109 protein-coding genes, 1 tRNA gene, 1 rRNA gene, 1 pseudogene and 1 riboswitch (1 of these 113 running past the window's edge) are annotated in these 115,343 nt (G+C 44.8%); of the genes and pseudogenes, 37 read left to right on the top strand and 75 right to left on the bottom strand.

What is annotated here, in order from left to right:
* The 32 genes and pseudogenes from F0265_RS18765 to F0265_RS18610 all read right to left on the bottom strand — a co-directional run.
* Window positions 1-687, bottom strand: the 5' portion of a protein-coding gene (locus tag F0265_RS18765) for a nucleoside-diphosphate sugar epimerase/dehydratase (RefSeq protein WP_171750004.1). 1,251 nt of this gene lie to the left of the window's left edge; 687 of the gene's 1,938 nt are visible here — the first part of the coding sequence; the start codon lies at window positions 685-687; its stop codon lies beyond the left edge, outside the window.
* A gap of 51 nt (window positions 688-738) precedes the next feature.
* Window positions 739-1,287 (bottom strand): sugar transferase, encoded by a 549-nt coding sequence (locus F0265_RS18760; RefSeq protein ID WP_095665434.1) that lies wholly within the window; start codon window positions 1,285-1,287, stop codon window positions 739-741.
* Between the two features lie 14 nt (window positions 1,288-1,301).
* Window positions 1,302-2,204: an NAD-dependent epimerase/dehydratase family protein gene (locus F0265_RS18755; RefSeq protein ID WP_171750003.1), complete on the bottom strand. Its 903-nt coding sequence runs from the start codon at window positions 2,202-2,204 to the stop codon at window positions 1,302-1,304.
* A 2-nt stretch (window positions 2,205-2,206) separates the two neighbouring features.
* A complete protein-coding gene (locus F0265_RS18750) occupies window positions 2,207-2,968 on the bottom strand; it encodes a glycosyltransferase family 2 protein (RefSeq protein WP_171750002.1) in 762 nt (253 codons plus the stop codon).
* A gap of 420 nt (window positions 2,969-3,388) precedes the next feature.
* Complete coding sequence (locus F0265_RS18745) at window positions 3,389-4,816, bottom strand: phosphomannomutase (protein WP_171750001.1); 1,428 nt, start codon at window positions 4,814-4,816, stop codon at window positions 3,389-3,391.
* A 21-nt stretch (window positions 4,817-4,837) separates the two neighbouring features.
* Window positions 4,838-6,280 (bottom strand): mannose-1-phosphate guanylyltransferase/mannose-6-phosphate isomerase, encoded by a 1,443-nt coding sequence (locus F0265_RS18740; RefSeq protein ID WP_171750000.1) that lies wholly within the window; start codon window positions 6,278-6,280, stop codon window positions 4,838-4,840.
* A 37-nt stretch (window positions 6,281-6,317) separates the two neighbouring features.
* Window positions 6,318-6,773, bottom strand: a complete 456-nt coding sequence (locus tag F0265_RS18735) for a GDP-mannose mannosyl hydrolase (protein WP_171749999.1) — start codon at window positions 6,771-6,773, stop codon at window positions 6,318-6,320.
* 42 nt (window positions 6,774-6,815) lie between these two features.
* Window positions 6,816-7,775: a GDP-L-fucose synthase gene (locus F0265_RS18730; RefSeq protein WP_171749998.1), complete on the bottom strand. Its 960-nt coding sequence runs from the start codon at window positions 7,773-7,775 to the stop codon at window positions 6,816-6,818.
* A gap of 83 nt (window positions 7,776-7,858) precedes the next feature.
* Window positions 7,859-8,965, bottom strand: a complete 1,107-nt coding sequence (gene gmd / locus F0265_RS18725) for a GDP-mannose 4,6-dehydratase (RefSeq protein ID WP_095665441.1) — start codon at window positions 8,963-8,965, stop codon at window positions 7,859-7,861.
* A 19-nt stretch (window positions 8,966-8,984) separates the two neighbouring features.
* Complete coding sequence (locus F0265_RS18720; protein ID WP_171749997.1) at window positions 8,985-10,181, bottom strand: hypothetical protein; 1,197 nt, start codon at window positions 10,179-10,181, stop codon at window positions 8,985-8,987.
* A 5-nt stretch (window positions 10,182-10,186) separates the two neighbouring features.
* Window positions 10,187-10,969, bottom strand: a complete 783-nt coding sequence (locus tag F0265_RS18715; RefSeq protein ID WP_171749996.1) for a glycosyltransferase family 2 protein — start codon at window positions 10,967-10,969, stop codon at window positions 10,187-10,189.
* Complete coding sequence (locus F0265_RS18710) at window positions 10,969-11,838, bottom strand: glycosyltransferase family 2 protein (protein WP_171749995.1); 870 nt, start codon at window positions 11,836-11,838, stop codon at window positions 10,969-10,971. The genes F0265_RS18715 and F0265_RS18710 overlap by 1 nt, the downstream gene beginning before the upstream one ends.
* Window positions 11,839-11,844: 6 nt before the next feature.
* Window positions 11,845-13,362 carry a hypothetical protein gene (locus F0265_RS18705; RefSeq protein WP_171749994.1) on the bottom strand — a complete coding sequence of 506 codons (1,518 nt, stop codon included), beginning with the start codon at window positions 13,360-13,362 and terminating at the stop codon, window positions 11,845-11,847.
* Window positions 13,363-13,365: 3 nt separating this feature from the next.
* Window positions 13,366-14,589, bottom strand: coding sequence for an oligosaccharide flippase family protein (locus F0265_RS18700; RefSeq protein WP_171749993.1), 1,224 nt, complete (start codon window positions 14,587-14,589; stop codon window positions 13,366-13,368).
* A gap of 2 nt (window positions 14,590-14,591) precedes the next feature.
* On the bottom strand, window positions 14,592-14,981 hold the full coding sequence (locus F0265_RS18695; RefSeq protein WP_095665447.1) for a ParB N-terminal domain-containing protein: 390 nt from the start codon (window positions 14,979-14,981) through the stop codon (window positions 14,592-14,594).
* A 9-nt stretch (window positions 14,982-14,990) separates the two neighbouring features.
* On the bottom strand, window positions 14,991-16,787 hold the full coding sequence (locus tag F0265_RS18690) for an aminotransferase class I/II-fold pyridoxal phosphate-dependent enzyme (protein WP_171749992.1): 1,797 nt from the start codon (window positions 16,785-16,787) through the stop codon (window positions 14,991-14,993).
* 11 nt (window positions 16,788-16,798) lie between these two features.
* Window positions 16,799-17,434: a LicD family protein gene (locus F0265_RS18685; RefSeq protein WP_171749991.1), complete on the bottom strand. Its 636-nt coding sequence runs from the start codon at window positions 17,432-17,434 to the stop codon at window positions 16,799-16,801.
* Window positions 17,431-18,126: a class I SAM-dependent methyltransferase gene (locus F0265_RS18680; RefSeq protein WP_095665450.1), complete on the bottom strand. Its 696-nt coding sequence runs from the start codon at window positions 18,124-18,126 to the stop codon at window positions 17,431-17,433. The genes F0265_RS18685 and F0265_RS18680 overlap by 4 nt, the downstream gene beginning before the upstream one ends.
* A gap of 84 nt (window positions 18,127-18,210) precedes the next feature.
* Window positions 18,211-19,260 (bottom strand): pseudaminic acid synthase, encoded by a 1,050-nt coding sequence (gene pseI / locus F0265_RS18675; protein WP_171749990.1) that lies wholly within the window; start codon window positions 19,258-19,260, stop codon window positions 18,211-18,213.
* 4 nt (window positions 19,261-19,264) lie between these two features.
* A complete protein-coding gene (pseH, locus tag F0265_RS18670; RefSeq protein ID WP_095665452.1) occupies window positions 19,265-19,810 on the bottom strand; it encodes a UDP-4-amino-4,6-dideoxy-N-acetyl-beta-L-altrosamine N-acetyltransferase in 546 nt (181 codons plus the stop codon).
* On the bottom strand, window positions 19,811-20,806 hold the full coding sequence (gene pseG, locus F0265_RS18665) for a UDP-2,4-diacetamido-2,4,6-trideoxy-beta-L-altropyranose hydrolase (protein ID WP_253809519.1): 996 nt from the start codon (window positions 20,804-20,806) through the stop codon (window positions 19,811-19,813). It abuts the gene before it with no gap.
* A 50-nt stretch (window positions 20,807-20,856) separates the two neighbouring features.
* Complete coding sequence (locus tag F0265_RS18660; RefSeq protein ID WP_171749988.1) at window positions 20,857-22,146, bottom strand: aminotransferase class III-fold pyridoxal phosphate-dependent enzyme; 1,290 nt, start codon at window positions 22,144-22,146, stop codon at window positions 20,857-20,859.
* A gap of 8 nt (window positions 22,147-22,154) precedes the next feature.
* A complete protein-coding gene (locus tag F0265_RS18655; protein ID WP_171749987.1) occupies window positions 22,155-22,910 on the bottom strand; it encodes a glycosyltransferase family protein in 756 nt (251 codons plus the stop codon).
* A gap of 8 nt (window positions 22,911-22,918) precedes the next feature.
* Window positions 22,919-23,761 (bottom strand): aldo/keto reductase, encoded by an 843-nt coding sequence (locus tag F0265_RS18650; RefSeq protein WP_171749986.1) that lies wholly within the window; start codon window positions 23,759-23,761, stop codon window positions 22,919-22,921.
* A gap of 2 nt (window positions 23,762-23,763) precedes the next feature.
* The gene (locus F0265_RS18645; protein WP_171749985.1) at window positions 23,764-24,441 is read right to left on the bottom strand and encodes a methyltransferase domain-containing protein; all 678 of its coding nucleotides are present in this window, start codon (window positions 24,439-24,441) and stop codon (window positions 23,764-23,766) included.
* Window positions 24,442-24,463: 22 nt separating this feature from the next.
* Window positions 24,464-25,636, bottom strand: coding sequence for a UDP-4-amino-4,6-dideoxy-N-acetyl-beta-L-altrosamine transaminase (pseC, locus tag F0265_RS18640; RefSeq protein WP_171749984.1), 1,173 nt, complete (start codon window positions 25,634-25,636; stop codon window positions 24,464-24,466).
* Window positions 25,633-26,646 carry a UDP-N-acetylglucosamine 4,6-dehydratase (inverting) gene (gene pseB / locus F0265_RS18635; RefSeq protein WP_171749983.1) on the bottom strand — a complete coding sequence of 338 codons (1,014 nt, stop codon included), beginning with the start codon at window positions 26,644-26,646 and terminating at the stop codon, window positions 25,633-25,635. Before pseB ends, pseC begins: the two co-directional genes overlap by 4 nt.
* Window positions 26,633-27,193 carry a dTDP-4-dehydrorhamnose 3,5-epimerase gene (gene rfbC / locus F0265_RS18630; RefSeq protein WP_171749982.1) on the bottom strand — a complete coding sequence of 187 codons (561 nt, stop codon included), beginning with the start codon at window positions 27,191-27,193 and terminating at the stop codon, window positions 26,633-26,635. The genes pseB and rfbC overlap by 14 nt, the downstream gene beginning before the upstream one ends.
* Entirely contained in the window at window positions 27,193-28,071 is an 879-nt protein-coding gene (gene rfbD, locus F0265_RS18625) for a dTDP-4-dehydrorhamnose reductase (protein WP_171749981.1), read from the bottom strand. Before rfbD ends, rfbC begins: the two co-directional genes overlap by 1 nt.
* Window positions 28,068-28,964, bottom strand: coding sequence for a glucose-1-phosphate thymidylyltransferase RfbA (gene rfbA, locus F0265_RS18620; protein ID WP_095665460.1), 897 nt, complete (start codon window positions 28,962-28,964; stop codon window positions 28,068-28,070). The genes rfbD and rfbA overlap by 4 nt, the downstream gene beginning before the upstream one ends.
* A 1-nt stretch (window position 28,965) precedes the next feature.
* Window positions 28,966-30,030 carry a dTDP-glucose 4,6-dehydratase gene (gene rfbB / locus F0265_RS18615; RefSeq protein WP_171749980.1) on the bottom strand — a complete coding sequence of 355 codons (1,065 nt, stop codon included), beginning with the start codon at window positions 30,028-30,030 and terminating at the stop codon, window positions 28,966-28,968.
* A 177-nt stretch (window positions 30,031-30,207) separates the two neighbouring features.
* Window positions 30,208-31,270, bottom strand: a pseudogene (locus tag F0265_RS18610) (IS3 family transposase).
* Between the two features lie 253 nt (window positions 31,271-31,523).
* Here F0265_RS18610 and rfaD point away from each other — a divergent pair.
* The 9 genes from rfaD (at window position 31,524) to F0265_RS18565 (ending at window position 40,281) form a co-directional block, all read left to right on the top strand.
* Window positions 31,524-32,465 (top strand): ADP-glyceromanno-heptose 6-epimerase, encoded by a 942-nt coding sequence (gene rfaD / locus F0265_RS18605; RefSeq protein WP_171749979.1) that lies wholly within the window; start codon window positions 31,524-31,526, stop codon window positions 32,463-32,465.
* Between the two features lie 84 nt (window positions 32,466-32,549).
* Window positions 32,550-33,686: a glycosyltransferase family 4 protein gene (locus F0265_RS18600; protein ID WP_345775877.1), complete on the top strand. Its 1,137-nt coding sequence runs from the start codon at window positions 32,550-32,552 to the stop codon at window positions 33,684-33,686.
* Window positions 33,667-34,917, top strand: a complete 1,251-nt coding sequence (locus tag F0265_RS18595) for an O-antigen ligase family protein (protein ID WP_171749978.1) — start codon at window positions 33,667-33,669, stop codon at window positions 34,915-34,917. The genes F0265_RS18600 and F0265_RS18595 overlap by 20 nt, the downstream gene beginning before the upstream one ends.
* On the top strand, window positions 34,898-35,452 hold the full coding sequence (locus F0265_RS18590; protein ID WP_345775876.1) for an acyltransferase: 555 nt from the start codon (window positions 34,898-34,900) through the stop codon (window positions 35,450-35,452). The genes F0265_RS18595 and F0265_RS18590 overlap by 20 nt, the downstream gene beginning before the upstream one ends.
* Window positions 35,453-35,471: 19 nt before the next feature.
* The gene (gene waaF / locus F0265_RS18585; RefSeq protein ID WP_171749976.1) at window positions 35,472-36,503 is read left to right on the top strand and encodes a lipopolysaccharide heptosyltransferase II; all 1,032 of its coding nucleotides are present in this window, start codon (window positions 35,472-35,474) and stop codon (window positions 36,501-36,503) included.
* 3 nt (window positions 36,504-36,506) lie between these two features.
* Complete coding sequence (locus F0265_RS18580; RefSeq protein ID WP_171749975.1) at window positions 36,507-37,526, top strand: glycosyltransferase family 9 protein; 1,020 nt, start codon at window positions 36,507-36,509, stop codon at window positions 37,524-37,526.
* 27 nt (window positions 37,527-37,553) lie between these two features.
* Window positions 37,554-38,333: a glycosyltransferase gene (locus F0265_RS18575; protein WP_171749974.1), complete on the top strand. Its 780-nt coding sequence runs from the start codon at window positions 37,554-37,556 to the stop codon at window positions 38,331-38,333.
* The gene (gene waaA, locus F0265_RS18570; RefSeq protein ID WP_171749973.1) at window positions 38,330-39,604 is read left to right on the top strand and encodes a lipid IV(A) 3-deoxy-D-manno-octulosonic acid transferase; all 1,275 of its coding nucleotides are present in this window, start codon (window positions 38,330-38,332) and stop codon (window positions 39,602-39,604) included. Before F0265_RS18575 ends, waaA begins: the two co-directional genes overlap by 4 nt.
* Complete coding sequence (locus F0265_RS18565) at window positions 39,601-40,281, top strand: acyltransferase (protein WP_171749972.1); 681 nt, start codon at window positions 39,601-39,603, stop codon at window positions 40,279-40,281. The genes waaA and F0265_RS18565 overlap by 4 nt, the downstream gene beginning before the upstream one ends.
* A 3-nt stretch (window positions 40,282-40,284) precedes the next feature.
* Here F0265_RS18565 and F0265_RS18560 read toward each other — a convergent pair whose 3' ends face one another.
* Entirely contained in the window at window positions 40,285-41,013 is a 729-nt protein-coding gene (locus F0265_RS18560; protein WP_171749971.1) for a glycosyltransferase family 25 protein, read from the bottom strand.
* Between the two features lie 3 nt (window positions 41,014-41,016).
* On the bottom strand, window positions 41,017-41,724 hold the full coding sequence (locus F0265_RS18555) for a 3-deoxy-D-manno-octulosonic acid kinase (protein WP_171749970.1): 708 nt from the start codon (window positions 41,722-41,724) through the stop codon (window positions 41,017-41,019).
* 94 nt (window positions 41,725-41,818) lie between these two features.
* Between F0265_RS18555 and F0265_RS18550 the strand changes: the two genes are divergently transcribed.
* Window positions 41,819-42,874 carry a glycosyltransferase family 9 protein gene (locus F0265_RS18550; protein WP_095561246.1) on the top strand — a complete coding sequence of 352 codons (1,056 nt, stop codon included), beginning with the start codon at window positions 41,819-41,821 and terminating at the stop codon, window positions 42,872-42,874.
* 27 nt (window positions 42,875-42,901) lie between these two features.
* Window positions 42,902-43,687, top strand: coding sequence for a glycosyltransferase family 2 protein (locus F0265_RS18545; RefSeq protein ID WP_171749969.1), 786 nt, complete (start codon window positions 42,902-42,904; stop codon window positions 43,685-43,687).
* Between the two features lie 46 nt (window positions 43,688-43,733).
* On the opposite strand, the gene F0265_RS18540 is transcribed toward F0265_RS18545, so the two are convergent.
* Window positions 43,734-44,768: a glycosyltransferase family 9 protein gene (locus tag F0265_RS18540; RefSeq protein ID WP_171749968.1), complete on the bottom strand. Its 1,035-nt coding sequence runs from the start codon at window positions 44,766-44,768 to the stop codon at window positions 43,734-43,736.
* Window positions 44,769-44,879: 111 nt separating this feature from the next.
* Here F0265_RS18540 and coaD point away from each other — a divergent pair, with 111 nt between their 5' ends.
* On the top strand, window positions 44,880-45,374 hold the full coding sequence (gene coaD / locus F0265_RS18535; protein WP_043009530.1) for a pantetheine-phosphate adenylyltransferase: 495 nt from the start codon (window positions 44,880-44,882) through the stop codon (window positions 45,372-45,374).
* Between the two features lie 48 nt (window positions 45,375-45,422).
* Here coaD and mutM read toward each other — a convergent pair whose 3' ends face one another.
* The 5 genes from mutM to radC form a co-directional block, all read right to left on the bottom strand.
* Window positions 45,423-46,229 carry a bifunctional DNA-formamidopyrimidine glycosylase/DNA-(apurinic or apyrimidinic site) lyase gene (gene mutM / locus F0265_RS18530; protein ID WP_064488866.1) on the bottom strand — a complete coding sequence of 269 codons (807 nt, stop codon included), beginning with the start codon at window positions 46,227-46,229 and terminating at the stop codon, window positions 45,423-45,425.
* Window positions 46,230-46,259: 30 nt separating this feature from the next.
* The gene (locus tag F0265_RS18525) at window positions 46,260-46,745 is read right to left on the bottom strand and encodes a hypothetical protein (RefSeq protein WP_171749967.1); all 486 of its coding nucleotides are present in this window, start codon (window positions 46,743-46,745) and stop codon (window positions 46,260-46,262) included.
* A gap of 181 nt (window positions 46,746-46,926) precedes the next feature.
* Window positions 46,927-47,097: a 50S ribosomal protein L33 gene (rpmG, locus tag F0265_RS18520; RefSeq protein WP_004410866.1), complete on the bottom strand. Its 171-nt coding sequence runs from the start codon at window positions 47,095-47,097 to the stop codon at window positions 46,927-46,929.
* Window positions 47,098-47,110: 13 nt separating this feature from the next.
* The gene (gene rpmB / locus F0265_RS18515) at window positions 47,111-47,347 is read right to left on the bottom strand and encodes a 50S ribosomal protein L28 (protein ID WP_004410867.1); all 237 of its coding nucleotides are present in this window, start codon (window positions 47,345-47,347) and stop codon (window positions 47,111-47,113) included.
* A gap of 276 nt (window positions 47,348-47,623) precedes the next feature.
* The gene (radC, locus tag F0265_RS18510; RefSeq protein ID WP_171750081.1) at window positions 47,624-48,298 is read right to left on the bottom strand and encodes a DNA repair protein RadC; all 675 of its coding nucleotides are present in this window, start codon (window positions 48,296-48,298) and stop codon (window positions 47,624-47,626) included.
* A 230-nt stretch (window positions 48,299-48,528) separates the two neighbouring features.
* On the opposite strand from radC, the gene coaBC reads away from it, so the two are divergent.
* The 4 genes from coaBC (at window position 48,529) to lpxM (ending at window position 52,375) form a co-directional block, all read left to right on the top strand.
* Window positions 48,529-49,734, top strand: a complete 1,206-nt coding sequence (coaBC, locus tag F0265_RS18505) for a bifunctional phosphopantothenoylcysteine decarboxylase/phosphopantothenate--cysteine ligase CoaBC (protein ID WP_171749966.1) — start codon at window positions 48,529-48,531, stop codon at window positions 49,732-49,734.
* A 111-nt stretch (window positions 49,735-49,845) separates the two neighbouring features.
* Window positions 49,846-50,436 carry a nucleoid occlusion factor SlmA gene (gene slmA, locus F0265_RS18500; protein ID WP_006963404.1) on the top strand — a complete coding sequence of 197 codons (591 nt, stop codon included), beginning with the start codon at window positions 49,846-49,848 and terminating at the stop codon, window positions 50,434-50,436.
* Between the two features lie 5 nt (window positions 50,437-50,441).
* The gene (locus F0265_RS18495; RefSeq protein WP_171749965.1) at window positions 50,442-51,392 is read left to right on the top strand and encodes a Kdo(2)-lipid IV(A) acyltransferase; all 951 of its coding nucleotides are present in this window, start codon (window positions 50,442-50,444) and stop codon (window positions 51,390-51,392) included.
* 17 nt (window positions 51,393-51,409) lie between these two features.
* Window positions 51,410-52,375 (top strand): lauroyl-Kdo(2)-lipid IV(A) myristoyltransferase, encoded by a 966-nt coding sequence (lpxM, locus tag F0265_RS18490; protein ID WP_019276584.1) that lies wholly within the window; start codon window positions 51,410-51,412, stop codon window positions 52,373-52,375.
* Window positions 52,376-52,506: 131 nt separating this feature from the next.
* Here lpxM and pyrE read toward each other — a convergent pair whose 3' ends face one another.
* Entirely contained in the window at window positions 52,507-53,148 is a 642-nt protein-coding gene (gene pyrE, locus F0265_RS18485; RefSeq protein WP_006963407.1) for an orotate phosphoribosyltransferase, read from the bottom strand.
* A gap of 121 nt (window positions 53,149-53,269) precedes the next feature.
* Entirely contained in the window at window positions 53,270-53,986 is a 717-nt protein-coding gene (gene rph / locus F0265_RS18480; protein ID WP_006963408.1) for a ribonuclease PH, read from the bottom strand.
* A 177-nt stretch (window positions 53,987-54,163) separates the two neighbouring features.
* Here rph and F0265_RS18475 point away from each other — a divergent pair, with 177 nt between their 5' ends.
* On the top strand, window positions 54,164-55,030 hold the full coding sequence (locus F0265_RS18475) for a YicC/YloC family endoribonuclease (RefSeq protein ID WP_006963409.1): 867 nt from the start codon (window positions 54,164-54,166) through the stop codon (window positions 55,028-55,030).
* A gap of 63 nt (window positions 55,031-55,093) precedes the next feature.
* Here the strand turns inward: F0265_RS18475 and F0265_RS18470 are convergent, their stop codons facing one another.
* The 9 genes from F0265_RS18470 to F0265_RS18430 all read right to left on the bottom strand — a co-directional run bounded on the left by F0265_RS18470 (window position 55,094) and on the right by F0265_RS18430 (window position 66,151).
* Window positions 55,094-56,464 (bottom strand): NCS2 family permease, encoded by a 1,371-nt coding sequence (locus F0265_RS18470; protein ID WP_171749964.1) that lies wholly within the window; start codon window positions 56,462-56,464, stop codon window positions 55,094-55,096.
* A 55-nt stretch (window positions 56,465-56,519) separates the two neighbouring features.
* Window positions 56,520-56,619, bottom strand: a riboswitch (purine riboswitch).
* A gap of 97 nt (window positions 56,620-56,716) precedes the next feature.
* Window positions 56,717-57,607, bottom strand: coding sequence for an energy transducer TonB (locus tag F0265_RS18465; RefSeq protein WP_171749963.1), 891 nt, complete (start codon window positions 57,605-57,607; stop codon window positions 56,717-56,719).
* A complete protein-coding gene (gene exbD / locus F0265_RS18460; protein ID WP_171749962.1) occupies window positions 57,604-58,035 on the bottom strand; it encodes a TonB system transport protein ExbD in 432 nt (143 codons plus the stop codon). The genes F0265_RS18465 and exbD overlap by 4 nt, the downstream gene beginning before the upstream one ends.
* Window positions 58,036-58,048: 13 nt before the next feature.
* A complete protein-coding gene (exbB, locus tag F0265_RS18455; protein WP_216607926.1) occupies window positions 58,049-58,843 on the bottom strand; it encodes a tonB-system energizer ExbB in 795 nt (264 codons plus the stop codon).
* A 242-nt stretch (window positions 58,844-59,085) separates the two neighbouring features.
* On the bottom strand, window positions 59,086-60,564 hold the full coding sequence (locus tag F0265_RS18450; protein WP_171749960.1) for a surface lipoprotein assembly modifier: 1,479 nt from the start codon (window positions 60,562-60,564) through the stop codon (window positions 59,086-59,088).
* A gap of 72 nt (window positions 60,565-60,636) precedes the next feature.
* On the bottom strand, window positions 60,637-61,338 hold the full coding sequence (locus tag F0265_RS18445; RefSeq protein WP_006957179.1) for a Slam-dependent surface lipoprotein: 702 nt from the start codon (window positions 61,336-61,338) through the stop codon (window positions 60,637-60,639).
* Between the two features lie 156 nt (window positions 61,339-61,494).
* Window positions 61,495-64,587, bottom strand: a complete 3,093-nt coding sequence (locus tag F0265_RS18440; RefSeq protein WP_171749959.1) for a TonB-dependent receptor — start codon at window positions 64,585-64,587, stop codon at window positions 61,495-61,497.
* A 98-nt stretch (window positions 64,588-64,685) separates the two neighbouring features.
* On the bottom strand, window positions 64,686-65,630 hold the full coding sequence (locus F0265_RS18435) for a FecR domain-containing protein (RefSeq protein WP_171749958.1): 945 nt from the start codon (window positions 65,628-65,630) through the stop codon (window positions 64,686-64,688).
* Between the two features lie 2 nt (window positions 65,631-65,632).
* Entirely contained in the window at window positions 65,633-66,151 is a 519-nt protein-coding gene (locus tag F0265_RS18430; protein ID WP_019276592.1) for a sigma-70 family RNA polymerase sigma factor, read from the bottom strand.
* Between the two features lie 461 nt (window positions 66,152-66,612).
* Between F0265_RS18430 and gmk the strand changes: the two genes are divergently transcribed.
* The 5 genes from gmk (at window position 66,613) to recG (ending at window position 72,747) form a co-directional block, all read left to right on the top strand.
* Window positions 66,613-67,236, top strand: a complete 624-nt coding sequence (gmk, locus tag F0265_RS18425) for a guanylate kinase (protein WP_045986825.1) — start codon at window positions 66,613-66,615, stop codon at window positions 67,234-67,236.
* A 127-nt stretch (window positions 67,237-67,363) separates the two neighbouring features.
* Window positions 67,364-67,636, top strand: a complete 273-nt coding sequence (gene rpoZ / locus F0265_RS18420) for a DNA-directed RNA polymerase subunit omega (protein ID WP_006957184.1) — start codon at window positions 67,364-67,366, stop codon at window positions 67,634-67,636.
* A gap of 40 nt (window positions 67,637-67,676) precedes the next feature.
* The gene (spoT, locus tag F0265_RS18415; protein ID WP_171349190.1) at window positions 67,677-69,800 is read left to right on the top strand and encodes a bifunctional GTP diphosphokinase/guanosine-3',5'-bis pyrophosphate 3'-pyrophosphohydrolase; all 2,124 of its coding nucleotides are present in this window, start codon (window positions 67,677-67,679) and stop codon (window positions 69,798-69,800) included.
* Between the two features lie 65 nt (window positions 69,801-69,865).
* Entirely contained in the window at window positions 69,866-70,549 is a 684-nt protein-coding gene (gene trmH, locus F0265_RS18410) for a tRNA (guanosine(18)-2'-O)-methyltransferase TrmH (protein WP_171749957.1), read from the top strand.
* Between the two features lie 119 nt (window positions 70,550-70,668).
* Window positions 70,669-72,747: an ATP-dependent DNA helicase RecG gene (gene recG / locus F0265_RS18405; RefSeq protein WP_171749956.1), complete on the top strand. Its 2,079-nt coding sequence runs from the start codon at window positions 70,669-70,671 to the stop codon at window positions 72,745-72,747.
* A gap of 91 nt (window positions 72,748-72,838) precedes the next feature.
* Here the strand turns inward: recG and cysQ are convergent, their stop codons facing one another.
* The 4 genes from cysQ to F0265_RS18385 form a co-directional block, all read right to left on the bottom strand.
* On the bottom strand, window positions 72,839-73,666 hold the full coding sequence (cysQ, locus tag F0265_RS18400) for a 3'(2'),5'-bisphosphate nucleotidase CysQ (RefSeq protein ID WP_171749955.1): 828 nt from the start codon (window positions 73,664-73,666) through the stop codon (window positions 72,839-72,841).
* A gap of 26 nt (window positions 73,667-73,692) precedes the next feature.
* Window positions 73,693-74,241 (bottom strand): ADP compounds hydrolase NudE, encoded by a 549-nt coding sequence (nudE, locus tag F0265_RS18395; RefSeq protein WP_006957191.1) that lies wholly within the window; start codon window positions 74,239-74,241, stop codon window positions 73,693-73,695.
* A gap of 131 nt (window positions 74,242-74,372) precedes the next feature.
* On the bottom strand, window positions 74,373-74,960 hold the full coding sequence (gene nfuA / locus F0265_RS18390) for a Fe-S biogenesis protein NfuA (RefSeq protein ID WP_006957194.1): 588 nt from the start codon (window positions 74,958-74,960) through the stop codon (window positions 74,373-74,375).
* Window positions 74,961-75,053: 93 nt separating this feature from the next.
* Window positions 75,054-75,758 carry a phosphoribosyltransferase family protein gene (locus F0265_RS18385; protein WP_171749954.1) on the bottom strand — a complete coding sequence of 235 codons (705 nt, stop codon included), beginning with the start codon at window positions 75,756-75,758 and terminating at the stop codon, window positions 75,054-75,056.
* A gap of 58 nt (window positions 75,759-75,816) precedes the next feature.
* Here F0265_RS18385 and bioH point away from each other — a divergent pair, with 58 nt between their 5' ends.
* Window positions 75,817-76,614 carry a pimeloyl-ACP methyl ester esterase BioH gene (gene bioH / locus F0265_RS18380; protein WP_171749953.1) on the top strand — a complete coding sequence of 266 codons (798 nt, stop codon included), beginning with the start codon at window positions 75,817-75,819 and terminating at the stop codon, window positions 76,612-76,614.
* A 109-nt stretch (window positions 76,615-76,723) separates the two neighbouring features.
* On the top strand, window positions 76,724-77,194 hold the full coding sequence (locus F0265_RS18375) for a hypothetical protein (protein ID WP_006957199.1): 471 nt from the start codon (window positions 76,724-76,726) through the stop codon (window positions 77,192-77,194).
* 73 nt (window positions 77,195-77,267) lie between these two features.
* On the opposite strand, the gene F0265_RS18370 is transcribed toward F0265_RS18375, so the two are convergent.
* Complete coding sequence (locus F0265_RS18370) at window positions 77,268-79,595, bottom strand: Tex family protein (RefSeq protein ID WP_171749952.1); 2,328 nt, start codon at window positions 79,593-79,595, stop codon at window positions 77,268-77,270.
* Between the two features lie 245 nt (window positions 79,596-79,840).
* Here F0265_RS18370 and F0265_RS18365 point away from each other — a divergent pair, with 245 nt between their 5' ends.
* On the top strand, window positions 79,841-81,721 hold the full coding sequence (locus F0265_RS18365; RefSeq protein ID WP_171749951.1) for a RimK/LysX family protein: 1,881 nt from the start codon (window positions 79,841-79,843) through the stop codon (window positions 81,719-81,721).
* 36 nt (window positions 81,722-81,757) lie between these two features.
* On the opposite strand, the gene greB is transcribed toward F0265_RS18365, so the two are convergent.
* Window positions 81,758-82,234, bottom strand: coding sequence for a transcription elongation factor GreB (greB, locus tag F0265_RS18360; RefSeq protein WP_045986832.1), 477 nt, complete (start codon window positions 82,232-82,234; stop codon window positions 81,758-81,760).
* Between the two features lie 183 nt (window positions 82,235-82,417).
* On the opposite strand from greB, the gene ompR reads away from it, so the two are divergent.
* Together ompR and envZ are read left to right on the top strand one after the other, a co-directional pair.
* The gene (gene ompR, locus F0265_RS18355; RefSeq protein WP_006957204.1) at window positions 82,418-83,137 is read left to right on the top strand and encodes a two-component system response regulator OmpR; all 720 of its coding nucleotides are present in this window, start codon (window positions 82,418-82,420) and stop codon (window positions 83,135-83,137) included.
* A gap of 70 nt (window positions 83,138-83,207) precedes the next feature.
* Window positions 83,208-84,518 carry a two-component system sensor histidine kinase EnvZ gene (gene envZ / locus F0265_RS18350; RefSeq protein ID WP_171749950.1) on the top strand — a complete coding sequence of 437 codons (1,311 nt, stop codon included), beginning with the start codon at window positions 83,208-83,210 and terminating at the stop codon, window positions 84,516-84,518.
* A 54-nt stretch (window positions 84,519-84,572) separates the two neighbouring features.
* Here the strand turns inward: envZ and F0265_RS18345 are convergent, their stop codons facing one another.
* From F0265_RS18345 to gspC, 12 genes are read right to left on the bottom strand one after another with little or no spacing between them, the layout of a single operon-like run.
* Window positions 84,573-85,334 carry a type II secretion system protein N gene (locus tag F0265_RS18345; RefSeq protein ID WP_171749949.1) on the bottom strand — a complete coding sequence of 254 codons (762 nt, stop codon included), beginning with the start codon at window positions 85,332-85,334 and terminating at the stop codon, window positions 84,573-84,575.
* A gap of 6 nt (window positions 85,335-85,340) precedes the next feature.
* Window positions 85,341-85,832 carry a type II secretion system protein M gene (locus F0265_RS18340; RefSeq protein WP_171749948.1) on the bottom strand — a complete coding sequence of 164 codons (492 nt, stop codon included), beginning with the start codon at window positions 85,830-85,832 and terminating at the stop codon, window positions 85,341-85,343.
* 10 nt (window positions 85,833-85,842) lie between these two features.
* The gene (gene gspL / locus F0265_RS18335) at window positions 85,843-87,057 is read right to left on the bottom strand and encodes a type II secretion system protein GspL (RefSeq protein ID WP_171749947.1); all 1,215 of its coding nucleotides are present in this window, start codon (window positions 87,055-87,057) and stop codon (window positions 85,843-85,845) included.
* Complete coding sequence (gspK, locus tag F0265_RS18330; RefSeq protein WP_171749946.1) at window positions 87,020-88,045, bottom strand: type II secretion system minor pseudopilin GspK; 1,026 nt, start codon at window positions 88,043-88,045, stop codon at window positions 87,020-87,022. The genes gspL and gspK overlap by 38 nt, the downstream gene beginning before the upstream one ends.
* Entirely contained in the window at window positions 88,035-88,688 is a 654-nt protein-coding gene (gene gspJ, locus F0265_RS18325) for a type II secretion system minor pseudopilin GspJ (protein WP_006957213.1), read from the bottom strand. The genes gspK and gspJ overlap by 11 nt, the downstream gene beginning before the upstream one ends.
* Window positions 88,675-89,028 carry a type II secretion system minor pseudopilin GspI gene (gene gspI / locus F0265_RS18320; RefSeq protein WP_043009552.1) on the bottom strand — a complete coding sequence of 118 codons (354 nt, stop codon included), beginning with the start codon at window positions 89,026-89,028 and terminating at the stop codon, window positions 88,675-88,677. The genes gspJ and gspI overlap by 14 nt, the downstream gene beginning before the upstream one ends.
* Window positions 89,018-89,620, bottom strand: a complete 603-nt coding sequence (gene gspH / locus F0265_RS18315) for a type II secretion system minor pseudopilin GspH (protein WP_171749945.1) — start codon at window positions 89,618-89,620, stop codon at window positions 89,018-89,020. Before gspH ends, gspI begins: the two co-directional genes overlap by 11 nt.
* 33 nt (window positions 89,621-89,653) lie before the next feature.
* Window positions 89,654-90,097 carry a type II secretion system major pseudopilin GspG gene (gene gspG, locus F0265_RS18310; protein WP_006957217.1) on the bottom strand — a complete coding sequence of 148 codons (444 nt, stop codon included), beginning with the start codon at window positions 90,095-90,097 and terminating at the stop codon, window positions 89,654-89,656.
* Window positions 90,098-90,150: 53 nt separating this feature from the next.
* Entirely contained in the window at window positions 90,151-91,374 is a 1,224-nt protein-coding gene (gspF, locus tag F0265_RS18305; RefSeq protein WP_019276606.1) for a type II secretion system inner membrane protein GspF, read from the bottom strand.
* Window positions 91,374-92,858, bottom strand: coding sequence for a type II secretion system ATPase GspE (gene gspE / locus F0265_RS18300; RefSeq protein WP_045986840.1), 1,485 nt, complete (start codon window positions 92,856-92,858; stop codon window positions 91,374-91,376). The genes gspF and gspE overlap by 1 nt, the downstream gene beginning before the upstream one ends.
* Window positions 92,858-94,888: a type II secretion system secretin GspD gene (gspD, locus tag F0265_RS18295; protein ID WP_006957220.1), complete on the bottom strand. Its 2,031-nt coding sequence runs from the start codon at window positions 94,886-94,888 to the stop codon at window positions 92,858-92,860. Before gspD ends, gspE begins: the two co-directional genes overlap by 1 nt.
* A gap of 39 nt (window positions 94,889-94,927) precedes the next feature.
* Window positions 94,928-95,794, bottom strand: coding sequence for a type II secretion system protein GspC (gene gspC / locus F0265_RS18290; protein ID WP_006957221.1), 867 nt, complete (start codon window positions 95,792-95,794; stop codon window positions 94,928-94,930).
* A gap of 254 nt (window positions 95,795-96,048) precedes the next feature.
* Between gspC and hslR the strand changes: the two genes are divergently transcribed.
* The 4 genes from hslR (at window position 96,049) to F0265_RS18270 (ending at window position 101,409) form a co-directional block, all read left to right on the top strand.
* A complete protein-coding gene (hslR, locus tag F0265_RS18285; RefSeq protein ID WP_006957222.1) occupies window positions 96,049-96,435 on the top strand; it encodes a ribosome-associated heat shock protein Hsp15 in 387 nt (128 codons plus the stop codon).
* A gap of 56 nt (window positions 96,436-96,491) precedes the next feature.
* Window positions 96,492-97,367, top strand: coding sequence for an Hsp33 family molecular chaperone HslO (gene hslO, locus F0265_RS18280; protein WP_006957223.1), 876 nt, complete (start codon window positions 96,492-96,494; stop codon window positions 97,365-97,367).
* Between the two features lie 339 nt (window positions 97,368-97,706).
* Window positions 97,707-99,338 (top strand): phosphoenolpyruvate carboxykinase (ATP), encoded by a 1,632-nt coding sequence (pckA, locus tag F0265_RS18275; protein ID WP_043009557.1) that lies wholly within the window; start codon window positions 97,707-97,709, stop codon window positions 99,336-99,338.
* Between the two features lie 112 nt (window positions 99,339-99,450).
* Window positions 99,451-101,409, top strand: a complete 1,959-nt coding sequence (locus F0265_RS18270; RefSeq protein ID WP_171749944.1) for an AsmA family protein — start codon at window positions 99,451-99,453, stop codon at window positions 101,407-101,409.
* Here the strand turns inward: F0265_RS18270 and F0265_RS18265 are convergent.
* Genes F0265_RS18265 through F0265_RS18255 form a run of 3 tightly spaced genes read right to left on the bottom strand, consistent with a single transcriptional unit; the run spans window position 101,361 to window position 103,680 of the window.
* The gene (locus F0265_RS18265) at window positions 101,361-102,302 is read right to left on the bottom strand and encodes a bifunctional GNAT family N-acetyltransferase/hotdog fold thioesterase (RefSeq protein ID WP_006957226.1); all 942 of its coding nucleotides are present in this window, start codon (window positions 102,300-102,302) and stop codon (window positions 101,361-101,363) included. The two genes, F0265_RS18270 and F0265_RS18265, sit on opposite strands and share 49 nt — an antisense overlap.
* A 57-nt stretch (window positions 102,303-102,359) precedes the next feature.
* Entirely contained in the window at window positions 102,360-102,794 is a 435-nt protein-coding gene (dtd, locus tag F0265_RS18260) for a D-aminoacyl-tRNA deacylase (RefSeq protein ID WP_006957227.1), read from the bottom strand.
* Window positions 102,766-103,680 carry a virulence factor BrkB family protein gene (locus F0265_RS18255; RefSeq protein ID WP_038164381.1) on the bottom strand — a complete coding sequence of 305 codons (915 nt, stop codon included), beginning with the start codon at window positions 103,678-103,680 and terminating at the stop codon, window positions 102,766-102,768. Before F0265_RS18255 ends, dtd begins: the two co-directional genes overlap by 29 nt.
* Window positions 103,681-103,742: 62 nt before the next feature.
* On the opposite strand from F0265_RS18255, the gene F0265_RS18250 reads away from it, so the two are divergent.
* Window positions 103,743-104,384: a DUF2959 domain-containing protein gene (locus tag F0265_RS18250; protein ID WP_171749943.1), complete on the top strand. Its 642-nt coding sequence runs from the start codon at window positions 103,743-103,745 to the stop codon at window positions 104,382-104,384.
* 168 nt (window positions 104,385-104,552) lie between these two features.
* Here F0265_RS18250 and typA read toward each other — a convergent pair whose 3' ends face one another.
* Window positions 104,553-106,382, bottom strand: coding sequence for a translational GTPase TypA (gene typA / locus F0265_RS18245; protein WP_006957230.1), 1,830 nt, complete (start codon window positions 106,380-106,382; stop codon window positions 104,553-104,555).
* 489 nt (window positions 106,383-106,871) lie between these two features.
* Between typA and glnA the strand changes: the two genes are divergently transcribed.
* The 5 genes from glnA to add all read left to right on the top strand — a co-directional run bounded on the left by glnA (window position 106,872) and on the right by add (window position 114,860).
* A complete protein-coding gene (gene glnA / locus F0265_RS18240; protein ID WP_171749942.1) occupies window positions 106,872-108,281 on the top strand; it encodes a glutamate--ammonia ligase in 1,410 nt (469 codons plus the stop codon).
* 290 nt (window positions 108,282-108,571) lie between these two features.
* On the top strand, window positions 108,572-109,618 hold the full coding sequence (gene glnL / locus F0265_RS18235) for a nitrogen regulation protein NR(II) (RefSeq protein WP_019276616.1): 1,047 nt from the start codon (window positions 108,572-108,574) through the stop codon (window positions 109,616-109,618).
* Window positions 109,619-109,657: 39 nt separating this feature from the next.
* Window positions 109,658-111,061, top strand: a complete 1,404-nt coding sequence (gene glnG / locus F0265_RS18230; RefSeq protein WP_019276617.1) for a nitrogen regulation protein NR(I) — start codon at window positions 109,658-109,660, stop codon at window positions 111,059-111,061.
* 155 nt (window positions 111,062-111,216) lie between these two features.
* Window positions 111,217-113,757 (top strand): EAL domain-containing protein, encoded by a 2,541-nt coding sequence (locus F0265_RS18225; protein ID WP_171749941.1) that lies wholly within the window; start codon window positions 111,217-111,219, stop codon window positions 113,755-113,757.
* A gap of 98 nt (window positions 113,758-113,855) precedes the next feature.
* Window positions 113,856-114,860 carry an adenosine deaminase gene (add, locus tag F0265_RS18220; protein ID WP_171749940.1) on the top strand — a complete coding sequence of 335 codons (1,005 nt, stop codon included), beginning with the start codon at window positions 113,856-113,858 and terminating at the stop codon, window positions 114,858-114,860.
* Window positions 114,861-115,056: 196 nt separating this feature from the next.
* On the opposite strand, the gene F0265_RS18215 is transcribed toward add, so the two are convergent.
* Together F0265_RS18215 and rrf are read right to left on the bottom strand one after the other, a co-directional pair.
* Window positions 115,057-115,147 (bottom strand) — tRNA-Ser (locus tag F0265_RS18215).
* Window positions 115,148-115,236: 89 nt separating this feature from the next.
* A 5S ribosomal RNA gene (gene rrf, locus F0265_RS18210) occupies window positions 115,237-115,343 on the bottom strand; the annotation flags it as partial.

The following is a 115,343-nucleotide window of genomic DNA, read 5'->3' as shown; positions in this document are numbered from 1 at the left end:
ATGAACCAAAGAGTCTAGGATTTCTTTACGACGTGCTCTCGAAGCACTAGGCACAGCTAACAAAATCTGGCTCACTGAGTGTTTTTCAATAAGCTTTTCCACACGACAGATACTTTTAACTTTAAGGCCCATTATAATCGTGTTGTATAAAGTTTTATCTTCATCAATAAAACCAACAACTTTATGTGTGTCAGAAGAACGTAAGGCTAAGGCTAGCTGCCTTCCTGCAGCTCCAGCACCATATATCAATACCTTCTTCATACCCTTACCGTTAGCTTGTGAAACTAAAACGCGAACGATTAAACGAGAGCCGCCACACAATAAACATAAAAAGGCACCATAAATGATTGGTACAGAACGAGGGACTGGTGCATCAAAGTAGAAAGCTAAAACTGAGATTGATGCTGCCGAAATAATAGTCCCTATACTCACAACAGCTAAAGCATGAAAGGTTAAAAACCTTAGTATCGCTCGATAAAGCCCAAGCCGCATAAAAGCAAAAACTGTCACAAGCAAAGTTCCGATTATTACGTACCAAGTCAAGTAGCTTTCGAAGGGTTTAACATTACCAATACGGCTCCAGTACGCGGCATAAAAAGAAGCCACAACAAAAAAAGCATCAATAGTTATACTGATTAGACGCTTGTAAACTCGAGGTAAATTCCAAATTTGGTTTAGCCTAGCCATACTGTACTCTTTTATTTACTCTATCTAACAACCACGAATGTGGAGAAGTTACTATTTAACTGCATCTCCACTACCACTTCCTGTAGCCGTCTTTATTATATATTTAAAATAATCTTCAATACTCAAAGTATCGATCATCTGCTTATCAATCTTGGCAAGTAATTCAGGTGTTGACATATCAATATTTTGAATTTGTGCTAAACCAGTAATGCCTGGCAGCACTTCGTAAACCCCAAGCTCTTCGCGAGCAGCAATAAGTTTATCTTGATTATAAAGGTTGGGGCGCGGTCCAACTAAACTCATTTCACCTTTGAGAACATTTATAAGTTGTGGTAACTCATCGATTTTCGTTTTTCGTAAAAATGCACCAAATCTTGTAATGGAGGAACTACTTGCAAGGTGACTTGCCACCGACTGTGTATCAACAGACATTGTCCTAAACTTTATAAGTTTAAACGGCTTTTTATATCTACCAACACGTTCTTGAACAAATACTGGAGAACGTGTATCAAAATAACCCGCGATAACAACGAGAAGTAACAACGGCCACAGAAAAAGCAATCCAATAAAAGCTGCCAGAAAATCAATTATACGAATCATTACCTATCTTGTTCCTATTTACGCAACGTTGCCATAACATCCTTCATGGAATAAGGAGGTGTCCAGTTTAGTTGTTCCTTAATATTAGAGGAATCAACCTCTAGATTTCCAAATAATTGCTCAATCATTGTTGACCTTCCAGTCATGAGACCCGCAAAGTTCATAAGACTAACCGGGATTGGGATTTGAAACACCTTTCTACCTTGTCCAGATGCTACAGCATTAATAAACTCTCTTGTCGAGATTGTATTGTTCTCACTTGCTAAAAATACATTTCCTGGTGCATTTTTGTGTTTGGCACATACAACCAAGAGATCAACCAAATTATTAACTGATATAAAATCTCTACGATTATTAGCTAAACCGAATGGCAGAAATGGTATACTACTTACTAATTTAGTCAGCATACCAAAATTGCCTGGTGCTGCAGCTCCATAGACCAGAGTCGGTCTTACAACTACCACTTCCAAACCTGTTTGGTTAGATATATCCCAAAGCCCTGACTCCGCTTCATATTTAGACTGTGTGTAAGCGTTGTGAGGTTTCGCTACGTCACTGGGTAAAAAAGCGCTATCGTAAGAGTTGGAGCCATTAACACCAATTGAGCTTACGAAAACAAAGCGCTTTACACCGGCCTCTGCAGCTTTAAAAGCTAGCCTTAATGTACCATCTGTATTTACAGCTCGATATTCAGAATCAGTATATGACTTGTTATGTGCTAGTCCAGCTAAGTGAATAATGGCATCAACATCATAAAAACAATCACTCCATTCCGTTGATGCATCTATGGTAGGAACAGTATAACTATCAGTATATAAGTGTTTTTTTCCCGCACGAACAACGCAACGAAAGTCTTGCTTTAATTGAGTAAGATTTTGACCAACAAAGCCTGTTGCTCCTGTTACCAATATCTTCATAACTAAACACTCACAAATTTTCTAGTTAATAAAGTGAATATTTTGTAGGGTAGTTTCAATGCAACCATCGCTATGTTTGTGTAAATACCGTTATCTCTACAGGCTCGTACTATTTCGGCATTTTGATGAACTCTCCACAACAAGCCACTTGAACTAATCCCTCCCTCGCGCATCTTTACAGTTATTTTTGGCACTCGGTTGAGTTTAGTGCCTTTAGACACGCAACGCGCAATCAGCTCAAAATCTGCAGCGACTCTATAATCCGTTTTATATAATCCACATTTCTCATAAACACTGCGTTTAACATAGAAAGTTGGGTGTGGCAGCATTAAACCAAATTTTATAAGCGATTGCTTATATACTTTTGAGCTGTATAGACGAGTTACTTTAGAAGTATCTCCTTCTTCTACGTAAACTAGATCAGAATACACACCGTCGATGTCGTCAGAAACAAACCCAGACATCAGGTCTGCAACACTATGTTCAGTGCAAAAAAAATCATCAGAGTTAAGGATCCCAACAACATCACCTGTTGCCATTGTGATTCCCTTATTCATCGCATCATATAATCCCTCATCGCTCTCACTGATATGTACATCAACAAACTCTGAGTAATCATTGACAATTTGATTGGTATTATCTGTAGAGCCACCATCGATAACAATGTACTCGATATCTTTATATGTCTGAGATTTGACGGATCTAATTGTATCTTCTATCGTTGCTGAAGAATTATAGCAAACGGTAATAATTGAAACTTTCATGGTCACCTAACAATTAAGCTCTCGTGATAGAACCTTTCCCTAAAATGTAGTATTCACCTAACTGAACCTGTATGGATATGCTAGAATTTTCATAAGAAAAGGAAGCGATGAGGAACACTCCCCCAATCAATAGTCTGGGTTACTAACAATAACATCGCATAAAGAAGCATCAACACTAGCTGGAGAAATAATCGAACTAGCGGAGGGATGATCTCCCATCCAAATTTCAGCTTAATGTTCAAAATTCGAGTTACCAATACCGAAGTATTCTCGAATCGCTGTACGACTTCCCCAAGGAACACTCTTTATTGGGTGGTTATTTAACGTGCAAATCATAAAACTGACGCTCAGAAAGTTAGAACCACGCTTTAGCACATAGCCCTATTATCGGTTATGTGTAAGTGCTAAAAAGCTAAAAAGCTAAACTAACTTGATACTTTCTAACACTTTCTCAACCAAAGAAATAGCATCTTCCATTCGTTCAGCTTCCGCATAACAACGAAGTTCAGGAGCATTGCCAGACGGACGTAAATGAATGATCATACCATTAGATAGCTCTAATCTTAATCCATCGGTGTTATCAATACTAACAGCATTAAGCTCTGACAGCCCCAGAGAATCTAAAAACTGTGTGGTATTTTGACGGCCACTTTCCAATATCAATAAACTCTTTTCTGTCGCAAAGCTTTGAATGCGGTCACTATGCGTGAAGCGTTGTGGTAGATCGCTTACCAAGCGTTCGATCGATGTATTTTTCGCTAAAGAAAGCAGCATTAGCGCTGGCAAAACAGCGTCTCGGGTTGGCAATGCTTTTAGAGGCTTTTCATTTACTGAGACGTCACTTCCTAGCAAGTATCCTCCGTTAGCTTCAAACCCAGCAATTTTTTTAAACGTTTTTGCTAATTCGGAAAATTCAGCGATGACATAAGGCGAGCCAATTCGAGTTTTAGATACAGCTTCGAATTCGCTAGACTCAGCAATAATAGTGTTGCAACTAACAGGTACAGCCAATGCTTCTATTTTAAGCGCCTTTGAGCAAAGTAAGCCTAGGATATCACCTCTCAGCCATTCGCCATTCTCATCTGCAACTAAAGGACGATCACCATCTCCATCAGTCGAAAAAATAAAATCTAAATTATACTGCTTGGACCAAAAACGTGCTTTCTCTTTGTCAGATTCAGCTACAGCTTCGGTATCAATTGGAACAAACTCATCAGTACGCTCCAATGAAATAACCTCAGCGCCAAACGATTCAAAGAGCCCTGGGTAAATATCTCTCCCGGCACTTGAATGCTCATAAATACCAACACGCTTTCCAGCTAACAAATCTGCGTCAAACAAATCGGTATAACGCGTTTGATAAAGCTCAGCCGCCCGGAAATAAACCATTAACTCAGGCAAGTCATTGATAGCACTAAAGCCTACCTTCTCTGTTAAGATTGCTTGTTCATCTGCTTTAGTGATCTCTCCATCCGGGCGGTAGAACTTAATTCCATTGCGATCAAATGGGATATGAGACCCAGTCACCATTATACAAGGCATATTATCTTGCATCGCAGTAAACGCCAGCGCAGGAGTAGGCACAACACCGTAATAAATGGCTCCTATGCCAGCATCGGTAAGCGCTTGAATGATAGCTTGCGCCATTGCTGGGCTACTAGGGCGATTATCAATTGCTACTGCCATTTGAGTAAAAGGAAAATTCCTACGCATTGATGCGACAAATGCGTGAGTAAATGCAGCACAAACGTCCGATGTAAACTGAGTGACGAGCCCTCGCGCACCACTAGTACCAAATTGAACACCTGAAGCACTAAGCACTTCACTACTAATTAGTTTTGTTACCATAATTTTTATCTCAACAAGCAGTTAATAGTCACCACCAAACTTAGATGCTTGTTCATCAAAACGAACAATATCGTCTTCTTCTAAGTACGACCCTGAGCGAACTTCAATAAGCTCTAAAGGCACTTGGCCCGGGTTTTCTACGGAATGCGGAGTCCCCACTGGAATATAAGTTGACTGATTTTCAGTAAGAAGGAAAGTTTCATTACCTTTTGTCACTTTAGCCGTACCTGACACGACAACCCAATGCTCAGCTCTATGATGATGCATCTGCAGAGCTGTTTTCTCTTTTGGCTTAACTAATACTTGCTTCACATGATAACGCTCACCTTCTGATACCGTCTCGTGAGATCCCCATGGACGATATACCTCTTGATGTTGCTGACACTCTACTCGGTTTTGTTGTTTTAGCTGATTTACAATCGACTTTACATCTTGCACCTTGTCTGTATCAGCCACTAGTACCGCATCTTTTGTCTCTACGACGATAAGATTTTCGACACCAACAGTAGCTACGAGTTTATCCTGTGAATAAATATAGCTATTCTGAGTCTGCTCAGTTAACACATCACCACGAGTTGCATTGCCTTTCTCGTCCTTATCATTTATTTCCCACAGAGCCGACCAAGAACCGACATCGCTCCAATTTGCATCCATAGGAACAACTACAGCTTTTTCTGTTTTTTCCATTACCGCAAAATCTATCGATTCGTCAGGGATCCGAGCGAATATTTCGGATGACACACGAATAAAATCTAGGTCGTCAAAATGGCTGTCGAACGCACTTTCACATGCTTTCAAGATATCTGGTCGAAACCTTGCCAACTCTTCAAGATAAGTAGATGCTTTGAATAAAAACATGCCACTGTTCCACAAGTAACTACCGTCCGCTAGATACTGTTTTGCCGTTTCAAGATTAGGCTTTTCGACAAAACTATCGACACTAAAGCCTCGACTTTCATCCTTAACGGTAACTGTATTACCAGTTTTAATGTACCCATATCCTGTTTCTGGAGCATTGGCTTTGATACCGAATGTGACCATATCACCACGTTGTGCGTACGGAATTGCAGCTTGCACCGATTGATGGAAAGATTGAGTATCTTTAATTACATGATCAGCAGCGAGGACCAACATCAACGCATCTTCACCTGAAGCTTGTTGTTTAGATAGGGCGAACTTGGCAGCTAGAGCGATAGCCGGGGCAGTATTACGCCCTACTGGCTCTAATAGTATTCCACTATGATGGCTATCAATACGGCGAAGTTGCTCAGCAACCAGGAATCGATGTTCTTCATTGCAGATAACAAACGGCGCATTGTGCTCTAGGCCAACCATGCGACTTAATGTTTGTTGAAGCATTGTTTGCTCACCAGTTACCGCGAGGAATTGTTTAGGGTATTTGGCTCGTGATAGAGGCCATAAACGACTACCTGAGCCGCCGGCCATAATTACAGGAATAAGCATAGTCAACTCGTTGTTTTTAATTAGGTGATGGTTTTAGCTATTTTTGAAAATACCATTTAGTATGGATATGTACTTTATCGCTAGTCAATAGCTCTTCTTTTTGACACCAACAATAGCGAGAATGCTGTACATCCATGGGTAAATTCAATTCCGAGCGAGTGACAACAAGTTTATAAGCAATGGCGACATAATGAGTAGTAAACTCATTGCCAAATACATTGTCATCATAGAGGTGTGTATAAGGTCCCAACAGTGTTGCCTGAGAGAGCTTAAACTCATGTCCAAGCTCCTCTAAAGTTAAACGAGCAAAGGCGCCTTCAAGCTTTTCATCCTTAAGAATACGCCCACCGGGAACGAACCAGAAACCTTGAGCTGGTCGATTTAAACGCTCTCCAAGTAAAACTTGACCACTTTCATCCTCAATAACTAAGTCAATTGAAACTAATGGTGTACTTTCAATCACTTGAGAAAAACGTTGTTTTCTTAAAAACATATGCTTCGTTTAAATCCTTATATTAGCTCTACCCTAGGTACTTTAACCGCGATAATTTTCTTGATTCTCTAGAAACCACTGGTAAGTCATAGTTAGACCATCTTCTAGGCTCGTCTTCGCTTCCCAGCCTAAACTCTTTAAACGTGAAACATCCATTAACTTACGAGGAGTGCCGTCTGGTTTCGACGTATCAAATTCAATTTCGCCTTCAAAACCAACCACTTTTGCCACAGTTTCAACAAGTTCACGGATAGTACAATCCACACCTGTACCTACGTTTATGTGACTAAGCATTTCTTGCGTATTTTCTAGATACACCTCTTGAGCAAGATTCATTACGTAAATTGACGCTGCTGCCATATCATCTACATGTAAAAACTCTCGCATAGGTTTACCGCTACCCCACGCAACAACTTTACTGTCGCCATTCAATTTTGCTTCGTGGAAGCGACGCAACAATGCGGGAATAACGTGAGAGTTTTGAGGATGAAAATTATCATTTTCACCATACAAATTAGTTGGCATTACTGATCGATAGTTGCGACCATATTGGCGATTATAGGACTCGCACATTTTGATACCGGCAATCTTAGCAATTGCGTAAGGCTCATTGGTTTCTTCCAAAGTTCCAGTCAATAAAGAGTCTTCACGCATCGGTTGTTGTGCAAACTTTGGATAAATACAAGACGACCCTAAGAATAGTAAATCTTGAACACCATGCAGATGTGCAGAGTGAATAATATTGTTTTGAATCGTCAAATTTTGGTAGATAAACTCAGCAGGGTACGTATTGTTAGCAACAATTCCACCGACTTTCGCGGCCGCAAGGTAAACTTGATCAATATTGTGAGTCGCAAAAAACGCCTCGACGGCTAGTGCATCTAACAGGTTAAGCTCATTACGATCTTTAGTAATAACTTCTACTGAAGAGTCTTTAGATAGTTGACGAACAATAGCTGAACCAACCATACCTTTGTGACCAGCAACAAATACTCTTTTCATACTAGTTCCGATAATATAAATAGAAAAAGCAGAGCCCAAAATGAAGAACTCTGCAATATAAACGAATCAGTATTACTGATTAATTAGCTTTCTAGTGAGATCGCAACGTCAAATCCGTGTTCTTTTAGAACTGCATGTTGTTTTGCCTTATCGATATCAGACGCAACCATTTCTGCACACATTTCTTCTACAGTGATCTCTGGAGTCCAACCAAGTTTAGCTTTCGCTTTACTTGGGTCACCAAGTAGTGTCTCTACTTCCGCTGGACGGAAGAAGCGAGGGTTTACTTTCACAATGACATCACCAACTTTCACTTTTGGTGCTTTTTCTTCATCGATAGCCACCACAGTAGCTATCTCATCAATACCTTCACCGGAAAAATCAAGCTCTATACCCGCTTCCTTCGCTGACAAACGAACAAACTCGCGTACAGAGATCTGCTTACCAGTAGCAATAACAAAATCTTCAGCTTGCTCTTGTTGAAGCATCATCCATTGCATGCGAACGTAATCTTTAGCATGTCCCCAATCACGCAACGCATCCATGTTGCCAAGTTCTAGGCGAGTTTCTAAACCTTGGGAGATGTTAGCAATAGCACGAGTAATCTTGCGAGTTACAAAGGTTTCACCACGGCGCGGTGACTCGTGGTTAAACAAAATGCCATTACATGCGTACATGCCGTAAGATTCCCTATAGTTAACTACGATCCAGTATGCATACATTTTCGCTACAGCGTATGGAGAACGTGGATAAAAAGGAGTTGTCTCACGCTGAGGAATTTCACGAACCTCACCATACAGCTCTGAAGTTGAAGCTTGATAAAAACGAGTTTTCTGTTCCAACCCGTTGATACGGATCGCTTCAAGGAGGCGAAGAGTCCCCATACCGTCGACATCAGCAACATACTCTGGAGACTCAAAAGAAACCGCCACATGTGACATTGCACCTAAGTTATAGATCTCATCTGGTTGAATTTCCTTAACCAAACGAATTAGGTTTGAAGAATCTGTTAGATCACCATAGTGAAGATGAACTTTTTTAGACTCGTTAACTAAAGCGTCTATACGCTCAGTATTATATGATGATGCTCGACGGATAAGACCATGAACTTCATAACCCTTTTCAACAAGGAGCTCCGCTAAGTAAGAGCCATCTTGACCAGTAATTCCGGTAATCAAAGCGACTTTCATAATTAATTCACCTTAAAGTTCACGTTTTTGATGCAAGTTTGTCCGTCTTATTCAGGTTTAAGACCTTAGAATCGAAGGCATAAACTAACAATAATAATAGAAACACAAACCCAGACAAAGCATATGGGTTTGTGAAAGAGCATAAGAGTATTATACCAAAAGTTCCCGAGAGAATAACTATCTCTTCATACCGCTTTAAAACTAAAGTTTTAATAAATGGCACAATCACAATAAAAATGTAGAATATTGTAGCGCCTATAACGCCATATGTAGATACCCAATATACATGCAACACTTCAAGCATTGAGTCCAATCGACCCTGAATATCAAACCAAATACCGACTCCGAATCCGACTAAGCTGATATTATCCAAAAACCATAACACCTGATTGCTCTTAGGCCCTGCTGAAGTTATTAGTTTATCCTGAATTAGAGTGTGTACTTTTGAAGTTGAATAAAGACTCTGCATATATTCATGTCCGAACATAAGCAAGAAAAGTGTTACTAGAATAAGAACCATTGCCAAGACACTGGCAAGCAATAATTTTCCCTTCGTACCATGAAAGTAATTTTTTGATAACACGAAAAAAATCGAAATAAGATAGACAAAAATCACACCAATTGACATCGATATAAAAACATAGAAACTCATAAGAACAATTAATAAAAATTGACTGGACGTACTTCTCTGCTTGAAATTATAGAATGCCAAAAGAAAGAAAATTACAAAAGAATCAAATACTCTATACATACCTACAAATGGATGTATCAGCATTGCGGTATGTTCCGAGAAAGCCTTAAAACCACCAAAGCCTAAAAGCAAGCCAACGGCTAAAATAGATACAAATATAGCCTTTAAAACAACCACTTTAGACAGTTGTAATAGCAGGTTTGAAATCATACCCTTTTGAGCAATGTAACAAACAGTAGGAAAAAGCAAAAAAACCATAAGATAACGAGAGTTATTTAAAGCAATCTCCAACTCTCCATTACCAAAAGCTAAGCCAATGTAAAGGTATACTCCATGAAATATCAGAACCCCAATAGGCAATAGAAAAGCCAATATGCTGGCTTTGCGTAGATAAAAACATTGTGTGATTATCAAACCCACAAGCATAACGCTTGAAATACCAGATAAGCTAGGAACTACATTCGAAAAAGATGATAGTAAAAAAGCAACAGCAATGTAATTCACCAGACTAGAGCAAAGCCTCATACCTTTCACCTTTCCCTTAGAAAAACATTCCTAGCTACTCTAAAAGCTCTCTCGCCAAAAGGTAAATAAGAAAGTAGGGATTTAGCAATATAAATAAAAGCCAACCGATAACTATACGAACCAAAATTATCCTGTTGGATTTTTTTATATTCCAACCACACATCAGAAGACGTTTTTATATTAGTTGACACACCATCTAATAAAAAAATGGAAAGTTTTTCATCATTCCTTAGTTCAAAGCTAATATTTTGATTTTTATAAGCTCGAACGACATGCTCATAATCGGCCAAAAAGCGATAATTTAAATCATACAAACCCAATGTTTCAAACACTTTCCGACTATACAAAGTGCTTTGATGTTGAATACATGCCCAAGCTTCAATCTCAGAAAGGTTAGACGGGAACTGACGAGCCTTACCAGGAGTACCATCAGGCATAACAGTACTACAATTAAACGCTATGATATCTGATGTAGCTAACTCTAGCTTACATACTTTCTCAAGCTGTTCTCTATGATAGCAATCTCCTGAGTTCATAAAAGATAAATATTGACCTGAAGAAGCCAAAATCCCTTTATTCATTGCATCATATATGCCTTCATCAAGCTCGCTAACATATGATATATTAGAATGCCTTGGTAAGGTGTTTAATAACTCTACTGTTCCGTCAGTGGATCCTCCATCAACAATTAGCCACTCGCAATTATCAGGCAGAGGGAGAATAGATTCAGCGGTTTTTTTCAAACCATTTATGTCGTTATATGCAATAGTGATAATAGATAGATACATTATTTTTCACTGTAAATTCTTTTTAACTCTTCTAATAGAAGTAAATGAACATCTCGCTCTTTATCAAAATTTTTACCTAGAAGCCTTTTCAATAATTTCTTACTGTAGTTTCTAAAAACAAATATACAAATAAAGCGCCTGTAGCTAAAACCATGTTTATTCAGGTAGTACTCCGTGCTTTCAAGCCATGCCTTAAATCTATGTGCATGAACCGACGTTGTATGTCCCTCCAAATGGACTATCTTGCTATTTATAATTTTAGTTTTACCTTCTAAAACTCGCAAAGTCAGATCGGGCTCTTCATTGCACAGAAACATCTTTTCATCAAACTGACCATAATCTATAAAGTCATTCTTCCTGATCGCTAGGGCTGCCCCCCAAGGGTATATGAAAGAAGTCATGACGTTCAGATCAATTACGAGAAAATTCAGTATTCTTCTTGGTATAAAAAGATAATTTAGTTGTGGAAACAAACCGACACTATCATTATCGTTGCCATCTCTATCAACAAGCCTAAAGCCAGATAGCGAAATCGATGGATCTTTCATAATTGAAGCTAACATTCCGAATACAGGTTCTATTAGAATAGTATCAGGATTAAGAAATAAAACTATATCGCCAGAACAATGCTTAACACCTATATTATTACCTTGACCAAAACCACCATTTTTGGGGTTGTGAATATAGCTACACAAGAACCCATCATCATTATATGTATTTAACTTCGACTGCAGGCTATTATTCTTGGAATTATCGACAATAATAACTTCAAGGTCTTGTCCAATATCATTAAAACGTCTAATAGAGCTAAGACAATCAAATATAACTGACTCGCTATTATAAGTTACGATTATAACTGAAACTTTCATTGTAATTTACTTTAAAATGTGTTTATTATTTTGATTAATCAGTTTTTCTAACAACCCGTAAATCTTTTGATTATTATAATTATCTTTGTTTGTGTCTATAATACTTTTATAAAATAGCTCTTCATCAAACTTCCGGCCAAAAAAGTACCTTTGTCCGCCAATTTCTAGATCATCACTATAATTATCGGTTAAAATAAAATCATGATACAAAACCTGATAAACTCTTGCCATTTCAATATCAGTTAACCTCTTGCTATTTTGAACTTCGTTTCTTAGATAAGACTCGTAGTCTTCTTTTGTTTTAAAGTCCAAAGTAAAGCCGTACTCTGAATAAGGAGGGCAAGCAGCCAAAACAACTGGTTTTCCAAAATAGACAAATTCTTGTCCGACCGTTCCCCCACACGTGACAATAATGTCAGCCGCTTTCAAAATCGCAAGATTGTGAACATCATCTTTCAATTGAATATCAGATAAGCCCATCTCAGCGAGTTTATTGGCAATCAACCCCTCTTCGGCGTACAAACCAGCAGAAGGATGCTCTTTAACCAAAATATTGATGTGCTTGTTTTTTGCTAGCTCTTCGATAGTCCTTATACACCAAGTATAGTAGTCGTCATAAAGAGTTCTTGGGTAGCTATGAGGAGCATCGCAAAAAATATGTGACATGACCATAACTAACGGCTTCTTAGGATCAAGCCCATACTCTTCATCAAGTTGCTCTCTAGTTAGTTGCCTCTTGTCATTCGAATAAGCCTTCATTACATCGTGTTGCTCAATTGCAGCAGAGTAACGTTTACCAAAATACTCATCTAACTGTTCTTTAGCTTCCAACGGACAAATGTTCTGAAGAACAGTCTCATCAGGCTTCCGGTAATGATATTCATAGTGTTCGTCACTGGTGTTTAGCGCTACTGATAGATTGTTAAGGCTAACTGGCGAAAGGCAATCGATCTTCTTACGTCTAGCGATCTCAAATAATAGACCATAACGGTAAACACAATCGCTTATAACTATAAATTGAACGTTCTCTTTATGTACTAATCGAAGGAAAAAGAAAAAATAAACAAGCTCAATAAAAATCCTCAGCCTCATCTTGTAGTCTATTATATCAATAGTAGGAATCATTAATGACCTCAATATACTATCATAAATATAGTTTCCAATTTGATATTCATTATATCTAAGATTTAATATATCCTGTTTATCTTTGATCTTTGACATAAGGAAAAAAATAGAAAAGAAATTAAATATCGCAGAAACTAACAACTGCTGAATCTTTCCTGTTGAAGAAATTCCCATAGAGTTGATCAAGGCTCCATTGCTAGTAGAGACTCGTGCTGTCCTTACTGCAATTGGTGCCAACCCCTTAACCTCTGCACAAAGTAGTGCAATCTTGCCAATACCATATATAAGAGGCTTTTCGTGTACAAAAAGCTCGAAAAGTAGTGTACCTTTACTGCGATCAGTTTTGTTGAATTTAAAAAAATCAAAATTACTGTCTAACATTTCCTTAAAACTTGACATAAATCACTCAGATGTAATGTATAACTTATAGTAGTAAAAAGATGATATTAAAGCAGAGGCTATAAATGCTACTAATGTAGCGTAAGCAGCTCCGATGTAACCAATAATAGGAATTAAAATAATATTAAGTATAAAGTTAAGGGCTCCAGCTATTATATTAATAACAACATAGGTACTAGTTTTTCCTTTACCTAAAAATACTGAATTAATTAGTTTAGAAATCCCGTCAATCGCATAAGCACCTCCAACAATGTAGACAATCACAATACTTTCTAAGTACTCTTCAGGTACCATTATATCATAAAGGAAAGTTACTATAATAAAATAAAATATGGTAAGTGACATAAGTAAGACTACAGAAAAAAACACTGCCTTTAAGATTGTAAATTTTTTATCAATATTTTCTATAACATAAGGCATCCACGCCCTTGAATAAGCAACAGTGAGTAATAAAATTACCATCCCAAACTTATATCCTACTGCATACATTGCAACTTCATTTAGTGATAGAAGCTCGGAAATTACAATCTTATCAGACGATTCCGCCACCCAACTAAAAACCGAGCTAATAAAGAGTGGCAAAAGCATTAGTATTGTTGGCTTATATTCGTTAGGTAACTTAAAAACATCAGTTATCTTTACTCTGCCCCTTCGCAACAAAAATATAAAAATAACAAAAGATGACAGTATATAACCAGCAGCTCGTGATTCAAAACCCAAATTATTCACTTCTATCAGAAGTATAGTAATTAGAGTATTTGAAAAAACAAAGAAAATTGTTAACTTTAAAATTAAAATTGAACGTTTCTTAATTTGATATATACAGCTTTCAATAATGTAATAAGAATACAATACCGAACATACCGATGCATAAACAATGTAATCATATTTTTCTCCAGCAAAAAACCTAAATATCAAACAAGCCGTTAGTAAAAATATTGAGTTTAAAAACAAGAAACGATAGATAGAAACTCTATATTCATATAAAGCACTAGAATTACTTAATAGCCCTTTATTGGTAGAGAAGTCCTTATATACATTTGTATTACTACCAAAAATAATTATAAGGTTAAAAAAACCATACGCTGTTAAAAATAGCTCAGCGTTAGCATAATCCTCAATAGACAGACTACGCGTAAGATAAGGTAGCATTAAAAACTGCGCACCAGACTGTATCACAGTCACAAAGAGATAGATAAAGCTATCACTGATAAGTTGTTTCTTCATTTTTAATACAAAAAGGAAATAGGAATCTCTATTTCTTCTGGATGTGGGGTTATAATGTGCTTAGTTGTTTTATAGGGAAACTTTTTCCTTTTAGATATATAATCAATAACAACTTCTTTATCGATATAAACTTCATCTCTCCATGAAGTCACCACAATATTGTCGTCATGATAATTCAAAAGAATTGAAGGTACTCGAGACAACCCTAGCCTCTTTGCGACATTGAGGCGATGATGCCCATCCATAACGGCGAGCGTATTCCTTTCTAAAATGATTGGTATGCGCCAAACTTTTTCGCTGTTAATTTTTTCAAGTAACCATTCTACCCTTTCAGGTATATGATCTTCTGTTTCTACAATTTGACCAACATCTATTAAGTCTAACGCATACATTTTAATTTCCTAAACTAGAGCTTCTAGTGCGTCAATTAATCTTTGATTGTCGTAAGAATCCTTTATTGCTATTCGAACATATTGCTTTCCTTCAAAAGCGACTTTCTTACTGCAATCTTTTATCAACAAATCATGAGAATATGCGAGGTCTTCAACCAATTGACTTGATTCCATCTTCACTACTTGGCACAAAATATAGTTTGATTGAGACGGAATTGGCCTCAAGAAAGGAATAGTTTGTAGTCTTGAATAAAAGCGCTCTCTTTCTTGAGAAATTTTTATACAAGCAGCTTTATATTCCTTAGTGTACTTACCAATAATCTGTAAAAAATATTCTCCAAAAGAGTTTATATTCCATACTGGAATTGATGACGAAATTCTTTTTATCAAATCCGTGTTCGATGAAGCCAAAACGCCAAGTCTAGCTCCTGGTACTCCATAGCTCTTGCTGATGCTCTTAATCACAATTAAGTTGGGAGACTTTTCTAGTTGTTCTGATGATAGTAAGCTTGCATTAATGCCTTCCTCTGAAAAATCAACAAATGACTCATCTACAATAAGTATTTTGTTGTTTTTATCAAACCAGTCCACTATTTTAAGTAAATCATGGTATTTAATATAGTTGCCGGAAGGGTTATCTGGGTTTACTAAGATAAAGCCTTCGGTGTCTTTACAAAACTCTATAATGTCATCAGCATTATACGAATAATCCTTGTTTTCTATTTTTCCTATCTTACAGTTTTTAAATCGACTCGAATATTCTTCAAATGTTGGTAAAAACAACCCTAGTTTTATATGTAATTGATTTGCTAAAACATCAATCAATTCTGCAGCCCCATTTCCGACAACGATCTGATCTTCATTGCAATTGAATAGTTTAGCTGCGAGTAAAGACTGTACTCTTGCACCTGAAGGATACTCTCTCAACAACACATCAAATGAATATTTAAATTCATCTAACATCTTATTAGTTGGAAAATAAGGATTAACCAAGTAGCAAAAATCGACTAGCCCGTCATACCGCCAATAGCCACCGTATCTCTTGGTTAAATCCGTGGACTTTTTCTTCCTATCGGAAAAGATAACTTGTGCATTATCTAAATCCTGCGCATCGTCTATCTCGTACCACTTTTCTCCATTCAGTGGAAAAGCCTTCAAATCTTTTGTCTCTAAAAGATTGACGATTTTTAAAACCTGCTCGTAGTATTCGTTTTTGCCAAGCGCGATAGAGTAGGCTTCTAAGAAAGGAATGTATTTATTAATCAAAAATTCTTTTGAAAACTTATAAATATTAACTGTTTTATAATACCTTCCTGCATCGTCATAGTTAAATTTTCGTCCCGATATAAAGTCTAGGATATCATAGCTTTCATCAATAGTAACAACGGTTCCATCCATCCAACGCCTATACCTATCAACCACGGCCAGGTTAGGATATGGGTTAGTTATAACTTTCTTGATGATCTCTTCTTCAAAGATAAGATCACTCTCAATTAAAATTGTGTCATCTTGAGCTAAAATATCTTTTGCTAAGTAAATAGAATATATATTGTTAGTTTCATAATATTTATCATTATGAATATATTTAATAGGGATTCCCTTGTAACTATCACCCAACAACTCAACTAATTTATCTTTTTGATATCCAACCACAAAGATAAATCTATCGATATTGTGATTAGCCAAGGTGTCTAGAGCCCGCTCTACTAGGGTTTTACCGTTGACTTCCACCATACACTTGGTTTTTTCACTTGTATAGCGACCCAAGCGGCTTCCCATTCCCGCAGCTGGAATTAATACTTGCATTATCTAACCTTTTAATTCGTCATTCGTTTTATATCTTGGCACTCTTCTTTCCAGTCACCTTTATAGGTTTTCGGAATATTCCAATCCTCGCCATACCGGGACACTAGCCAGTTTTCAATATCTGAAGCCATCGGATAGAATCGCCCTAAAAACTCATGCTTTGTCAAAGTATTTCTTTCAAAAAACTTAGCATCTTGCGTTCTCTCAAAGTCCCGCTCACAGTAATTTAGAACTTTATTACCGTCTTTATACCAAAAAACAATATCAAACACATAGCTATCATCATCATAGTAAGCAAGTTGCTGTATTTTACCTCGGTAATAAACTTCTCTTACTACTTTCATATCACAAAACCGTGCTTTGATTCTTTTGATATCATCGGATGTGGGGTCCAAAATATCAATATCTACATCGTCGTCGTGAGCGATAAACTCACCGTTGCGATAAAGCCCTAAAGCTGTACCATCCGTGAGACGATAAGTTAGGCCCAACGACTCAATCAAATCACAGCATCTTGCCATTTTTTTTGCGTCATCTTCATTTAGAGGTCGCTTATTAAAATAAGGGGCCATATACTCTCGAAATTCCTTCTTAAATGAGAGTACAAAGAGAATTTTTTTAATTATAATCTTGGCAATAGTTTTCATGATTTTTTCATATAAACATTAAATCTGTAAGAGCTGTTCTGATAATCTTCTATTATCTGACTTTCAATCTTACAATGTAAGTTATGTTTTTGTGCAATGTTGTAAAACCAATCACGCTTATAAAATAGATGCTCTAGACCTTCGTATCTTTTATTATATTCTTCTTCTGTTAGATGTTTTTTTCTCAGTTTCAAGGCGTCCTCTTTGAAGTCATAATCATTTACTTCAAGAATTGCGATTCCACTATTTGCCTTTTCGATCATTTTTTCTAAAACAGCTTCAGCATACTCGAGACTTGGAAAGTAAAAAAATACGCTATTAGAAACAATAAAGTCATATTTATCTTCAACCTGAATCGATAAAGCTTCACCCACTCTAACATCTTTGCACTTAATTACTTTATTACATATTTCTATAAGAGAAGCAGAGTAATCTATTCCACCGACTTTGTGGCCGTTCTTAAAAAAGTCATACAAAAAAGCCCCAGCACCACATCCAACTTCATAAATAGAGCTCCCATCACGTATTGCCATTTCTTTCTTTACGTGATTAACATAGTCTATCCAGTGTTTGTCTTTAATCGTGCCATAACCCGTATCAAAACCGTCAATAGAAATAAGTTCAGAAAGAGAAACCTCATCCTCGACCAAGTCTAAACTTCTGTTTTCCCATATTTTTTTCCAATTATTCATTCTAATTAAGCCCGTCTATTTTGTATCATTACTCATTCTAAAAATGTTATCTATTAACAATAAATCAGCTTTAGAGAGCATCATCTAATCCAGTAATGACCATGAAAGTGGCGTTCCATATGGAATGTCTACTTTTGCTACCATCTCTAATACCTGTTCATAGTGTTTTGGTAGTAAGCCGAATCCGGGGCGAATACTTCGAACATTGTCACTCGTTAACCGTTCGCCTTGCTTTATGGGTTTAACTGCGTATAGCGAGCGTCGAAATTGCACGTTCCCCTTTTCTGCTTCTGTCCTTTCATAATTCACCTTACCGATTGCCTGCCAGGCTGTTCGAGAATCGTTACACAATTGTGCAAGTTCATTCGGCTCAAGGGAGAATGAGTCATCTGCCCCTCCACCTTGTCTATCTAAGGTAACATGCTTTTCAATTAGGCAAGCCCCCAGTGCTACCGAAGCAACAGCTGTCGCATTATCGAGAGTATGATCTGATAAACCAGATAAAACTCCAAATCGAGTAGAAAGATCCGCAATGGTTTTTAAGTTATATTGCTCTGCTGGTGCTGGATAACCACTAACACAATGAAGCACAACCAGCTGTTCACAGCCATTACTCCTTGCAACATCAATAGCTTCTTTAATCTCCGCTTCATTAGCCATTCCCGTAGACATAATCATTGGTTTACCCGTTTGAGCAACTCGTTTAATTAAAGGTAAATCAATAAGTTCGAATGAAGCAATCTTATAAGCTGGAGCTTCAAGCTCCTCCAGCAGCTCAACCGCTGAGAAGTCGAAAGGAGAGCTAAAAATCGTAATTTCTAATTCGCGAGCTTTGTCGAAAAGCGGCTTGTGCCACTCCCAAGGCATATGAGCTCCTTTATATAGTTCATAAAGTGTCTGCCCATCCCATAGTCCTCCGCGAATTTGAAACTCTTCTGAATCACAATCCATTGTAATGGTCTCATGGGTATAAGTTTGCAGTTTAATCGCGTCAGCTCCAGCTTTTTTAGCTGCCTCCATAATTTTGAATGCTCGGGAAATATCACCATTATGATTTGCTGAGAGCTCTGCAATAATATACGGAGGGTAGTTTGGTCCGATTTTTCGCCCATTAATAACTATTTCTTTATTCATATAACTAAACTATTTTCAACTTTGTTTTTAACTCACCTTTGACATTTTTCCACTCTTGAGAAAATATGCCTAAATGTACGATATTGTGATATGATCGCCCATCATAAAACGCATCTCTCAATACCCCTTCCTCTACAAAGCCAAACTTTTTATGCAATTTCACTACTACTTGATTAAATCCTAACACTTCGCAGCGCAGTTTATGAAGATTCAGCTCCTCGAACGCATACTCTAATGCATGATACTCCATTAGTGATCCCGTTCCTCTTGGTGCGAAAGGAGAAGCGTAGAAAGCCCATGTGGCAATTCTATACACCAAATTGATCTCAGAAAATCCAACTACACCAACAGGTTCATCATTCAACTTAACAAGGAAGTTAACCTTAGAGTCATCTTGATTCACTCGCTCAAACCACGCTCTGTGCTCATCAAGAGATATTTCGTGTCTAGTATACATATTAGAGCGAACTTCTGGCGCATTTCGCCACTCCAAAATTAACTCCAAATCATCATGTGAAAGAGGAGAAAATTGTATTTCCTTGTTTTTCATCTAAAATGACTCCATAACACTTACTACCCTATCTGCTCCATACCCATCTATATTTATCAACTCAAATGGCCGAATAGCGTCCCAATTGTCAGCAATTCTACAAAGCTCCTTGATATACGATTCTGGTGTTGTTTCTCCTCCATCCCCTAAGTAAGAAACTAAGCCTTTTTGGGAAAGGTAACTAGACAATGCTTTTTGGTTATCAGCGACCGATACTATCGTCGCAGGAATACTCAAACAGAAACGCTCCCAATTACTGATACCTGAAGCTCCTATTGCGTATTTACTGCTCGCTAACTCAAGTTCAAAATTCTCTATAAATCGAGTAATCTTTACACCTTTAAGTGCGGCATATTCTGTGACAAGATCGACATGTCTGTTGTTTTGTAATCCGGTTACAACTATTGTATAAAATGGCAAATGTGGAATTTTTGAAAGAGCTCTAAGTAGCTTACTACATTCTAATGTTGGGTCGGTCCCACCAAAAAAAGCTATCATTTGATTACGCCTCTGAGGAGGATCTTTCCTTAGAGCTTTGAAACGATGCCTCAATAAAGCATACTCGGGGCCAAGTAGCCTTTGACATTTACAGAACCAGTATCTGGACTCAAGATCCGGCCATAGATTTTGGTCAAGGATCAAACTGCTTTCATGTTTACGATCTAAATCGTCTATAGAAAGTAAATGACACCCAATTTTTTGACGAACAAACCGTTCCCATGTAGCACCAAGACTATAATGATCTACGATAACCCAATCGACAGAGCCAACAATATCGATAAACATTCTAGCGTCCTGCTCCTCACTATGTGGCAACCATGTTCTATAATCGCCACTCGAACAAAGCAATTGAGCATTAAATGGAGACCTTAGCTCTTTAACTACAAATCCCTTATTTAGAATAAAGTCGGTGAGAGAACCATCTTGAGCTTGGCATATAAACTCGACTTCCCATTTACGTGTTCTAAGGACTTCAGCTAAGACTAAACAACGCATCACATGGCCACTTCCGATCCACAATGAACTGTCAACTCTGATTGCAATCTTCATCGAATCTTAAACAAAGGCTTTAGTACTTCACATTTCAATAGTGAATTAACGTTAGTGTTTGGTATAGAAGACTTTAAAAACTCAAAGAAGTTTTCATAGGACTTAATCAAGTAGTCAATGTCTTCTCGTTGGTGAGCATAACTTAAATTATGCGAACCAAACGTTAAAATCCCCATTTCAAACATACTTTGCATAAACAACGTTTTCATCTCAAATGCGGTTGCATATTGCGAGTCCTTAAATATGAGGAAAGACCACGAAGGGTGACCAACACAATCAAAACATTCGCCGAGTTCGTACTTTTCAATGAGTTGAAGAACTTCTTTAATTAAGTGAGAACCAATTTCTTCCAAGTGAGCACAGACATTTTCATTCTTGATTTTATCAAGTACTATATTTGCCGCTGCAAGTGCCGATGTTTCTCCTGCAAAAGTACCCGAATAAAAAATATCTTCCATCAAGGCCATTATATCTTTTCTTCCCATGATGGCAGAAAGTGGGTAACCATTCCCTATACCTTTACCAAATGTTGCAAGGTCAGGTATAACACCAAAGAGTTCCTGTGCTCCTCCTTTTGACAAACGACAGCCTGTAATTGTTTCATCAAAAACCATTACAATATTTTCTTTGTCGGTTACTTCACGAATATGTTCTAAGAAACCGGGGTTAGGGAACTCAATATTCATTGGCTCCATGATGACAGCTGCTATTTCACCTTTATACTCATCAACTAACTGATCGAATGACTCTACATCATTGTACTTAAACACTTTCGTTAGTGTACGAGTAACTTCTGGAACACCTAAGCTCCTAGTTGTCGAACCTATATACCAATCCTGCCAACCATGGTAGCCACATACGAGAACAATTTCTTTTTTTGTATAGGCCCGAGCAAGTCGAATAGCTGCAGAAGTGCTATCTGTCCCATTCTTACCGAAACGGACCATTTCCGCACATGGCACCAGATCTATTAGCTTTTCTGCTACTTGCATCTCCAGCTCGTGGGAGAGAGAGAAGGTCACGCCAGTTTCGATCTGTTGCTTAACTGCTTCAGTAATATCCAAATCTGCATAACCAATTGACACGCTTAATAAACCATTAATAAAGTCAATATATTGATTATCGTCTACATCCCATATTGTTGCTCCCTTAGCTCGACTAACAAAGTAAGGTGAAACACCATAAGGGAACTGCGTGATACTTTTAGAAAAAGTTTGTGAACCAAGTGGTATAGATTTGAGAGCCCTTTCGAGTAATTCTTCTGATTTTTTGTAACGTTCTGACATTTTAATACTCAACTTTTGTCATTGGCCAAAGACCGCTGATAACCTTCATTCCGAACAAACCCTTGGTTGATTTGCATCACCTCTGGTTGCTCTTCGAGAAAAGACAGTACTTCGGAACTACCAAAACAAGGGTTTTTTTCATATAAATTTTCATAAATTCGCACAACAAATTCAAGATCTTCTGGCTCATCTACCGTCCAACGTAGATGGGAAAGATCTACATCATTTGTGACATTACAATGACTCAATCCAGAATTGGGGTTACGCATATATGGTGTTACATGTTCGCGCTCAGATTTTAATGAAGCTTCAGTCCATGCTTGTTGCAAAGCTCGAAATGTCATAACCTCTACATCTAACCCATCTGGATAAGTAGGTGGAGCACCATTTGAGGTATACTCTACACCTTCGTCGAGGTGAAGCTTTAAAACTTTATCGATTACTTGAGGATCTATAAGCGGGCAATCACCCGTTAATCTAACTACGTGGTCAGGCAGACACGTTTTCGCTGCTTGATAGAAACGATCTAATACATCATCAAGGCTACCTCTAAAACAAGGGACGTCTAACCGTCCACATAGGGCTTCGATCGCATCGTCCGAGCCTTCAACAGACGTTGCAACAATTAATTGGTCGATAAGCTTACTGCGTTGTACTCGCTCTATTTGACGTTGAAGCATTGGAGCATCAAGAATAGGACGGAGAACTTTCTGTGGTAGCCGACTGGAGGAAGCTCGTGCCTGCAATATGACAACTATTTTCATGTTTTTTACTACCATGTGGATGGATTCAGTAAGTGTTCATCATCGGAAGATAAATCAAAAGTCTGTCGACGTTCAGATACTGATAGCTCATTATAAATATTTATAATTTCCGTTAACTGTCTAACGTTAGCACATCCAATAACACCAAAAGAAACTTGAGTTCTACTTAGTAGATACTCTAAAGCCAAAGCAATCGGAAGCAAGTCATGCATCTCACGATAGACATCATAACGCAAGAGATCTTTATGCTCCTGGAACTTGGTAGGTCGCCGATTGTTCTTGACAGCTAGCAATCCTTGCAAAAATAGTGAGCGAATATGTACTTCAACCCCAAATTCTTTAGCAGCTTGAAAGACTCCGGCTTTTTCAAAACGCTGATCTAACTGGTTAGCGGGTACTTGAATGATATCAACTTGTTCTGTATTTATAGCTTCTAAGGCCTTATTTGGGCAATAGAATGAAGCGCCGACTTTCTGTATTACCCCACCTTCTTTCAATTCCTTAAGTTGATGAACATATGCAGGATGAACGACATCATCTTCACAGTGGAATAGTAAACCGTATAAGCTTCCAATTCTTAACCGCTCCAGAGACCCAGAGACCATACTTTCAATAGATTGAGAGGCTCTAGAGAGACTAGGTATTTTTGAGACTACAGAAAAACTAGACAAATCAAAGTTACCGAGCACTTGCTCACTGTTCCCATATGCGATTGCAGTGTCTATAACTCTTATACCATTAAGTTGGGCAAACTCTAAAATTTCCCCCACAATCTTTAATGGCACTTTTCCGTCATTGTTTGTAACACCGTAGTCCAAACCAAACTGGGCGGTACCAAGTGCTAGTTTCATTTCTATACACCAATCTTCGGAAAAGCATTGTCTTTGCTTATTTTTCTAATCGCAGTGAGCGCACAGTCTTCATTTATGTCACCTTGCGATAAGCTACCATTGTGTTCAAGCACATTTTGAAATACGAGCTGATATTGAGGATGCCAATCGAACATCCTAGCAAACTTCATTTTGTAGCTATATACCCCATCTTTATGATGATATGTACGCTTATGAGGGACTGCATTAAAATCAAATATCGCTATATAGCCGCCTTCATTGAGGGCACTCATTGTCCCATGCACTATTTTCGAGTAGCTTTCAGGATCGACTAGATATAGTGAGTGCCCAAACAAAATGATATCGAACCGCTTCTCATTATTATCGAAAAAGCTAGCTGCATCGTTCTGCTCGATCTCATGTTCAAGTAAGATCTCATTCTGTATACTATTTTCTACCGCTTTGGCACTCGGCTCTATACCTTTTACCTTGCAACCAAGTGACTTAAGCCAAGACAGTCGATATCCATTTGCACAGCCAACTTCTAAAACACTCATCCCCTCCAAGCTTAAGCCAGCACCAGCTAAAGAGCTACATAGTTGAAATAAATGATCTGTCTCTTTCGATTTTGAGCGTATAACTTCTTCATTTCGCAAAAACCATTGGTCGGCCTCACTAGATAGAAATATTTTTTCTTGCATAGTTTAGTTACCTGACTATTTACTAATTACTAAGAACAGTTTTCAAGGTAGTGATGACATAGTCCTGCTGTTCAAATGTCATTGTATGGAATAAGGGTAAAGAGATTGCTTCCTTATAGTACTGCTCCGCATTTGGGAAGTCCCCTTCTTTGAAGCCCATTTCTTTATAGTAGGGTTGAGTGTGGACAGGTATATAATGCAGATTTACACCTATCCCAGCATTTCTTAATTTTTCAAAGATTTGACGATGAGACTGATCAACTTCTTCAAGTTTCAATCTAATCACATACAGGTGCAACCCGGAATACGTGTTTTGCAGCTGATAGGGCAAAGTCACTGGAAAATCAGTAAGTAGTTCGTTATAGCGTTTTGACAATTTGTGACGAGCAGAGACAAATGTATCAACCCTTAACATTTGGCTAATACCCAATGCTGCTTGTAATTCTGTCATTCGATAATTGTATCCAAGCACCACTTGCTGATAGTACCAGTCGCCATGAGACTCTCCGACCATACTAGCAGGGTTGCGAGTCACTCCATGGCTACGAAATAACGCCATCTTATCAGCTAAAGCTTTTTGATTGGTCAGAGCCGCTCCACCTTCGGCTGTAGTAACAATCTTTACTGGGTGGAAGCTGAATACTGTGATATCTGAGTATACACAACTACCGATACAGTCCTCTTGATACCGTCCTCCTATCGCGTGAGATGCATCTTCAATGATTTTAAAGCCATACTTTTTAGCCAGTTTGGCAATTGCAGCCATATCACAGGGTTGACCACTTAAATGAACTGGCACCACAATCTTTGGGAGCTTACCTTCTGCTTTAGCTTTAATAAGCTTCTCTTCTAACTGTTCAGGACACATGTTGTATGTCTGGGGATCAATATCTACAAAATCGACTTTAGCCCCACAATACAAACCACAATTTGCTGATGCTACAAAAGTAATTGGAGATGTCCACAACCAATCACCTTCACCCAACCCTAATGCAAGACAGGCGATGTGCAAAGCCGAAGTGGCGCTGTTTACTGCCAAAGCAAATTTTGCTCCGGTATAACTGTTAAGCGCCTGTTCAAAAGCTGGAACTTGGGGACCTTGAGTAAGAAAATCAGACTTCAGAACGTCAACAACCGCATCAATATCCTGTTGCGTTATCTCTTGCTTACCATACGGAATCACTTTCATCCTCACACTGTAAAATTCGGGTCAACGTGTTCTTTGATTAATTGACGCAAGCTTTCAATCGTTTCCCACTCAGTGTTTGTACCTGAGTTGTATTTAAAGCCAAATGGTACTTTTTCTGCTTTATAGTATTTAAGATACTCTTGCTCTGTGTAGGTAAAAGATACGGAAGGCAAAATAGCGTAGTACTTACCTAAATCAATGGTATTTAAAGAATCTGTATCAGTAATCATCTCTTCATGCAATTTTTCACCTGGACGAATACCCACTATTTTTGTTTCACAATCTGGAGCCACAGCCTCTGCAATATCTAAAATCTTGTAAGACGGGATTTTGGGTACAAAGATCTCGCCACCTAAATGATTCTCCAACGCATACATCACCATATTCACCCCATCTTGCAGTGAAATATTAAACCTAGTCATTTCTTCATGAGTAATTGGCAAAACTCCTTCTTCTTTCTTATTCATAAAGAAAGGAATAACTGAACCACGAGAACCCATTACATTACCGTAGCGAACAACACTAAAGCGAATGTCTTTAGAGCCTTTAATATTATTTGCCGCAGTAAATAGTTTGTCTGACGCTAACTTAGTTGCACCATAAAGGTTAATCGGTGCACAAGCTTTATCAGTAGACAATGCAACTACATCATTAACACCACATTGAAGTGCCGCTTGGATAACATTTTCTGCCCCATCGACATTAGTACGAATGCACTCTGTTGGATTGTATTCAGCCGTATCTACTTGCTTTATTGCTGCCGCATGAATAATAACATCAACGCCCTCACATGCCTGCACTAGTCGTTGTCTATCACGAATGTCTCCAATAAAAAAACGTAATTGAGGATATTTATCAAATGGATATTGTTGTTTAATCTCAAACTGCTTAAGTTCATCTCGAGAAAATATAATGATTTTTTTTACATCGGAATACTGTTCAAGAATTGTTTTAATAAATTGCTTACCAAATGACCCCGTTCCGCCTGTAATTAATACTGTTTTATTCTGTAACATACTTTAACTCTCTAAAATTAATACCGTTTCTGTCTTTCTCTGATAGCAGCGGAAATTCGTGACAACCCATAGGCCAAGTAATACCTAAAATTGGATCATTCCACTTTATTGACACTTCTGATTGCGGGTTATAATAGTCTGTGCATTTATATACAAACTCTGCTTCTTCACTAGTCACATAAAAACCATGAGCAAAACCTTCTGGAACCCATAATTGGCGCTTGTTTTCAGCCGAAAGCAAAACTCCAACCCATTGACCAAATGTGGTAGAGTCCTTACGAATATCAACAGCCACATCAAAAACCTCACCTGATACAACTCTGACTAACTTACCTTGGGTATTTTCTGTCTGGTAATGTAAGCCTCGCAGAATACCTTTTTTCGATTTAGAGTGATTATCTTGAACAAAAGTTATTGGTTTACCGCTAGTTACTAATTCTTCAAATTTCTTTTGTTGCCATGTTTCCATGAAAAATCCGCGTTCATCACCAAAAACTTGTGGCTCAATGATTTTTACGTCTGGGATTTTGGTATCAATTACTTTCATTACTTGTATTCCGCAATATTGGTCAATGCTAATTTCCAATCGCTCGGCGTTACTCCGAACACAGACTCTATCTTGCTGCAATCTAATCGCGAATTTTCAGGTCTTGGTGCGGGTAGTGGATACTGGTCAGCTGTTATCTTGTTTACTTTTGGGGCATTCTTCAGGACATCGTGAACCATTGCTTGTGAAAAGATCTCACAGGCAAATTCATACCAGCTAACATGAGGAGCACCTGAAAAATGATATACGCCTGAAAGATCGCTGTTAGATTCGCTAAATTTATCCATCATTATGATCAGCACATCAGCAATATCGCCTGCGTAGGTTGGCCCACCAAACTGGTCACCTATAATACCGAGTTCTGGTTTATCAATACCTAATCTCAACATCGTCTTAACGAAATTGTTTCCATGTTCACCAAATACCCAAGCTGTTCGCAAAATTGCATAGCGAGAACAATGTTCCTCTACCGCTTGCTCTCCCGCTAACTTGCTCTTTCCATAAACACCTTGAGGTCCAGTAGCATCGGTTTCGCTATAAGGAGTAAGCTTTGCGCCATCAAATACATAGTCGGTAGAAATATGCAGAAGCAACGCATCTGCTTCTTTTGCCGCTTTAGCTAAGAAAAGAGGACCTTCGTGATTAATGGCATAGCTCTGCTCTACATCAGTTTCCGCCTTGTCCACAGCAGTATGAGCTGCGGCGTTAACAATGACATTGGGCTTCATTCGAGCAATTGTCGAACTCACTTGCTCTGAATTCGTAATATCTAATTCTTCACGATCGTAAGCTATAACTTCAACGTCTTTTCGCTTATTTAGACGTTGTACGAGGCAATCCCCTACCTGTCCTTGGCAACCTGTAATTAGTATTTTCATTGTTTGGCAGCTCTCTTCTTCTTCTCGACGACAAGTCGGTTCAAGTACTGGCCATATTCATTTGTGAGCATAGATTTGGTTATTTCGGTAAGCTGTCCATCAGAAAGCCATTGATTCTTCCACGCTATCTCTTCAAGACAAGCCACTTTTAGACCTTGAACATGCTCAATAGTCTGAACAAAAGAAGAGGCTTCATGAAGGCTCTCATGGGTGCCTGTATCTAGCCAAGCAAAACCGCGGCCAAACAGCTCAACATTCAGAGAACCATCATTTAGGTACATTTCGTTTAGCGTAGTGATCTCTAATTCTCCACGCTCAGATGGCTTAACTTGTTTGGCCATTTCAACAACACGATTATCGTAGAAGTATAAACCTGTAACCGCATAATCAGATTTAGGCTCAACTGGCTTCTCTTCTATCGAGATCGCTTTCATATCTGCATCGAACTCAACCACACCAAATCGTTCAGGGTCTTTTACTTTGTAGCCAAATACCGTTGCTAGGCCTTGTGCTGTTAACTCGCGAGCATTGTGCAGCTGTTTACTGAAAGCTTGGCCATAGAAGATATTGTCTCCCAGTACAAGGCATACCGAGTCATCTCCAATGAACTCCTCACCAATTATAAAGGCTTGAGCTAGGCCATCTGGGCTAGGCTGGACAGCAAACTCCAGATTAATACCAAAACAACTCCCATCTCCAAGTAAACGCTTAAAGCCAGCTTGGTCTTCTGGCGTTGTGATAATGAGGATATCGCGAATGCCTGCCAACATAAGTGTAGATATTGGATAAAACACCATTGGTTTGTCGTATACAGGCAAGAGCTGCTTTGAGACTCCACGAGTTAGTGGGTAAAGACGAGTGCCAGAACCACCGGCAAGAATAATACCCTTCATCTTATTTCTCTGCTCCTAAACGCTCAAGACTGTATGAACCATCTAACACACGGCTCCACCATTGCTTGTTACTTAAATACCATTTCACTGTCTTACGAATGCCCGACTCAAACGTTTCTTCGGGTTTCCAGCCCAATTCACGTTCGATTTTCGACGCATCGATCGCATAGCGTACATCGTGCCCAGGTCGGTCGGTGACGTAACTGATCAAGTCTGAATAAGCGTTTACACCTGCTGGCTTGTCTGGAACTAATTCCTCAAGCAGCCCGCATATTGTTTTCACAACTTCGATATTAGCCTTTTCATTATGACCACCAATATTATAGGTTTGACCAATCTCGCCTTCAGTGACAACTTTGTAAAGTGCTCGTGCATGGTCTTCCACAAACAACCAGTCACGGATCTGCATTCCATCACCGTAAACGGGTAGTGGTTTCCCATCTAGGGCGTTCAAAATCATAAGTGGAATTAGTTTTTCAGGAAAATGATATGGGCCGTAGTTATTGGAACAGTTTGTTACTATTGTAGGGAGTCCGTAGGTTCTAAGCCAGGCCCGAACTAAGTGATCGCTAGATGCTTTAGAAGCAGAGTACGGCGAAGAAGGTTCATAAGAAGTTTCTTCCGTAAACAAGCCATCCGTACCTTCCAAATCGCCATAAACTTCATCAGTGGAGATATGATGGAAACGAAATGCACTTCTACCTGTATCACCTAAGCCATTCCAATAATTACGAGCTGCTTCTAGCAAAGTGTATGTACCTAGAATATTCGTTTCAATAAATGCAGCGGGGCCGTCAATAGAACGGTCAACGTGAGACTCAGCTGCTAGGTGCATAACTGCATCAGGTTGATATTGGTCAAAGATGCGATTCATCTCACTTGAGTCACATATATCTGCATGTTCAAAAGCATAACGCTTACTTTGCTTTACAACATCCAAAGATTCTAAGTTTCCTGCATAAGTTAGTTTATCTAAGTTGATGACTTCATCTTGAGTATTTAGAATAATGTGGCGAATAACTGCAGAACCAATAAACCCAGCACCACCAGTGACTAATATCTTCATTTAACACTCTCTTAGTTAATCTATTTTCAGTCCTAAAACCATTAAAAATGACTTAAATATTATAACCTTAAATAGACCAGCCTAGTCAGGGCATAAGTTAAAAAATTTTGCGCAATCATACCGCAAAGCCAAACTATTATCGACCTTTGATCTGCTCCAGCTAGACTGGACACTTCATTAAGCGACATTTTGCTGTTCAAAGTTTACTGGGCAGAGCACTGTGCCGTCTCGCCCTGTTACAATCAACCTCAATGTACTCTAAGATTGTTTGATGCATCATGTCTCTGATCATTATTGGTTCGTATTGGACTGTCTCAACTTTCATCGAATGGAAGAAGCTCTCTACACAAGCATAATCCCAGCAGTTTCCTTGTCTACTCATACTTTGCTCTAAATTATAAGCAGTTATGAGATCTCAATAGTCTTTCGAGCAATACTGGCTACCTCGAACACTATGAACAATAACCTGCTCAGGAAGCCCTCGACGGAAAAGAGCCATCGATGATGCATCACAGACCAGAGTTGCTGTCATCCTCGAATCCATAGACCAACCGATGATTTGTCGTGAGCAAAGGCCAATGATAACAGCCCTCGCTTGTGGCAAGATACGTGATATCACCCGCCCATTTTTGATTCGGATCCGTTGCCTTAACAATAAGTTCGGCGCAACAGACATCTTATGCTTGCCGTCCGTTGTACATTTAAGCTTACGTACGGCTTTCGGCGTTAAATCCTGTCGCTTCATACTGGCGGCAATGGTTTTAACATTATGACTATCACCGCTCTCAGCCAATTCTTTTTAGATACGCCAGAACCCTCACGACCACTGTTATTATAAAAAAGCCTCTTTGACCTTCGTATCAAGCTCTTGGCGAGTTGCCTCGCGCTGGATGGTCTTATAGCGATGCTTAATCCAACAACAAAACCCACTTCTAGAAATCCCGTACACCTTGGTCATGCGGACGACTCTGAAGCACGGAAGGTGTTCGAGCATAAATCCATAGCAATCTACTTTAGATTTTTTGCGAACTAGGTATCGGCCTTTTTTTATAGTTTCTAGTACTTCTGCCTGCTCAGCCAACTACCTTTTTAGCTTGGCAACCTCTGCGGCTAGCTCTTGCTCACGATGACTAGTACTGGTGTCTTTCTTCGAGTTCTTCCATCACCCGTAGGTTTGGGATTCATGCAAAGACAGCTGTCTTGCTACCGCAGCTACTCCGACTTTATCTACTAGCTTCAGGGTTTCTACTTTAAATTAAGGAGAGTGTATAATTCTAGTTTTCTTAGTTGTCATTCTTCACCTCGTTAGTGATTGCACTCACTTATCTTGGTGTCCAAAACTTCTGGGGCGGATCACTTGTCACTAGCAATACTTCGCTAAATATATATCAGTGATCTACATTATGTACTTACCTAACGCTAATTTTACAATTGGCCCTAAATTCAAGCGTGTTATACTGTCACTCTTAGCTTTTACTCAAGAGTCTCACACTATGATCATCGTAACTGGCGGCGCTGGCATGATTGGCAGCAACATTGTCAAAGCACTAAACGACAAAGGCATCAACGACATTTTGGTAGTCGATAACCTTAAGAATGGTAAGAAGTTCCAGAATTTGGTTGATTTAGATATCACAGACTACATGGACCGTGACGATTTTCTAACTCAAGTCATGGCTGGTGATGACTTTGGGCCTATCGAAGCCATCTTCCATGAAGGGGCTTGTTCTGCTACGACAGAGTGGGATGGCAAATACATGATGCTCAATAACTATGAGTATTCAAAAGAGCTACTACATTTCTGTCTAGAACGCGAAATCCCGTTCCTTTACGCCTCATCTGCTGCAACTTACGGTGAAACTGACATTTTCATTGAAGAGAAAGAGTACGAAGGCGCATTAAACGTATACGGTTACTCAAAGCAGCAGTTTGATAACTATGTACGCCGAATTTGGCAAGATGCTGAAGAGCATGGTGAGCAACTTTCTCAAATCACTGGTTTCCGTTACTTCAACGTTTATGGCCCACGTGAGCAACACAAAGGCTCAATGGCGTCTGTGGCTTTCCACTTAAACAACCAGATGAACGCAGGTGAAAATCCAAAACTATTTGCAGGCAGTGAGACTTTTAAGCGTGATTTCGTTTACGTCGGTGATGTTGCATCAGTAAACTTGTGGTTTATGGAAAGCGGCCAGTCAGGCATCTTTAACTTAGGTACAGGTAATGCGGAATCTTTTGAAGAAGTAGCTAAAGCGGTGATTAAGTTCCATGGCAAAGGTGAAGTAGAAACTATTCCATTCCCTGAACACCTTAAAGGTGCATACCAGGAGTTTACGCAAGCCGACCTAACAAAACTTCGGGTAGCAGGCTGCGATCATCAGTTTAAAACAGTCGCCGAAGGCGTTGCGGAATACATGCAGAAGATAAACAAGTAGCCTCTAATATTCTAAAGGCTTACTATAGAAAGGTGGTTTCAATACCACCTTTTTTATTGCCTCTCTACTAGATAAAGGTAAATTGTGACAAAATCAGCAATTCTTCATATTTGTCTTTCCCAAGGTTGGGGAGGATTAGAAATGTATCCGATCAGAACTGGCAAAGAGTTTCTTGAACGTGGCTATAAAGTTTACGGGCTATGTACAGGTGGAACACAAGTTGCTGAAGGAATGCGAAACTCTGGTATTGAGACCTTTGAGATATCGAGTAAAGGAAAGTTAATAGCATCTCAGCTTTTACGACTGAACCGCTGGTTAAAAAAAAGAAACGTTGAAATTATTCATTGCCATAAATCTGGTGATATTCTTGTTTCTGCACTACTAAATTTATTGACTAAAAGGACCACTTTTTTTACTGAGCACATGGGAGTCACTCGCCCCAAAAAAGACCTCTATCATAAGTGGGCTTATTCACATGTTGACCAGGTTTTTTCGATAAGCAATGAGACCTATAAGCGTAACCTCAAGGCACTCCCTCTAAATGAAAATAAGATTACTAGGCTTTGGCTAGGCACAGACATCCCAGAACAACCAATTGATAACCTAAATGACATAACCACTATTAAGTTAGAGTTGGGGTTACCTAAAGACAGTATAATTATTGGAAACTTAGGTCGAGTCTGCTCTGGTAAAGGGCAAATGGAGCTTTTAAAAGCTTTTGATTTATTAAGAGGTAAATACCCAACACTCCATCTATTATTAGTTGGTGGATTAGATGTATCAGAAGGCTCAGACAATTCGTTCGTTATCAAGCTAAAAGATAAAATTGACAGCTTAGGTTTAACTAAACGTGTTCATTTAGTTGGCTTTAGGGCAGATACAAGTCGTATGCTCGCTGCAATGGATATTGTATGTCTACCTAACCACAATGAGGCATTCGGTTTAACCGCAATCGAAGCTATGGCAGCTAAAAAAGCGGTAGTTGGTGCTAATACTGGAGCACTGCCCGAAATTTTAGAACCTGTAGCACTGTTGTGTGATCCCCTAAACCCAAGTAAAATTGCTCATAATATCGAGAAATACCTCCAAGATCCTGCCCTAAAAAAAAATAACGCAAACTTATCATTCGCGAGGGCAAATGCTGAATTTTCCATGACAGCACACATAACTAAACTTTCGAAATACTACGAGCAAGTTGTAAATGCACCAAACAAAAACTAAGTTAACATTGACGGAGCAACTAAGCTCAATATCCATATTTTTAGTCTTAGGGCTACTCTTATCTACGAATAACTATACTGTTGTAATTGCTGCTTTGACAGTTTTCATTTCCATAGCTTATATTATCAAACAAAGAGACAACATCGCTTGGGATCTGACCGATAAACTCATTATTGCAGTTTTGAGTGCTTATTTAGTTTCAAACATACCAATGGCGATCATAGATTGGGGCAACTTTAGGTACTTTAGAGGTGCATCTAGAATTATATTATGTATCCCTATTTACTTTTTCTTTAAGTATTTTGTTGATATTGAAAAGATATATATCAAAGCTTTATCTTATGGTGTTTTTTTTGGTTCAATAGGCACAGTTTGCATTGCTACTTATCAATTTTTTATTGAAGGCAGACCTAGAGTAGACGGTTTCCTTTATAGCATAAACTTTGGTTATTTATCTTGTGCACTCTCCACCTTGTCCTTGGCGCTATTAAAAAATAAGAAGTATCGTATTATAGCACTTATCGCTTTTAGCCTTTCGGTAAGTGCTATGCTAATGACGCTTACTCGTGGTGCTATATTTGCACTCCCGGCATTATTACTTTTTGCCTATTTACTCAACTTCAAAGATATTGGCATTATCCGTGGTACTATAGGTTTCATATTACTAATATTAATATCTAGTAGTTTATACACTTTTTCACCTAAAATAAAAAATCGTGTTGATTATACAGTGTATGAGCTCACTAATATCATCAATGGCGATACTCAAAAAGCTGTATCTACTGGTGGCAGAGTAATGCTTTGGACAGCAGCATTGGAGGCATTCAAAGAGCGCCCCTTGATTGGCTTAACGCACCCTGAACGAGAAACATTGAACAAGCAACTAGCACAAGAAAGTATAGTAAATGAATGGACAGCGAATGTTCCCCGAGGCCATGCCCATAGCCAATACTTTGATATGCTGGCATCAGGAGGACTACTCGGTGTCGCCGCAATAATACTTATGCTTATAGTTCCATTTTTTTACTTTTTATGGCATGTTCGAGACTCCAATGCAGCGTATATAGGTGTACTATTTGTTTCGTCCTTTATTATTTTTTGTTTCACTGAAGTTGCTTTGCAACAAAATTTAATTAGTACGTTCTATGGTTATATGTTGGCATTACTATTTGCAGCTACTCAAGCTGAGTTTAAGTCAAAGGGGCGTAAAAGTGATCAAACTTATTTATAAAATTAGGAATAAGATTCGAGTTACTGGCAATCATCAAATCAACATTGACTCATCAGCAAACATACGCGGATGCAAGATAATTATTAAAGGTGAGGGGAACTCCTTTGAAATTGGCGCCGGGGTAAATATTCGCGACTGCCTTATTGAAATCGACGGTAAAAATAACTCTTTATCTATTGGTAGTAATACCACTATAGGGCACAATTGCTATCTTTCGTCTAGAGAGGCTAATACGAGTTTATCAATTGGCTCGGGATGCATGTTATCCCGAAATGTGAAAGTTATGACCAGTGACGGACATAATATTGTTAAAGATGGAAAACGCATCAACAGTGCTCAAAATATCGAAATTGGTCCTAAGGTGTGGCTTACAGATAATGTAACAGTTTTAAAAGGTGTTACTGTCGGTGAAGGATCAATCATTGGCATCAACTCTACCTTGACCAAATCAGTCCCATCGTGCGCCATTGCTGTTGGTAACCCTGCCAAAGTAGTACAGAATGGAGTATCATGGCAGCATGAACTGACTTATTAGATGAACCCTAGCTTCCTAAATGAAGATTCTCATTATCGGTCCCTCTTGGGTTGGCGACATGGTGATGTCGCAAAGCTTGTATACGACTCTCAAAGATAAATATCCAGACTGTGAACTGGATGTCCTTGCTCCTGCTTGGTGTAAACCTATTCTAGAACGCATGCCAGAAGTACATCAAGCCATAGAGATGCCGATTGGACATGGGGACTTCAGTCTATTTGGTCGAAGAGCAATAGGGCATGAGTTACGTAAAAATAATTATAGCCACGCATTCATATTACCTAATTCAGCAAAGTCAGCCCTAATTCCATGGTTTGCTGGAATACCAATACGAACTGGCTGGAAAGGTGAATTCAGATATGGGCTACTTACAGATCTTCGCCCAGATAAACGTGTATTTCAATATATGGTTGAAAGGTACGCAGCTCTCGCTTCGACTTCTAAAAAAATGTTGGAAGAGGTTAAGTTAGCCAATTGCCCAAAGCCCAGTTTGACCGTCGACACCAAGTCACAACTCGCAGCTCGTCAAAGGCTAAATCTAGATTTACAACTTCCTGTTGTAGGCCTCTGCCCGGGCGCGGAGTTTGGTCCGGCTAAGCGTTGGCCAGACCGGCACTATTCTAAACTTGCTAAACATCTTATAGATAAAGGCCAGCAAGTTTGGTTGTTCGGCTCAGATAAAGACAGAGCTGTCACCGAAAAAATCAAATCAGCTCTCACACCCGAGCAACAACAACACTGCTTTAACTTAGCTGGCGAAACGTCACTAATTGAAGCAGTAGACTTATTAGCAGCTTGCCATACCGTTGTATCGAACGATTCAGGCTTAATGCATGTTTCTGCCGCCGTAGGATGTAATATAGTTGCGATTTATGGCTCTAGCTCACCAAAATATACGCCACCTCTGACTGACAAGTTAGAAATGGTGCATACTGACATTGAGTGCCGGCCGTGTTTCAAGCGCGAGTGTCCGCTTGGTCACCAAGACTGCCTCAATAAACTAATGCCTTCTCAAGTCATCAATGCTGTTGATAAATTTCTAGAGCAATAACTCATGAAACACCTATGGTTTGAGCGTGGTGCTTACGCTTCTAAAAAAGCACGCAAGTATATTCAAGATGATTTTCAGCCTCAAAAAATCAAAAAAATAGCAGTAATTAGACACGCAGCACTTGGTGATCAGGTTGTTGTTCGCCCATTTCTAGTTGAAGCCAGGAAGTTTTTTCCTAACGCTGAAATTACGTTAGTTCCAGTTTCCAACTATATGTATGGAATACCGAGTGACTTGGTTGATCATGTTCATGTTATGCCAGGAAAAGAGCCTGGAAAAACAACACCTGTCAAAGAAAAAATCCAAAACATCAAACAATTAGGCGAACAAGACATAATTTTTGATTTGGCGAGCACCAACCGTTCTCATTGGATGACAGCATTAAGTAAAGCCAAGCTAAAAATAGGCTTTCCATACAAATGGTACTTCTGCGGTACTTTGTTTAATGTTGCTGTTCATCGTTCAGATTTTCAGCCAGAAGTGGAATGCATGTTAGATATGCTCAAGCTACTAGGCCACAACCCCTCTCACCCACTGGACTTTGCCTATCCTGATCATCGCAAACTGGTAGATACTGAAGCTCCCTTTGTTCTCTATTTTAACGGAGCCTCGCAGCTGCGAAAAATATTATCCAAAGAGGAAATGTTGGCGGTTTTAGAGAGGGCACTCCAGGAGAACCCAAATCATACTCACGTGTATCTGGAAGGAAAAAATGATTTTGAGAAAGGGGATTTTTGCCAAAGCCTTTTAAAATACCCTAATTTCAAAATTCAACCATGCTTACCACTTGAAGACCTAGTTAATCTAACGGCAAAAGCTACACTAATGGTCGCTCCTGATACTGGCGTCCGAAACATTGCAATATCGACCCATACACCAACTGTAGGCATTTTCTATGCGACAGTACCGTTTCGATATACGCCTTTATATGAGCACCATGACATCGTGATGAGTGCTGATGGCTCAATACCGACCACGGCTCAAATCACAGATGCAATTTCCCGTGCCCTATCGAGCCAATAACTTCATTTCGGAACTTTATAAGCAGCAATGAAAAATATATCAATTTTAGTTTCCAATCGACTCATTAGGCTCATCGGCAACATTTGTAAAATGTTGTCATACCCTTTTCATGCCTTGTTTCCAAATAAGCGCTTTACGATTCCATCGATCTCCAATCCAAAGGTCACCTCTACCAAGCAAACCAAGATACCTAAGATAATTTGGCAAACTAACTTTTCTGCACAAAGCACTCTGCCTGTTTATCTTAACTATTTGTTCAATCGCCTGATGTCCTTAGATTATGAATACCGCTATGTGAGTACAGAAGAACGAGCCGAGTTCATTAAAGTAAATGCTTCTGAGCGTGTGTATAACGCCTACATGCAATTGAATGATGGTGCTGCGCAAGCAGATTTATGGCGACTCATCACAATTCACACTCACGGTGGTATCTATATGGATATTGATGCGACACTTGTATGGCCACTTAAACGCATCTTACCTACCGATGAAAATGCTATGTATGTGAAGTTAAAAAAGAATCAGCACTATACCAATTTCTTTCTCGCTTCAGCTCCTAACAATCCAGACTACGAACTTGCGATCAATAAGATTGTCGAAAATATAGAAAGCCGAAACATAGAACAAGGTGTTTATTTTCTTACGGGTCCAATGGTTATAACTGGTGTACTGGATAACAAGCCAGTCGTATGCAAAGAAAGAAAATATGTTTGCATACAAGGCACATTTACTAACGAATATTTCCAATACCTAGATAAGCCTCGTAGCAAATGGACACATAAAAAACCGGAAGATCTCCTCAAGTGATACGAGCTCTATATACATTTTTACTAGTCATTGCACTTCCTTTCCTTTTACCAAGCTTATATAAACATAAGCTTGGTAAACCTTCCGTAGGCTCTCGTTGGAAAGAACATTTTGGTGTCACACCTAGCCTGAACAACCCTGATAAAAAGCCTGTCATATGGATTCACGCTGTTTCAGTGGGAGAAGTTATTGCTGCATCACCGTTGATAAAGAAGATACATCAAACCCAACCAAATGCTAAAATCCTTGTCACTACTACAACTCCAACAGGTGCTAAGCAGGCAGAAAGTTTAAAGGATTATGCTGAACACAGATATATGCCTCTGGATTTTACTTTCGCGGTAAAATCATTTTTAAAAGTCGTCAGACCGAAACAGTTAATCATTGTCGAAACTGAGCTTTGGCCTAATACATTAATTACCGTATCAAAAAAACATATTCCAATCACAGTGGTCAACGCTCGTTTGTCAGATAAATCTTTCCGCGGCTATTCAAAGGTCAAGCCTTTATTTAATCTACTTTCCCCCTCTTTAAGTAAAGTTATATGTCAGCATAAAGATGATGCTAGAAGATTTGAAAATCTCGGGGTACCTCAAAGTAAAATACTTGTCTCCGGCTCAATAAAATTCGATATATCCATTTCATCCGAGCAGTCAATCAAGGGAAATCAGCTCAGGTATGAATTGGATAGCTTTCGCCCTATTTGGATCGCAGCCAGCACTCATCAAGGAGAAGACGAAAAAATACTCGCTGCTCATTCTCAGGTCTTACAGCATGTGCCTAATGCTCTCCTCATATTAGTTCCTAGACATCCAGAAAGATTTAATGACGTCATGGTGAAATGCAGTGAACTCTTTACTACTGTCCGTCGGACAGGTAATTCGACCGTATCAGCTAGTACACAAGTCTACTTAGGTGACACTATGGGTGAAATGTTAACACTCATTGGCGCTAGCGATGTTTGCTTCATGGGTGGAAGCTTACTTGGAAAAAAAGTGGGGGGGCACAACCTCTTAGAGCCCGCGGCATTGGCAAAGCCAACTCTGACTGGGCCGAGTTATTTCAATTTTTCTGACATCACTCAACAACTAGTTGCAGCGAACAGTTGTCAGATCATCAACTCTGAATCTGAGCTCGCAGAAAAAATTATTGAGCTTTTTCACTCCACAGAGCTTAGGGACGAACAAGGCCAGGCCGCATTAAGTGTGGTTGAGCGAAACCGAGGTGCACTCAAAAACACTATCCAACACATTTTCGGAGAAGCAAGATGAGTTTGAAGAAGTTATCCAAGCTGTACCACTATGTGAGATGTATACCCAAAACTCTATTCTTTAATTTCTATTACCTACCATTTCACCAAGCGATAAAACTTCCAATTTTAGTCAATCATCGTACCAAGTTTGTTGCTCTAGGTGGCAGGATATCTATCCCTGAATCAGCAAAGCTAGGCAAGATCAAACTAGGATTTGGTCGAGTGCAAATTGCTGACAACAAATACTCTCGTTTTATATGGAATATTGGTAAGAATGGACATATAAAGTTTGGCCATCACATTAAGGTAGGTACAGGCTCTAAACTCCATATCAATGGCACGTTAGCAATTGGCTCAGGCAGCAATTTCACTGGCGAAGCAACTATCATTTGTAATCATGTGATCTCTTTTGGTAATAACTGTCTAATCTCTTGGCAAACTCTTTTTATGGATTCAGATCTACACAAAATTACAGATTTAGAAAATCAACAAACCAATCCAGATCACCCCATAACTATTGAAGATAAAGTATGGGTTGGCGCTAGGTCCACTATCCTCAAAGGGACTCACGTTGCAACAAATTCAGTTGTCGCAAGTGCCTCGACAGTAACTTCACAGTTTGACTGTGATAAAGTTATCGGGGGAAACCCTGCATATGTCATTGCGGACTTTACAGGGAAAGTATTCCATAAATAGCGCTTAAAGCTTGTTGTTTTTAATGTTCCAAAGACTCAATCGAGTAAAGCAATAAGCACGATAAATCTCACGGGTAACTTTAAAATATACAGGGGTTTTAGGTTTAGGCTCATTACTTTGAATCGTAGTTCCCATATCTGCAGGATCTAATACTAAATAGGGGATGATTCCTACGCACTTTAAACCTGTGCGATATGATTCACCTATATGGTTGTCTACGGCACATAGCCACCGTTTACTATTATCAAGAAGTTTCTTTGCCCCTTCAGGTGAAATACTGTATCCGCGCGTACCACCACGGTTGTCGTGCCAAAATACACTTTGCGAACCATTGATCTCTTCTAAAAATGTCGCTTTACCGTCTTGAGGTTCCACTCGAATATACTCATACCCTTTAGAGTGCATTTGCTCTAAAGTCGTCAGAGATGATTTCATATAGTGAGTCGGCAAACAGTCGTCTTCAATAATAACAATAGGCTCATTTAGCTCTATACATTTTTGCCACAGACGATAATGGCTAGCATAACATCCACGTTCACCCGGAGTGAGTGGTCGGCTGCGAAAGATTCTCCGGTGTTGGTCGTCCGGTAAATTGGCTAAGTCTTCAGGCAGGCCTTTTCGACCATCGACAGCATTGAAGAATTCGAAAGGAATAGACATTCCTTCGAGTGCACCACTTATACGTTCTCTGCGGTTAACAGAATCGATTAGACTAACTACAAATATCTTCAAACCTTAACTCACTTTTAAATATGACGCTTTTAACTCTGTGAACTCTTGATTACCTGATCTAATACGAGACTTACCTACTTCCTTTTCAAACGACCTTTTTAATCTATCCAAATTACTTTGTTTCCAAGCATTTCCCGATTGCTGATAGCATTTATCGAAATCGATGATCCACACTTTGTCTTGCTCATCTATCAGGATATTGTGGATATTAAGGTCGGTGTGGTTGACCTTTGCATCATGCATTTTACGGATTTCGTGGCCAATCTTCTGATACATTTCTGCGGGAAGTGGCTTTTCCATCAGAATGGAAACCAAGTCTCGTGCATTGGGAATTTTCTCACTCAGTAGATCTGCTTTATACGCTAGTCCACTTTTTACCGTGCGGGCAGCAATTGGTCTAGGTACATTGACGCCAGCTTCAATCAAGGTGTTTAGCAGCTGAAATTCCTGATAGCTGCGAGTTCTTTCCCAGCTTGAAAAGAGATAACTATCTTCTACTAGTTTTCCAAACAAGCCACCGCGACGATAATGCCTGAGCGCCGCTTCAATAGTTTCCGTTTGTACAAACCAAGTGGTACCACGTCCTTGAGCACTGCCGATAACTTTACCGGCATTTTGCCAAAATTCGGCGTCAAACACCTGCTGAGGATCTTCCTTAAGCAGGGTTTCGTCATACCAGATGGTTTGGTTATCCAATTGCACGGTTTTCATGCGGAGGTTATCTCTGATTAAATTTCAGTGGCTATTTTACATTTATTGAGCGCCTCTGCATAATCTTCACTATTGCTAGCTAAAAGAATTATTTATGAGCCTTTTTTCTTCTGCCCCTGACTCTTTGTGCATTCTGAGATTATCTGCGATTGGCGATGTGTGTAATACCGTTGCAGCAGTTCAAGCCATTCAGCGTCAGTGGCCGCAAACCAACATTGTCTGGATCACAGGTAAGCTTGAAGCCAAGCTCATTGAAGACATGCCTGGCATTCGTGTGATTGTGTTTGATAAGAAGGAAGGCTGGCATGGCTATAAAAAACTCTGGGCTGCACTAAAAGGACAAAAATTCGATGCACTGCTGCACATGCAGTACGCATTCAGAGCCAGCATTGCCACTCTGGGGATTAAGACGAAATACAAGCTCGGTTTTGATTCTATCCGCAGTCAGGACTTCCAAACCCTGTTTACCAATGTCAAGGTGCCTTCACCTGATTCCATGCACGTCTTAGATGGGCTGCTCGCCTTTGGCCACACACTTGGTATTGAAGATATGAGCCCAGTATGGACGCTTGAATATTCAGATGAAGAGGAACATTGGGCACAACAGCAATTATCTACCGACAAACGCAACTTAGTTGTCGTACCTGCGGCAAGTAAAGCCTACAAGAACTGGACAGCGCAAGGCTATGTCGAGCTTATCCAGCACGCCGTCAATCATGGCTGGCAGGTCACCTTAGCTGGTAGTCCAGCGCAAGTAGAGTTAGACCTAGCGACGAAGATTGAGAACAAGCTGACATGCACAATCAACAATCAAGTCGGTCAAAGTTCACTAAAACAAATGCTGGCACTGTTAGACAGAGCTGATTTGGTGGTCGCACCGGATACAGGCCCTGCTCATATGGCCAATGCGGTCAATACACCGGTTATCGGTTTGTATGCCCACCATAATCCTGAACGCACTGGGCCTTATCAATATCGCCAATATGTGGTGTCTGCTTATGAAGAAGCAATTCAGGCTGAAACGGGGAAATCTGCAGCTCAGCTTAGCTGGCGTGCACGCGTAAAAGACAAAAACGCCATGCAGCGCATTCAACCACAGCAAGTCATCGCCATGTTTGATAAAGTAACCACAGAACTCCATTTACAATAAACTCCGAGAGACTTCAGAGGTACCACAGTGAGTAAACCAACCATTGCCGTCGCACTTATCGTTAAGAACGAAGCGCAGCACCTGAAAGCTTGTTTAGAAACCGTTCACGACTGGGTAGACGAGATTGTGGTTCTGGACTCTGGAAGTACAGACAATACCGAAGAGATTGCACGCCGTTTTACGGACAAGTTTTTCGTCAATCCTGAATGGCCTGGCTTTGGCCCTCAGCGCCGCTTAGCTCAGTCCTATGTTGAGTCGGATTACGTCCTTTGGTTAGATGCCGATGAGCGTGTCACTCCTGAGCTCAAGCAAAGTATTTTAGATTCAGTGAGTGCAAACAAGCCGGATACCATTTATCAAACGGCGCGTCTAAGCTGGGTGTTTGGACGCTATATTCGTCATTGCGGTTGGTACCCAGACCGTGTACTGCGCTTATACCCGACAAAGTTGACGCAGTACAATGACGCTCTGGTTCATGAAAAAGTCGAAGTGACGAAAACCATGAAAGTCGAAAACTTGAATGGCGACTTGATTCACTTCACCTATAACGACATGAATCACTACTTAGTGAAGTCGGCGGGCTATGCCAAAGCCTGGGCTGAACAGCGCGAGAAAAAAGGTAAGAAAAGCAGCATCTCACAAGGCATTTTGCACGCATTAGGCTGCTTCTTGAAAATGTATGTTGTTAAAGCCGGCTTTCTTGATGGCAAGCAAGGCTTCTTGCTCTCCCTGCTTTCGGCACATTCTACTTTTGTGAAATATGCGGATCTGTGGGTTCGCAGTGAAACGGACAAGATGCCAGATAAATTCTAATCTTTTCAATCCAGACAAAGGGCGATATTTCTATCGCCCTTTTTTGTTAATTCAGCTTACGGCTTATCCATGGTTGTAACTCTCTCGAGACCACATCTATATCAATTCTGGCCATATTTTCCTGACTGGCTTTATCTTCTGCCTCTGGTGGGCAAAAAGCGATATGGTTGCCTGCCGAGTTAATTGGTTTCCAGCGCAGCGGTGTCGCTGAACGCTTACTTGGAAAAAAGCCAACGGTCGGTACATCTATCGCCGCCGCGATATGCAAGGGCCCAGTAGAACCTGCAATAAACAAGTCGGCACAAGCAATAGAACAAGAGAAATCGACCAAGCCATCGTTCTTGTCGTACACCACCGAGGCTCTGCCCTTTTCTTTCAGTAGGTTATGTAACTCAGCCGCTTTCTGCTCTTCTCCCGGCCCAGCCGTCAGTATAATTTCAAACGGCTCCGGCATATCGCAGATTAACTGAGTGTATTGCTGTAGAGATAAGTTATTGGCTGAACCACCGCTACCGGCATGAACGAACACCCATTGCTTCTCTACGTTCAAATTCAATTGTTGTGAGAGCTTGTGCTTTTGTTGCTGTATATCGTCAACTGAGAAAGAGAGGTAAGGTGCGCTAGGCTCAGCCACCGCTTGACCAATATCCGTTAAAAACGCACGCACTAAGTCCAGATTGTATTCGTATTCTGGTTTTGCTGATTGTGAACGCTTTTGTTTGATACGTTTGTTGTAAAAGATCTGCGCCAGCTTTGTCGCCGGAGCAAGACGGTAAGGAATTTTTGCTCTCCAGACCAATTTCGCGTTATATGTTGTAGAGAAAAGGTTGATGGATGCATCAAAGCGCTCCGCTTTTATTTGCTCAATCAAAGTCGATTGCGCGTGCTTAGAACCCTTCTTCGTTGGATCAACCAGCACTTTATCAATCCAAGGACAAAGCTCTGCCAGGGCCACTGTGTAATTAGGTACTAGCGCTGTAATCTGACAATCCGGCATAGAAGCTTTCAGCATCGCGAAACTGGGCCAAGCCAGCATGAAGTCGCCTATTTTGTCGTTACGAACCACCAGTATCTTTTTCATTACTTTTCCTAACTCTCAATCTTTGCTCCCAATGATAACGGCTAAGTTGGGTAAATGTGAGCCTTTTTGTTACCATTAAGCGATATAAAAGAATGATTTGAGTAACTGACTGTGAGCAAAAAACGCCTTTCCCGAGTGATCTACCCAGGGACCTTTGATCCTATTACTAATGGCCATTTGGATTTAATTGAACGTGCTGCAGATATGTTTGATGAAGTTATCATCGCTGTTGCTGCCAGCCCAAGTAAGAACACCATGTTTACGCTAGAAGAGCGCGTAGCTTTTGCACAGCAGGTGACTCAGCATTTGGACAATGTAAGCTCGAAGGGATTTTCGGGTTTGATGGTCGACTTTGCGAAGCAAGAAAATGCGAACGTTCTTATCCGTGGTTTACGTACCACCGTCGACTTTGAGTACGAATTTGGTTTAACTAATATGTATCGTAGACTGATGCCCGGATTAGAAAGCGTTTTCCTCACACCCGCAGAAGAGCATGCATTTATCTCCTCGACCATAGTCCGTGAAGTGGCTATTCATGGAGGGGATGTCACCAATTTTGTGCCTAAAGCGGTCGCGAAAGCGTTAAAAAGCAAAGCGAAAGTCTAATTTTAATAGAGATATAGAGCTGACATGAGACCTCAGCTCTATATTTGACTATTTCTGACAATGGCGACAAAAAAACGTATTGCGCTGACCAATTTTCTGCTCTTCAATCGCTTCACCACAGCTAGGGCAGGCTTCACCCGCTTTGCCATAAATTTGTAGCTCTTGAGCAAAATAACCCGGCTTACCATCCGCTTGAGCAAAATCCTTTAACGTTGTTCCGCCCTGCTTGATGGCCGTATCGAGCACCTGCTTAATCTCTTTAACCAAACGTTGCCATTCTTTAGCCGTTAGCGTACCTGCTGCTCGTGTCGGATGGATACGTGCACTAAATAATGACTCATTAGCGTAGATATTTCCTACCCCAACTACGACTTTGTTATCCATAATGAACTGCTTCACCGCGACGCGCTTATTCCTTGCCTTGTCCGCGATATATTGTGCATCAAAGTCTTCCGTTAGCGGCTCTGGCCCCATATGGCCCAACGCATCATGTTCACCATCTTCGGTCCATAACCAAGCTCCAAAACGTCTAGGATCGTTATAACGTAGTACCTTGCCATTGGTCAGTTTCAGATCGACATGATCGTGTTTTCCCGGCTCCATGTCTGCATCCAGTACACGTAAAGACCCCGACATACCCAAATGGACAATCGCGCTACCCACATCGGTTTCAATCAGCAAGTATTTAGCACGGCGAGAAATACTGCGGATCACCTGACCTTCCATCTTCTTTAGCTCATGTGGGATATCCCAACGCAGCTTGGGGGTACGAAAAGTCAACTTGGCAACGGTTTGTCCAGCCAAATGAGGGGTGATCCCCATACGGCTGACTTCAACTTCAGGTAATTCAGGCATAGTGGTATGGCAATTAATAACTCAGGGCGTTTAAGGTAGCAGATATTCTGGAGCAACTGAAACGGCTATCCATTGATCCTGCCAGTTTTTCAACAGCCAGAATTGTGGTGTTTGATAGAAGGTGATCCTTTGGGGCTCTTCTTGATCGCGATACCAAACTTCAATCGTCTGTGGTGAGGTCAATCGAGGCTTCAATCCATCAAAAGTGTCCTGATCAACTTCGGTCCCAACTAAGCCCGACCAGCGTTCAACTAGCTCCTGTGGAGAAAGGCTACTTTGCTTCGTCAAACTCCACTCACCATTCAAGTGCTCCAGTGACCAGCCAGAAAAATGCAGTGCTTTCAATTCCGCTGACGGATTGAGCAAATAAGGGTAAGGACTAACTTCAGCGACTGGCTCGTCATCAATCAAATAGGTTTTGATGATGGTCGGCAAATTGAGGATCGCGATAAAAGCGATGATGCCCAATATCATGATGTTGTTCCAGCGACGACGCCGTGAAGTAGAAACACGCATGAACTTTGATTTCCCTGTAGGTAACTATAAGAAAAGGTAGCAGAAAACAGGAAAGAGGGAAATGGGCGGAGGTAGGCTCGACTGTGACGCCTTTTGGGAATTTCAGGTAATAAAAAACCCAGCGAGAACGCTGGGTTTCTAATTCAGACTTCTGTTTAAGAAGCTTCAAAGAAGAAATCAATTACTTGATTTTAGCTTCTTTGTACATAACGTGCTGGCGAACAACTGGATCAAACTTTTTGATCTCAAATTTGCCTGGCATGTTACGTTTGTTCTTGTCAGTAGTGTAGAAGTGACCAGTACCTGCAGAAGATACTAGACGGATTTTCTCACGTACGCCTTTCTTTGCCATTGCCTATTTCCTCTTAAACGTTTTCGCCGTTTGCGCGAATGTCAACAAGAACAGCATCGATGCCCTTCTTATCGATGATACGCATACCTTTAGCAGATAGACGTAGTTTAACAAAACGTTTTTCGCTCTCTACCCAGAAACGATGAGTTTGTAGGTTCGGCAGAAAACGACGCTTAGTAGCATTGCGTGCGTGTGAACGGTTGTTACCCGTTACTGGACGCTTACCAGTTACTTGGCATACTCGTGACATGAATGTCTTCTCCAAAATCGTTTCAGCTCGATATCAACCTTGGTGGCCGAACCTCTCAGTTTCTAAATATAGAAGTTTGAGGTCTTATACCGCTATGGAAACCCATACAAGGCTATCAAAGGTCGCGCATTATACTAACTTGACTAGCATTGCTCAAGACCCGAACAGATCCTTTTTCAAGGTTTTCGTGATCTTTTTTAGGCAGAGCTGATAATAGTTCAAAAAATGTCGGGGGATTGTAGCAGAATTCGCGCAACTCACAACAAATAATGTGATTTAAATCCATCCACGCTCAGCGAAGGAAACAACATCACCATCTCCAACCACAAAATGGTCGAGAATTCGAATGTCGACCAAAGCCAGCGCATCACTGATGCGTCGGGTGATTCTGCGATCAGCCTGACTCGGTTCTGCCACCCCAGACGGATGATTATGGGCGAGAATCAAAGCCGCCGCATTATGCTCCAATGCCTGCTTCACAACCTCTCGGGGATAAACAGACGCGGCGTCTATGGTTCCTTCAAACATCACTTCATCCTTGATTACCCGATGTTGATTATCAAGAAACAATATATAGAAAGCTTCCCGCTGGCGATCGCGCAACATGCTAGAAAGATAAAGCTTGGTCTGCTGAGGGCTGGTTAACGCTTCGCCACGTTGTAAGGTTTCACTTAGGTAGCGCTGTGTCATCTCAAGCACGGCTTGCAGCTGGACATATTTGGCTTCTCCCAGCCCTTTGTGCTGACAGAACTCCTCTTTGCTCGCCGCAAATAAGCTGCGCAGCGAGCCAAGATCCTTAAGCAGTTTGTCTGATAACTGGAGTACATTCATGCCCTGCGTGCCAGTGCGAAGAAAAATCGCTAACAACTCCGCATCGGTGAGCGATTGTGGACCTCGGCTGAGTAGTTTTTCTCTAGGCATCGACTCTCTAGGCAACATGCAATCACTTATCCTTAAGATAATAAAGTGGGTGACGTTAGCTTAAACTCTCTTGCTCACTCTCTGGCGAGCAAAAGAATTATCTTCGTCGCAGTGAAAGATTTTCTGCAAATGATAGGTATATAAAGAAGCAATAACGAGAAAGGCAAAAGCGTACAGAATCTGCAACAACACTTTCCATTTCTAGAGTCTCTATTGGCTGCGTGGTAATCTACTCGCAGTATTTTTTAAGGATGATCATCATGCAAACACTCGCGGGCAAAAAGATCCTACTTGGTATCGGTGGTGGTATTGCCGCTTATAAATGTGCCGACCTGACGCGTCGTCTGATTGAACGTGGCGCTGAAGTTCAGATTGTTATGACTAAAGCCGCAAAAGAGTTCATTACGCCACTGACAATGCAGGCGGTCTCTGGACGTCCAGTCTCCGATAGCTTGTTGGATCCGGCAGCAGAAGCCTCTATGGGCCATATTGAGCTGGCTAAATGGGCGGATTTGGTCTTACTTGCACCGGCCACCGCTGATCTAATTGCGCGCATGGCAGCTGGCATGGGCAATGATTTACTCACTACACTGGTACTTGCGACCGATGCTCCGATTTCAGTGTCTCCGGCCATGAACCAGCAGATGTATCGCAATCAAGCAACACAAGAGAACATTGCGACGCTAGAGCGACGTGGTATGCACATCTGGGGGCCAGCAGCTGGTGAACAGGCCTGTGGCGATGTCGGCCCTGGCCGAATGTTAGAGCCAATGCAACTGGTGGGATTGTGCGAACAATTCTGGGGCGACAAACCTCTCAAAGGTAAGTCGATATTGATTTCTGCCGGGCCAACCTGTGAAGCCATCGATCCGGTGCGCTACATCACTAACCACAGCTCAGGGAAAATGGGCTTCTCATTAGCGGAAGCGGCGGCTCAGCTCGGTGCAACGGTCACGTTAGTCGCAGGTCCGGTGAATCTTAAAACGCCAGCTGGTTCGCAGCGCATTGATGTGGCGAGCGCAGAAGATATGTATAACGCCGTAATGGACAAAGCTGGTGAACATGATGTTTTCATTAGCTGCGCAGCCGTGGCGGATTATCGCCCACAAGCAATTTCAGAGCAGAAAATTAAGAAGACGGATGACAGCGAACAAATGACCATCACTATGGTCAAAAACCCTGATATTGTCGCTTCAGTTGCCGGTATGACTCAGCAGCGCCCGTTTACCGTTGGTTTTGCCGCGGAAACTCAGGATGTAGAACATTACGCTCGAACTAAGCTGACCAAGAAAAATCTCGATATGATTTGCGCCAACGATGTCTCAGTAGAAGGACAAGGCTTCAACAGCAACGACAATGCGATTAACCTATACTGGAAAGATGGTGAGCAATCACTTACCCTTGCATCAAAACAACAAATTGCGAAGCAGATACTTACAATTATCGCCGCAAAGTTAGACAATTAAGTCGCTATTCTAACAATCAGAAATTCGTCTATTCCGCCCGTCTTAGCCTGCTAAGTTGGGCGAATGCCTGTGTCTATGGGCATCAACAGTGGTAACAAAAGGAACACGTTCATGGCCGGAACAAGAAAAAGCAACCGCCGGGAAGAAATCTTACAAGCACTCGCACAAATGCTCGAATCTAACGATGGTGGTTCTCGCATCACCACCGCCAAGCTAGCGAAACGCGTCGGCGTATCAGAAGCGGCGCTATATCGACATTTCCCGAGCAAAGCTCGCATGTTTGAAGGCTTGATCGAGTTCATTGAAGAATCCTTGATGTCGCGCATCAACCGTATACTGGATGAAGAAAAAGATACCCTGACCCGCATTCGTCTGGTGTTGCAACTGATTCTGGCCTTTGCCGAACGAAATCCAGGGCTTACGCGTATCCTTTCTGGGCACGCATTGATGTTTGAGAATGAGCGACTGAGAGAGCGCATCAACCAACTGTTTGAACGCATTGAAACGTCTATTCGTCAAATTCTGCGTGAACGTAAGCTCAGAGAAGGTAAGTCCTTCCCTGTGGACGAAACCATTCTGGCCGCTCAGCTTCTTGGGCAAGTAGAAGGCAGCTTGAACCGTTTCGTACGCTCAGACTTTAAATATCAACCGACCGCCAACTTTGAAGAATACTGGTCACTCTTGAGTGCACAGATTAAGTAATCACTATGAGCAAAAAAAATACCGTCGAAAAGCCTAAGTTTACTCCAGCCCTACTCCACCCTAAATATTGGGGCGTATGGTTTGGGTTTGGTTTACTGGCCCTGACCGTCAATCTTCTGCCTTATGCATTACTGCTCAAAATCGGCCGAGGTATCGGTTCGTTGGGTATGAAGTTAGGCAAATCCCGAGTTAAAGTCGCCAAGCGTAACCTTGAGCTGGCTTTTCCTGAGATGGAAGCCAAAGAAGTTGACCGCATGGTCGTAGAGAACTTCAAAAACACCGGTATGGCTTTGATTGAAACTGGCATTACTTGGTTTTGGCCGACTTGGCGTTTCAAGCGTATTTTGATTGCGAAAGATATCAAAGAGCTACAGCGGCTCAACGATGAAGGCAAGGGTGTGCTGCTCTGTTGTGTGCATGCGTTGAACTTAGAAATTACCGCTCGTGCATTTGGTGTACTGGGTTTACCTGGATACGGCGCTTACCGCCCCCACACAAACCCAGCTTACGAGTTCATCCAATATAGAGGACGCACACGTAACGGCAACCAACTCATCTATCGTCGTGATCTTAAACAGATGGTGCGCGTTTTGCGCCAAGGCCATCGCCTGTTCTATCTACCAGATCAGGACTACGGCCATAATAAATCTGTGTTCGTGCCTTTCTTTGCTGTCGAAGAAGCTTGTACAACAACAGGAACCAGCATCCTTGCTTACACTAGTAAGAGTGCCATCGTGCCAGGTTCTGGATTCCGTAACCAAAACGGTAAATATGAAATCATTGCCGACAAGTCTATCGATCAAGATTTTCCGCAAAAAGATGAAACGGCGGCCGCAGCCTACATGAATAAATTCGTCGAAGAGATTATCATGCGCGCTCCGGAACAGTGGATGTGGCTACACAAGCGATTCAAATCGCTGCCAGACCACTCTCTTACTAACTCAAGATATCAATAACATAGGTGCTGCTTTCAATGAGCAACAACGATAAAAATAGCATCGATAAACATTTGCATAACCCAACCTTTGAGTGGGCATTTTTACATCCTAAACACTGGGGAACGTGGCTGGGCATTTTATTTGCCGCCTTGTTGGCCTTTATTCCATACCGCTGGCGCGATAGCTTGGCGCGAAAACTGTCTGTATTTGTAGTACGCAAAAATGGTCGTGTGGTACGTCGTGCACGAGTGAACCTAAAGTACTGTTTTCCTGAAAAGTCAGACCAAGAGCGTCAGGATATTCTGGAAGAGACTTTTGTTAAGGCAGCTCAGTACCTGTTTGGCTATTCTGAGTTTCTGGTACGTTCTACCAAGCACAACCAAGATCGTGGTGTCATGATCGGCGAAGAGAACATCTTACCGCTGCTCGATGCAGGGGAGAAAGTGATCATCTTAGCACCTCACGCTTGGGCAGTTGATTACCCAGCAGTAATGCTGGCTGCAAAGGGCTATAAAGTCACCACCATCATGAAACCGCAGCGTAACCCAATCGGCGATTGGCTAATGCAAGTACAGCGCATGCAATATGGCGGTCGTATCTTCGCCCGTGAAGCAGGGGTAAAACCTTTCGTACGCTCAATTAAAGACGGTTATCTTGGCTACTGGTTACCAGATGAAGACTTCGGTGCCGCTAACTCGGTATTTGTCCCATTCTTTGGTACAGAGAAAGCGACTCTGAAAGGCTTTGGCAAGATGGCTCGCCTATCAAAAGCCAAAGTGATTCCAGTTTTACCTGCTTACAACGACAAATCAGGTAAGTACGAAGTACATATTCTGCCAGCCTTGGAAAACTTCCCAACCGGCGATGAAGAAGCCGATGCTCGTGCAATGAACCAAGCGATCGAAGACTTGGTCAGACCGCATCCTGAACAATACATGTGGAATCTGTCGTTATTAAAAACGCAGCGAGATGGAAGCGAAATCTACGATAACTCTCACTAAGGTAATACAAGCTCGCGAGAGGCAAGAAACAAAAAGGGTTGATGCATGTGCATCAACCCTTTTTAATATTTGCAGATCGAGGTTCAGTCACTTACTACTGGCTGTGGCTAAACCTCTTCCATAGCGCTCTGTTAGATGCCGTATTCAGCACGATAAGCTTTTACCGCTTCAAGGTGCTCGGTTGCATTCCCTTTCTCTTCAAGATAAGTCACTAAGTCACCCAAGCTAACAATGGAGATCACTGCGCAGCCAAAGTCACGCTCGACTTCTTGAATCGCAGACAGCTCACCTTTGCCTTTTTCCTGACGGTCAATCGCTACCAATACACCAGCCAAGTCTGCTCCATTAGCTTTGATGATTTCCATCGACTCACGGATTGCGGTACCCGCGGTAATCACATCATCAACCAACATAATACGGCCTTCTAGCGCACTACCAACAAGGTTGCCGCCTTCGCCGTGGTCTTTCGCTTCTTTGCGGTTAAAGCAGTATGGCGTGTCAATCTCGTGATGATCCGCCAAGGCAACGGCTGTGGTCGTCGCAATTGGAATCCCTTTGTATGCTGGGCCAAACAAAACATCAAACTCGATGCCAGAATCTGCCAGCGCAGCGGCGTAGAATCGACCCAGACGCGCCAAATCTCGACCCGTGTTGAAAAGACCAGCGTTAAAGAAATACGGGCTCTTACGACCTGACTTTAAAGTAAACTCACCAAACTTCAGTACTTCTTTCTCTAGTGCAAACTCAATAAATTCACGCTGGTATGCTTTCATCACTTTCTCTCTAAATAAAAGGTCTAGTTTTCTAGACGGTTTATAAACAGGTCAAAACTTCGCCTGAGCCAAGTCTTGATAAAAAAATAGCTTCCTTTTTAGGGGAAGCTATTCAACAAAATTAATTTTCTAACGCCGCCTTCTGCGCCGCTACAATCTCGGTGATCCCTTTGGTCGCCGACTCCAATAACTTCATCAGCTCAGCATGGGTGAATGGTTCGCCCTCTGCGGTACCCTGAACTTCGATCATGCGGCCATCTTCCGTCATGACCACGTTCATATCCGTGTCAGCGGCAGAGTCTTCGACATACTCTAGGTCACACAGGACGTCTTCACCTAGGATACCAACTGAAACGGCTGCGACATGGCCTTTCATCGGGTTTTTCTTCAGCTTACCGTTCTCAATGAGGTGTTGGAACGCATCGGCCATTGCCACGCTTGCGCCTGAAATCGATGCAGTACGTGTACCGCCATCAGCCTGAATTACGTCACAATCGACAGTAACCATAATCTCACCCATCGCTTCTAGGTCGACCACTGCACGAAGGCTACGTGCAATCAGACGTTGGATTTCCATGGTACGACCGCCCTGTTTACCACTTGCCGCTTCACGACGCATACGTGAATGCGTTGAACGTGGCAACATGCCGTATTCAGCCGTCACCCAGCCCTTGCCCTGACCTTTTAGCCAACGTGGCACATTCTCTTCAACGGTCGCATTACACAATACTTTTGTATTGCCGAATTCCACTAAAACTGAGCCTTCAGCGTAAGCCGTGTAATTACGAGTGATTTTGATTGGGCGAATTTGATCCGCCTGACGGTCATTTGGACGCATGGGCATCTACCTTAGTTATCTACCTAACGAGAGGGGGAGACGAATTTGGTTGGAGCAGGATTCTAGCAGAAAGCGGGATATCGGGAAAGCATCCCATCTGCGTTACGTTCCAAATCTCGTGCATTCTGCTACTATTGCAACGCGTTATTTTCAAAGATGATGAAATAGGAAAATTCGATGATCTACAGTATGACCGCCTATGCACGTAAAGAAGTGAAAGGCGATTGGGGTACCGCTGTTTGGGAAATCCGCAGTGTCAACCAACGTTACTTGGAAACCTACTTCCGCCTGCCGGAACAGTTCCGAGGTTTAGAGCCCGTTCTTCGCGAGCGTTTTCGCAAGCGCCTAGCACGCGGTAAAGTGGAATGTGCGTTGCGCTTTGAAGCGAACCCAGCAGCAAAAGGCGAGCTGAGCATTAACGAAGGCTTGGCACAGCAAGTGATCAACGCAGCTAGCCAAGTGATGAAGATGACTGGTGATGAAAGCCGTCTTAACCCATTCCAGATCATGAACTGGCCGGGTGTGATGGAAACTTCTGAGCAGGACATGGATGCAGTAAACAAGGATTTGTTGGCGGCTTTTGACCAAGCAGTAAGCGAATTTATCGAAGCCCGTGGCCGTGAAGGCGAAAACATGAAGGCGCTGATTGAACAGCGTTTATCAGCCATCACTGACGAAGTGGTTAAAGTTCGTGCTCGCATGCCGGAAATTCTCGATTGGCAACGTGAGCGCCTGTTTGCCAAGTTTGAAGAAGCTAAGGTTGAACTCGACCCTTCACGAGTTGAACAAGAACTGATCTTATTAGCGCAAAAGTCAGACGTAGCAGAAGAGCTAGACCGCTTGGACTCTCACGTTAAAGAAGCGACTAATATCCTGAAAAAAGGTGGCGCTTGTGGTCGTCGTCTCGACTTTATGATGCAAGAGTTCAACCGTGAGTCGAACACGCTCGCCTCCAAGTCAATCAGCACGGACATCACCGCATCTGGCGTGGAACTGAAAGTTCTGATTGAGCAGATGCGAGAGCAGATCCAGAATATTGAGTAACTCAATATCCGAAAATGACAAAGCCCCGCTCTGAGAGCGGGGCTTTTTAGTTTCAGAATCTTATTACAACAGTATCAAGTACGTCAGGAAGATAGCCGATAGAGCATAAATCACCGGATGTACCTGTTTACCTTTGCCTGCCACAACCATGGTAAATGCATAGCTGATAAAGCCCATCGCCATACCGTTGGCTGGTGAAAAACTTAGAACAGTGAACATGATGGTAAAGAATGCCGCAATGCGGGATTCTTTTTGCTCCCAGCTAATTTGCCCTAAGCGCCCGATCATATAAATGCCCACTACGACCATCGCTGGGGCCACCATGGCAGCTGAAAAAATGGAAAACAGCGGATATAGGAACAGAGACACTAGGAACAGGCCTGCAACCATCACGGCAGCTAATCCGGTTTTGGCCCCCTGAGAAGAGGCAATGCCGGACTCTGAGAATGCAGTGATAGAGGTGGTTCCCAGAACTGAACCAATCACTGTGCCACCAGCATCTGCAACCAATGCAGAACGTGCATTGGGTACCTTGCCATCCTTATCGATGATCCCTGCATCACGGCCAACGCCAACAATCGTGCTCAGGCCGTCAAAGAAATCGACAATCAGGAAAATAATCACAATAAACAGCAGATCAAACATTTTGTCCGCCGTTAATCCTGAGAAATCAAACACCGCACCAAAGCTGCCCACTAAGCTTGGCGGCGCAGAGACAAATTGCTCTGGAATCGGCGCGTTGTTGGTCCCCATCACCATGTCAGCAAAGACGGTTAGCACAATAGCAGTGACAAAAGATATGAAGGTCGCGAGCTTAATATCACGCACCATGCATCCCAAAGCGACAAAGATACTGATGTAAGCAATGATGACCTGAGGGTCTGTCACCTTGCCCATGCTGACCAGAATGATCGGGTTAGAAACAATAATGCCGGCGTTTTTAAGACCAAGAAAGGCAATGAACAATCCAAGCGAAACGGTAATCGCCAGCTTGAGATCTTCTGGTATCGACTCAATCATCGCCTTGCGGATATTGGTCATCGACAGAATCAGGTACAGCACACCAGAGAGAAAAATACCAAACAGTGCTTCATGCCACACCAAGGCAACCGAGCTACTCAGCAACATCCCCTTGAAGAAGCCATTCATGCTCATGCCCGGTGCCAGCATCACTGGGTAATTGCCCCAAATGCCCATAATTAGCGTTGCCACCGCTGCTGCGATCGCCGTCGCCGTAAACACCGCGCCTTTATCCATACCGGGAATACTGCCCAGAATAGCGGGGTTAACGGCCAGAATATAGCTCATCGCCAAAAACGTAATAAAGCCTGCGTACATCTCAGTACCTAGGGTGGTGTTACGTTGAGTGATTTTAAATACCGATTCCAGTACACCGGATTGATTCTGGCTTTTCAGGGTTGATTCGAGACTCACAATGAAACCTTTACAAGTGGGGTAAACAGTAAACGGGTTCAATGCTGTATGAAGAGAAAAGGGACAAAGCAACTGTAGTCACCGAGATAGGCTCAGCGGTAGAAACGTCCAATCCATTTCATTAGACATATACAGCATTTAATCGTTTGCGCGGATTGTAAGGATCTTGAGTGAAATCTCAATGCTTTTATGCAAATTTAGCAAACGTTTGCTTCGAGTGTGTATTGGTCACTCAAATGCTAGATTAATTCACTACTGAACGTAAAACCGAACCGGAACCGTCCAAGTTAAGGTCGCACCACTGACTTCGTCGGGTGGTAATGGCAATGGCATAGCGCGGTAGACAAGATCCACCGCTTCTTTATCGAGCGATTCTGTTCCGCTACTGCGCACCAGTTTGACGCCCAGTACCTTACCAGCTCTATCCATAGTAAAAGTTATCAAGGGCACACCTTGTTTACGCATTCGCTTAGCGCGGCGCGGATACTGCTTATGCTGCTCAAGGTGTAGCACCAGTTGCTGCTTCCAACTCACCTTGACTTGTTTGAGGTGCTGGCTGAATGCCCCCGATACGCCTTGAATCTGTTTATGTTCTTTTTCGACTTCAAGCTTGGGAGCACTCTTTTTAATCTGAGCAACCGAAGCTTGCTGGCTGACTGAAGGCGTCTCGACTTTCGGCGTTTCCACCTGTTCTTGAACCTGAGCTACAGGTTTGTTCTCTGCTTTCATTTTTGGCTTCGTTGGTTTTGCTGGTTTGGGCACAATAGTCGCAACCTCTGAAGGGTGCTCAGTTTCTTTGGCCACAATCGGACTAGGCTCTGGCACACTCTCGACTACTTGTTGGATCTTCTGTTGTGGCTCAAACGGCTCTGGGCGAGCCATTGACGCCATAGAGTCCATCGACTCGTTCTGCTCGGGACCATTGTTTAACGCAGGCTTTTCAACATGTGGCGCCGCGACGGGTGCAACCAAGGCAAAATTGACGGGAATCGCTGCCGGCGGCTGAATAAATTCAGCTTTAGGTTGGTACAAATAATAGGCCGCGACAGCCAGATGGAGGCCGACACTAACGGCTATTCCAGGTAACAACCAAGGGCCAAAGCTATCATGCGATGTGGCTCTGCCTAACTGACTGCCCATCATGCCCCTGCTGTCTCTGGTTGTTCCAACCCGACCAGAGCGATCTCCGCATAACCTTCCGCGACCAACGCATTCATCACTTTCATCAGGCTTTGATAATCTAATGCTTTGTCAGCACGTAAATAGATACGCTGCTCTTTATCGGGCAAAGCATGGGCTAACGCTTGAGGCAGTTGTTCGAGAGTCACTGTCTTCTCCTCGCCCAATGTCAGTGCCAGATCGGTGCTGACGGTCAGGTAAAACGGAGCCTTAGGTTGAGGCGTCGGTGCAGCCGAAGATGTCGGTAAATCTACCGGTATATTGACCGTCGCCAATGGTGCCGCGACCATTACAATGATCAACAGCACCAGCATGACATCAACAAACGGCGTAATGTTGATATCATGATTGACAGCCAACTCATCCTGCTGCGAAGCAACTTTAAATCCCATCTCTATGCTCCGCTCAGGCTGCTAACTTTTTTCCGTCGACAGAAACGGGCTCTCTATCGAGATCTCGGCTCACCAGTACCATCAGCGCTGCAGAGATATCCGCCATGAGCGCGCGATACTGACTGACGCCACGAGTAAAGTGGTTATAAAGCACCACAGCAGGAATCGCAGCCACCAAACCAATCGCTGTTGCCAGCAAAGCTTCCGCAATCCCCGGCGCCACGACCGCTAATGTGGTGTTTTGAGATTTAGCGATGCCGATAAAGGCGTTCATGATCCCCCAAACGGTGCCGAATAGACCGACAAAAGGGCCAACAGAACCAACCGTCGCCAGCACTCCGGTGCCTCCTACCATCGCACTGCTTAAACCAGCCTGAACACGTTCGAGCCTGAGCTGTAAGCGCTCTTTAATGCCATCTTCATTGTCTGCTCGAGCAGATAACGCCAGCTCTTTTTCTGTAGCTTCAATCAACGCCAGCCCAGCGCCTTCTGCACTGTCGCAGCGCAGCTTGCCTTCGACCAAGGTTTCAGAATCAAGCAATTCATTAAGAATATGACGCGCACGGCGACACGCTAGGTTTAACTGGATTTGCTTTGCGATACCAATCGCCCAAGTCACGCCTGAGGCCACCAGCAGTAAAATCATCACCGCTTTGACCACCCAGTCAGCCGATTGATACATGCCATAGGGAGACATGTCGTGTTGAGGAGTAGCGGCGACCAAATCCGGTGGCGACATGTTGTCGCTCACCGGCGCAGGAAGCGCAGAGATTTCAGCCTTCTCTGCGATGGTCGCACTTTCCTGCATAACGGGTTGTGACCCGATTTCTGACGTTGTTTCAGCCCAGCTGAATGGGGCCGCTAAAAAAAAGCAAATAATCAGTAGTGATCTGGATAAGCATTCCATTGTTTTACTCACATTCGGTTTATCTGTGCGCACTATGCCTAGCCAAACACGTGCACCTCTATCAGTAACACCGAACAACAATGAAAAATCCGTAAAAGTTTTTTCATTTATTTTTTAAATAAACAATAAGCCATTGATTATTTTCAGAATCTTTTTTCTAGTTTTATACTGTATTGATGCTGCTTGTAGCTGTATGCCCAATCAACATTACTCTTGGTCTGATTGGCTTTGACTTCGATGAGCGGTTTCAACCCGGCAAACAGCTCTGGCAAGGTCACCACTAAGGTATAATTTTGCTCAGTGTCATCACGCCGCTCACCGAGCACCGCATTGAAGCCCCCATAAATACGTTGCCGCAATGAAGCGAATAAGGTCACGTCAGTATTCAGCGATGTGAAGGTTTTATTCACGCCCAATCGACCTCCCCACAAATCGTACTCATGCACCGCCTGTCGGTTTTGTTTCAGCGTCCAGTCTACACCACCAAACACTAACCATTTGTCGGGTAACTGATGCCAATAAGTGCCAAAGACAGACCATTGCCAGTCGGATTGATAGCGAAAGGTCTGATTACGATAATCGAGATATTCCCCTTCCACTTCGAGTTTCATAGCAGAAGTCTGGCTAAGATTGGTAAACCAATCCGCCTTGAAGCCGCCCGAAGCAAACAGCGCCTGATTCGCTAAGGCGCGATATTCAAACTGCGGCGCAATACTGAGCTGATGTTTGGCGGTCTGATAGCTGTAGCCAAAGGTCACATTTAAGGTCTGCTCGTTATGTTCTTTGTGGTTCTGGTAATTGGTGCCATAAGCAAAGCTGCGTAGCTGCAAGCCATGATGACCACTCAGCGAAAAGCGTCGATTTAAACTGGCGTCGTAATCAATACCATAGGCAGATTTAACCTTCGGCGCACTACGCTCTAAAAAGCACTGACCATTGGTGAAATAGACCAGACATTCATAATGTTTCGAGGACAAATTCAGGTTGTCATTGTAGGTCGGCCCAAAGGAAAACGCGCCTTGCCAATCATCACGATACTCCAGTGCGCTAACGAAGCTTTCTACCGTATTCCGGACTCCCGCCGCTCTCGGGTTATCAGCAGGTAAGCGGCTGAGGATGTCATTAAACAACGACAAAGAAGCGCTGTTTTCTCTGTCTTCAAACCAGACGCGAGCTAACTCCAGCTCTGCGGGCAAAAAGTTTTCCTGCATCTCAAGCAATGTCGAGTAGTGCGTTTCTGCCCGATCATAATCACGCGCATTGCGTGCCAATGCCCCTGATGCATAGTGTGCCAACATAGGATCGAAATCCGCCAACGCCACATACCTTTGCAGCAGTCTCTCTGCCAAGGCCCACTGGCGCTGCCTGACCGCGACATGCAATGCCGGTCCAAGCTCATCAGCGGTGTTCGCTACACTCGATTCTGAGCCTGACGCCGACTGCTCGGCTAGGCGTTCTTTTTCCAACTCTTCTTCAATAAGAGCATTTTCGTTCTGACGGGAGGATAACGCGTCGCGTTGCTGGATACGTAAATCGGTATCCTGATCCGCGTAAGAGAAAGAGGAATAGCTGACGCTCACCATTAACAGTGAGCCAAGAATAAAGTTACGGTCGATTTTCATTGATGTATTTCAATCGGAGAAAAAATGGGAGCAAGTCACTTGCTCCCCAAAAGAGAAAGACAAAAACGAAAATTAGTTTTTGCTACCACCGAAGGCAGTATCTAGCGTGCTGTCGCCAGCAAACTTAGCAAAGCCAGCTAGGAAAGCGGCATCGGCGCCAAAGAAGTGGCCCTGAGAGTGACCGATAGACATGCCATTCGCCACTGCGGTTCCAGAGAATTCCGCGGTAGAAGCATTAATAGCGTTGTTGTACAGATTGATCGACAGATTGCTGTTTGAAAGAGCGCCATTAAGTGTTTGAGCACCAAAATCCGCCGTGAACTGACCGCTTAGCGTTGCACCATTATTGATACCAGCGACTGTGTAGGTAGCTGAGCCAGATGTAGGTACGGTTGTGCCTGTGTCATCGCCCACGTAGTAAACTGCGCGATCCACAGCCTGACCGTTTTCAGTGCCTGAAGACCATTCACCAAACCAGATATCTTGACCAGCAACCTGAGAGAAAACGTATTTAGAGTTGTTGTGGTCACTGCCAGAGGTATACACATCTCCATTTTGGCTGGCAAAGACGGTTAGGCCGTCAAAGTCGACTTTTTTACCACCTGTGCTACCGATACCTGCTTTACCTTTAGAGTGGATAAATGGAACCCAGACTTCAGATTCACCCACCTGACGCTGCGAACCGTCACTGATGGCACCATCAAAACCAGCATGTGCCAGTGAGCTTAGGCCAAGCATGGCCGCTGAAATCCATGAAAGTTGTACGATTTTCATTATTCAATCCTTAATAGGCTATATGTTGTCATCTGCTGCCCAGACGTTTTTATCCGCTGTCTTTAGCAGCTTCATTCAATACACCGGATGAAACAGAGGAACCCGTAAATAAGCATGAAAAAAACCGCAGTCTTAGCTGCGGCTTTTTGATTGAAGTTAGAATCGGCTGGTCAGTTTGACGCTGATGGTTCGACCCGGTGCTGGAATCCCAGTTACGGCTCCAGGCTCGAGGTAGTACATGTCGGTTAGGTTACTGCCCCGCACTTCAAATTGAAGATGTTCGTTATAGGCGTAACCGATATACGCATCCACAGTAGTCACATGATCGCGTTTAACATAGTCTTCTGAATGGCTTTCTGACGCATAATAGGTGCGAGTTCCGGCAATCAGCTTCTTGTTAAAGAATCGTGCCCCAAAATGAACACTACCACTGATTTCAGGGGGGACTTTATTGGCAAGGTAGCTGGTATTGCTAAAGCCACCACGTCGGCATTGCTTATACTCCGCAGAGCCAGTGCTGGCAATGTCCGCCATAAAACGCTGCGTGGCTGCACTTTCATCACATACTTCATATTCAAGATTGTAGGCAACGGATAAATCACCAAAGTAATCGCCATTGTCATAATCCAGCTGCAATTCTAAGCCACTGGTACTCAATTTCTCTAAGTTAGTAAAGCTGGTTGTATTTAGTGACGTATTCCTGTCCATCACATCTTCAATCACCTGATCAAAGTAGGTCAGTTTGATATTGGCGTGATCGAAGTAATAGACATAGCCCAGCTCCCAGAGTTTGGAACGTTCAGGCGCCAGAGGGGATGACACCGATGGCACTGCCGAAAAACCAACCGTACTTTCAAACATACTAGGAAAGCGCAATGATTCGGCGTAGCGAATATAACTGCGGCTGTCTTCGGTCATTAACCAGGTCAGAGATGCAGATGGCATCCAACCGCTGTCACTTGATTCGGTATTGGTGTAAGTGCTGGTTGAAGAGGCGCTAATGGATTGTGCGGAACAACTGCCCGCAATATAGTTAGGATCGTTGGCAGCGGTAATACAGCCATTATCTGATGCACTGTAGTTATTCTGGCCATCATGGCGCCATTCTGACTCAATATCTTCCACATAGGATGTGTGTGTGGCAGCGTCAGCGACTCCCTGAGCTACTAGCGCATCCTGCTCAACAATTTTGGCATCTAACTGTGTCTGCACAATGGGAATAAGAAAAGGAGGGACATCGTTTAACGCCTGCCTCAAATTTGCAATTTCTTCGTTTAATCTGGTATCCGCATTTCGGATGCCACTTTCAATACCAGATAAATACTCCGCACGATTCGCATCAGTAATCGGCACATTCATTTGATAAGAAAGCTTGTAGCCTTCACTGCCATACTGAGATAACGCTTGAGTGTCACCCGCTGCCAAGCGATTTTTGACATAGTTATCGACGGTTTTGTAGTAGCCATAACGAATACCAGCGTTAAAGATCAATGACTCTGTCGCCCGCCATTCAATATTGGCACTGCCATTGTATTCCGTTCGCTCCCCCGCTCGCGCTTGCTCAAACTCCTCAATCACAGCGTTCAAGTCACCTTTAGGTGCCAGCTCATGGAATTGGTAGTTACCAGAGAGAGTGAAATCAACATCGTTACCAAGCAGCATTTTGTTGCTGACACTCAAGCCATAGCGATCTTCTTCAGAGTTTATGCGTGCTGTGTTTTTAATAATTGTCGAGCCATCTGTCAGGCTGTTGGGGGAACCGGATCCCGAATTTGAACTAACATCGGACAAAGTCATCCACAGGTTAGATTTAAAATCGATATAGGGATTATCTGGCTTGGAACTTAGTTTAAGATTGTAGGCTTGCAGTCTGGTCTCATTTAACGGCCATTGAGCCACACCTGATAAGTACCTTGCTTCAGCACGGCTTGCAAGGATTTCACCGTGGGTACTCTTGGTGTAGCGAGCCCCCACCTCAACCTTAGTATCGTAGTTTAGGTTAAAGGCGAATTTGCCTAGAAATGATTCCATTTTAGAAGAAGTATTCGGTACCTCTTCACCGGGGTGATAGACCAAGGCTAAGTGCTCCGGGCGAATCACTGTCTGGCGCCCTCCTAATTCTTCTCCTTCCGCCAAAGGCTGTCGGTAAAATCCAGCGTCATTCTTGCCTGAAAAGTAGTTACCTCGACTGCGATAAGCATAAGCCGCCAACCACTCCACTTTTGGCCCAATACCCGAAACAGCCAATCGGTAAGCCGTATCTTCACCATTTAACGGATTATCATCCTGACGCTGATCAGGATTAATAACCAAAGCAGGGTCGTTGTACAACAGATCACTTGCAGGATTATCGAGGTTAGCATATTCCGGAATGGTGCTAACATCTTGTCCTGTATATAACCTCGGCTCTTCTGGTGCAGTTGAATTGCTGCTGCTTTCGGCAATGAACTCCATGCCAAACGTCTCGCCGGGTTGCACGATATCTCGTGGAGACAAGGTCGTGATTTCAACCGCTCCCCCCACTGAGGTGTTCACGTCTGGATTGATTTGCGCGCCTTTATGTACCGTCATGCCGCCAATCAGGTTAGGGTCGAGAAAACTCCGGTTAGATGCCCCGCGATAACCATTATTCACCGTAATCGCCTGCTCAGTACCGTCAATAATCACAGGGACTCGTCCCGGTCCCTGAATGCCGCGAATGTTCGGGTCAATACCACCGCCATTGCGCGCATCGCCACTGTGCACGTTGGCCATCCCTTTAAAGATGTCCGAAGCGTCCGCCCCTTTGAAGCGCTCAAGTTCTTCCTTGCCACGGTATTCCGTTGCGGCGTCTTTGTCATAGACATTGGCTTCACCAGCTTCATCGCGGCTAATGCCACCGTCAAGGCTGGTCCCGACCTGAATCGCATCCAGCGACCATTCATCGCCACCGTCAACCAAATACGAACCATCAAGCTGCTTTTGCGCACTGAGCCCGGCATCCGCGAGTAAAACAATAAACGCGTCGTCCGGTTGATAATCTCCCTGCAAACCTAAGCTGTACTGGCCCTGACTCAGGCTGGCATCAATCGAATACTCAATACCCGCCTGAAGCGCAAACTGATTGAGTACGCCATCTAAATCACCGGCGGGAATATTGAAACTCTGTGCCTGAGCAGACAACGCCACAATGGGCAATACCAGACCAGCCAAGCCGAGCTGGGTACGGATGGCCGTCGACAACAGGTTAGAGGTGAAAGGAGACTGCACGTTTATGTCCTTATTCGCTGGGTTAACTAGTGACTACACCGAGCGAAGGAGTCAAAGCCTCAATCAATAAGAGAAAAATTATGCAAGTTGTCAGTAATTCACGCTCTTTTGCTAGCAATACTGACCCAAAAGCGAGTACGGAAGTGCACTTCAATCGGCAAGATCTGACGCAGATTTTCCAGTGTTTGGTCGGTATCGCGAATCGAGTACACACCGGAGATACGCAACGCTGATAGCTCAGGGGACACCTTGATCACGCCGCGGCGATAACGGGACAGCTCAGCAATAAACTCCGGTAACGGCGTATCGTGGGCGAGGATTTTTTCTTCTAACCACAACGCATCCGTGGCGAGCAAGCTCTGTTTTCGGCCTTGATGGTAAGCGCTAAACTCGCTTTTCTCCCCAGCGAGCAGGTGCTGGCCTTGTGCCTGTTGCTGAGACTTCGCGATGACTTCGCCTTCGAACACACTGACCCGCGTCTGTTCAGGTTCGAGACGAACACTGAACTTAGTCCCAATCGGCGTCACGCTGCCCTGTGGAGTGATGACATGGAAAGGCGTCAGGTGATGGCCAGTGGTGACCATAATTTCACCTTCCATCAGGCGGATAATTCTTTGATGTTGATTGAAATCGACACGCATGCGACTGGCGGTATTAAGTACGACCACGGTGCCATCCGACAGCTTTATCGGCTTGATTTCTCCAGTGGCGGAGGCGTATTCCGTTTCACCTTGTGGCATGGCTGCATCACTGGAAAGCACTAAACTCATGGTGGCTAGAGAAACGCCGCCCCAAATCAATACTTGCCTGCGTGATACGCGTTGACGATAGGTCCCTAACACCTTGCTACCCGACTGTGGATCCGGCAGGGAGGTAAATTTTTGCTGTAACGACTCCATTTGCCGCCAAGCATAATCATTATCTGGATGACGAGTGCGCCAAAGATGAAATGCACGCTTATCCTGCTCTGTCACATCGTCCGACCACATCCGTGCCATCCACAATGACGCCTGTTCAATTGATTTGCGAGATACGCGCTCCATGTTCAGTAATAACCTTCCATGGCAGCCAACATGCAACCTTGCAACGCTTTGGCGACGTATTTCTCCACTGAAGAAACCGACACGTCGAGACGCTGAGCGATTTCCTTGTAACTCAAGCCTTCCATCTGCCTGAGGATCAAAGCCTGACGGACCTTAAATGGCAATTTGTGCAACATGGCATCAATCTCCACCAGCACTTCAACCATCATGGTTTGAGTTTCCGGCGATGACGCCACGTCTTCGGGCTGTTGTTCAAGCAGCTCTAAATAGGCGGTTTCAATCCGGCGGCGGCGATAGAGGTCAATCACTAAGCCTTTGGCAATGTGCGTCAGGTAGCGACGTGAATCTTTACGCTCGGGCAATTTGCCGCTGACAAGAAGGCGCAAATACGTGTCTTGGACCAGATCGGCACTGACTTGAGGGCAACTCAATCTCCGCTGAATAAACAACGAAAGCCAGCCATGATGCTCTCGATACATGCTGTCCACTTCGTTGATATCCACAGGGCTGATGGCCGTCATAATTTGCCACTCCTTTCTTTTGGTTGCATAAGATCGCAAATGAAAATAATTATCATTAAAATTTATTCATAAGCAACGATTATCGAAAAAAAGTGTGCTATAGAAATTCAATCTATTGTCTAAATCATAAATAAATCAGTTAATTATGTTCAAAAATTAGACAAAAAAGAATTTAACCGCACATCAACTCATTTAAAAGGCTGATTGGTAAGGAGAAATTGAAATCAGTCAGGGTCATTCAATTGAGAATTTCGGAGGAGGAAAAAGCGCCGATCATCTGCATTTAAAAAGCGGCAACTCTCCATTCAAATGCTTGTGAAGATCCTTAGGATCATGCTACTCTTCGCCTCCATTTTTCTGACCTAATTTTCACCACTTCGGTGATCCTTCAAGGTCGGTGCTATCTTTAACATGTCGGCTTTCCAAGTCGGCAAGATCAAACCAAACGTGGAATTGTACCTATGGGCAAAGGCACTCTTTATATCGTATCTGCACCAAGCGGCGCGGGTAAATCGAGCTTGATTTCAGCCATGCTGGAAACCAATCCGACTTACGCAATGAAAGTGTCTGTATCGCACACGACACGTGGTATGCGCCCGGGTGAACAAGATGGTGTCCACTACCATTTTGTCCAGAAAGAGTACTTCGAAGAGCTGATCGGCCAAGGAGCTTTCCTTGAGTACGCCGAAGTGTTTGGTAACTACTACGGCACTTCACGTCCGTGGATTGAAGAGAATCTCGATAAAGGTATCGATGTCTTCCTTGATATCGACTGGCAAGGTGCTCGTCAGATCCGCGAACAGATGCCTCAGGCACAAAGCATCTTTATTCTGCCACCATCAAATGGTGAGCTAGAGCGACGCCTTAATGCACGCGGTCAAGATAGCGAAGCCGTAATTGCTAAGCGCATGGCCGAAGCAAAATCAGAAATTTCACACTACAACGAATACGACTATGTGATCGTCAATGACGATTTCGATAGCGCACTGATGGACTTTAAAGCCATCATCCGTGCAGAAAGATTGAAGCAAGATAAGCAAGCTGCTAAATATAAAGGCATGCTTGACGCGCTTTTAGCAGAATAAACTGGCTTGTTAACAAGCTGTTTATCAAGAAATACTGTCTCTGCCTACTCTGATCTAGACACTGGGAACACTGAGACTGTATAATTTCTCGTCATACAAAATTTTAGTTAACTAATTTGGAGTCCTCATGGCACGCGTAACTGTTCAAGACGCTGTTGAAAAAGTTGGCAACCGTTTCGACCTAGTTCTCATTGCGGCTCGCCGCGCTCGTCAAATGCAAACTGGCGGTAAAGATTCACTAGTGCCAGAAGAGAATGATAAGGCAACGGTTATCGCTCTACGCGAAATCGAAGAAGGCCTGATCACTAAAGAAATCCTAGATGCTCGTGAGCGTCAGGAACAGCAGGAACAAGAAGCAGCAGAACTAGCAGCCGTAAGCAGCATTGCTCACAGTCGTTAATCTGACTTCCTTCTCATCAACTATCTTCCGGGCCTAAAGTTTGTATCTATTCGATAGCCTAAAAGACGTTGCCCAAGAATACCTATCAGAGCCTCAAGTTGAGGCTCTGCGTCAATCTTATGTGGTAGCGAAAGATGCCCATGAAGGGCAGACCCGCTCAAGCGGTGAACCTTATATCATCCACCCTGTTGCTGTAGCTCGTATCTTGGCGGAAATGCGCCTTGATATTGAAACGCTGCAAGCCGCCCTTCTTCACGATGTGATTGAAGATACTGAAGTCACCAAAGAAGAGTTAGAAACTCAATTTGGTACTACAGTGGCCGAACTGGTCGATGGTGTATCTAAGCTGGATAAGCTTAAATTTCGAGATCGCAAAGAAGCTCAGGCTGAGAACTTCCGCAAAATGGTCCTTGCCATGGTGCAAGACATTCGCGTTATTCTGATCAAACTGGCTGACCGTACGCACAACATGCGCACTTTGGGTGCTTTACGTGCTGACAAAAAGCGTCGCATCGCCCGTGAAACGCTGGAAATCTATTCTCCACTCGCTCACCGTCTTGGTATCCACAACATCAAAACCGAACTTGAAGAGTTAGGTTTCGAAGCCCTGTACCCGAACCGCTATCGCGTTCTGAAAGAAGTGGTGCGATCGGCGCGTGGTAACCGTAAAGAGATGATTCAGCGTATCCATACCGAAATTGAAGGCCGTCTTGAAGACGTTGGCCTGAAAGCTCGTGTATTTGGTCGTGAGAAGAACCTGTTCTCCATCTACAACAAGATGAAGACTAAAGAGCAGCGTTTCCACACCATCATGGATATCTACGCTTTCCGTGTTGTGGTTGAAGATGCCGATACCTGTTATCGCGTACTGGGTCAGGTCCACAGCCTGTACAAGCCACGCCCGGGCCGTATGAAAGATTACATTGCGGTACCAAAAGCGAACGGCTACCAGTCTATCCACACGTCAATGGTTGGCCCACACGGTGTGCCGGTTGAAGTGCAGATCCGTACCGAAGATATGGATCAAATGGCAGACAAAGGTGTCGCTGCACACTGGTCTTATAAAGGTAGTGGTGATCGCACCGGTACAACAGCACAGGTCAAAGCTCAGCGCTGGATGCAAAGCCTGCTTGAGCTGCAACAGAGCGCGGGTAACTCTTTCGAATTTATCGAAAATGTTAAGTCTGACCTCTTCCCTGATGAGATTTACGTCTTCACACCGAAAGGACGCATTGTCGAACTGCCTGTTGGCGCAACTGCGGTTGATTTTGCTTATGCGGTACACACTGATGTGGGTAATACCTGTGTGGGTGCACGTGTTGACCGTAACCCGTATCCACTCAGCAAAGCGCTTAAAAACGGACAGACGATCGAAATCATCAGTGCGCCTGGCGCACGTCCAAATGCCGCTTGGCTGAACTATGTAGTGACTTCTCGTGCGCGCACTAAGATCCGTCAGGTTCTGAAAACCATGCGCCGTGAAGAGTCAGTGACGCTAGGTCGTCGCCTGCTTAACCATGCACTTGGTGATCTGTCTCTGTCTGATATCGACGAAGAGAACATCAATCATGTCCTTTCTGAGCTGAAAGTCGACAGCGTGGAAGACCTGCTGGCGGATATCGGCTTGGGTGAGCTGATGAGTATTGTTATTGCTCGTCGCTTACTGGGTGATGTCGATGAGCTAACCGAAGTAGCCAGCAGCGATAGCAATAAGCCGAAGAAGAAACTGCCAATCCGTGGAGCGGAAGGGCTGCTTCTGACCTTCGCCAACTGTTGTCACCCGATTCCAGACGATCACATCATTGCGCACGTTTCACCGGGTCGCGGCCTAGTGGTACACCGTGAAACTTGTCCAAACGTACGCGGTTATCAGAAAGAACCGGATAAGTACATGGCAGTGGAATGGTCTGAAGACTACGATCAAGAGTTCATTACTGAACTGAATGTCGATGTACAGAACCGTCAGGGTGCTCTGGCTGAATTGACCAATGTAATTTCCCAAACAGGGTCGAATATTCATGGTCTTTCCACAGAAGAAAAAGATGGCCGCCTGTACACAGTGACCGTACTTCTGACAACAAAAGATCGTGTCCACCTCGCTGGAATCATGCGGAAAATCAAAGCGATGCCACACACATTGAAAGTGCGACGTCGTAAAAACTAATCTCTTTTCTCGAAGAAAAATGCCCTTGAAATGACCGTTTCAAGGGCTTTTGTTTTACTGCCATTATGAACTTAGAACGCTACAACCGAATCCAACAAGTCCTTAAGTCCCGTCAGGCTGACCTGACTTTCTGTCTTGAGGAAGTCCATAAGCCCAACAACGTATCTGCGGTGATCAGAACTGCCGATGCGACAGGCATCCACAAGATCCATGCCGTGTGGCCGAATGATATGCGCACTCTTAGCCATACCTCTGCCGGTGCCCGTAACTGGGTTGAAGTGGAAACCCACGACTCTATCGACAAAGCGGTTACCGAGCTGAAAGATCAGGGCATGCAGATATTGGTCACCAATCTGTCTGACACTGCGGTCGACTTTCGTGAGATCGACTACACCAAGCCGACGGCCATTATTCTTGGTAGCGAGAAAATTGGCGCTTCCGAAGAGGCCAAGCAACTGGCGGATCAAGACATCATCATCCCGATGATTGGCATGGTGCAGTCGCTCAATGTCTCCGTTGCCAGCGCGGTTATCATGTACGAGGCTCAGCGCCAACGCCAAGCGGCCGGTATGTACGACAATCAGGTCAGCAACTTACCGCAAGAAACCATTCATCGCATTCTGTTTGAGCGTGGCCACCCTGTTTTAGCTAAAGTCGCCAAGCGCAAAGGCTTAGCTTACCCACCACTCGACGAACAAGGCCAGATTGTCGCGGACGAAGCATGGTGGCAGGAAATGCAGAAGAAATAATCCCATCGCTTAGCGTCATGCAAGGCGCGCCATTTTCTCCTGTACAAAAACACAGCTCGGTGGTTAACTATTAGGGTAATCGCCTATGTAACTTACTGAATAACTTACCGAGCTTTGTTATGTCCCAATTGCTATCTGCTGTTCCTCTCACTTCTCTGACTGGCGTTGGTGCCAAAGTCGCGGAAAAGCTGGCAAAAGTCGGGCTCAATTCAGTACAAGATCTGCTTTTCCACTTACCGCTTCGTTACGAAGATCGCACACGCATTTACCCTATCGTCAAACTGCATGCTGGATTATGGGCCGCAGTACAAGGGAAAGTGATGAGCGCCGATACCTTGTTTGGCAAACGCAAAATGCTGACGGTAAAAATCAGTGATGGCAATGGCACCATTACACTGCGCTTTTTCAATTTCACCGCTGCAATGAAGAATAATTTTGCCGAAGGTAAAACCGTTCACGCCTATGGTGAAGTCAAACGCGGCAGCTTCGGGTTAGAAATCGTCCATCCGGATTACAAATTTTATGCCCCCAATCAGCCTGCAGAAGTGGAGCAGAACCTGACGCCGGTTTACCCGACCACAGACGGCTTGCGCCAAATCACCTTACGCAATCTGACCGATCAAGCATTAGCCTTGATTGACAAAGCCGCGGTCCAAGAGCTTTTACCCGCTGGTCTGTATAACCAGCAAGTTTCGCTCGCTCAGGCGCTGCACACCATTCACCGTCCGACACCAGATATTGATTTGCAGGCATTTGATGAGGGTAAACACCCAGCGCAAATACGCCTGATTATGGAAGAGCTGCTGGCTCAGAATCTCTCCATGCTTTCCGTCCGTAGCAAAGGTCAGCAAGATGTTGCTCTGCCGCTGGCTGAACGTAACCAACTTAAACAGCAATTACTCGATCAATTACCGTTTACCCCAACCAAAGCACAATCACGCGTTGTCGCCGAAATTGAGCAAGACCTTGAGAAGCCTCACCCGATGATGCGTCTGGTTCAAGGGGATGTCGGTTCCGGTAAAACCTTAGTCGCGGCATTAGCAGCGCTACGAGCTCTGGAGCATGGTTACCAAGTGGCGTTAATGGCGCCGACTGAACTGCTGGCCGAGCAGCACGCGATCAACTTTGCTCAGTGGCTGGAACCGATGGGCATAAACGTTGGCTGGCTTGCAGGTAAGTTAAAAGGTAAAGCCAAAGAAGCCGAGCTAGCGAAAATTGCCAGTGGCGAAGCACAAATGGTGGTCGGTACCCATGCTCTGTTTCAGGAGCACGTCGCCTTTCATCATCTTGCGTTGGTCATCATTGATGAGCAACACAGGTTCGGTGTCCACCAGCGCCTTGAACTGAGAGAGAAAGGCGAAAAGCAAGGCGCTTTTCCTCATCAATTGATCATGACGGCGACACCGATTCCGCGCACACTGGCGATGACTGCTTATGCCGATCTCGAGACCTCCGTCATTGATGAACTACCACCGGGCCGAACACCAATTCAGACCGTCGCCATCCCGGATACCAAGCGAGATGATATTGTCGAACGTGTTCGCAACGCCTGCCTCAATGAAGGGAAGCAGGCCTATTGGGTGTGTACCCTGATTGATGAGTCAGAAGTTTTAGAAGCTCAAGCTGCTGCTGATACCGCTGAAGAGCTACAAAGAAAACTGCCTGACGTTAAAATAGGCTTAGTGCATGGCCGAATGAAACCGGCGGAGAAGCAGTCGGTCATGCAGGACTTTAAAGACAACAAGCTGCACCTATTGGTCGCGACGACCGTAATCGAAGTGGGTGTGGACGTCCCTAACTCAAGCTTAATGATCATTGAAAACCCAGAGCGATTGGGACTGGCTCAGCTGCACCAGCTGCGCGGTCGAGTGGGTCGAGGCAGCGTCGCCAGCCATTGTGTGCTGCTCTACCATTCTCCATTGTCTAAAACCGCACAAAAGCGTTTAGGCGTGCTTCGTGAGAGCAATGATGGCTTTGTCATTGCGCAGCGCGATTTGGAAATTCGCGGCCCCGGAGAACTACTGGGGACCAAGCAGACCGGAATGGCTGACTTTAAGATTGCCGATTTAATCCGGGATCAGCATTTAATCCCTGAAGTGCAGCGTGTCGCACGTCATATTCATGATAACTTCCCAGACAATGCAGCCGCGATTATCGACCGCTGGCTGGGAGACCGAGACATGTATTCGAAGGCATAGTAAGAAACGTGGAAAGGGTTGGTACACAATGACCAACCCTTTTTATTTGCAGAGTGAGAGTATAAGCAGAGCCACAAGCGCTTTAGCTTAGCTAATCTTTCACCTGAAGGATCTCGTCCCAAGGTAGCCGTTCATCGCCAAGAACAATGAAGTTAGGGTTTTCCAAGGTTTCACGCTCATTATAAGACAGAGGCTCAAGCTGAGTACTGAGGATCCGGCCGCCCGCCTCTTCGACGATACACTGAGTCGCCGCAGTGTCCCACTCCCCAGTCGGCCCAAGACGTAGGTAGCAATCCACCGCGCCTTCCGCCACTAAGCACGCTTTAAGCGCCGCAGAGCCCAATGGCACCAAATCATAATTCCAACCACTGCTCATGCGACTGGTAATACGATTGATGTCTTGGCGACGGCTGATCGCAATCGCAATCGGATGCGCCTGACCATCATGGTTGTGGGTCTTAATCCGCACACTTTCGTCCATGTCTGGGATTTTCCATGCCCCTTTGTCTTTGTAGGCATAATACGTCACGCCAGACACTGGGCCATGCACCACCCCCATGACTGGTTGGTGATTCTCAACCAATGCGATGATAGTTGCGAAATCGCCACTACGGGCAATAAACTCCTGTGTCCCATCTAACGGGTCCACCAACCAATAGCGGCTCCATTGCGAGCGCTTATCAAGGCTGATATCAGCGGCTTCTTCCGATAACACGGGAATATCCGGCGTCAGATCGGACAACTTTTCCATGATCAGTTTATGTGCCGCGATGTCCGCACTGGTCACCGGTGTTTCATCACTTTTGGTGTAGGCTTGGTATTCTTTCTTCTCGTAAATATCGAGAATTAACTGGCCTGCCGAGCGGGCAATATCAATCACGGCAGGCAAATGGTGGGAAAGGTCTTCTGTCATTGGCATAGTCAATCCTTCACGCTCTACATTGATTATGGTTTTAATATACGTAGAGCAAGCATTAGCGCGGTAATACTGCGCGCCTCACAAAAATCGAGGTGAGTCAGAAGCTCTTCTGCCTGGGCAAGTGGCCAGCGAATTACTTCCAAAGGTTCAGGTTCATCCCCTTCTAACTGTTCTGAGTATAGATCCTCTGCGATAAACAGGGTCATTTTGCTCGAGAAATAAGAAGGCGCGAGCACTACATCTTTCAATGGTGTCAGCTTGTTGGTCCCGAAGCCGATTTCTTCTTTCAGCTCTCTGTCGGCGGCTTCTGCTGGCGACTCTCCAGCATCGATCAACCCTTTAGGAAAGCCGAGTTCATAACGTTCGGTACCTGCGGCATATTCGCGAACCAGCAATATATCTCCCTCTGCAGTTACTGGCACCATCATCACCGCGTTACGACCACTCGGTTTCATGCGTTCGTAGGTGCGTTCGACACCATTGCTAAAGCGTAAATCAAGCGCTTCAACGGCAAACAATTTGGATTGAGCTACAGTTTGTTTTGCCAGAATTTCTGGTGGGTTCCGTTTAGCCACTTGCTTACTCCTTAGCCGTAGAGGAAGTCTTTAATATATGAGAAAACTGTCATGTTTGAAAACAAAAAAGGGCTGACTTTTTCGTCAACCCCTTGTATTGCATATGGTTAAATCTGTTATTTAGCCAGTTATCAGTAGTAAGAGTGCTCACCACGGTCATGCTCAGTCGCATCGCGAACTGCGCTCAACTCGCCTTCAAACTGTTGCAGCAGTTCTTTCTCGATGCCTTCTTTTAGTGTCACATCAACCATAGAACAACCGTTACAACCACCGCCAAAGGCAACAATCGCGATACCGTCTTCAGTGATTTCTACCAGATTGACGTGACCGCCGTGCCCTGCTAGTTGAGGGTTTACCTGAGTTTGAATCACGTATTCAACACGCTCAACCAATGGTGCGTCGTCAGACACTTTACGCATTTTCGCGTTTGGCGCTTTCAGCGTCAGCTGAGAACCCATTTTGTCTGTCACGAAGTCGATTTCCGCGTCTTCAAGGAATGGCAAGCTCAGCTCGTCAACGTAAGCAGAGAAACCTTCATACTTGATCTCAGTATCTGTAGCTTCAATCGCTTCAGTTGGGCAGTAAGAAACGCCACATTCTGCATTTTGCGTCCCCGGATTCACAACGAATACGCGGATGTTTGTCCCTTCTGGCTGTTGGCTCAAAAGGTTAGCAAAGTGTTTCTGGGCATTTTCAGTAATAGTAATAGGATTTGACACGACGAATACCTGAGTAAATTTGTAGGCTATTTAAGCACCATTTTACTCCTGATTTCCGCAAGATCTAGCGTTTTAGATCAAATCAGCGCCACTTTAGCGGTTAGAAGGTTCAGGAGTGCGGCAAATGCAGTAAATATCAATGGTTTTCACTCCAGCATCAAGCAATAATTTGCATAATTGATGCACGGTACTGCCCGTAGTTAACACATCATCGACAATAGCGACATGCTCGGAATTTACCGATTTTCTTAGGCGAAAAGCCTGACGAACGTTCTCCTTGCGCTGCTTTTTATCCATACCTTGTTGCCTTTCCGTTGCACGCATTTTTGCAAACAGAGCCTCACACGGCACATCCAGTTCTCGACCAATTTGCCACGCCAGATGCTGACTTTGGTTGTAGCCACGATAACAGTAACGACGCCAGTGCAAGGGGACAAAAGTAATCAGGTCCGGTCGAGTGTCGATGCGTGGCACCAACAGCAAAGACAAGGTTTTAGCCTGCCAGTACTGGCCTTCGTACTTGAGTCGGTGAACGTAACTCGATAGCGGTGGTTGATAGTCTCCAACACAATACAAGTACGCCCACAGTGGCGGGGCAACTAAACATTGCCCGCACATTTCGACAGATTCAGGGGTCGCCAAGCCACATCGTCTGCAGCGAGGAACTGGCGCAAAACGTCGCTGACAGAAACAGCAGAGCAAGGGATGCGCCGCTTGCGTTCCGATCGCCATCTGGCACAAATCACAATGACTGGGCAACAGGTAGGCTGTGTGTTTCTTAATCCAATCGGTTAACATGGCGCTCAATATCTGAGAACTAGATAATTAACTTACCGCTTTAAATCAGGTGTAAAGGATGGAAAACGTGGCACAGAATGAGATCAAACCAACAACGCCATATTGGCAGTCAACAGGTCAAGGTGACGATTTGGTCTTAGTTCATGGGTGGGGAATGAATGGTGCTGTCTGGCATCAGGCCGTTGAGCAGTTAAGCCAGCATTTTCGCGTGCACGTCGTTGATCTACCGGGGTTTGGCCACAGCCATCAATTACACTTCGAAACGATGGAAGAGCTCGCCCAACAGGTTCTACACCACGCACCAGACAATGCGATTTGGCTCGGCTGGTCTTTGGGTGGCTTGGTGGCTACACATATCGCGATTAATCACCCAGAGCGTATAACCAAGCTAATCACCGTTGCTAGCTCACCTAAGTTTTCAGCAGAAAAGCGCTGGCGCGGCATACAACCTCAAGTTCTGAGTGCGTTCACCGAGCAACTAGTAGATGATTTTCGCGTCACCATTGAGCGCTTTATGGCGTTGCAAGCAATGGGCAGCCCTTCTGCCCGCCAAGACGTCAAAACCCTCAAACAGGCGGTCCTGTCTCGCCCAGAGCCAAACCCTCAGTCCCTGCTCACTGGCCTACAGTTGCTTGCCGATGTGGATTATCGTCAGGCGCTACCCGATGTCTCAGTGCCCACCCTGCGTTTATACGGACGCTTGGATGGGCTAGTGCCAGCCAAAGTCGCAACTGACGTCGACACGCTGATGCCGGCCAGTGAAAGTTATATGTTTGGCGCTTCATCGCACGCACCATTCATGACCGAATTTAATGAGTTTTGTCAGCAAGTTATCCGCTTTTCGGCTGACAAATGAAAATTATTTTATCCAATACGCTAAAATTTTGACTATAGAGGCCGATAAATAAGCGAGCCAAGAAAACGCTGTTTTATTGCATTTTCTGGCTGGGCGTGAGGAGGTTAAAATGCTCGTATCACCTACGAACGTAAGTGTACCGCTGATCGCCCCATCGGTTAATGTGCAAACGGAGCAGGCAGCCAGAGACAATAAAGTCCGCGAGCCCGTCACTCCCACTGTGGCATTAACCAAAAGTAACGCTGAACGTAAAGTCAAAGCCGATGATAAAAGGCGACGACAATCCTCTTGGGATCCGGCTGAGCACCCGAGCTATGAAGCCAGTGAACAGGAAGAAGTTAAAGCCACTTATCAGGAAGATCCCAAAGATACGCTCGAACGGATTTTCCAGCTGATTGCTCTGGACAGCTACAGCGAAGATCAGGGCAAGGGCTACGCAATGCGCTTTCGGTTACCAAGGCACATAATCGATGCGGCGATAACTGAAGGCAAAATGGCCAAGCGCAGAACTGTGATTAAGTTTCACTACGGTGATGCGGTTGCACCCAATACACCTTCAGATGTAATTGCGGTGTTGTAGTACCTAAGCATAATGATTAGGAAATACCGAAAAAAATCCCCGCTATTGCGGGGATTTGTATTTCTAGCCGAGACTATTTCTTGGCTTTCGCAAATGCAGCGGCAAATGCCCCGCCCATTGCGCCATTTGCTGGCTCTTCACGACGACGTTGGCCACCTTTGTTGCCTTGGCTCTGACGTTGTTGACCACGTGGAGCAGAAGAACGCTGAGAGCGGTTATCTTGACCCGACTCATCATTAAGACGCATAGACAGACCAATACGCTTACGCTGAATATCCACTTCCATCACTTTGACTTTAACGATATCACCCGCCTTCACGACTTCTCTAGGATCAGAGACAAATCGATCAGTTAAAGCCGAAATATGCACTAAGCCATCCTGATGGACGCCAATATCAACGAAAGCGCCAAAGTTCGCCACATTGGATACCACGCCTTCCAACACCATGCCCGGTTCGAGATCCGACACTTCATTTACGCCATCGGCGAACGTTGCGGTTTTGAATTCAGGGCGAGGGTCACGTCCCGGTTTGTCCAACTCTTTGATGATGTCGCTGACTGTCGGAACACCAAAATTGTCATCGGTGTAATCCACGGCATGTAAGCCACGTAGGAACTGAGTATCACCAATCAAGGCGCGAACGTCTTTGCTGTTTTTCTCCGCGATGGCTTTCACCACAGGATACGCTTCTGGGTGAACCGATGACGCATCCAGCGGGTTCTTACCATCCATAATACGGAGGAACCCGGCACACTGTTCAAAGGCTTTTGGACCAAGGCGGGCGACTTTCTTCAGTGTGGTACGTGCTTCAAAGCGGCCATTCTCATCACGGTAGTCAACAATGTTCTGCGCAATGGTGCTCGACAGCCCCGCCACTCGCGTTAACAACGCAGGAGACGCCGTATTCACATCGACACCGACGGCGTTTACACAGTCCTCGACAACCGCGTCCAGACGCTTAGCCAGCATCGATTGGCTAACGTCGTGTTGATACTGACCAACACCAATCGATTTAGGGTCGATTTTCACCAGCTCTGCCAGTGGGTCTTGCAGACGACGAGCAATCGACACCGCGCCACGCAGTGACACGTCCAAACCCGGGAACTCTTTGGCAGCCAGCTCAGACGCCGAATAAACGGACGCGCCCGCTTCACTGACCATAATCTTCTGCACTTTGAGGTTATTGCGCTTAATCAGATCAGCGACAAAGCTGTCAGTTTCACGCGAAGCCGTGCCGTTACCAATGGCGATCAGGTCGACATTGAACTGCTGTACCAGCTTCGCCACCACCTGTGCCGATTTGTCATACTGTTTTTGCGGTGGATGAGGGTAAATGATTTCCGTTGCTAACACTTTACCTGTTGAATCCACCACCGCGATTTTCGACCCTGTTCTCAAGCCCGGATCGAGACCTAACGTGGCTCGCGGACCTGCTGGAGCCGCCATCAACAAATCTTTCAGGTTTGTCGCAAACACTTCAATCGCTTCGATTTCAGCACGCTCTTTCATCGCTCCCATCAGCTCAGTTTCCATGTGCATCGACACCTTGATGCGCCACGCCCAACTGATCACTTGCTTACGCCACACATCCGCTGGGGCTTGGCTAAGGGAAATACCATAGTGATCTGCAATGATGGTTTCGCAATACGACTGGCGAGCACCCTCTTCTTGCTCTGGGTCAGCATTCATCACCAATGTTAAGAAGCCTTCATTGCGGCCGCGCAACATAGCCAGCGCACGGTGTGATGGCACCTTGCTCAAGGCTTCGTTGTGCTCAAAGTAATCTTTGAATTTTTCGCCTTCACGCTCTTTGCCATCCACAACGCGAGCCACCAGCTCAGCGTTACGGTTAAGGTGTGTACGAATTTTTTCCAGCAGGTTGGCATCTTCAGCAATACGTTCCATCACAATGGCACGCGCGCCATCAAGCGCCGCTTTGGTGTCTGCAACACCTTTGTCTGCATCAATGTATTGAGCTGCTGCTTGCTCCGGCTCCGTCTGTGGTTCGTTCCACAATTTGTCTGCCAGCGGTTCCAAACCAGCTTCAATCGCAATCTGGCCTTTGGTGCGGCGCTTAGGTTTGTACGGCAGATACAAGTCTTCAAGGCGAGTTTTACTGTCCGCCTGATGGATTTCAGTTTCGAGCTCAGTCGTTAGTTTGCCCTGCTCCTGAATGGATTTCAGAATCGTCTGACGACGATCATCCAGTTCACGCAGGTAAGAGAGACGGCTGTCGAGATTACGCAATTGGGTATCGTCCAGACCACCTGTCACTTCTTTTCGATAGCGGGCGATGAATGGCACCGTGTTGCCATCATCGATCAGATTAACAGCAGCGGTAACTTGCTCAGTACGAACACTCAGTTCTTGAGCAATCATTTGACAGATAGCTTGGCTCATCCGTTGATTCTCTTAATTCTATAATGTGAAGGAGTTGGTCTGTTCTAGACATTGGGGCAAATCATGGATTTTGCAATGTTTTAAATCTTGCCCGGAAAAAATCACCGCCTCCTGATAGACGCGGTGCACATTTGTGTCAAAACTGCAGTCGCAATTGAAATATATTCATTATATTTAAGTAAGTTATACCTTTTCGAGTTACTTAATAACTATCGATACTTTGATTTAGTTTGGGAAATTATTGCATGAAGAAGCTCTCTTTGATTCTGACTTTGACAGGCGCCCTAATGACAGCCCCACAAGCTTGGTCTGAGACCCTTTCCGCCACCACACAAAATCCAGCCTATCAGGTGGACAACGAACTGATTCTGGGCCGCATCGAAAACGTCTACTACAACGATATTCCAGAGCTCAAAGGCGTACCCTTTATGGGCAAGATCGATACAGGCGCCGATACCACCTCGATTCATGCTGAAAACATTCACCTCACCAGCACGCATCCAGACTTTAAAGATTTGACCGACAATGACCTGCTATGGGCGGTGGTCAACGATCGGCGTGAAAACAAGCTGAAGAGAAATACAGAAACCTACTTGTCTTATCAGGTCACTATTTCCTTTACCATTCGCCACCCGTATACCGGGGAAGACATCAATATCAAAGATGATCTTGAACGCATCAGCATCATCCGCAGCCGCACCAGCGAAAAGCCGATTCTTCGCCCAGCGGTAAGAATGCCACTGACGATCGGTGGCCATACCGTGGACGCTATGATTAACCTCACCAAACGCAGCCAGTTCTCGTCACCCATCCTGATTGGTAAAACCTTTCTTGAAGATAACGCTTGGGTGATGGCAGGTTATGATTACCTGCAAGAGCAACCTCGTGCTCAAGTTATCGGTAAAAAAGAAACCGTAGAAGTTGACGGCATGCCCTATAAGGTCAGTGTTGCAACCACCAGTCGTTACTCCAACGCCCATGCTTTGGATGTGAAAATCGACAAAAAGGCTCAATCAGTCTCGTTCAAGTTGGAAGATGATAAGGGCGAGCGTAAAGCCATGACTCTGCCATTGATCCGTATCTTGAACACCAGCAATGGTGAACGGCCGCTGGTTTACCTACCCGTCAAGCTCAACCAAAACCACACTCAGCATTGGCTGGTCTATTTGCGTGACCGTAGCCATTTAAGCAGTCAGATCAGCCTTGGACGAGATGTCGCCAGCGAACATTTTGTTATCGATACCGATAAGGAAAACCTGCTCAAAAAAGCCGATACCAGTTTCAAGACCGCCCTCAAGTCTGAGCCATTGGTGATCTCTCCCAAAGAGACCATCACCATAGATCATGAGTTCAGTATTCCTGCGCAGCCTAGTTTTATCGTTAAAACGCCACTGCTGAGAGTCAAAGAGTTTGAGCTCAGTAAGAAAAACGGTAAGGAACAGGTCAGCTTCACGCTCGAAGACAGCCAAGGTAAAGTCAAAACGGTGACCAAACCTGTCCTGCGTAAACTCAAAGTCGGCAAATCCGTTCGTCCGGTTGTAGAAGGCTTATTCGAGTTAGGTGACAAGAAAAAAGAGCTCGAGTTTGCGATCGATAAGCTTGGCAAAAGCGACACTAAGCCTTTCTTTGTCATGGGCCACAGCATGGCGAAAAGCGGTGTGCTACTCAACACCCGTACAGAGGACCTGCTCAGCCCGAGCCCGCTATTCAAAGCGGGTCACATTGAAGTGGTGCAAGTGGAAGATCTGGCTTTTCCGGTCAAGCTCGACACGGGAGCAGATGTCAGCTCCATCAATGCCAAGAACATCAAGCAATATCAGAAAGATGGCAAAGATATGGTGACGTTCACCTACGAAAATGACATCGGGATGAAACAGGAATTCACTCGAGAAGTAGTCGATGTGATGCGCATTAAAGCCAAGAAAGGGGAAAAAGCCAATGTCCGGCCCGTGGTCGAAATGCGAGTCAGACTGGGAGAGTTGGATAAGATCATTCGCGTCAACCTGCAAGACAGAGGGCGATTCCACTACAGCATGATTCTGGGCAAGAACTTCCTCAAATACGGTGCGATTGTCAGCAGTGATAAGGACTACATCATTACTGAAAAACCGGACTACGAAAAATAAAAGACAAGTGCCGCGCTGCCCAGCGCGGCACCATTTTCAACCGGTATAACAAATACTGTTCACAAACCACTCTTTCTCACCTTCCGGCGTTTTGACGCTGAATTCGTCATCCACTTCTTTCTTTAGCAGGGCACGCGCCATTGGCGAATCAATCGAGATGTAGTCTTTGGCGCCGCCATAGATTTCATCGGGGCCAACAATGCGAAACTTTTTCACTTCTCCGGCTTCATTTTCCACTTCAACCCATGCACCAAAAAACACTTTCCCTTCCTGCTGCGGAGCGTAATCGACCACTTTAACCTGCTCAAGACGCTTGCGCAGATAACGCACACGACGATCAATTTCACGCAGACGCTTCTTATTGTATTGGTAATCCGCATTCTCTGAGCGATCACCTAAACTCGCTGCCCACGTCACTTTTTTGGTCACTTCCGGGCGATCTTCTTTCCATAAAAAATCGAGCTCTTTTTTAAGTCGGTCAAAGCCTTCGCGTGTGATTAGGTTTGTTTTCATATTTCTGACGCTAGTGAATTGAATATGGCGTATACATTAGCTAAAAAGGACTTAAAAAGGTAATAATCGTTAACAATTCTTTGCGCCACTTTCATCAGAACAATGTTACATTCTGATTCGTGAAAAAGGGCTGCACCTCAGCTCTGTCAAAGCGCTAGCTTATTTAATAGGTGGAATCATTAGATGCAAGAAAATCACAAGATCTTAGTCGTTGATGACGATGCACGTTTGCGTGCATTGCTGGAGCGTTACTTGTCTGAACAGGGATTCCAAGTACGTAGTGTTGCTAACAGTGAGCAGATGGACCGCCTGTTAACCCGTGAAAATTTCCACCTGATGGTACTGGATTTAATGCTGCCAGGTGAAGATGGCTTGTCGATTTGCCGTCGCCTGCGTAATGCCAACAGCACCTTACCGATCCTGATGCTCACCGCAAAAGGTGACGAAATTGACCGAATTGTTGGTCTGGAAGTGGGCGCAGACGACTATCTGCCAAAACCATTTAACCCACGTGAGCTACTGGCACGCATCAAGGCTGTACTGCGCCGTCAGACGACTGAACTGCCGGGCGCACCAAGTTCAGAAGAATCCGTGGTCGAATTCGGTGAGTTCAGCCTGAACTTAGGGACACGTGAAATGTTCCGCGGCGACGAGGCCATGCCGCTAACCTCGGGCGAATTTGCTGTCCTTAAGGCGCTAGTCACCAATGCCCGCGAGCCGATGTCACGTGACAAACTGATGAATATGGCCCGTGGCCGTGAGTATTCCGCGATGGAACGTTCCATTGACGTACAGATTTCACGCCTGCGCCGCATGCTGGAAGTTGACCCAAGTAAACCTCGCTATATTCAAACTGTGTGGGGCTTAGGTTACGTATTCGTGCCAGACGGCAAAGAAGCGTAATTGCTCACCCGATGAGAGTGCGAGACTATGTCTCGCACTTTTTGTTTTCACCGCTATCAAGGCCGCCAATATGCGTATTCGCAGCTCCTTTACTCAATCGATTTTTATCTTTCTCACCTTATTGATTGCCAGTCAGGTTTACTCCTACTACGCGGTATTTAACTATGCGTTGATGCCGAGTTTGCAACAGTTTAATAAGATCCTCGGCCACGAAATCAATCTGATGCTCGACGATTCAGCCGCCATCGAAGATGGCTTGCAGATGGACGCCCCACTGAGACGCAGAGTGCTGGAGCAGCTAGGCGTCACCATTCACGCCGACGACAGCCCGATAGCGGATGAGTATTATCATGCGGTCAGCATTGACCTCATGAGCGAAGAGATGAGCAAAGAGCTCGGTTCACCTACCGATGTGCGCATGATGCTGGGCTCGGATAGCTATATTCTGTGGATGAAAATCGATTCTTTGCCCGGCTCTCTGCTGCGCATTCCGCTGTCTGAATTGCAGGAAGAAGACTTTGCGCCGCTATTTCGCAACAGCTTGATCATGGCGTTACTGATTGTCGCCGGTGGCTGGCTTTTCATCCGTTTACAAAACCGACCTTTGATTGCACTGGAAAAAGCCGCCAAAGGCGTTGGTCGAGGGGACATTCCTCCACCTTTACCAGAGAAAGGCGCGACAGAAATCCGTTCGGTGACACGAGCATTTAATCAGATGTCAAAAGGCATTCAGGCACTGGAGGAAGACCGTGCACTGCTGATGGCTGGCATCAGTCATGATTTGAGAACGCCTCTGACACGCATCCGTCTTGCTACTGAAATGATGTCGCCGCAAGACAGCTATTTAGCTGAAGGTATCATCAGTGATACCGAAGAGTGTAATGAGATCATCAGCCAGTTTATGGACTACCTCAAGCCGGTCAATAAAGAGTCGTTCATCGAGGTTGACCTCAATGAAATCGCCAATGATATTGCGACATCAGAAGGTGGTTACGAGATTCAAATTGAGACTGAGTTACAGCAGCCACTGAAATTCGCTAATGGCAGCCCAATAGCGATTAAGCGGGCGGTGAGTAACTTAGTGGTCAACGCAATACGCTATGGCAATGGCTGGGTCAAAGTCAGCACTGGCGCAACTGCGGACAACAAGCTGGTCTGGGTATGTATAGAAGATAACGGCCCGGGTATTGAGCAAAGCCAGATAGGTAAGTTATTTGAACCTTTCACCCGAGGTGATACGGCACGCGGTAGTGAAGGCACGGGTCTTGGGCTGGCGATTGTAAAGCGTATTGCCAGCCAGCATAACGGTACCGTGATCATCAATAACCGCAGCGGTGGTGGCTTAAGGGCGCAGATCAGTTTTCCGACAGTCGGCAAATAATCATTGAAACAAAAAAGGGGCCAAAGCCCCTTTTTTTATTGGATATCAACGGCCTTAAAGGCGCCCTTGATAAGTAAACTGATAACGACCTTCAGAATCTGGCGTTGGTAACCATTTCAGCTGTTCCGCCAATGAGCCAGGAAACTCGTTGCCCGGTTTAAACCAAGCCGAAGCCTGATAGCTGCGATTGGCCTGCATCACGACTTCCGCCGCACTGCTCACCTGTTGACTGTTTTGATCACCTTTCAAGGTGATCTGGCTATCCTGACAACTAAAGTCAACCACAACTGGGCCAACGCTCAGCTCATCCAATGGCGTAATCACTTTATCCGTATTCCACACCACTGACCCTTCACCAGTCTGACAATAAGGCGCGGTATACACCATCGACTTAATGCTCAGCTCAACCTGTCCCGTCAGTTCAACAGGTACTGGCATCGGAGGCGTCAGTTCGAGGATTTTTTCCACCGGTAATGAAGCGATCAGGTTCTCCGCATAAGGGCCCGACATGCTGTAGCCTACAACACCGCGTCCAGTCACTTGCATGTCACTACCGCGACCAAAACGAACCTGCGCTTCAGCTTTACCCGTTAGTAATTTCAGTGGCGCCAATTGCCAATGCAAAGCTCCTAACTTCTGTCTTTGCCAGCTGACACCGGTGGCACTGCCATCCCAGATGGTGCCTGAAACGCCATTAATAACTAACTGCGGTGGCAATGGTAGATAGTTCAGTACAACCTGAGCGGGAACATGCGCTACAGCACTAACTAGAAAGACCACCACCAGCGCCAGACTGAGCAGAATGACTCTTTTCACTTCGTGTTATCCTTTAACAAACTGTAAGCGCTTAACTTCAACCGTCCCATCTTGCTCACCTTTATCAATATCCATAAAGGTTGCTGAGACGCCATGCTTTTCCTGCAGGAACGTCATCCAATCAATCAGACGGTTGAATGGCATCGGCTGAACCCAGACCTGCAGTTCCTCGCCACGCGGCTGGACTCTGACAAGCTCTGCACCAAAACGTGAAGCCGTTGAAGAAATGGACTGGTTAAGTGGCAAACTTGACGATGCCACTCCACCCTGAGCACGCAGCTGACTGATATTGTCTGCTTTGTCTTTCACCCAGTTGAGCAGTTGCTTCTCGCTCTGGATACGATTCGTCGCCAATTCGGCACGCTGACTGACAGGTTGCAATATGCCCCAGTAGATCACACCCAAAAACAGCAGTACTGAACAAGCGATCAGCAAGCGTTGCTCACGCTGGCTGGTGCCGACCCACCACGTCTGAAGTGTAGATAGTAATTGTTTCATCAGCGGCTCCCTATAAACGCTTAAGCACAAAGGTGCCGTTAACTAGAGTCCCTGATTTACTCAGTTGCCCCTGTTCAACTGTAAATTGACCCGACATCAGTTCACGCGCTTTTTCAAACGTTTGGAAATCATTACTTTGCGCCTGAAGCCTGACTTCACCACGGGTACTGTCGTACTTGAAGCTGGTGAGCCTTAGACCCGGTACCTGCTTCATCACCTGAGGCATTTTCACCATCCACTCCAGTACCGATTCGCCACTGCCACCACCGGACAGTCGGCTCTCCTCTCGTTCCATTTCTCGTTTCAGATAGGTGACGGTCGGAATTTTATTCTTGCTGGTCACTTGGCGGAAAATACGTTCACTTTCCTGACGATAGGCATTGGCTTGCGTTTCAGCACTTTGGATTTGCAGCCAGTTGTCGACACTGAGAATGGCAACCAAGACTCCTGCTGCAATCGCCGCTTTACGCCACACTTTGAGATGACGACCAAAAGACGACTTCGGCTTAAACTCACCAGACAACAGGTTGATCTTACTTTTAATGGCTTGCTCGGCAAGCAACTGCATGACCAACTGTGGTTGTTCATTGTGCCATTTTTGCTCATCCGCCAATGTCAGCTCTGGTAAGTGTGAATAGGCCTGAAGTGGCAGATACTCCTCCCCTTGCTTCACCCAGTCAGACTGAGCCAGAAGCGGCAACCAAGCCAATTCAATACTTACCGCACTAAACTGACCTTTTTTCACTAACCACTGGCCATCCAGCTCTACCGCACTCAAGCCTGACTCGTCAGCGACAGGTAAAGCCAATGCATCAGGCAATACCTTACGCACCGCAAAGCTAAGCTGTCGCATGTCAGCCAATATTGATTCCAGCCAGCTGTAGTCAATCCCACAGACATACGCCTGATTGGCTTCCTTTGCCAAGACAGTAAAGTGCAGTTCGTCGACATCCTGTGCCACATCGTCTTCCAGCATGAACGGCAGCATAGAATCAAACTGTCGATTCGCGCCTGCTGGGACTTCAAGCTGCGTCAGAACCAGATTGGCTGCGGACACCAGTACAATAACTTGGCGCCCTTCTGCGTAATTGGCAAGCTCGGCCAAATCTTGGTGATCTTGCAGTTCACCGCTCGCTATCACTTCCTTTTGGCTCTCTGACCAAACCAGCCATTGAATCGCTGCTGTTTTACTTTTGCTCAGCCGAACGATTAGAAACTCGTTCACCGATCCCTCCAAAGCGACGGCGTATTACCGTTGCAGTTTCTCTATTATTACTAAACAACAGGCTGCGAATTCGCACCCTGGATTTATCCACTAGCACCTCAGCATCGAGCTCAAAATACACGCTGTCGACGCTCAGGTAGCCTTTGACTTGCTTTTTAACATCCTCGCTCAAACCACTTAGGTCCGATTCAGCGAGAAAATCATCCGTTGATGCCCACCCATCGGGGCCACGGTTTTCCAAAATCTGCTTTGCCTGAGACGAACTCAGGTTCGGATAGAACATCGCCGCCAGTAACGCTGCATGCTCTGGCGCAATGGTATTCACATTAAGGCGAAAATCAGAAGTAGGCAGCGCGCAAATCATCGGGCTGACTTTTTCCATCACTTCACCACTGACCTTATTTACTGAACGCAACTCACTGCTGTCTGCCAACAAGGTATTGGCAGTCAAATACGCAGGCGATAAGCCTTCGTAGTGGCTATCTTCGACACCCGATGATGAGTTAACCGAATCATTGCTATCAACAAATTCCCACAGCGACTGGGCAATGGTTTCTGCTTCGTAGTTGTCCACTTGCAGCTCTTCAAGCAGATTCTGAAACTTTTCCACCAAGAAAGGTAACTGCGCAGACCCAGCCGTTTGCTCCACATCAGACAGCGCATTGATATTGAAACACGCCTGAGCATCATGCAACTTGCCGCTCACTGTGCCGTAGTCCAATGGCATGCTATCCAACTCTTGAGCCCAAGGCTGGGACAGATTGATACTGTCGTCGTTGTCTTTATAGCTTTGTTCAATACCGTACTTAGCCAGCGCTTCAACACCCAAACTGTACCAGTACGCTTGTTGATAATTGATTTGGCTGCCAGCACGCTTGAACTGACTGAACAAACGATCGGCCATACTGGCGGCGATACTGACCATAACCGCTAACAGCAGTAAAATGACAATCAGAGCGACACCGCGCTGAGGACGTTTAGCTGCCATCGCTTTTCTCCTCAGAACCGCCAATCTCACCGCCCGCCGTCATATAAATGCGTTCAATCTTGCCGTAATCTTCCAGTTCAAGTTCAACCGCCACCGCCTGAGGCAACATGGCTTTCTTATCCCACTCTTTTTTCCAGTCTGAGCCGTCAAAGAACTTCACATTAAATTTTTCCACTTTGTCGATCAGCGGCATCGCTATTCCCGCTTGCCCTGCGGGCGTATCAGCATAGCGCCACCAGACGCGCTCAAGCACGTCATCTTTGATCCGGTAGCCCACTTTACTCACTTCACCACGCGGAAACTGCTGCTGTGGGTTATGCCAGCCTAAACGGGTAAACATGATCCCGTTGGCATCGGAATCCAGCAAATACTCTTTCCACTGCACCAACAGGCCATTGGACTCTTCACCATTCGTTCGGGTCTGGCGTAGAGCCATCTGACGAAAGTCACCATCCATAAATACTAAGGCGCGTTGCAGCGTTTTCAGTCGCTCACTGCGTTCCATGGACAGTTCATTGCTGCGCTGTACTTGATTCAGAACCTGATAAGCGCCCACGCTCAAGCTGGCAAAGATGGCAATCGCCACCAGTACTTCGATCAGCGTGAAACCGCCCTGAGAGGCCGATGTTTTACTTCGCCACATAGCTTCTCACCGTCACCACTGGCGAACTTTTTTCACTGGTCGCCACCTTGACATCAAACGCCTGCAAAATGTCACCAGTAGTCTCGACAGGCTCTACCGACCAGAACCAATCTCGCCCGGCCAGTTCTTCTTTGCCTTTTTTCTTGCTCGGCTTGCTACCTGCCAGCATCACTTTGGCCATCTGATTATCCGCGACTAACGCAGCGAAGGTTTTTTCTTCCAGATAATTTAAGGTGTTGATATGTTGGCTGACAGAACGAATGGTCGCTATCGCTGCAGTAGCGAATATCGCTAACGCAACCAACACTTCCAGTAACGTCATGCCCCGTTTAGCTTTCATCTTCGCTTTCTCCCGGAGCCAACAGCACTATCTGTCCATTTTCTTTTGCCACTACTTTCCAAGCATCCTGCTCTTCATCACCTTGTTCAGGATAAATGGCAACAGAAAATGGCGTTACTTCACCACTGGAGACAATAAACACTTGTGGCGGACGCAGCTTTTTCTCTTCTTTGTACTCAGCAAACATATCTTCATCAAACAGGGTTCCCGGCTTAAACAGACGATCATCATCGCCCCATGCGCCACCACCTAGAGTCAGTGTCATAGCTACCGAGTCATTCAACTTCGTTTCGTAAGGAATCTGGTCGATATTGAGTTTCTGCCAGCCTTCACTTTCCAGAGACATCAAGTAATAGACCGATTTCTTCTCATCGACGCGCAGACCGAAGTCTCGGCCACTGAGCATCGCTTCTTCATTAAGGAGCAATATTCGCTGAAAAAGAGATTCAGCCTGCTTCTTTGCCACATCTTTTGAGCTGGTAGGTAACGTGGAGATCACCGCCACCGAAGCGAGGGACACCAGTACCAGAACCAGTAAGATTTCCAGCAGAGTAAAGCCAGTACGAGAGAGAGTTGGGTAACCTTGACGCATAGGAAAAAGAGGGCGGCTTATGCCGCCTCTGCCTTATTGAAAGTCCTGAATGTTCCAGTTGCCGATATCGGCATTGACACCTTCACCACCTTCTTGGCCATCAGCACCTAGAGTGAAAATATCGATGTTGCCGTTGTCACCTGGGCTCAGGTATTGGTAGTCGTTACCCCAAGGGTCAGTTGGCAGACGCTTGATGTAGCCACCGTCGCGGTAGTTACGCGGCTCAGGGCTTGATGGCTTGTTGACTAGCGCTTCCAAACCTTGGTCTGTGGTTGGATAAACGCTGTTGTCCAGCTTGTACATATCCAGTGCATTTTCTAGCGCAACAATATCTGTAATCGCTTTCTGTTGGTCAGCCTTTTCTTTATTACCCAACAAGTTAGGAACAACAAAGCTCGCTAAAATACCTAAGATGACGACAACAACCATCACCTCTAAAAGCGTAAAGCCAGACTGCTTGTTCATTTTTCTTTTCATTATATTCTCCAAATAAAAATTCATAGCGAGAGGTTAAACTGCTCTCAGTATGACTATCCACTCATTAAGTTGTTCATTTCTAAAATTGGCATCAGGGTCGCCATTACGATAAACAGTACTAATCCAGCCATCAGTGCGATCAATGCCGGGGTGAAGATACCTAAGGCGATATTGACCGTTGATTCAAAGTTGGCATCCTGATTATCGGCCGCACGAGTCAACATACTTTCCAACTCACCACTCTGTTCACCACTGGCGATCATGTGCAGCATCATTGGCGGGAAAAGCTTGGTCTGTTCAAGTGACTTACGCAGGCTTGCCCCTTCACGGACGTTATCGGTCGCGCTAAGAACCTGCTGCTTAACGTAATGATTCGACATCACGTCCACCGCTACTTTCATCCCTTCCAATATTGGAATTGCACTGGAAGTACAGATGGATAAGGTACGCGCAAAGCGAGAGGTGTTCAGGCCACGAGAGATTTTGCCAATCATCGGCATATGAACAATTTTGCGATCCCAGCTCAGGCGCAGGTTAGGTTTACTGAGAGCAAACTTAAACAGATACACCAGCACGGTCAGAGCTACTAAAATTTGAATGCCCCAGTTTTGAATAAAATCACTGGAAGCAAGAAGGAACTGAGTCGATTGAGGCAGTTCTTGTCCCATCTGAACAAACTGGCCAACAATCTTGGGCACTACTGCCGCGAGCAAAAACGCTACAATACCGACGGCAAACACCACCAGAACAACAGGGTAGATCATCGCCTGCTGCAGCTTAGAGCGCATTTTTTGGCGATTTTCTGCATAGTCCGCCAGACGTTCCAAAACCGCATCTAAATGACCAGACTTTTCACCTGCCGACACCATAGAGCGGAACAAATCATCAAAGATGTGCGGAAAATCCGCCAAACTGTCAGCCAGCGTATAACCTTCGGTGACTTTTGAGCGCACGGCGAGCAGCATGGTTCGAATGCGCGGCTTTTCAGACTGCTCTGAAACCGCCTTAAGACACTCTTCTAGCGGCATTCCCGATTGAACCAGTGTCGCTAACTGGCGAGTAATCAAAGCCAAATCAGGCGTGCTGATACCACGTTTAAAGGTCAACCCAGCTTGCTCGGTCTGCTTCTTGGCTTTCTGACGTGTTTCACTCACCTCAACCGGCATCAACCCCTGCTCTTTGAGCCGGGCTCGGACCTGACGTGCGTTATCGCCTTCAATCACCCCTTTCTGGGTTTTGCCTTTTTTATTGAGGGCTTTATATTCAAACGCTGCCATTAGCCTTCCTTAGTCACCCGCATGACTTCTTCAAGAGAAGTGATACCTTGACGAACTTTACTCAGGCCATCATCACGAATACTTGGCGTATGCTCACGAATGGCTTTTTCAATCGCTTGCTCGCCCGCTTCGCTGTGAATTTTCTCCTGCACCTGCTCGTTGACCACCAGCAGCTCATGAATACCCGTACGACCACGATAACCTTTGTGATTACAGTGTTCACAGCCATTGGCTCGATAGAGGATCAGCTCTTCTTTCTTCTTCAGATCAAACAGCTTTTTGGTTTCTTTGTCTGCTTCGTAAGGCTCTTTACAATCAGGGCAAAGCGTACGAACTAAGCGCTGCGCCAACACCCCTAATAGTGAGGACGAGATCAGGAACGGCTCAATGCCCATATCCCGCAGACGGGTAATCGCACCCACTGCTGTATTGGTGTGTAGGGTCGACATCACTAAGTGACCGGTCAAAGAAGCCTGTACAGCGATCTGCGCGGTTTCCAAGTCACGGATCTCACCGACCATTACAACATCAGGATCCTGACGCAGAATTGCACGCAAGCCACGAGCGAAGGTCATGTCGACTTTAGGGTTAACTTGCGTCTGACCGATACCATCGATATCAAATTCAATCGGGTCTTCAACGGTAAGAATATTGCGTTCGTTGCTGTTGAGTTCCTGCAGGCCAGCGTACAAGGTGGTCGATTTACCCGAGCCCGTTGGGCCGGTAACCAAGATGATGCCGTGCGGGCGCTCAATCATGCTGCGGAAATTTTCGTGGTTGGCTGGCGTCATGCCTAAGCTATGCAGATCAAGTCGAGTGGCATTCTTATCCAAAAGACGCATCACCACTCGCTCTCCGTGAGACGAAGGCATAGTAGAAACACGCACATCAACTGCTCGACCACCAATGCGCAGAGAAATACGGCCATCTTGAGGCACACGCTTCTCAGCGATATCCAGCTTAGCCATAACCTTAACGCGAGAGACCAATAACGGTGCTAACTTACGACTCGGCGACAACACATCACGCAATACGCCATCAATTCGGAAACGGATTGAAAGCGCTTTTTCGAAGGTCTCGATGTGGATATCCGATGCCCCCTCCTTAATCGCTTCACCGAGCATAGCGTTGATCAACTTGATGATAGGCGCATCGTCATCTGACTCAAGCAGGTCCTCATCTTGCGGCAAATCCTCAGCCAACGAGAAGAAGTCATCACTGTCTGCACCCAAATCTTCCATTAACTGACGCGCCTCCGACGAGTCGCGCTGATACGCTTCCGTCAATTTGGAATCGAACTCATCTTTGGACACTTCGCGCAGCTCAAAATGTTCGCCTACCACACGTTTTACTTCGATCAGGGCTTCAAATGCCAACGGCGCAACATAATACAGCGTGAGACCTTGCTCTGAAGGCTCAAGTACCAGTTGGAAGCGATTGGCAAAGCTAAATGGCAAACGACGGAATGTGACTAACTCATCCATCACTTAGTTTCCATTTGGTCTAGGAAAGCCTGAATCTCAGCAGGGTGACTAATATCTTCACCGAATTTAGGCAGTACAGGCGTTTGCACGTCTTCCATCAATCTCAGACCTTGGTCAGCCTTGTAAAGCTGCTCAGCACGAATAAAGTTGTATTTACGCTGAGTAATACCATCAGCAGTTACACCATCGCGAATGATGGTTGGCTTGATGAATACCATTAGATTGGATTTTTGTAGCTGAGAGCTGGTCGATTTAAACAGACGGCCTAAGTAAGGAATATCACCCAGTAGTGGGACTTTAGATTCACTTTCTTGTGCGCGTTCGTCAATCAAACCACCCAGTACAATCATCTGGCCATCTTCTACCATAACTGACGTATTGAGCTGGCGTTTAGCAAAGCTGACATCCACCGCTGCGTTACTGGTCGCAGGCAGAACGTTAGACACCTCTTGCTCAATGGTAAGCTGTACCGAGTTACCTTCGTTGATTTGCGGAACGACTTTAAGCTTGATACCAACTTCTTTACGATCAACGGTCTGGAATGGGTTGTCGTTGTTTGAGCCTGCCGCAGACCCTGTGATCACTGGTACTTCTTCACCGACAATGAAAGACGCTTCACCGTTATCCATGACAGTAATGCTTGGAGAAGACAGAATGTTAGAATTGGTGTCGCTTGATACTGCGCTGATCAGTGCCGTCCAGTCTCCCATTACTACACTAAGTGCCGCACCATTAACGCCAGAGAGCGCTGAAGCCAATGTGGAGTAGTCTCCTGGTTCCGTAACATCATAAGGTACTCGTTCACCTGCACTATTGGTGTAATACTCTGTACTCTTTTGATCTTCAGCCTCTTCAAGGCCCACCATTACGTTACCGATCTTGGTTCCGGCATTACCATACTGGATCACTGCACCAGTTTCGAGCGAGCCCCACTGGACACCCAAGTTAATACCGTCACCTTCTGTCATTTCGACAATCAGGGCTTCAATCAGCACCTGTGCACGGCGAATATCCAGTTGAGAAATCACATCCTGAAGCGCATTCATAATATCTGGCGGCGCAGTCAGAACCAATGCATTGGTACCTGGGTGAGCTGAGATCATCACCTCGCCACGTTTGGCACTGGACGACTGTTTAGAGCCCGATGATTTTTCTGCCTGAAGATTGTCAGAGACACCTTTCAGCACATCAACCAAGTCTTCCGCTTTGGCGTACTTTAGATACACCACGCGGTTATTGCCTTTGGTAGCCATCTCAATATCAAGCTGCTTAATCAGCTTACGCAGGCGCTGACGTACCTGAGGATCACCGGAAATGAGAATAGAGTTAGTGCGATCATCTGCAACCAGTTTTGGCTGTAAGAAAGCAGGTGTGCTTTTCGCATCAGTCGTCTTGTTCAGAGCTTCTACAATACGAACCATCTCAGCAGCAGAAGCATTATCCAACTCAACCACTTCAATTTCTTTGTCACCCGCTTGGTCGACACGTTTAATAATATCTGCCAGTCGGTTAACTACTGCGGCACGACCTGTAATAAGAATGATATTAGCCGGGTCATAGTGCACAACGTTACCCGCACCCGCATTGTCGTTTAGCTGACGAAGCAGAGGTGAAAGCTCACGCACAGAGACATTACGAACCGCTACCACACGTGTTACGACTTCATCACCTTGAATAGAGCCATCGCCAACCACAGGAATCGCAGAGGTTTTCGCATCTTTAGATTTGATGACCTTGATGACACCGTTGTCCATTTCCACCACAGCGTAGCCATAGACTTCCAGAACATTTAAAAAGAAGCTGTAATATTGTTCTTCCGACAGCATGTCGTAGCTGCGTACATCGATCTTGCCACGTACGGACGGGTCAACAATGATGGTTTTTTCCAGATTCCGACCAACAATGTTGATGAACTCCTGAATATCTGTGCCTTTAAAGCTCGCACTGTATTCATTAGCGAATACAGCGGCAGGTGACGTCAACAAGCTTCCTGCTAAAAGCCAAGCGCTTTTTTTAAGCCAATGGTTCACTCTCTACTCCTCGGAATGATTCACGCATCTGCATCATTCTTATAATTCAATATAAATTTCATAAGGTTGGCCATCTCGTTCTACCGTTAAGTTCAGCTCGGTAAGTTGAGACATATTTTTGAAGATCTCCCCCATCGTCGCGGGGTTACTCAGATCCTGGCCATTGATTTGTGTTGCTATATCCCCTGACTGTAAGCCAACTGATTCGAATAGTTCTTTCTCTTTTCCAGGGGTTAAGCGATAACCAATAACTTCGCCATCTCTTTTTATCTGAGACATACGAACGTATTGGAAAATTTGTTTCGCGTCTTTGCGAATGACAGAGCGTATTTCATCCAGCTTATCAGCGGAGACGTCTGCCTTAATCGATTTGGTTTTAGGCTGTTGCTGTAGATTCTTGGTGTATTTAAGCCCTTCCAGCATGACAGTTTCATTACGACCGGAGTTATCGACGATAATACGATCATACAAGACCTGAACCACCGTCGCTCTAGTGCCTTCCAAGGTTTCACCGATGCCATAAGTCGCCTGCTGACCTCGACTGGCCACCACCGCAAGGTTTTTATTCGCTTCAGTGCTGGTTACAACACCAACCAAGATGACGTTCAAGCGACTTTTCGGCGCTTCCGTTACCACAGGCTTTTTCTCAACCGGCGCCTGCGCTTGATAGCGACCAAACAGGTTGCTGTTTTGTAGCTCAGCGATATTCAACCCTGAATCCTTGCTGACACTACCTGCCACGGAAGTCGGTTGCCATGGGGTTACCGATTGTGACTCCATCGGCTTCCAGATCAATGCACCAGATACCCATGCACTCATGCCCAACAACACTACCGTTGCCATTGAGCTCAAGCGGTCCTGATTTTTCAGGAAACTATCCAGTTGAATTACACCACGTATGTTCACTCACAATCCTTTTGATCACCAGCTGACGAAGCCATGCAAGGTACTGTTTACCAAGCAAAGTACTCTATAATTAGAGTTTTTATTTGAACGAATCATTCTACCAAAATATGAAACAGGCTAAATAGTTAACGGCCTGATTAACATGTAAAGCGGTGGAATTTTACCATGTACCTTGAAAAATGCGCGCTTCATCACCATTGTTACACCAATAATTTGGCACAAGATTCACCACCAGTTAGAGGCTAGTATCCACAATGGGTTCCCAAACTGAAGCAGTTCGACTCGATAAATGGCTATGGGCAGCACGTTTTTACAAAACTCGTTCCATTGCTCGAAATATGGTCGACGGCGGTAAAGTTCACTATAATGGCCAGCGCAGCAAGCCGAGTAAGGCGGTTGAGCTCGGTGCAATCATTACTCTTCGTCAGGGACATGAGGAGAAAACCGTGGTTATCGAAAAGATTTCGGATCAACGACGTGGCGCTCCCGAAGCACAAACCCTCTATACCGAAACTGGGGACAGTCTTGCTAAGCGTGAAGAGAATGCCGCCCGTCGCAAACTTCATGCGCATAGCCCAAGCCCAGATCGTCGCCCTGATAAAAAGCAGCGTCGCGACATCATCAAATTTAAACATCAATAATACCAACCACCATCTGGCTGGTATCAGTAGTACCATACGTACGAGGAAATGCTTACATGGCAAACAATGTTTTAAACCGCTACCTTTTTGAAGACCTGTCTGTACGTGGCGAGTTGGTACAATTGGATGAAGCCTACCAACGCATCATTTCTAGCAAGGAATATCCAGCACCACTACAGAAGCTGTTGGGTGAGCTACTGGTATCGACAACCCTGCTGACCGCGACCTTAAAGTTCGAAGGCTCTATCACGATGCAATTGCAAGGTGACGGTCCGGTCTCTCTGGCTGTCATTAATGGCGATCACGACCAGAAAGTACGCGGAGTCGCGCGCTGGGAAGGAGATATTGCCGATGATGCCAGCATTCATGACATGCTGGGTAAAGGTCACTTAGTGATCACCATCGATCCTAAAAAGGGTGAACGCTACCAAGGTATTGTTGGCCTTGATGGCGACAACTTATCGGATATTCTTGAAAGCTACTTCGCAAACTCAGAGCAGCTTAAGACGCGTATCTGGTTGCGTCTCGGAGAACATGAAGGCCAACAGCGTGCTGCGGGTATGCTGATTCAGGTGATGCCAGATGGCACAGGCACACCTGAAGATTTCGAGCACCTAGAGCAACTGACAGATACGGTCAAAAACGAAGAGCTATTCACACTCGAAGCCAACGACCTGCTTTATCGTCTATACAACCAAGAGAAAGTTCGCCTGTTTGACCCACAACCAGTCGAATTCCACTGTGGCTGTTCACGTGAGCGCAGTGGCGCTGCCATCGTGACTATCGATCGTGCGGAAGTAAATGACATTTTGGCGGAAGTCGGCTCAATTTCTTTACATTGTGATTACTGCGGTACGAACTATACGTTCGACGAAGCTCAAGTCTCGGAGCTGTTCGATCAGACTGATTCGGGCAACAAAACGCTGCATTAATTTTCATAATTTAAGAAGCACGTAATTTACCAGTCAAAAGGCCAGCACATCGCTGGCCTTTTTGTGATCAAAGCCCCGTAAACATTAGCCTTTCACGTAATAAAGCAACTGCTTAATTTTAATCAATTAATAATCCTTTTTGATCTAGCGCAATCCTTTGCGCGCGGGATACACTATCCCAGCCAATATGTGATGAGTCGCTTAAAACCCCATAGAAATCATGGATAATTTTTGAACTATATCCCTGTTTTCACTGAGACCCGTTGCTAGCATGGTGAGCAGATAACAATCAAAACATTATTACAAAATCCCTACAAAATATTCCTACAAGGAGCACCTATGACCGTTATGGAACATGCAAAGGCTGCAACAATTGATCTTACCAAACACGGGCTTCACAACGTAAAAGAGGTTGTCCGCAACCCAAGTTACGAAATGCTGTTCGAAGAAGAAACGCGCGCTGATCTGGAAGGCTACGAAAAGGGTGTAGTCACTGAGCTGGGTGCGGTTGCCGTGGACACTGGTATCTTTACTGGACGCTCACCAAAAGATAAGTACATCGTTAAAGACGCGACCACAGAAGAACACATGTGGTGGACTTCTGATGCGGTTAAAAACGACAACAAGCCCATCACTCAAGAGATCTGGAATGACCTTAAAGATCAGGTCACTGACCAGTTATCAGGTAAACGTGTATTCGTGATTGACGGTTACTGCGGTGCCAACCCAGATACGCGTCTAAGCATCCGCGTTATTACTGAAGTCGCATGGCAAGCGCACTTCGTGAAGAACATGTTCATTCGTCCTAGCGAAGAAGAACTAGCAACGTTCGAACCAGACTTCGTCGTAATGAATGGTGCTAAGTGCACCAACCAGAAATGGAAAGAGCACGGTCTAAACTCTGAAAACTTTACTGTCTTCAACTTGACTGAGCGCATGCAGTTGATCGGCGGTACTTGGTACGGCGGTGAAATGAAGAAGGGTATGTTCGCTATGATGAACTACTTCCTTCCTCTAAAAGACATTGCTTCTATGCACTGTAGTGCTAACAAGTGTAAAGAAAACGGCGATGTTGCTGTCTTCTTCGGCCTATCTGGCACAGGTAAAACCACACTATCCACCGACCCTAAACGTGAATTAATCGGCGATGATGAGCACGGTTGGGACGACGATGGCATCTTCAACTTTGAAGGCGGCTGTTACGCGAAAACCATCAAGCTTTCAAAAGAAGCAGAACCTGACATCTACAATGCGATTCGTCGTGATGCGCTGCTTGAAAACGTAACGGTACTCAGCGACGGCTCAATTGACTTCGATGATGGTTCAAAAACAGAAAACACTCGTGTTTCTTACCCAATTGAACACATTGAGAACATCGTTAAGCCAGTATCAAAAGCAGGCCATGCCAACAAGGTAATCTTCTTGTCTGCGGATGCATTCGGCGTACTGCCTCCTGTGTCTAAGCTGACTCCAGAGCAAACCAAGTACCACTTCCTATCTGGCTTTACCGCGAAACTTGCAGGTACTGAGCGTGGCATTACAGAGCCAACACCAACCTTCTCTGCTTGTTTCGGCGCGGCGTTCCTAACGCTACACCCAACCAAGTACGCAGAAGTTCTGGTGAAACGTATGGAAGCTGCGGGTGCTGAAGCGTACCTAGTTAACACAGGTTGGAACGGCAGTGGCAAACGTATCTCCATTCAAGATACTCGCGGCATCATTGATGCGATCTTAGATGGTTCGATTGAAAAAGCGGACACTAAGCACATTCCAATCTTTAACTTGGAAGTGCCGACTGCACTGCATGACGTTGACCCAGCGATCCTAGATCCACGTGATACTTACACTGACCCACTACAGTGGGAAAGCAAAGCCAAAGATCTGGCTCAGCGCTTCATCAACAACTTCGACAAGTACACGGATAACGATGAAGGTAAATCTCTGGTTGCGGCAGGCCCTCAGCTAGATTAGTGATATCGTCACCAATTGCTTAGCTAAGCCCCTCTTTCGAGGGGCTTTTTGTTGCCTGAAAAGAAAAAATGTTCCAAGCTAGCTACATCTACTCCGAGGGAAGGTCGAGATTTTGAAGAAAGCACTGCTGCTGACTGCCATTGCAATTGTCAGCCTGATCAGCTTGCCGCTATTGGCCCTGTTCGTTCTGCTCAACACCAGCTATGCGAACCAAGTGGTCAGCGTGTTGCTACAAAATCTGACCCCTTATACCATCACGGCTCAACAAGCGTCCTACTCCCCTCCCTTCCAACTGACATTAGAAGATGTTGAAATTGACGCCGAGCCAAAAGCAGTCCTCATCCCCAAGCTGACCGTGTGGTTAAGTCCAACGCTGTGGCAAAACAACCAAGCCTCGTTTGACTCTGTCTTAATTGAAGGCGCCAATCTAGACATCAACGAACTGAATTCACCCTTGCTGCATGCCATTAACCTGCAGCAACTGGCGCTGCAGCATGTCGACATTACTGCGCCGGGTTGGTCAGCCAGAGACGTCAATCTTCAGGTGAAAAAACCTCAGTGGCTCAGCCAAGAGCAAAACCTGCCCTATGGTGACATTCAACTGTCAGCCAAGCAGCTGTATATCAAAGGGGAAGCATTAGATAACTTGCTGATCGATGCACAATATCAGGCACAAGACAGCACCATCTATGGCGCTTCATTCAACTGGCATGGCGCAGAAATTTCCGGTCAAGCGGAACAATTTAGCCAAGGATGGTCGTTGATCAACGTCACCGTCAACAAACTAGATTTGCCGCAGCATAGCTCGGCTGAGAAATTACTCTCAAGACTCAAATCACTCGACCTACCGATTTATCATATTAATAGCCTCGACCTCCTCAGCAGCAACCTCCATTACGCAGGGTGGCAGTTCAATCATCTCGATGCGTCTTTGGAAAACCTCACGCTCGATCGCCCTCTGTGGCAACAAAAACAAGGCTATATCTCGTTTGATGCTGAGAGTGTGGATTTCGACCAACTAAGATTTATTGCACCAACAGCCAAGTTGGGCTTCACTCAAAATCGCATCTCAGTGGATGAGTTTGATACCGATTTCAAGCAAGGCCGTGTCCAGCTAAGCGGAATACTGACACCAGAAGACGTCGCGCTTAACCGCTTAAAAATCACTGGCGTAAAATGGCTGGAGCAAACCGATCAGCTCATCAGTACTTTGGCACAAATGTCACAACCTCTTCATTCGCTTAAGATTGCTGAGCTCGATATCGAAAATGCCCAACTTATTCAAGTCGAACGTCCTCCCTACTGGCAGTTATCTGGCCTCAATATCGAGGGGCAGGAGCTGACTTTGATTCATGATGATCAAGTCGGGCTTTACGATGGCAGCCTGGAAATCACTGCCAACAATGCCAGTATCGAACAGCTGCTGACCACCCAAGCGGTGCTAAAAGCGTCGGCTAAACAGGGTAATATTACCTTAGAACGAGCTTTTATCCCGCTAGATCAAGGCTATATCGAAGCAAGCGGACAATGGCAGCGTCAATCTGTCAGTGCCCCATGGCAACTGTCGCTGCATGCCGATGGTTTTCAGGTCAATCAACCGCTACTACAGGCCCAATTGCCGTTTAAGCTCGCCGGGCTAGCTGAAATCGAACTGGACATGAGTGGCTTGTCTGGTGATTATTCGATGCTGGCGCATAGCCTGAGCGGTACGCTCAATGGCTATCTGCATGACGGTGCACTGGAAGCAAAAAGTGTCGATGGCGATCAAAGCTATCTGCAGATCTGGCCCTTAGATAAAATCACACTCCAAGCCGATCGTGGCCGGATTGAGATTGCATCGAAAGGGGAAAACGCGCAACTGGCAGGGACATTAGATCTGACTAAACCTGAGTTTGGCACATTAATTTTTACCAGCGAGCATAACTGCCAAAGATTGTGGTCCGATATATTCAATCTGACCAATGTGATTCAAGATGTGTGTGGCGAGCCGATTGAATCAACCGCACCCGCCAGCGAAGCAAATCACTCTTCAGAAGATGATGAAGCAGGCAAGTCCAGCATCGACTTGTAATTCGGTAGCAGCATATAAGTACCGACAAACTCCACAGCTTCCGTATCGCCACTGTGAATAGTGACATGAATAACAATACGTGCCTTTCGACCGGAAGCCAGGCGGTCTAAGTCTCCACTGATCCCATCTAACGAGGTTGAAGCCACTGGATTCTGTGTCACCGGATGACGGTAGCGAATCTGGCTGTCAGCCAGAACGATATCACCACTCAAACCACGCTCTTTCATCAACAACCACGTCATTCCCCAACCTGTCAGGGTCGCAAGGGTAAAGGCCGAACCTGCGAACATAGTGTTGTGCGGATTGAGGTTAGGGTTGAGCTGAGAACAACACTCGAACTGATAACCCGTGTACTGATTGATCTTAATGCCCATCTTATCGCTGATAGGGATTTGATGCTCCCAGCGCTCTTGCAGCTCAGTACACCACTCAGGCTTACGTAGCACATTAGCCATTGGGTCGAGCTTTTTGACCATCTGCTGGTGACGCACAGGGCCGCGCTCATCGGTTAATTCACCGCGACGCTCAAAACCGTTCTTTTCGTAGAAAGAGATGGCATCCTCACGCGCATTACACACCAGACGCTTGGCCCCTTCCTGACGGGCAAGCGATTCCAGTGCCACTAGCACCAGCGAACCCATGCCTTTGCTACGACGATTGCCTTTCACCGCCATATAACGAATTTGCGCTTCGCTGTCCGGAGTGATGTAGAGGCGGCCGATAGCCATAGGTCGACCACGACCATCAACAATCATGCGGTGGTGGCTCATCGGATCGTATTCATCACGCTCAGAGCCTAACGGCATGCGCCAAGGTTCGCGCAGCATTTGCCAGCGAAAGTGGTAATACTTATTCAGTTGGTTATCTGTTTTTGGCGTGATCAGCTTAAACATAAAATTCCTTTTCCATGGAAACGCACTTGGCGTTTCCCCTCTAGCCTATCTTTATAATTATACCTGTAACCAGAAGGTTACCGGGCCGTCATTAACCAGTGATACTTTCATATCAGCGGCGAAGCGCCCTCGCTCTGTCGGCAGCACTTGCGAGCACTGGTCTGCAAAGTAATCGTATAAGCGCTCAGCATCCGCTGGATGCGCTCCACGTGAGAAACCGGCACGGGTACCTTTATTGGTATCTGCAGGCAAGGTAAATTGGGAAACCACCAGCACTTTACCTTCGACCTGTTTCACGTTGAGATTCATCTTCCCTTCATCGTCACCAAATACTCGGTAAGTGGTTACACGCTCCATCAATCGCTTCGCTTTAGCTTCATCATCGTCCTTTTCTACGCCAAGTAGAACAAGTAGACCTTGGTCGATTTCACCAACCACTTCACCATCAACGCGCACTGCGGCTTCACTTACTCTTTGGATCAGCGCTATCACTGCTTTTTCCTTCTTGCTGCTGTTTAATCGTTTCCGCCGAGTGTACCATTTCTTGGTCATCACTCCACTGCTCTCGCTCACCTAATGCCGCTGTGACCTCAGCGCCAATCAAAACAATCAGCCAGCACAAGTAAACCCAGACGAACAAAATCGGAATCGCGGCCAGCGCGCCATAAATTAACTGGTAGGAAGGAAATTGAGTAATGTACGCCGCGAAGCCTTTTTTACTTGCCTCAAACAACAGTGCCGCAACAATAGCCCCGACTACCGCATGAGAAACATAGACCTTCTTATTCGGCACTAAGATGTACAAGCCCATAAACGCAAAAAAGGACAGCAAAAAAGGCAACCAGCGTAACAGGAAGTCGTAAGCCCCTGAAATGGCTTCACTATCGATAATTTTTAATGACGTCACATAAGAAGTAGCGGCGATACTCGCTCCAACCAAGATCGGCCCTAGAGTCAGCACCATCCAGTACATGGAAAATGAGAACACGGCACGACGTTTGTGCTCCACTCGCCAGATGTAATTGAGGTTCTTATCGATGTTGGAGATCAGCATTAAAGCGGCGACAAACAAGAACAAACCACCCACGGCGGTCATCTTGCCAGTGTTGGCGACAAATTCGAGTAGTGCCTGTTTCACTGCATCCCCTGCTGCGGGAACAAAATGGGTAATGACAAAATCTTGGATCACGTCTCCAGCGTTAGCGAATACAGAAAACGAAGACAGTACAGATAACAGCACGGTTAACATAGGTACGATCGACAGCAAGGTAATGTAAGCCAGATAGCCCGCATTAACGTTCACTCTATCATGCCCCATTCGGGTGAGCAGATATCGCCCAAAGTTCAGACTTTGCTTGCTCAGTTGCTCGATATTCAACTTGTAACTCCTCATCAACTCCGCCATCCTAACATCATCATTTTAAAGGAAAGGACACAATCATGCCGTACTTACTGGCGCTGATGCTCTCCATTTTTACCCTCACGGGCTGCCAATCTGCTTATTACTCAGCGATGGAACAAGTAGGCTATCACAAACGCGACATCATGGTAGATCGTGTCGAAGATGCCAAACAGTCTCAGCAAGACGCGCAACAAGAGTTCACCAGCGCACTGGAAGCGCTCTCAGCACTCACTCAGTTTGATGGTGGCGAACTGGAAACGATCTACAACCAGATTAACGACAAATACCAAGACAGCGAAAAAGCAGCACAAGAAGTCAGTGACCGAATTGCGGCAATTGAAGATGTGTCAGACGCACTCTTCGCCGAATGGCAAAGCGAATTAGATCTCTACACCAGCACTAAGCTCAAACGGGCAAGTGAACAGAAGCTCAAAGAGACTCAGCGTTCATACAACACAATGTTAAGCGCAATGAAACGTGCAGAAGATAAGATGACACCTGTACTCAATACATTGCGAGACAATACGCTGTACTTGAAACACAACCTCAATGCGAGTGCGATTGGTTCACTACAAGGCGAGTTCGCAAACTTGGAACAAGATATCCAGTACGCAATCAAGGATATGAATGCCGCGATAGCAGAATCAGATAAGTTCCTGCAAAAGCTCAATCAAAAGTAGTGCTTTAAGGCCGCCTCCAAGTGAGGCGGTTTTCGTTTGTGGCCTCAGCGACTATAGCTGTTACCTGACGAACAAAGGCCACGCATTCTTTTACGACTGCGTAACAACAAAAAGCCCTGAGTTGATATCAACTCAGGGCTTTAAAGCTTAAATAACGATTAAGTAAAATTACTTAGCGTTACGTGCTTCACGCTTACGATCGCTTTCCGTTAGGAACTTCTTACGGATACGGATACTTTCAGGCGTTACTTCTACTAGCTCGTCGTCATCGATGAACTCAAGTGCTTGCTCAAGCGTCATGATGATTGGCGGAGTCAGTACCTGCGCATCATCAGTACCTGATGCACGAACGTTGGTTAGCTGCTTACCTTTCAGTACGTTTACCGTTAGGTCGTTGTCACGGCTGTGAATACCAACAACCATGCCTTCGTATACTTCAACACCGTGACCGATGAACATACGGCCACGCTCTTGAAGGTTGAATAGTGCGTTGGTTAGCGCTTTACCCATACCGTTAGAGATTAGGACACCGTTGATGCGCTGACCGATCTCGCCACCTTTGTGTGGACCGTAGTGATCGAATGTGTGGTAAAGAAGACCAGAACCCGACGTTAGCGTCATGAATTCAGTTTGGAAACCAATCAGACCACGAGAAGGCATGATGAAGTCCATACGCACGCGGCCTTTACCATCTGGAGACATGTCAGTCAGCTCACCTTTACGTAGGCCGATGTTCTCCATGATGCCGCCTTGGTGCTCTTCCATAACATCGATAGTTACCGTTTCGTACGGTTCCATTAGCTGACCATCTTCTTCTTTGATGATAACTTCAGGACGAGATACCGCTAGCTCGAAACCTTCACGACGCATGTTTTCGATCAGGATAGATAGGTGAAGTTCACCACGGCCTGATACGCGGAATTTGTCTGGATCATCTAGTTGCTCAACGCGCAGTGCAACGTTGTGTACTAGCTCTTTTTCTAGGCGCTCAAGGATGTTACGTGACGTTACGAATTTACCTTCTTTACCAGCAAACGGAGACGTGTTTACTTGGAACGTCATGGTTACCGTTGGCTCATCAACAGAAAGTGCTGGCAAGGCTTCAACTTGGTTTTGTGCACAAATAGTGTCTGAGATTTTCAGCTCACCAAGGCCTGTGATTGCAACGATGTCACCTGCGTTCGCTTGGTCGACTTCGTGACGCTCAAGACCTAGGTAGCCCATTACAGTGCCGACTTTACCGTTACGAGTCTTACCATCCGCACCGATAACGGTAACTTGTTGGTTAGGCTTAACGCTACCACGAGTGACACGAGCAACACCGATAACACCAACGTAAGAGCTGTAATCTAGCTGAGAAACCTGCATCTGCAGCGGGCCGTCTAGGTCAACTTGCGGTGCTGTCACTTCTTCAACGATAGTTTCGAATAGCGGTTCCATATCTTCGCCAGTTTCGCCTTCTTCTAGAGAAGCCCAACCGTTAAGCGCTGATGCGTAAACCACTTTGAAGTCTAGCTGTTCGTCAGTTGCACCTAGGTTATCGAATAGGTCGAACACCTGATCCATAACCCAGTCAGGACGAGCGCCAGGACGGTCAATCTTGTTGATAACAACAATTGGCTTAAGACCGTGAGCAAATGCTTTCTGTGTTACGAAGCGAGTCTGAGGCATAGGGCCATCAACAGCGTCAACAATCAGCAGCACTGAGTCTACCATTGACATGATACGCTCAACTTCACCACCGAAGTCCGCGTGTCCCGGAGTATCTACGATGTTGATGCGGTAGTCATTCCAGTTAATTGCTGTGTTCTTAGCAAGGATGGTAATGCCACGCTCTTTTTCGATGTCGTTCGAGTCCATGACTCGCTCTTCAGCTTCACCGCGAGACTCTAAAGTGCCTGATTGCTGTAGCAGTTTATCAACCAGTGTTGTTTTACCGTGGTCAACGTGCGCGATGATCGCGATATTTCTCAATTTATCAATCTGTGGAGTAGCCATGGATTTGATTCACTCGATAGTAGAAGCTCGCTTCAAACATGGTCGATGAATGAAGCGAGCTTACTTGATTAAAAAAACGGCCATAATGTACCAGATTTTAGCGAAAAACCCAGAAATATGTGATCTGATACGTTGGTTTTCTGAAGAATATGCTTTGATCGAACACAATATCGCTCTGAATATGCAAAATTGTGCATTGACATAGGTGGCGAATGGCGGCTGAATGGAATACGCTTTTGTTTCATATTGGTGCACCTTAAGAGATTTGCACCAATAAAGTGCAATTCAAGATCATTTTGGTGCAAGCTGGTGCACCAAACTGATACCAAAACCACTAATTCATTGAAATTAATGGAATAATTTTTTTGGCATGGTTTTGGCTTTATTGATATCAGCATCGATTAATACGATTGAAATGAAATTAATCAATGCTGGATTTGTTCATCAATCGAGCTAACACCGCTTTAATAACACTGGAGGTTATCCAAGATGTCAGTTGAAAACGTTCTATCGCTGATCCAAGAAAACGAAGTTAAGTTTGTTGACCTACGCTTTACCGATACAAAAGGTAAAGAGCAGCACATCTCAATTCCTGCTCACCAGATCGATGCAGACTTCTTCGAAGAAGGTAAGATGTTCGATGGTTCTTCAGTTGCTGGCTGGAAAGGCATCAACGAGTCAGACATGGTTATGATGCCAGATGCGTCATCCGCTGTACTTGACCCATTCACAGAAGATGCAACACTGAACATCCGTTGTGACATCCTTGAGCCTGCAACCATGCAAGGCTACGACCGCGACCCTCGCTCTATCGCCAAGCGTGCTGAAGACTACATGCGCTCTACAGGTGTTGCAGATACCGTACTTATCGGTCCTGAGCCAGAGTTCTTCCTATTCGACGACGTGAAGTTCGCGACTGATATGTCAGGCTCTTTCTTTAAGATCGACGACGTAGAAGCTGCATGGAACACAGGTTCTGATTACGAAGAAGGCAACAAAGGTCACCGTCCAGGCGTGAAAGGTGGTTACTTCCCAGTAGCTCCTGTTGATTCATCTCAAGACATCCGTTCTGCTATGTGTCTAATCATGGAAGAAATGGGTCTGGTTGTAGAAGCGCACCACCACGAAGTTGCGACTGCTGGTCAGAATGAAATCGCGACTCGCTTCAACACCTTGACAACCAAAGCAGATGAAATCCAAATCTACAAGTACGTGGTTCATAACGTTGCTCACGCATTTGGTAAGACCGCAACCTTTATGCCTAAACCACTAGTTGGTGACAACGGCTCTGGTATGCACGTTCACCAATCTCTAGCTAAAGACGGCGTTAACCTATTCGCGGGTGACAAGTACGGCGGCCTGTCTGAAACAGCCCTTTACTACATCGGTGGTATCATCAAGCACGCTCGCGCAATCAACGCATTCGCGAACGCAGCGACTAACTCATACAAGCGTCTCGTTCCAGGCTTCGAAGCACCTGTAATGCTGGCTTACTCTGCTCGTAACCGTAGTGCTTCTATTCGTATCCCTGTGGTACCAAGCCCGAAAGCACGTCGTATCGAAGTTCGCTTCGGTGATCCATCAGCTAACCCATACCTATGTTTCGCAGCAATGCTAATGGCTGGTCTTGACGGTATTAAGAACAAGATTCACCCAGGTGAAGCGATGGACAAAGACTTGTACGACCTACCAGCGGAAGAAGCAGCTGAAATCCCAACCGTTGCTTACTCACTGAAAGATGCACTAGATTCACTAGATGCAGACCGTGAGTTCCTAACAGCAGGTGGCGTGTTCTCTGATGACTTTATCGATTCTTACATCGGCCTTAAGTCTCAAGACGTCGAGCAAGTAAACATGACGACTCACCCACTTGAGTTCGAACTTTACTACTCAGTGTAATCGCTCGATCGATTAGCCCCTTCCTTCGAGGCTCACCTTTTTGGTGAGCCTTTTTTATGTCTTATATATCAATAAAATTCACTTCAAATCTTTTCTATTCAATATCTTATGCACGGCAAGCTTATTGCATTGTTACTGTTCATAACGGTGCAATTAACGGCAAGGATACTGAAAAGCCTGTGATATCTGGACTTTTCACTTCTTCTGCATGGGTTATTGCGCCATACTTGGAATGTAACCGCACCAAATTGGTGCATTGCACATTTTAAGGTCAAGGATGAGGGATAACCGTGAGCAGCGAACTCGATAACATAATACTCAATCATCAGGTCACCTCTGTGCTGATCATGAACGAATCGCTTCAGGTTCGTTACGCCAATCCAGCCGCAGAGCAGCTGTTTTCACAAAGCGCTAAACGCATCGTTGACCAGCCATTGTCCAAGCTCATTCAACACGCTTCCATGGACTTAGCCTTGTTGTCTCAACCGCTACAAAGCGGTCAGAGTATCACTGACAGCGATGTGACTTTTGTAGTCGATGGCAAACCCTTGATGCTTGAAGTCACCGTCAGCCCGATCTCTTGGCAGAAAGAGCTTATGCTGCTGGTCGAAATGCGCAAAATTGGTCAGCAACGTCGTTTATCACAAGAGCTGAATCAACACGCTCAACAGCAAGCCGCCAAGCTGCTGGTGCGTGGGCTCGCTCATGAGATAAAAAACCCACTGGGCGGGCTACGCGGCGCAGCGCAGTTACTAGAACGTATGCTGCCCGACCAATCTCTGACGGAATACACCCAAATCATCATCGAACAGGCGGACCGATTACGTTCCTTAGTCGATCGCTTACTTGGCCCACAAAAGCCTGGCAAGAAACAACAGGAAAACCTCCATCTGATTCTGGAGAAGGTGCGCCAGTTAGTCGAACTCGAAGTTGCACAGTCCGTGACGATTGAGCGCGATTACGACCCAAGCTTGCCTGAGTTTTTAATGGATTCGGATCAGATTGAGCAAGCGCTTTTGAATATTGTCAGTAATGCAGGGCAAATTCTGCAAAAGCAGAACAATGGCAATATCATCATTCGCACCAGAACGGTGCATCAAACCAACATTCACGGTCAGCGCTGCAAATTAGCGGCGCGGGTGGAGATCATCGACAACGGGCCGGGCATCCCCGCAGAATTACAAGACACCCTTTTCTATCCCATGGTCAGCGGAAGAGAAGGCGGCACAGGGCTGGGCTTATCCATTGCTCAGAACCTGATAGACCAGCATCAGGGCAAAATTGATGTCGAAAGCTGGCCAGGCAGAACCACATTCACCATATATCTGCCAATTTAAATTTTACGTTAGTGGCATTGCTGAAAGGATAAGTTTGTTATGAGTAAAGGATACGTTTGGGTAGTAGATGATGACAGCTCTATCCGCTGGGTCATGGAGAAAACCCTTTCATCAGCAAATATTAAGTGCGATACGTTTTCTGATGCAGAAAGCGTTCTACTGGCGCTGGAACGCGAAACACCGGACGTACTGGTGTCCGATATTCGTATGCCGGGCATCGACGGTATAGAGCTCCTCAAACAAGTAAACGAACGCTCACCAGACTTACCTGTGATCATCATGACGGCGCACTCTGATCTGGATGCCGCGGTCAATGCCTATCAAAAAGGGGCTTTCGAATACCTACCTAAGCCATTTGATGTGGATGAAACGCTAACGTTAGTTGAACGTGCCATCACCCACAGTCAGGAGCAAAAACGCGACCAAGCGAATTCAGACCCCAACGACTACAATGCGCCAGAAATTATTGGTGAAGCACCCGCAATGCAAGAGGTGTTTCGCGCTATCGGCCGCCTGTCTCGCTCTTCAATTTCAGTATTGATAAATGGTGAATCTGGTACAGGTAAAGAACTGGTCGCTCACGCACTGCACCGCCACAGCCCGCGAGCCAGTAAGCCATTTATTGCGCTTAACATGGCGGCAATTCCCAAAGACCTGATTGAGTCTGAATTGTTTGGGCATGAAAAAGGGGCCTTTACCGGTGCCAATAGCGTTCGACAAGGCCGTTTTGAGCAAGCTAACGGGGGGACTTTGTTTCTGGATGAAATTGGTGACATGCCACTCGACATTCAGACTCGGCTGCTACGTGTCCTCGCTGATGGTCAGTTCTATCGAGTCGGGGGGCACTCTCCAATCAAAGTGGATGTGCGTATTGTCGCCGCGACGCACCAGAATCTGGAAAAGCTGGTTCATCAAGGCGACTTTCGTGAAGATTTATTCCACCGTCTTAATGTTATCCGCGTGCAAATTCCAGCCCTTCGTGAACGTAAGCAAGATATCGAAAAGCTCACTCTGCACTTTCTTTCCTTAGCCGCAGAAGAACTTGGTGTGGATGTCAAAACCCTGCATCCTTCAGCGATTGAAGCATTGAATAAACTTAGCTGGCCGGGGAATGTCAGACAGCTAGAGAACATCTGTCGCTGGCTAACCGTCATGGCCAGTGGCAGCGAAATTCTCCCCGCCGATCTACCTGCTGAACTGCTAGAGGAAAAATCCAGCACCAGCTTTGATAGCAATGTCAGCTGGCAGCAGCAGCTTTCTAGCTGGGCAAGACAGTCGCTCTCTCAAGGGGATACCGAATTGCTGACCTACGCACTTCCTGAATTTGAACGTATACTTTTGGAAGCGGCCTTAGAGCATACTAACGGCCATAAGCAAGATGCAGCCAAAGTGCTTGGTTGGGGCAGAAACACTTTAACCAGAAAACTAAAAGAGCTTTATTAACATCTAGCTCATTAATTTATTCCATAAAGCCTGTCGCATTGTACAATTGATAAGCATTTTAGGGCTTTATGGGTCAGCACCAGTGCACTATGGCTGTTTGCTTGCAGACTCAAACCCGCCAACACGGATTTTAGTTTCAGGTATTTAAGGACAGCATGTCGGCAACTACGCAAATCACATTAAGAACCGCAGTCGTTCTCCCTTTTGTCATGATTTTTATCTTTACAATAGGGGTCATTGTCGCTGTGCAAAAGCGCAGCTACGAAGAGATGGTTCTCGATATCAGCGATAAACAACTCACGGCGCTCACAGATAACGTCACTCTTGAACTTAATGACTTTCTCAGTAAACCATTCGAAGCCAGCCTGTCTCTTAGCCATAACATCGGCTTTAATCAGCTCTACGAGAAAGGCGACACCAGTGAGATAGAACAGTTTCTCCTAGCCAGCTTCCAAGATTTGTATCGCTCCATACCGCAATTAGACGTAATTGGCTTTGGCGGCGAGGGCGCAGAGTATGTCGGCTTTCGTAAAGAATCGAATCAGGGTTACACCTTAATGATTCAAGATGACCGCACAGCACAGAAACTGGTTATTTATCGCGGTCAGATGATAAGCAAGGATGTTCGTTCAGTCTTTGAGGGTTATGACCCTAGGATTCGACCTTGGTACGCCCCAGTCGCCGAAAAGCAAGCGCCGATGTGGTCATCCATTTATGCCAATGCTGATGAACGTCAGGAAATCACTTTGTCAGCGTTAACGCCCGTTTACCAACAACAAGCGTTTCAGGGAGTGGTCGTCACCGACGTCAAAATCGACACCTTTAATACTTTCTTAAAGCATCAACAGGAAAAAACCAACGCGGCCATTTACCTGTTTGATGCGAAGCAAAGGCTGGTTGCACACTCTACTGGTGGAAGTGTTGTCTCGTGGGGCACGCCCCTCAGCGACAAAGGCCAGCGCTTATTGGCGACCGAGAGCTCCAATCCGATAGTTCAAACCAGTGCCCAGTACGCCTTTGACCAAGGCTATCACGCCTCGCAGGAAACCAATCGCTTTAGTATCGATATCAATGGTGCAAGATACTTCAATCACATCACACCTTACACCGATCAATTCGGCCTTAAATGGTATATCGGGGTAGCCATTTCTGAATCCGACTTACTCGGCCAATTACCTGAAAGCCAGCGTGATAGTTGGATCATCGGCGTCATTGCCAGTTTTATCGGCATCTTGATTGGTTTAGTGGCGTTTAATCGCGTCGTTGCACCCATCACTTCAACGGCTGCAGCTGCAAAACATTTGGCAAAAGGCGACTGGGACAGCACCATGCCTAAACCGGGCTACATCTACGAAACCAGCATGCTGGTCTTTGCCTTTAACGAAATGGCCAATAACCTCAAAGCCTCATTCCGCGCCTTGCGTTCGCAATTACTCTACGATTCATTGACCAAGCTTTACAGCCGAGAGGGGCTGATTGAGACCTGCGATGCGCTGCCTAAGATGAATGGTTGCCTGCTGCTGATCGGGATCAACAAATTCCGTGATATCAACGACAGTCTTGGCCACTATAAAGGCGATCAACTGCTGGTGATCATCGCCGAGCGCCTGCGAACTTTGTTCGACGATGATTGGTATCTCGCCAGAATTGCTGGTGATGAGTTTGCGTTTTATTTTTCTCAACCACCAAGTGATGAGCAGATTACCCTTGCGATCCATCGAATTCAGCAGATGTTCGCATCACCGTTTGTCATGGAGCAAGAAAGTGTGGTGGTGAATGTATCAATTGGTGTGGTGACCGAAAGTGAGCACAATAATATGACGCTTTGGCTTCGCAACGGCAGCATTGCGCTGAGCAATGCGAAGCAAGAGTTGACTCAGGTCAGCTACTACAAACCTGAAATGGCCGATGTTTCACGTAAACGCACGTTAATGCAGGCCAAAATCAAAGACGCTTTGGAGCATCAAGAGTTTGTTCCTTTCTACCAACCGATTGTTGATCTTAACACCGGAGCAGTCATCGGTGCCGAGGCGCTTGCCCGTTGGCTATCCCCCTCATCGGGTCTCATCTCACCACTCGACTTTATCCCTATCGCTGAAGAAAGCGGGCTAATTGGCTCTATCGGTGAGCAAATACTCACTCAGGCCTGCAATGACACGGTCAAAGGCATGAAAGAAGGCAAATGGGACGAGCGCTTCCATCTGCATGTTAACTTGTCAGTTAACCAGCTTTCTCAGCCAGATCTCATCGGTTCACTGCGCTCAGTACTTTCTTCATCAGGTTTAAACGCTGGCAACCTGACTTTAGAAATCACCGAGTCGAGGATTGTCGATAATGATCCTGTCATCGTTAAAAACATGCAGGCTATCCGAGATTTGGGTATTCATATCGCCATTGACGATTTTGGTACTGGCTACAGCTCTTTGGCATATCTGCATAAGCTGCCTTTTGACTGTTTGAAAATCGATCGAACTTTCGTGCAGAAAATGGAAAAAGAGAATCTCGACACGTCCATTGTCGCCGCCATCATCAACATGACTCGTGGTATGAAAGTTGACTTGGTCGCTGAAGGCATAGAGACATCAGAGCAGGCACAAATGCTAACATCTCTCAATTGCCCTCAGGGGCAGGGGTTCTTATTTAGTCGTCCAGTTCCGTTCGAAGAGTGGCCAACAGATCTGGTTAACATGAAGTAAATAACACCACTCTTGGCCGGTTTTGCGAGCATTTGCTACTGACACTTCTGGCATTGATTCTTATACTTAGCTCAATTCAGACAATCGGAATTACTATAATGATAACCAAGAACATACCACTTACAGATTTGCACCGTCATCTTGACGGAAACATCCGCACCAAAACCATTTTAGAACTTGGCCAGAAGTTTGGTATTGCCCTGCCAGCTTACGATGTGGAGTCACTGACACCGCATGTACAAATCGTTGAAGCAGAGCCGTCTCTTGTCGCGTTCCTATCTAAGTTAGATTGGGGAGTGTCGGTTCTTGGTGATCTGGACGCTTGTCGTCGCGTTGCTTACGAAAATGTTGAAGATGCACTGAATGCGCAAATTGATTACGCTGAGCTGCGCTTCTCACCTTACTACATGGCGATGAAACACAAACTGCCTGTAGAAGGTGTTGTTGAAGCGGTTGTCGATGGCGTAGAGGCTGGTGTTCGTGATTTTGGTATCAAAGCTAACCTAATTGGCATTATGAGTCGTACATTCGGTACAGATGCATGTCAGCAAGAACTGGATGCCATCCTGACACAAAAAGACAAAATTGTAGCCGTTGATCTGGCCGGTGACGAACTGGGCCAACCAGGTGATCGCTTTGTTAAACATTTCACTCAAGTCAAAGAAGCTGGTCTGAACGTAACGGTTCATGCAGGTGAAGCTGCCGGTGCCGAAAGCATGTGGCAAGCGATTCAAGAGCTAGGAGCCACTCGTATCGGTCATGGCGTCAAAGCCATTCACGATCCTAAACTGATGGATTACCTTGCAGAAAACCGCATTGGTATTGAGTCTTGTCTAACCTCTAACTTCCAGACCAGTACGGTAGAGTCTCTAGCCAACCACCCGATCAAACAGTTCCTTGATCACGGTGTGCTAGCCTGTCTGAACACCGATGACCCAGCAGTGGAAGGTATTGAGCTGCCATACGAATACGAAGTGGCTGCGCCGCAAGCTGGCCTATCACAAGATGAAATTCGTCAGACACAGATCAATGGCTTAGAGCTGGCATTCATCTCAGATACAGAGAAGCAAGAACTTAAGGATAAAGTCGCCAACCGCGCTTAATCTATTTACTCGCTTTTATTTGGCCGACATTATGTGTCGGCTTTTTTGTATCTTCAGAAACTAGATATAGAGGTGATGAGTTCAGCTTTTGGGCTGTCAGATCCGTTCTTTGTAGAAGTAGTATTTGTCAGGTAGTCGTTTTCAAATACCTGAAATGCAAAAAGCCCGTTGCGTTAGCAACGGGCTTTCTTAATAGTGGCGGAGAGATAGGGATTTGAACCCTAGATACGCTATTAACGTATGCCGGTTTTCAAGACCGGTGCTTTCAACCACTCAGCCATCTCTCCACAAATTGTCCTAAAACTTAGTCTTACTTTAATAATGCTAGGTTTTAGTTTTGCCTTTAGATTTTTCAAAATCTAAAAACAATAAACAAGCATGGCGATGTCCTACTCTCACATGGGGAAGCCCCACACTACCATCGGCGCTATTGCGTTTCACTTCTGAGTTCGGCATGGAATCAGGTGGGTCCACAACGCTATG

This window comes from Vibrio sp. RE88 (assembly GCF_013113835.1).
Taxonomy (GTDB): Bacteria; Pseudomonadota; Gammaproteobacteria; order Enterobacterales; family Vibrionaceae; genus Vibrio.
The sequence above is the reverse complement of the archived record's forward strand: the minus strand, read 5'-3'. Positions and strand labels throughout refer to the sequence as shown.

What these genes read in the sequence shown, in the direction of transcription:
- F0265_RS18760 (WP_095665434.1), bottom strand. Translation starts at nt 1,287, where the DNA reads ATGATTCGTATAATTGATTTTCTGGCAGCTTTTATTGGATTGCTTTTT.
- F0265_RS18755 (WP_171750003.1), bottom strand. Translation starts at nt 2,204, where the DNA reads ATGAAGATATTGGTAACAGGAGCAACAGGCTTTGTTGGTCAAAATCTT.
- F0265_RS18750 (WP_171750002.1), bottom strand. Translation starts at nt 2,968, where the DNA reads ATGAAAGTTTCAATTATTACCGTTTGCTATAATTCTTCAGCAACGATA.
- F0265_RS18745 (WP_171750001.1), bottom strand. Translation starts at nt 4,816, where the DNA reads ATGGTAACAAAACTAATTAGTAGTGAAGTGCTTAGTGCTTCAGGTGTT.
- F0265_RS18740 (WP_171750000.1), bottom strand. Translation starts at nt 6,280, where the DNA reads ATGCTTATTCCTGTAATTATGGCCGGCGGCTCAGGTAGTCGTTTATGG.
- F0265_RS18735 (WP_171749999.1), bottom strand. Translation starts at nt 6,773, where the DNA reads ATGTTTTTAAGAAAACAACGTTTTTCTCAAGTGATTGAAAGTACACCA.
- F0265_RS18730 (WP_171749998.1), bottom strand. Translation starts at nt 7,775, where the DNA reads ATGAAAAGAGTATTTGTTGCTGGTCACAAAGGTATGGTTGGTTCAGCT.
- gmd (WP_095665441.1), bottom strand. Translation starts at nt 8,965, where the DNA reads ATGAAAGTCGCTTTGATTACCGGAATTACTGGTCAAGATGGCTCTTAC.
- F0265_RS18720 (WP_171749997.1), bottom strand. Translation starts at nt 10,181, where the DNA reads ATGAGGCTTTGCTCTAGTCTGGTGAATTACATTGCTGTTGCTTTTTTA.
- F0265_RS18715 (WP_171749996.1), bottom strand. Translation starts at nt 10,969, where the DNA reads ATGTATCTATCTATTATCACTATTGCATATAACGACATAAATGGTTTG.
- F0265_RS18710 (WP_171749995.1), bottom strand. Translation starts at nt 11,838, where the DNA reads ATGAAAGTTTCAGTTATAATCGTAACTTATAATAGCGAGTCAGTTATA.
- F0265_RS18705 (WP_171749994.1), bottom strand. Translation starts at nt 13,362, where the DNA reads ATGTCAAGTTTTAAGGAAATGTTAGACAGTAATTTTGATTTTTTTAAA.
- F0265_RS18700 (WP_171749993.1), bottom strand. Translation starts at nt 14,589, where the DNA reads ATGAAGAAACAACTTATCAGTGATAGCTTTATCTATCTCTTTGTGACT.
- F0265_RS18695 (WP_095665447.1), bottom strand. Translation starts at nt 14,981, where the DNA reads ATGTATGCGTTAGACTTAATAGATGTTGGTCAAATTGTAGAAACAGAA.
- F0265_RS18690 (WP_171749992.1), bottom strand. Translation starts at nt 16,787, where the DNA reads ATGCAAGTATTAATTCCAGCTGCGGGAATGGGAAGCCGCTTGGGTCGC.
- F0265_RS18685 (WP_171749991.1), bottom strand. Translation starts at nt 17,434, where the DNA reads ATGAAAACTATTGCCAAGATTATAATTAAAAAAATTCTCTTTGTACTC.
- F0265_RS18680 (WP_095665450.1), bottom strand. Translation starts at nt 18,126, where the DNA reads ATGAATAATTGGAAAAAAATATGGGAAAACAGAAGTTTAGACTTGGTC.
- pseI (WP_171749990.1), bottom strand. Translation starts at nt 19,260, where the DNA reads ATGAATAAAGAAATAGTTATTAATGGGCGAAAAATCGGACCAAACTAC.
- pseH (WP_095665452.1), bottom strand. Translation starts at nt 19,810, where the DNA reads ATGAAAAACAAGGAAATACAATTTTCTCCTCTTTCACATGATGATTTG.
- pseG (WP_253809519.1), bottom strand. Translation starts at nt 20,806, where the DNA reads ATGCGTTGTTTAGTCTTAGCTGAAGTCCTTAGAACACGTAAATGGGAA.
- F0265_RS18660 (WP_171749988.1), bottom strand. Translation starts at nt 22,146, where the DNA reads ATGTCAGAACGTTACAAAAAATCAGAAGAATTACTCGAAAGGGCTCTC.
- F0265_RS18655 (WP_171749987.1), bottom strand. Translation starts at nt 22,910, where the DNA reads ATGAAAATAGTTGTCATATTGCAGGCACGAGCTTCCTCCAGTCGGCTA.
- F0265_RS18650 (WP_171749986.1), bottom strand. Translation starts at nt 23,761, where the DNA reads ATGAAACTAGCACTTGGTACCGCCCAGTTTGGTTTGGACTACGGTGTT.
- F0265_RS18645 (WP_171749985.1), bottom strand. Translation starts at nt 24,441, where the DNA reads ATGCAAGAAAAAATATTTCTATCTAGTGAGGCCGACCAATGGTTTTTG.
- pseB (WP_171749983.1), bottom strand. Translation starts at nt 26,646, where the DNA reads ATGTTACAGAATAAAACAGTATTAATTACAGGCGGAACGGGGTCATTT.
- rfbC (WP_171749982.1), bottom strand. Translation starts at nt 27,193, where the DNA reads ATGAAAGTAATTGATACCAAAATCCCAGACGTAAAAATCATTGAGCCA.
- rfbD (WP_171749981.1), bottom strand. Translation starts at nt 28,071, where the DNA reads ATGAAAATACTAATTACAGGTTGCCAAGGACAGGTAGGGGATTGCCTC.
- rfbA (WP_095665460.1), bottom strand. Translation starts at nt 28,964, where the DNA reads ATGAAGGGTATTATTCTTGCCGGTGGTTCTGGCACTCGTCTTTACCCA.
- rfbB (WP_171749980.1), bottom strand. Translation starts at nt 30,030, where the DNA reads ATGAAGATATTAGTCACTGGTGGTGCTGGGTTTATTGGTTCTGCAGTT.
- rfaD (WP_171749979.1), top strand. Translation starts at nt 31,524, where the DNA reads ATGATCATCGTAACTGGCGGCGCTGGCATGATTGGCAGCAACATTGTC.
- F0265_RS18595 (WP_171749978.1), top strand. Translation starts at nt 33,667, where the DNA reads ATGCACCAAACAAAAACTAAGTTAACATTGACGGAGCAACTAAGCTCA.
- waaF (WP_171749976.1), top strand. Translation starts at nt 35,472, where the DNA reads ATGAAGATTCTCATTATCGGTCCCTCTTGGGTTGGCGACATGGTGATG.
- F0265_RS18580 (WP_171749975.1), top strand. Translation starts at nt 36,507, where the DNA reads ATGAAACACCTATGGTTTGAGCGTGGTGCTTACGCTTCTAAAAAAGCA.
- F0265_RS18575 (WP_171749974.1), top strand. Translation starts at nt 37,554, where the DNA reads ATGAAAAATATATCAATTTTAGTTTCCAATCGACTCATTAGGCTCATC.
- F0265_RS18565 (WP_171749972.1), top strand. Translation starts at nt 39,601, where the DNA reads ATGAGTTTGAAGAAGTTATCCAAGCTGTACCACTATGTGAGATGTATA.
- F0265_RS18555 (WP_171749970.1), bottom strand. Translation starts at nt 41,724, where the DNA reads ATGAAAACCGTGCAATTGGATAACCAAACCATCTGGTATGACGAAACC.
- F0265_RS18550 (WP_095561246.1), top strand. Translation starts at nt 41,819, where the DNA reads ATGAGCCTTTTTTCTTCTGCCCCTGACTCTTTGTGCATTCTGAGATTA.
- F0265_RS18540 (WP_171749968.1), bottom strand. Translation starts at nt 44,768, where the DNA reads ATGAAAAAGATACTGGTGGTTCGTAACGACAAAATAGGCGACTTCATG.
- mutM (WP_064488866.1), bottom strand. Translation starts at nt 46,229, where the DNA reads ATGCCTGAATTACCTGAAGTTGAAGTCAGCCGTATGGGGATCACCCCT.
- F0265_RS18525 (WP_171749967.1), bottom strand. Translation starts at nt 46,745, where the DNA reads ATGCGTGTTTCTACTTCACGGCGTCGTCGCTGGAACAACATCATGATA.
- rpmG (WP_004410866.1), bottom strand. Translation starts at nt 47,097, where the DNA reads ATGGCAAAGAAAGGCGTACGTGAGAAAATCCGTCTAGTATCTTCTGCA.
- rpmB (WP_004410867.1), bottom strand. Translation starts at nt 47,347, where the DNA reads ATGTCACGAGTATGCCAAGTAACTGGTAAGCGTCCAGTAACGGGTAAC.
- coaBC (WP_171749966.1), top strand. Translation starts at nt 48,529, where the DNA reads ATGCAAACACTCGCGGGCAAAAAGATCCTACTTGGTATCGGTGGTGGT.
- slmA (WP_006963404.1), top strand. Translation starts at nt 49,846, where the DNA reads ATGGCCGGAACAAGAAAAAGCAACCGCCGGGAAGAAATCTTACAAGCA.
- F0265_RS18495 (WP_171749965.1), top strand. Translation starts at nt 50,442, where the DNA reads ATGAGCAAAAAAAATACCGTCGAAAAGCCTAAGTTTACTCCAGCCCTA.
- lpxM (WP_019276584.1), top strand. Translation starts at nt 51,410, where the DNA reads ATGAGCAACAACGATAAAAATAGCATCGATAAACATTTGCATAACCCA.
- pyrE (WP_006963407.1), bottom strand. Translation starts at nt 53,148, where the DNA reads ATGAAAGCATACCAGCGTGAATTTATTGAGTTTGCACTAGAGAAAGAA.
- rph (WP_006963408.1), bottom strand. Translation starts at nt 53,986, where the DNA reads ATGCGTCCAAATGACCGTCAGGCGGATCAAATTCGCCCAATCAAAATC.
- F0265_RS18475 (WP_006963409.1), top strand. Translation starts at nt 54,164, where the DNA reads ATGATCTACAGTATGACCGCCTATGCACGTAAAGAAGTGAAAGGCGAT.
- F0265_RS18465 (WP_171749963.1), bottom strand. Translation starts at nt 57,607, where the DNA reads ATGATGGGCAGTCAGTTAGGCAGAGCCACATCGCATGATAGCTTTGGC.
- exbD (WP_171749962.1), bottom strand. Translation starts at nt 58,035, where the DNA reads ATGGGATTTAAAGTTGCTTCGCAGCAGGATGAGTTGGCTGTCAATCAT.
- exbB (WP_216607926.1), bottom strand. Translation starts at nt 58,843, where the DNA reads ATGCAGGAAAGTGCGACCATCGCAGAGAAGGCTGAAATCTCTGCGCTT.
- F0265_RS18450 (WP_171749960.1), bottom strand. Translation starts at nt 60,564, where the DNA reads ATGAAAATCGACCGTAACTTTATTCTTGGCTCACTGTTAATGGTGAGC.
- F0265_RS18445 (WP_006957179.1), bottom strand. Translation starts at nt 61,338, where the DNA reads ATGAAAATCGTACAACTTTCATGGATTTCAGCGGCCATGCTTGGCCTA.
- F0265_RS18435 (WP_171749958.1), bottom strand. Translation starts at nt 65,630, where the DNA reads ATGGAGCGCGTATCTCGCAAATCAATTGAACAGGCGTCATTGTGGATG.
- F0265_RS18430 (WP_019276592.1), bottom strand. Translation starts at nt 66,151, where the DNA reads ATGACGGCCATCAGCCCTGTGGATATCAACGAAGTGGACAGCATGTAT.
- gmk (WP_045986825.1), top strand. Translation starts at nt 66,613, where the DNA reads ATGGGCAAAGGCACTCTTTATATCGTATCTGCACCAAGCGGCGCGGGT.
- rpoZ (WP_006957184.1), top strand. Translation starts at nt 67,364, where the DNA reads ATGGCACGCGTAACTGTTCAAGACGCTGTTGAAAAAGTTGGCAACCGT.
- trmH (WP_171749957.1), top strand. Translation starts at nt 69,866, where the DNA reads ATGAACTTAGAACGCTACAACCGAATCCAACAAGTCCTTAAGTCCCGT.
- recG (WP_171749956.1), top strand. Translation starts at nt 70,669, where the DNA reads ATGTCCCAATTGCTATCTGCTGTTCCTCTCACTTCTCTGACTGGCGTT.
- cysQ (WP_171749955.1), bottom strand. Translation starts at nt 73,666, where the DNA reads ATGCCAATGACAGAAGACCTTTCCCACCATTTGCCTGCCGTGATTGAT.
- F0265_RS18385 (WP_171749954.1), bottom strand. Translation starts at nt 75,758, where the DNA reads ATGTTAACCGATTGGATTAAGAAACACACAGCCTACCTGTTGCCCAGT.
- bioH (WP_171749953.1), top strand. Translation starts at nt 75,817, where the DNA reads ATGGAAAACGTGGCACAGAATGAGATCAAACCAACAACGCCATATTGG.
- F0265_RS18375 (WP_006957199.1), top strand. Translation starts at nt 76,724, where the DNA reads ATGCTCGTATCACCTACGAACGTAAGTGTACCGCTGATCGCCCCATCG.
- F0265_RS18370 (WP_171749952.1), bottom strand. Translation starts at nt 79,595, where the DNA reads ATGAGCCAAGCTATCTGTCAAATGATTGCTCAAGAACTGAGTGTTCGT.
- F0265_RS18365 (WP_171749951.1), top strand. Translation starts at nt 79,841, where the DNA reads ATGAAGAAGCTCTCTTTGATTCTGACTTTGACAGGCGCCCTAATGACA.
- greB (WP_045986832.1), bottom strand. Translation starts at nt 82,234, where the DNA reads ATGAAAACAAACCTAATCACACGCGAAGGCTTTGACCGACTTAAAAAA.
- ompR (WP_006957204.1), top strand. Translation starts at nt 82,418, where the DNA reads ATGCAAGAAAATCACAAGATCTTAGTCGTTGATGACGATGCACGTTTG.
- envZ (WP_171749950.1), top strand. Translation starts at nt 83,208, where the DNA reads ATGCGTATTCGCAGCTCCTTTACTCAATCGATTTTTATCTTTCTCACC.
- F0265_RS18340 (WP_171749948.1), bottom strand. Translation starts at nt 85,832, where the DNA reads ATGAAACAATTACTATCTACACTTCAGACGTGGTGGGTCGGCACCAGC.
- gspK (WP_171749946.1), bottom strand. Translation starts at nt 88,045, where the DNA reads ATGGCAGCTAAACGTCCTCAGCGCGGTGTCGCTCTGATTGTCATTTTA.
- gspJ (WP_006957213.1), bottom strand. Translation starts at nt 88,688, where the DNA reads ATGTGGCGAAGTAAAACATCGGCCTCTCAGGGCGGTTTCACGCTGATC.
- gspI (WP_043009552.1), bottom strand. Translation starts at nt 89,028, where the DNA reads ATGAAAGCTAAACGGGGCATGACGTTACTGGAAGTGTTGGTTGCGTTA.
- gspH (WP_171749945.1), bottom strand. Translation starts at nt 89,620, where the DNA reads ATGCGTCAAGGTTACCCAACTCTCTCTCGTACTGGCTTTACTCTGCTG.
- gspG (WP_006957217.1), bottom strand. Translation starts at nt 90,097, where the DNA reads ATGAAAAGAAAAATGAACAAGCAGTCTGGCTTTACGCTTTTAGAGGTG.
- gspF (WP_019276606.1), bottom strand. Translation starts at nt 91,374, where the DNA reads ATGGCAGCGTTTGAATATAAAGCCCTCAATAAAAAAGGCAAAACCCAG.
- gspE (WP_045986840.1), bottom strand. Translation starts at nt 92,858, where the DNA reads ATGGATGAGTTAGTCACATTCCGTCGTTTGCCATTTAGCTTTGCCAAT.
- hslR (WP_006957222.1), top strand. Translation starts at nt 96,049, where the DNA reads ATGGGTTCCCAAACTGAAGCAGTTCGACTCGATAAATGGCTATGGGCA.
- hslO (WP_006957223.1), top strand. Translation starts at nt 96,492, where the DNA reads ATGGCAAACAATGTTTTAAACCGCTACCTTTTTGAAGACCTGTCTGTA.
- pckA (WP_043009557.1), top strand. Translation starts at nt 97,707, where the DNA reads ATGACCGTTATGGAACATGCAAAGGCTGCAACAATTGATCTTACCAAA.
- F0265_RS18265 (WP_006957226.1), bottom strand. Translation starts at nt 102,302, where the DNA reads ATGTTTAAGCTGATCACGCCAAAAACAGATAACCAACTGAATAAGTAT.
- F0265_RS18250 (WP_171749943.1), top strand. Translation starts at nt 103,743, where the DNA reads ATGCCGTACTTACTGGCGCTGATGCTCTCCATTTTTACCCTCACGGGC.
- typA (WP_006957230.1), bottom strand. Translation starts at nt 106,382, where the DNA reads ATGGCTACTCCACAGATTGATAAATTGAGAAATATCGCGATCATCGCG.
- glnA (WP_171749942.1), top strand. Translation starts at nt 106,872, where the DNA reads ATGTCAGTTGAAAACGTTCTATCGCTGATCCAAGAAAACGAAGTTAAG.
- glnG (WP_019276617.1), top strand. Translation starts at nt 109,658, where the DNA reads ATGAGTAAAGGATACGTTTGGGTAGTAGATGATGACAGCTCTATCCGC.
- F0265_RS18225 (WP_171749941.1), top strand. Translation starts at nt 111,217, where the DNA reads ATGTCGGCAACTACGCAAATCACATTAAGAACCGCAGTCGTTCTCCCT.
- add (WP_171749940.1), top strand. Translation starts at nt 113,856, where the DNA reads ATGATAACCAAGAACATACCACTTACAGATTTGCACCGTCATCTTGAC.